Origin of the sequence: Ligilactobacillus sp. RTP31139st1_D10_RTP31139_211217 (genome assembly GCF_040226755.1) — a bacterium.
Lineage (GTDB): Bacteria > Bacillota > Bacilli > Lactobacillales > Lactobacillaceae > Ligilactobacillus > Ligilactobacillus animalis.
The window spans coordinates 57,672-147,180 of sequence record NZ_JBCOAR010000005.1 but is presented as its reverse complement, the minus strand read 5'-3'; the positions used below and the strand labels follow the sequence as shown (position 1 = coordinate 147,180).

105 protein-coding genes and 2 pseudogenes (1 of these 107 running past the window's edge) are annotated in these 89,509 nt (G+C 39.9%); 90 read left to right on the top strand and 17 right to left on the bottom strand.

The genetic code is table 11. The features are described 5' to 3' along the window. From uvrA to ABT996_RS04735, 8 genes and pseudogenes are all read left to right on the top strand, one after another. A partial coding sequence (gene uvrA / locus ABT996_RS04770) for an excinuclease ABC subunit UvrA (protein WP_349924631.1) occupies positions 1–1,860 on the top strand: 1,860 nt, incomplete at its 5' end. A 66-nt stretch (positions 1,861–1,926) separates the two neighbouring features. Beyond that, the gene (locus ABT996_RS04765; RefSeq protein ID WP_035447329.1) at positions 1,927–2,400 is read left to right on the top strand and encodes an S-ribosylhomocysteine lyase; all 474 of its coding nucleotides are present in this window, start codon (positions 1,927–1,929) and stop codon (positions 2,398–2,400) included. A 166-nt stretch (positions 2,401–2,566) separates the two neighbouring features. Beyond that, complete coding sequence (locus ABT996_RS04760; protein ID WP_035447616.1) at positions 2,567–3,226, top strand: serine dehydratase beta chain; 660 nt, start codon at positions 2,567–2,569, stop codon at positions 3,224–3,226. 13 nt (positions 3,227–3,239) lie between these two features. Then, positions 3,240–4,130 (top strand): L-serine ammonia-lyase, iron-sulfur-dependent, subunit alpha, encoded by an 891-nt coding sequence (sdaAA, locus tag ABT996_RS04755; protein ID WP_035447327.1) that lies wholly within the window; start codon positions 3,240–3,242, stop codon positions 4,128–4,130. A gap of 109 nt (positions 4,131–4,239) precedes the next feature. Next, positions 4,240–5,127 carry an RNase adapter RapZ gene (gene rapZ / locus ABT996_RS04750; RefSeq protein WP_035447325.1) on the top strand — a complete coding sequence of 296 codons (888 nt, stop codon included), beginning with the start codon at positions 4,240–4,242 and terminating at the stop codon, positions 5,125–5,127. Then, positions 5,124–6,143, top strand: a complete 1,020-nt coding sequence (mgfK, locus tag ABT996_RS04745) for a gluconeogenesis morphogenetic factor MgfK (protein WP_371319655.1) — start codon at positions 5,124–5,126, stop codon at positions 6,141–6,143. The genes rapZ and mgfK overlap by 4 nt, the downstream gene beginning before the upstream one ends. Positions 6,144–6,155: 12 nt before the next feature. Then, positions 6,156–7,109 (top strand): DNA-binding protein WhiA, encoded by a 954-nt coding sequence (gene whiA / locus ABT996_RS04740; RefSeq protein ID WP_035447323.1) that lies wholly within the window; start codon positions 6,156–6,158, stop codon positions 7,107–7,109. 157 nt (positions 7,110–7,266) lie between these two features. Further along, positions 7,267–8,319, top strand: a pseudogene (locus ABT996_RS04735) (PTS sugar transporter subunit IIC). 61 nt (positions 8,320–8,380) lie between these two features. Here the strand turns inward: ABT996_RS04735 and clpP are convergent. Beyond that, a complete protein-coding gene (gene clpP / locus ABT996_RS04730) occupies positions 8,381–8,971 on the bottom strand; it encodes an ATP-dependent Clp endopeptidase proteolytic subunit ClpP (RefSeq protein WP_004048260.1) in 591 nt (196 codons plus the stop codon). 161 nt (positions 8,972–9,132) lie between these two features. On the opposite strand from clpP, the gene ABT996_RS04725 reads away from it, so the two are divergent. Next, a complete protein-coding gene (locus tag ABT996_RS04725; RefSeq protein WP_035447320.1) occupies positions 9,133–9,561 on the top strand; it encodes a MarR family winged helix-turn-helix transcriptional regulator in 429 nt (142 codons plus the stop codon). Beyond that, a complete protein-coding gene (locus ABT996_RS04720) occupies positions 9,562–9,885 on the top strand; it encodes a DMT family transporter (RefSeq protein WP_035447317.1) in 324 nt (107 codons plus the stop codon). Between the two features lie 173 nt (positions 9,886–10,058). Here ABT996_RS04720 and ABT996_RS04715 read toward each other — a convergent pair whose 3' ends face one another. Beyond that, positions 10,059–11,147, bottom strand: a complete 1,089-nt coding sequence (locus ABT996_RS04715; RefSeq protein ID WP_035447315.1) for a site-specific integrase — start codon at positions 11,145–11,147, stop codon at positions 10,059–10,061. Between the two features lie 131 nt (positions 11,148–11,278). Between ABT996_RS04715 and ABT996_RS04710 the strand changes: the two genes are divergently transcribed. Further along, positions 11,279–11,452: a hypothetical protein gene (locus tag ABT996_RS04710; RefSeq protein ID WP_005917844.1), complete on the top strand. Its 174-nt coding sequence runs from the start codon at positions 11,279–11,281 to the stop codon at positions 11,450–11,452. Here the strand turns inward: ABT996_RS04710 and ABT996_RS04705 are convergent. From ABT996_RS04705 to ABT996_RS04675, 7 genes are all read right to left on the bottom strand, one after another. After that, a complete protein-coding gene (locus ABT996_RS04705; protein ID WP_035447313.1) occupies positions 11,424–12,386 on the bottom strand; it encodes a DUF6414 family protein in 963 nt (320 codons plus the stop codon). The genes ABT996_RS04710 and ABT996_RS04705 overlap by 29 nt on opposite strands. A 196-nt stretch (positions 12,387–12,582) precedes the next feature. Beyond that, the gene (locus tag ABT996_RS04700; protein WP_035447311.1) at positions 12,583–13,491 is read right to left on the bottom strand and encodes a type II toxin-antitoxin system PemK/MazF family toxin; all 909 of its coding nucleotides are present in this window, start codon (positions 13,489–13,491) and stop codon (positions 12,583–12,585) included. A gap of 187 nt (positions 13,492–13,678) precedes the next feature. Continuing rightward, positions 13,679–14,332 carry a type II toxin-antitoxin system PemK/MazF family toxin gene (locus ABT996_RS04695; protein ID WP_052006327.1) on the bottom strand — a complete coding sequence of 218 codons (654 nt, stop codon included), beginning with the start codon at positions 14,330–14,332 and terminating at the stop codon, positions 13,679–13,681. 112 nt (positions 14,333–14,444) lie between these two features. After that, complete coding sequence (locus tag ABT996_RS04690; protein ID WP_035447309.1) at positions 14,445–14,639, bottom strand: hypothetical protein; 195 nt, start codon at positions 14,637–14,639, stop codon at positions 14,445–14,447. Positions 14,640–14,882: 243 nt separating this feature from the next. Then, positions 14,883–15,851: a DUF3644 domain-containing protein gene (locus ABT996_RS04685; RefSeq protein WP_035447307.1), complete on the bottom strand. Its 969-nt coding sequence runs from the start codon at positions 15,849–15,851 to the stop codon at positions 14,883–14,885. Between the two features lie 46 nt (positions 15,852–15,897). Continuing rightward, on the bottom strand, positions 15,898–16,347 hold the full coding sequence (locus ABT996_RS04680) for an ImmA/IrrE family metallo-endopeptidase (RefSeq protein ID WP_052006326.1): 450 nt from the start codon (positions 16,345–16,347) through the stop codon (positions 15,898–15,900). Between the two features lie 9 nt (positions 16,348–16,356). Further along, positions 16,357–16,710, bottom strand: a complete 354-nt coding sequence (locus tag ABT996_RS04675; RefSeq protein ID WP_035447305.1) for a helix-turn-helix domain-containing protein — start codon at positions 16,708–16,710, stop codon at positions 16,357–16,359. A gap of 179 nt (positions 16,711–16,889) precedes the next feature. On the opposite strand from ABT996_RS04675, the gene ABT996_RS04670 reads away from it, so the two are divergent. Genes ABT996_RS04670 through ABT996_RS04660 form a run of 3 tightly spaced genes read left to right on the top strand, consistent with a single transcriptional unit; the run spans position 16,890 to position 18,232 of the window. Next, entirely contained in the window at positions 16,890–17,093 is a 204-nt protein-coding gene (locus tag ABT996_RS04670) for a helix-turn-helix domain-containing protein (RefSeq protein ID WP_035447303.1), read from the top strand. 25 nt (positions 17,094–17,118) lie between these two features. After that, positions 17,119–17,868 carry an ORF6N domain-containing protein gene (locus ABT996_RS04665; RefSeq protein ID WP_035447301.1) on the top strand — a complete coding sequence of 250 codons (750 nt, stop codon included), beginning with the start codon at positions 17,119–17,121 and terminating at the stop codon, positions 17,866–17,868. 13 nt (positions 17,869–17,881) lie between these two features. Beyond that, positions 17,882–18,232, top strand: a complete 351-nt coding sequence (locus tag ABT996_RS04660) for a DUF771 domain-containing protein (protein ID WP_035447299.1) — start codon at positions 17,882–17,884, stop codon at positions 18,230–18,232. Between the two features lie 193 nt (positions 18,233–18,425). Here the strand turns inward: ABT996_RS04660 and ABT996_RS04655 are convergent, their stop codons facing one another. Continuing rightward, on the bottom strand, positions 18,426–18,647 hold the full coding sequence (locus tag ABT996_RS04655) for a hypothetical protein (protein WP_035447297.1): 222 nt from the start codon (positions 18,645–18,647) through the stop codon (positions 18,426–18,428). A gap of 59 nt (positions 18,648–18,706) precedes the next feature. Here ABT996_RS04655 and ABT996_RS04650 point away from each other — a divergent pair, with 59 nt between their 5' ends. From ABT996_RS04650 to ABT996_RS04640, 3 genes are all read left to right on the top strand, one after another. After that, entirely contained in the window at positions 18,707–18,877 is a 171-nt protein-coding gene (locus ABT996_RS04650) for a hypothetical protein (protein WP_161633757.1), read from the top strand. Positions 18,878–18,953: 76 nt separating this feature from the next. Then, entirely contained in the window at positions 18,954–19,169 is a 216-nt protein-coding gene (locus tag ABT996_RS04645) for a protein-tyrosine phosphatase family protein (RefSeq protein WP_035447295.1), read from the top strand. Positions 19,170–19,205: 36 nt separating this feature from the next. Further along, positions 19,206–19,427: a hypothetical protein gene (locus ABT996_RS04640; protein WP_035447293.1), complete on the top strand. Its 222-nt coding sequence runs from the start codon at positions 19,206–19,208 to the stop codon at positions 19,425–19,427. Here the strand turns inward: ABT996_RS04640 and ABT996_RS04635 are convergent. After that, on the bottom strand, positions 19,408–19,911 hold the full coding sequence (locus ABT996_RS04635) for a hypothetical protein (RefSeq protein ID WP_035447291.1): 504 nt from the start codon (positions 19,909–19,911) through the stop codon (positions 19,408–19,410). The genes ABT996_RS04640 and ABT996_RS04635 overlap by 20 nt on opposite strands. Positions 19,912–20,009: 98 nt before the next feature. Between ABT996_RS04635 and ABT996_RS04630 the strand changes: the two genes are divergently transcribed. From ABT996_RS04630 to smpB, 56 genes are all read left to right on the top strand, one after another. Continuing rightward, the gene (locus ABT996_RS04630) at positions 20,010–20,216 is read left to right on the top strand and encodes a helix-turn-helix domain-containing protein (protein WP_035447289.1); all 207 of its coding nucleotides are present in this window, start codon (positions 20,010–20,012) and stop codon (positions 20,214–20,216) included. Next, a complete protein-coding gene (locus ABT996_RS04625) occupies positions 20,216–20,401 on the top strand; it encodes a hypothetical protein (protein WP_035447287.1) in 186 nt (61 codons plus the stop codon). Before ABT996_RS04630 ends, ABT996_RS04625 begins: the two co-directional genes overlap by 1 nt. Further along, positions 20,373–21,104, top strand: coding sequence for a putative HNHc nuclease (locus tag ABT996_RS04620; protein ID WP_035447285.1), 732 nt, complete (start codon positions 20,373–20,375; stop codon positions 21,102–21,104). Before ABT996_RS04625 ends, ABT996_RS04620 begins: the two co-directional genes overlap by 29 nt. Continuing rightward, entirely contained in the window at positions 21,076–21,267 is a 192-nt protein-coding gene (locus ABT996_RS04615; protein WP_035447283.1) for a hypothetical protein, read from the top strand. The genes ABT996_RS04620 and ABT996_RS04615 overlap by 29 nt, the downstream gene beginning before the upstream one ends. Before the next feature lie 17 nt (positions 21,268–21,284). Further along, positions 21,285–22,256: a phage replication protein O gene (locus ABT996_RS04610; RefSeq protein ID WP_052006324.1), complete on the top strand. Its 972-nt coding sequence runs from the start codon at positions 21,285–21,287 to the stop codon at positions 22,254–22,256. Next, positions 22,253–22,498, top strand: a complete 246-nt coding sequence (locus tag ABT996_RS04605; RefSeq protein ID WP_035447280.1) for a hypothetical protein — start codon at positions 22,253–22,255, stop codon at positions 22,496–22,498. The genes ABT996_RS04610 and ABT996_RS04605 overlap by 4 nt, the downstream gene beginning before the upstream one ends. Next, positions 22,492–22,911, top strand: coding sequence for a hypothetical protein (locus ABT996_RS04600; protein ID WP_035447278.1), 420 nt, complete (start codon positions 22,492–22,494; stop codon positions 22,909–22,911). Before ABT996_RS04605 ends, ABT996_RS04600 begins: the two co-directional genes overlap by 7 nt. 5 nt (positions 22,912–22,916) lie before the next feature. Then, the gene (locus ABT996_RS04595; protein WP_035447276.1) at positions 22,917–23,648 is read left to right on the top strand and encodes a hypothetical protein; all 732 of its coding nucleotides are present in this window, start codon (positions 22,917–22,919) and stop codon (positions 23,646–23,648) included. Between the two features lie 278 nt (positions 23,649–23,926). Further along, positions 23,927–24,094, top strand: coding sequence for a hypothetical protein (locus ABT996_RS04590; RefSeq protein ID WP_160279680.1), 168 nt, complete (start codon positions 23,927–23,929; stop codon positions 24,092–24,094). 203 nt (positions 24,095–24,297) lie between these two features. Further along, complete coding sequence (locus tag ABT996_RS04585) at positions 24,298–24,492, top strand: DUF6877 family protein (RefSeq protein ID WP_035447274.1); 195 nt, start codon at positions 24,298–24,300, stop codon at positions 24,490–24,492. A 323-nt stretch (positions 24,493–24,815) separates the two neighbouring features. Then, the gene (locus tag ABT996_RS04580; RefSeq protein ID WP_035447272.1) at positions 24,816–25,280 is read left to right on the top strand and encodes an ArpU family phage packaging/lysis transcriptional regulator; all 465 of its coding nucleotides are present in this window, start codon (positions 24,816–24,818) and stop codon (positions 25,278–25,280) included. A gap of 145 nt (positions 25,281–25,425) precedes the next feature. Further along, entirely contained in the window at positions 25,426–25,674 is a 249-nt protein-coding gene (locus tag ABT996_RS04575) for an AbrB/MazE/SpoVT family DNA-binding domain-containing protein (protein WP_052006323.1), read from the top strand. Positions 25,675–25,738: 64 nt separating this feature from the next. Beyond that, complete coding sequence (locus ABT996_RS04570; protein WP_052006322.1) at positions 25,739–26,086, top strand: type II toxin-antitoxin system PemK/MazF family toxin; 348 nt, start codon at positions 25,739–25,741, stop codon at positions 26,084–26,086. A gap of 469 nt (positions 26,087–26,555) precedes the next feature. Continuing rightward, entirely contained in the window at positions 26,556–27,476 is a 921-nt protein-coding gene (locus ABT996_RS04565; protein ID WP_035447270.1) for a Kiwa anti-phage protein KwaB-like domain-containing protein, read from the top strand. A gap of 5 nt (positions 27,477–27,481) precedes the next feature. After that, entirely contained in the window at positions 27,482–28,051 is a 570-nt protein-coding gene (locus tag ABT996_RS04560) for a KwaA family protein (RefSeq protein WP_035447268.1), read from the top strand. A gap of 123 nt (positions 28,052–28,174) precedes the next feature. Continuing rightward, entirely contained in the window at positions 28,175–28,321 is a 147-nt protein-coding gene (locus tag ABT996_RS04555) for a hypothetical protein (protein WP_162531385.1), read from the top strand. A 55-nt stretch (positions 28,322–28,376) separates the two neighbouring features. Further along, a complete protein-coding gene (locus ABT996_RS04550; RefSeq protein ID WP_263851996.1) occupies positions 28,377–28,511 on the top strand; it encodes a hypothetical protein in 135 nt (44 codons plus the stop codon). Next, positions 28,498–29,010, top strand: coding sequence for an HNH endonuclease (locus tag ABT996_RS04545; protein ID WP_035447265.1), 513 nt, complete (start codon positions 28,498–28,500; stop codon positions 29,008–29,010). Before ABT996_RS04550 ends, ABT996_RS04545 begins: the two co-directional genes overlap by 14 nt. 188 nt (positions 29,011–29,198) lie before the next feature. Further along, a complete protein-coding gene (locus ABT996_RS04540; protein WP_035447263.1) occupies positions 29,199–29,642 on the top strand; it encodes a phage terminase small subunit P27 family in 444 nt (147 codons plus the stop codon). Between the two features lie 9 nt (positions 29,643–29,651). After that, entirely contained in the window at positions 29,652–31,547 is a 1,896-nt protein-coding gene (locus tag ABT996_RS04535; protein WP_035447260.1) for a terminase large subunit, read from the top strand. Then, entirely contained in the window at positions 31,528–31,713 is a 186-nt protein-coding gene (locus ABT996_RS04530) for a DUF1056 family protein (protein WP_035447256.1), read from the top strand. The genes ABT996_RS04535 and ABT996_RS04530 overlap by 20 nt, the downstream gene beginning before the upstream one ends. A gap of 1 nt (position 31,714) precedes the next feature. After that, on the top strand, positions 31,715–32,899 hold the full coding sequence (locus tag ABT996_RS04525) for a phage portal protein (protein ID WP_035447253.1): 1,185 nt from the start codon (positions 31,715–31,717) through the stop codon (positions 32,897–32,899). After that, positions 32,865–33,548, top strand: coding sequence for a head maturation protease, ClpP-related (locus ABT996_RS04520; RefSeq protein ID WP_035447250.1), 684 nt, complete (start codon positions 32,865–32,867; stop codon positions 33,546–33,548). Before ABT996_RS04525 ends, ABT996_RS04520 begins: the two co-directional genes overlap by 35 nt. Then, complete coding sequence (locus ABT996_RS04515) at positions 33,548–34,744, top strand: phage major capsid protein (protein ID WP_035447247.1); 1,197 nt, start codon at positions 33,548–33,550, stop codon at positions 34,742–34,744. Before ABT996_RS04520 ends, ABT996_RS04515 begins: the two co-directional genes overlap by 1 nt. 6 nt (positions 34,745–34,750) lie before the next feature. Next, the gene (locus tag ABT996_RS04510) at positions 34,751–35,068 is read left to right on the top strand and encodes a head-tail connector protein (RefSeq protein WP_035447244.1); all 318 of its coding nucleotides are present in this window, start codon (positions 34,751–34,753) and stop codon (positions 35,066–35,068) included. Further along, positions 35,043–35,399, top strand: coding sequence for a phage head closure protein (locus tag ABT996_RS04505; RefSeq protein ID WP_035447241.1), 357 nt, complete (start codon positions 35,043–35,045; stop codon positions 35,397–35,399). The genes ABT996_RS04510 and ABT996_RS04505 overlap by 26 nt, the downstream gene beginning before the upstream one ends. Further along, entirely contained in the window at positions 35,392–35,817 is a 426-nt protein-coding gene (locus tag ABT996_RS04500; protein ID WP_035447238.1) for an HK97-gp10 family putative phage morphogenesis protein, read from the top strand. Before ABT996_RS04505 ends, ABT996_RS04500 begins: the two co-directional genes overlap by 8 nt. After that, on the top strand, positions 35,817–36,200 hold the full coding sequence (locus tag ABT996_RS04495; RefSeq protein ID WP_035447235.1) for a hypothetical protein: 384 nt from the start codon (positions 35,817–35,819) through the stop codon (positions 36,198–36,200). Before ABT996_RS04500 ends, ABT996_RS04495 begins: the two co-directional genes overlap by 1 nt. Beyond that, positions 36,200–36,850 (top strand): phage tail protein, encoded by a 651-nt coding sequence (locus ABT996_RS04490; RefSeq protein ID WP_035447232.1) that lies wholly within the window; start codon positions 36,200–36,202, stop codon positions 36,848–36,850. Before ABT996_RS04495 ends, ABT996_RS04490 begins: the two co-directional genes overlap by 1 nt. Positions 36,851–36,902: 52 nt before the next feature. Next, on the top strand, positions 36,903–37,298 hold the full coding sequence (locus ABT996_RS04485; RefSeq protein ID WP_035447229.1) for a hypothetical protein: 396 nt from the start codon (positions 36,903–36,905) through the stop codon (positions 37,296–37,298). Positions 37,299–37,303: 5 nt separating this feature from the next. Continuing rightward, entirely contained in the window at positions 37,304–37,474 is a 171-nt protein-coding gene (locus ABT996_RS04480; RefSeq protein ID WP_180978425.1) for a hypothetical protein, read from the top strand. A 17-nt stretch (positions 37,475–37,491) separates the two neighbouring features. Then, a complete protein-coding gene (locus ABT996_RS04475; RefSeq protein ID WP_035447226.1) occupies positions 37,492–38,859 on the top strand; it encodes a phage tail tape measure protein in 1,368 nt (455 codons plus the stop codon). 570 nt (positions 38,860–39,429) lie between these two features. After that, positions 39,430–43,254, top strand: a complete 3,825-nt coding sequence (locus ABT996_RS04470) for a phage tail tape measure protein (RefSeq protein WP_035447220.1) — start codon at positions 39,430–39,432, stop codon at positions 43,252–43,254. An 11-nt stretch (positions 43,255–43,265) separates the two neighbouring features. After that, the gene (locus tag ABT996_RS04465) at positions 43,266–44,132 is read left to right on the top strand and encodes a phage tail domain-containing protein (protein ID WP_052006321.1); all 867 of its coding nucleotides are present in this window, start codon (positions 43,266–43,268) and stop codon (positions 44,130–44,132) included. Between the two features lie 13 nt (positions 44,133–44,145). Next, positions 44,146–46,191: a phage tail protein gene (locus ABT996_RS04460; RefSeq protein WP_052006320.1), complete on the top strand. Its 2,046-nt coding sequence runs from the start codon at positions 44,146–44,148 to the stop codon at positions 46,189–46,191. Beyond that, complete coding sequence (locus ABT996_RS04455; protein WP_035447217.1) at positions 46,172–48,433, top strand: coiled-coil domain-containing protein; 2,262 nt, start codon at positions 46,172–46,174, stop codon at positions 48,431–48,433. Before ABT996_RS04460 ends, ABT996_RS04455 begins: the two co-directional genes overlap by 20 nt. Further along, positions 48,433–48,744: a hypothetical protein gene (locus ABT996_RS04450; protein WP_035447215.1), complete on the top strand. Its 312-nt coding sequence runs from the start codon at positions 48,433–48,435 to the stop codon at positions 48,742–48,744. Before ABT996_RS04455 ends, ABT996_RS04450 begins: the two co-directional genes overlap by 1 nt. Before the next feature lies 1 nt (position 48,745). Next, a complete protein-coding gene (locus ABT996_RS04445; protein ID WP_161633756.1) occupies positions 48,746–48,901 on the top strand; it encodes a hypothetical protein in 156 nt (51 codons plus the stop codon). 2 nt (positions 48,902–48,903) lie between these two features. Then, a complete protein-coding gene (locus ABT996_RS04440) occupies positions 48,904–49,155 on the top strand; it encodes a hypothetical protein (protein WP_035447212.1) in 252 nt (83 codons plus the stop codon). 7 nt (positions 49,156–49,162) lie between these two features. Further along, complete coding sequence (locus tag ABT996_RS04435) at positions 49,163–49,645, top strand: hypothetical protein (RefSeq protein ID WP_035447209.1); 483 nt, start codon at positions 49,163–49,165, stop codon at positions 49,643–49,645. Then, positions 49,638–50,012 carry a pyocin knob domain-containing protein gene (locus ABT996_RS04430; RefSeq protein WP_035447207.1) on the top strand — a complete coding sequence of 125 codons (375 nt, stop codon included), beginning with the start codon at positions 49,638–49,640 and terminating at the stop codon, positions 50,010–50,012. The genes ABT996_RS04435 and ABT996_RS04430 overlap by 8 nt, the downstream gene beginning before the upstream one ends. Further along, entirely contained in the window at positions 50,012–50,476 is a 465-nt protein-coding gene (locus ABT996_RS04425; RefSeq protein WP_035447204.1) for a hypothetical protein, read from the top strand. The genes ABT996_RS04430 and ABT996_RS04425 overlap by 1 nt, the downstream gene beginning before the upstream one ends. 41 nt (positions 50,477–50,517) lie before the next feature. Further along, positions 50,518–50,892: a hypothetical protein gene (locus tag ABT996_RS04420; protein WP_035447201.1), complete on the top strand. Its 375-nt coding sequence runs from the start codon at positions 50,518–50,520 to the stop codon at positions 50,890–50,892. A gap of 6 nt (positions 50,893–50,898) precedes the next feature. Next, entirely contained in the window at positions 50,899–51,090 is a 192-nt protein-coding gene (locus ABT996_RS04415; RefSeq protein WP_035447199.1) for a hypothetical protein, read from the top strand. Beyond that, positions 51,077–51,421 carry a phage holin, LLH family gene (locus tag ABT996_RS04410; RefSeq protein ID WP_005918784.1) on the top strand — a complete coding sequence of 115 codons (345 nt, stop codon included), beginning with the start codon at positions 51,077–51,079 and terminating at the stop codon, positions 51,419–51,421. The genes ABT996_RS04415 and ABT996_RS04410 overlap by 14 nt, the downstream gene beginning before the upstream one ends. A gap of 5 nt (positions 51,422–51,426) precedes the next feature. Beyond that, the gene (locus ABT996_RS04405; RefSeq protein ID WP_103050396.1) at positions 51,427–52,596 is read left to right on the top strand and encodes a GH25 family lysozyme; all 1,170 of its coding nucleotides are present in this window, start codon (positions 51,427–51,429) and stop codon (positions 52,594–52,596) included. Between the two features lie 680 nt (positions 52,597–53,276). Continuing rightward, the gene (gene rpoN, locus ABT996_RS04400) at positions 53,277–54,563 is read left to right on the top strand and encodes an RNA polymerase factor sigma-54 (RefSeq protein ID WP_035449089.1); all 1,287 of its coding nucleotides are present in this window, start codon (positions 53,277–53,279) and stop codon (positions 54,561–54,563) included. Positions 54,564–54,908: 345 nt separating this feature from the next. Further along, positions 54,909–55,937 (top strand): sugar-binding transcriptional regulator, encoded by a 1,029-nt coding sequence (locus tag ABT996_RS04395; RefSeq protein ID WP_035449091.1) that lies wholly within the window; start codon positions 54,909–54,911, stop codon positions 55,935–55,937. Positions 55,938–55,995: 58 nt separating this feature from the next. Next, on the top strand, positions 55,996–57,009 hold the full coding sequence (gap, locus tag ABT996_RS04390; protein WP_010689278.1) for a type I glyceraldehyde-3-phosphate dehydrogenase: 1,014 nt from the start codon (positions 55,996–55,998) through the stop codon (positions 57,007–57,009). A 102-nt stretch (positions 57,010–57,111) separates the two neighbouring features. Next, a complete protein-coding gene (locus ABT996_RS04385) occupies positions 57,112–58,305 on the top strand; it encodes a phosphoglycerate kinase (protein WP_010689277.1) in 1,194 nt (397 codons plus the stop codon). Between the two features lie 84 nt (positions 58,306–58,389). Next, positions 58,390–59,145: a triose-phosphate isomerase gene (tpiA, locus tag ABT996_RS04380; protein WP_035449093.1), complete on the top strand. Its 756-nt coding sequence runs from the start codon at positions 58,390–58,392 to the stop codon at positions 59,143–59,145. A 118-nt stretch (positions 59,146–59,263) separates the two neighbouring features. Beyond that, the gene (eno, locus tag ABT996_RS04375) at positions 59,264–60,589 is read left to right on the top strand and encodes a phosphopyruvate hydratase (RefSeq protein ID WP_004048249.1); all 1,326 of its coding nucleotides are present in this window, start codon (positions 59,264–59,266) and stop codon (positions 60,587–60,589) included. A 131-nt stretch (positions 60,590–60,720) separates the two neighbouring features. Beyond that, complete coding sequence (locus ABT996_RS04370) at positions 60,721–62,280, top strand: ClC family H(+)/Cl(-) exchange transporter (protein ID WP_035449095.1); 1,560 nt, start codon at positions 60,721–60,723, stop codon at positions 62,278–62,280. Positions 62,281–62,367: 87 nt separating this feature from the next. Continuing rightward, on the top strand, positions 62,368–62,604 hold the full coding sequence (gene secG, locus ABT996_RS04365) for a preprotein translocase subunit SecG (RefSeq protein WP_010689272.1): 237 nt from the start codon (positions 62,368–62,370) through the stop codon (positions 62,602–62,604). Positions 62,605–62,707: 103 nt separating this feature from the next. Next, positions 62,708–65,095, top strand: coding sequence for a ribonuclease R (gene rnr / locus ABT996_RS04360; protein ID WP_035449098.1), 2,388 nt, complete (start codon positions 62,708–62,710; stop codon positions 65,093–65,095). A 25-nt stretch (positions 65,096–65,120) separates the two neighbouring features. Further along, positions 65,121–65,588 (top strand): SsrA-binding protein SmpB, encoded by a 468-nt coding sequence (gene smpB / locus ABT996_RS04355; protein ID WP_010689270.1) that lies wholly within the window; start codon positions 65,121–65,123, stop codon positions 65,586–65,588. 60 nt (positions 65,589–65,648) lie between these two features. On the opposite strand, the gene ABT996_RS04350 is transcribed toward smpB, so the two are convergent. Continuing rightward, positions 65,649–66,242 carry a TIGR01440 family protein gene (locus ABT996_RS04350; protein WP_035449100.1) on the bottom strand — a complete coding sequence of 198 codons (594 nt, stop codon included), beginning with the start codon at positions 66,240–66,242 and terminating at the stop codon, positions 65,649–65,651. A gap of 349 nt (positions 66,243–66,591) precedes the next feature. Here ABT996_RS04350 and nrdD point away from each other — a divergent pair, with 349 nt between their 5' ends. The 7 genes and pseudogenes from nrdD (at position 66,592) to pepF (ending at position 73,975) form a co-directional block, all read left to right on the top strand. Beyond that, on the top strand, positions 66,592–68,751 hold the full coding sequence (gene nrdD, locus ABT996_RS04345) for an anaerobic ribonucleoside-triphosphate reductase (RefSeq protein ID WP_035449114.1): 2,160 nt from the start codon (positions 66,592–66,594) through the stop codon (positions 68,749–68,751). Further along, the gene (gene nrdG / locus ABT996_RS04340) at positions 68,741–69,421 is read left to right on the top strand and encodes an anaerobic ribonucleoside-triphosphate reductase activating protein (protein WP_010689268.1); all 681 of its coding nucleotides are present in this window, start codon (positions 68,741–68,743) and stop codon (positions 69,419–69,421) included. The genes nrdD and nrdG overlap by 11 nt, the downstream gene beginning before the upstream one ends. 352 nt (positions 69,422–69,773) lie before the next feature. Further along, complete coding sequence (spxA, locus tag ABT996_RS04335) at positions 69,774–70,172, top strand: transcriptional regulator SpxA (RefSeq protein ID WP_029507336.1); 399 nt, start codon at positions 69,774–69,776, stop codon at positions 70,170–70,172. A gap of 134 nt (positions 70,173–70,306) precedes the next feature. Beyond that, positions 70,307–71,056 carry an adaptor protein MecA gene (locus ABT996_RS04330; protein WP_010689265.1) on the top strand — a complete coding sequence of 250 codons (750 nt, stop codon included), beginning with the start codon at positions 70,307–70,309 and terminating at the stop codon, positions 71,054–71,056. 93 nt (positions 71,057–71,149) lie between these two features. Beyond that, positions 71,150–71,341, top strand: a complete 192-nt coding sequence (locus tag ABT996_RS09505) for a competence protein CoiA family protein (RefSeq protein WP_005922732.1) — start codon at positions 71,150–71,152, stop codon at positions 71,339–71,341. A gap of 12 nt (positions 71,342–71,353) precedes the next feature. Next, a pseudogene (locus ABT996_RS04325) lies at positions 71,354–72,007 on the top strand (competence protein CoiA family protein); the annotation flags it as partial. 159 nt (positions 72,008–72,166) lie between these two features. After that, positions 72,167–73,975 (top strand): oligoendopeptidase F, encoded by a 1,809-nt coding sequence (gene pepF / locus ABT996_RS04320; protein WP_035449102.1) that lies wholly within the window; start codon positions 72,167–72,169, stop codon positions 73,973–73,975. A 44-nt stretch (positions 73,976–74,019) separates the two neighbouring features. Here pepF and ABT996_RS04315 read toward each other — a convergent pair whose 3' ends face one another. Beyond that, positions 74,020–74,649, bottom strand: a complete 630-nt coding sequence (locus ABT996_RS04315) for a DsbA family protein (protein WP_035449104.1) — start codon at positions 74,647–74,649, stop codon at positions 74,020–74,022. Positions 74,650–74,853: 204 nt separating this feature from the next. Here ABT996_RS04315 and yjbM point away from each other — a divergent pair, with 204 nt between their 5' ends. Genes yjbM through ABT996_RS04290 form a run of 5 tightly spaced genes read left to right on the top strand, consistent with a single transcriptional unit; the run spans position 74,854 to position 79,623 of the window. Further along, positions 74,854–75,483 carry a GTP diphosphokinase gene (gene yjbM / locus ABT996_RS04310; protein WP_035449116.1) on the top strand — a complete coding sequence of 210 codons (630 nt, stop codon included), beginning with the start codon at positions 74,854–74,856 and terminating at the stop codon, positions 75,481–75,483. A 36-nt stretch (positions 75,484–75,519) separates the two neighbouring features. Then, positions 75,520–76,338, top strand: a complete 819-nt coding sequence (locus ABT996_RS04305) for an NAD kinase (RefSeq protein WP_010689259.1) — start codon at positions 75,520–75,522, stop codon at positions 76,336–76,338. Then, positions 76,316–77,212 carry an RluA family pseudouridine synthase gene (locus ABT996_RS04300; protein WP_035449105.1) on the top strand — a complete coding sequence of 299 codons (897 nt, stop codon included), beginning with the start codon at positions 76,316–76,318 and terminating at the stop codon, positions 77,210–77,212. The genes ABT996_RS04305 and ABT996_RS04300 overlap by 23 nt, the downstream gene beginning before the upstream one ends. 15 nt (positions 77,213–77,227) lie before the next feature. Then, complete coding sequence (mgtE, locus tag ABT996_RS04295; RefSeq protein ID WP_035449107.1) at positions 77,228–78,595, top strand: magnesium transporter; 1,368 nt, start codon at positions 77,228–77,230, stop codon at positions 78,593–78,595. An 11-nt stretch (positions 78,596–78,606) separates the two neighbouring features. Next, positions 78,607–79,623, top strand: a complete 1,017-nt coding sequence (locus ABT996_RS04290) for a YdcF family protein (protein ID WP_035449108.1) — start codon at positions 78,607–78,609, stop codon at positions 79,621–79,623. Between the two features lie 80 nt (positions 79,624–79,703). On the opposite strand, the gene ABT996_RS04285 is transcribed toward ABT996_RS04290, so the two are convergent. Continuing rightward, on the bottom strand, positions 79,704–80,348 hold the full coding sequence (locus ABT996_RS04285) for a copper homeostasis protein CutC (RefSeq protein ID WP_180978424.1): 645 nt from the start codon (positions 80,346–80,348) through the stop codon (positions 79,704–79,706). A gap of 5 nt (positions 80,349–80,353) precedes the next feature. Beyond that, positions 80,354–81,370 carry a lactonase family protein gene (locus ABT996_RS04280; RefSeq protein ID WP_035449110.1) on the bottom strand — a complete coding sequence of 339 codons (1,017 nt, stop codon included), beginning with the start codon at positions 81,368–81,370 and terminating at the stop codon, positions 80,354–80,356. A gap of 193 nt (positions 81,371–81,563) precedes the next feature. Between ABT996_RS04280 and ABT996_RS04275 the strand changes: the two genes are divergently transcribed. After that, a complete protein-coding gene (locus tag ABT996_RS04275) occupies positions 81,564–81,926 on the top strand; it encodes a PTS glucitol/sorbitol transporter subunit IIA (RefSeq protein WP_010689253.1) in 363 nt (120 codons plus the stop codon). Between the two features lie 55 nt (positions 81,927–81,981). On the opposite strand, the gene ABT996_RS04270 is transcribed toward ABT996_RS04275, so the two are convergent. Next, positions 81,982–82,959, bottom strand: a complete 978-nt coding sequence (locus tag ABT996_RS04270) for a GMP reductase (protein WP_035449111.1) — start codon at positions 82,957–82,959, stop codon at positions 81,982–81,984. Between the two features lie 220 nt (positions 82,960–83,179). Between ABT996_RS04270 and ABT996_RS04265 the strand changes: the two genes are divergently transcribed. From ABT996_RS04265 to trmL, 3 genes are all read left to right on the top strand, one after another. After that, complete coding sequence (locus tag ABT996_RS04265) at positions 83,180–83,689, top strand: aminoacyl-tRNA deacylase (RefSeq protein WP_010689251.1); 510 nt, start codon at positions 83,180–83,182, stop codon at positions 83,687–83,689. Between the two features lie 8 nt (positions 83,690–83,697). After that, positions 83,698–84,555: a methyltransferase domain-containing protein gene (locus ABT996_RS04260; protein ID WP_010689250.1), complete on the top strand. Its 858-nt coding sequence runs from the start codon at positions 83,698–83,700 to the stop codon at positions 84,553–84,555. A gap of 219 nt (positions 84,556–84,774) precedes the next feature. Further along, positions 84,775–85,284: a tRNA (uridine(34)/cytosine(34)/5-carboxymethylaminomethyluridine(34)-2'-O)-methyltransferase TrmL gene (trmL, locus tag ABT996_RS04255; protein WP_035449113.1), complete on the top strand. Its 510-nt coding sequence runs from the start codon at positions 84,775–84,777 to the stop codon at positions 85,282–85,284. 97 nt (positions 85,285–85,381) lie between these two features. Here trmL and ABT996_RS04250 read toward each other — a convergent pair whose 3' ends face one another. Next, positions 85,382–87,019 carry a peptide ABC transporter substrate-binding protein gene (locus ABT996_RS04250; RefSeq protein ID WP_035449320.1) on the bottom strand — a complete coding sequence of 546 codons (1,638 nt, stop codon included), beginning with the start codon at positions 87,017–87,019 and terminating at the stop codon, positions 85,382–85,384. Positions 87,020–87,393: 374 nt separating this feature from the next. On the opposite strand from ABT996_RS04250, the gene ABT996_RS04245 reads away from it, so the two are divergent. Next, on the top strand, positions 87,394–89,509 hold the 5' portion of the coding sequence (locus ABT996_RS04245) for a DNA translocase FtsK (RefSeq protein WP_081797101.1). Its footprint extends 71 nt past the window's final position; the window shows 2,116 of its 2,187 coding nt (coding positions 1–2,116); the start codon lies at positions 87,394–87,396; its stop codon lies beyond the right edge, outside the window.

The window sequence follows — 89,509 nt, the reverse complement described above, 5'->3', positions numbered from 1 at the left end:
ATCGACATGGATACACCGTTTGAAGATCTACCGCAAGAACAACAAGATATCGTTTTATATGGTGCTAAAGATAAGACTTTCCATTTCCGATATGAAAATGATTTTGGCGGGATCCGTGACATCGATACGACCTTTGAAGGGGTCATCCCCAATATTGATCGGCGTTATCATGAGACCAATAGCGATTTTACCCGCGATGTGATGCGCAAATATATGACGAGCTTGCAATGTCAAACGTGTCATGGATATCGGTTGAATCGCCAAGCTTTGGCGGTCAAGATCGCTGGCAAGCATATCGGTGAAATTTCTGATCTGCCGATCGCCGATGAATTGGCCTTTTTTAAGGGCTTAGAATTTAGTGAACAAGCGGCTCAGATCGCGCGTCCGATCTTAAAGGAGATCAAAGACCGGTTGACATTTTTAGTGAATGTTGGGTTGGATTATCTGAATTTAAGCCGTTCAGCACGGACACTTTCTGGGGGGGAAGCTCAACGGATCCGCTTAGCGACCCAGATTGGCTCTAACCTTTCCGGGGTCTTATATATTTTAGATGAACCTTCGATCGGGTTACATCAACGCGATAATGATCGTTTGATCGCTTCTTTACGTGCCATGTGTGAGTTGGGAAATACTTTGGTCGTAGTAGAACACGATGAAGACACGATGCGAGCTGCTGATTATTTGATCGATATCGGTCCAGGTGCTGGGGTAGAAGGTGGTCAAGTCATGGCTGCGGGAACACCTAAGCAAGTTGCCCGTTCGAAGCGATCATTGACTGGACAATATCTAGCTGGGAAAAAATATATTCCGATCCCAGCTACCAGACGGCAAGGGAATGGGAATTTTATTGAGATCATTGGAGCAACGGAAAATAATCTTAAGGATATCGATGTAAAATTCCCATTGGGTGAATTCATTGCAGTCACTGGTGTTTCAGGTTCTGGTAAGTCCACGTTGGTCAACATGATCTTGAAACGAGCCTTAGCCCAAAAATTATACCATAATTCTGAAAAACCAGGTAAATTCAAGGAGATCAAGGGGACTGAACACCTTGAAAAAGTCATCAATATCGATCAAAGTCCGATCGGGCGTACTCCGCGGAGTAATCCTGCGACATATACGGGGGTCTTTGACGATATACGGGGCTTATTTGCCCAAACTAACCAAGCTAAGTTGCGGGGCTATGGCAAAGGTCGTTTTAGTTTTAACGTAAAAGGTGGTCGCTGTGAAGCCTGTAAGGGTGATGGGATCATCAAGATCGAGATGAATTTCTTACCTGATGTGTATGTGCCATGTGAAGTTTGTCACGGAGCCCGTTATAATTCTGAAACACTAGAAGTTGAATATAAAGGCAAAAATATCGCTCAGATCTTAGAGATGAATGTCTTGGAAGCATTAGAATTCTTTAGTGCGATCCCTAAGATCAAGCGCAAATTGCAAACGATCGTCGATGTTGGGTTAGGGTATGTCTCGTTGGGGCAACCAGCAACGACTTTATCCGGTGGAGAAGCCCAACGGATGAAGTTAGCTTCTGAATTACACCGTAAATCGGCGGGCAAGACCTTTTATATTTTAGATGAACCAACTACCGGCTTGCATACCGATGATATCAAACGCTTATTAAATGTCTTACATCGATTAGTTGATAAGGGAAATACGGTATTGGTGATCGAGCACAATTTAGATGTCATCAAATCGGCGGATCATTTGATCGATCTAGGACCAGAAGGCGGTCAACGTGGTGGACAGATCGTTGGTATCGGGACACCCGAAGAGTTGTGTCAGATCGAGCAAAGTTACACGGGTAAGTATTTAAGACCACTTTTAGAAAAAGGACATTATGAACCACGAGAAGATTAAGACTTGCTTTTTAACGCCAAACTGTTAAAGTTAAAGTGTACAATTAATAATAGGGGTGTTGATAGAATGGCAGAAGTTGAAAGCTTTACATTAGATCATACCGCAGTCAAGGCGCCTTATGTGCGTTTGATCACGGTAGAAGAAGGACCAAAGGGTGATCAGATCTCAAACTTTGATCTTAGATTGGTCCAACCAAATGAAAATGCGATCCCAACAGCGGGTTTGCATACGATCGAGCATATGTTAGCTGGTTATTTGCGTGACCATATGGATGGCGTGATCGATTGCTCGCCATTTGGTTGTCGGACAGGTTTTCACTTGATCATGTGGGGCGAGCACGATACAGTCGAAGTTGCTAAAGCCTTAAAAGCATCCTTAAATGATATTTTGAATGCTTCTTGGGAAGATGTTCAAGGAACTGACATCAAGAGTTGCGGTAATTACCGTGACCACTCATTGTTCTCAGCTAAGGAATGGTGTCAAAAGATCTTGGATGAAGGTATCTCATCTGATCCATTTGAACGCAAAGTAGTAGAATAATCGACAACTTAGGGCTAGCTCAAGTGTTGGGCTAGCCCTTTTTGGGGACTAGGTTAGTAAGCTGTGCCAGATTGAAAAAAATTAAATTAAATTTTTCACATGTAGTGACAAAAGGCGAACTTTAGTGATACATTAATAAAAAATGACTTACGTCGAGGTGAAAATGGTGAGCGGGAATTACAAGAGTGTTTTTGATATTATCGGACCTGTGATGGTAGGTCCTTCAAGTTCGCATACTGCTGGGGCTGTAGCGATCGGTCAAGCAGCCCACAAAATATTTGGCGAGCCGATCGAACAGGTGATAGTCGACTACTATGAATCTTTTGCAAAAACCCATCAAGGGCATGGAACTGACTATGCTGTGATCGCAGGTGTATTAGGGATGCAAACAGACGATCTGCGCGTCCCTGAAGCGGTCGATATCGCACGGGCTCAAGGAATCGAGGTCATTTTTAATGAACATGAAGGAAAAAGTCCGATCGGGCATCCCAATACAGCGATCATTACGCTAAAGAATGCTGATAAAATGATCAAAGTCGGTGGTTGTTCGATCGGTGGCGGTACGATCGAGATCCGAGAACTTGAATTAGATGGCTGTCGTTTTGCACCTTTAGGGCCTTTGCCGATCATGTTGTGCTGGGCTGAGACGGATTTTACAGCCCACATCAAAGAGAGTTTAAATCAAGATAATATCAAGATCAGACATGAGATGACTAATATTTTTGGCCAAGGTAACTTGATCCATGAATTTGATCTTGACCGCTTGCCACCAAAAAATGTTTTAGAGCAGATCAAAGCACAAAGTCGCAGTTTGGTCTGCCTATGATCGAGGAACTTATATGTATAACAGTGTAGCAGAAATAGTAGAAACGGCGCTCAAACAAGATAAGCCTATCTGGGAATTGATGTTAGAACAAGAAATGGCTTATTCACGTGCCAGTCGCGCTGAAGTTTGGGCTAAGATGCAACGCCAATTGGAAGTGATGTTAGCAGCAGCTGACCGCGGGACAAAAGGTGAGGGCGTCCACTCGCCAACGGGGTTGACTGGGGGCGAAGCGGCTAAGATGAGAAAATACCGCGAATCAGGTCAAGGTTTAACGGATGAAACGGTCCTTTATGCGATCGAAAATTCATTAGCCACAAATGAGGTCAATGCGGCTATGGGATTGATCTGTGCAACTCCAACCGCAGGCTCTTCGGGAACGATCCCAGGCGTATTATTTGCCTTACAAAAAAAGCGGGGCTTGACGACAGATCAGATGGTAGCCTTTCTTTTTTGCGCCAGTGCATTTGGAATGGTGACAGCCAACAATGCGATGATCGCAGGTGCCACTGGTGGTTGCCAAGCAGAAGTCGGTAGTGCTTCTGGAATGGCAGCTGCAGCAGCCGTCGAGATCTGTGGTGGTAGTCCAACGCAAGCAGCTGAAGCTTTTGCAATGGCATTGAGCAATTTGCTGGGACTAGTCTGTGATCCAGTCGCGGGCTTAGTTGAGATCCCCTGTGTTAAACGCAATGTTGTTGGTTCGGTCAATGCCCTAGCTGTAGCTGACATGGCTTTAGCAGGTCTGGAAAATAAGATCCCTGCAGATGAAGTTATTTTAGCAATGAAACGGATCGGTAAACGGCTACCAGCTCAGTTACGTGAAACAGGGCTGGGAGGATTAGCCGCTACACCAACGGGGATCAAGATGAAATTGAAGATCTTTGGGCAAGAACTAGATCTAGATTAAAAGCAGTTCAGACGAGCTGCTTTTTTAATAGGCTAAGATCGCTGTTTAATGAATGATACACCCGGATGTGTTATAATTAGTCGATGGATTTTAATTGGGGGCGTTAATAATGGCAGAAGCAATACAATTAGTCGTAGTGACCGGGATGAGTGGTGCTGGTAAGACCGTTGCAATGCAAAGCTTTGAAGATCTCGGGTATTTTTGTGTGGACAATATGCCACCAGCTTTACTAGGAAAATTCTGGGAGTTGGTCAAGGAATCCGGTAAGATCAGTAAGGTCGCTTTGGTGATCGATCTGCGCTCGCGGGCTTTTTACGATGAGATCTTTGGGATGTTACAAGAGTTAGATGATGGTAACGATAATTTACGGCCGAAGATCTTGTTTTTAGATGCGTCGGATGAAGAACTGGTAGCTCGTTATAAGGAAACAAGAAGAGCGCATCCTTTAGCAATGGATGGACGTGTTTTAGATGGTATCCAACGTGAACGTGAATCGTTATCCGAGATCAAATCTAAAGCTCAGCTTGTGATCGATACGAGTAAGATCTCACCGCGTCAATTACGTGAAGAGCTCTTTTTGAACTTTGAAAGCGATCAAAGTACGGCCTTTCACGTTAATGTAATGTCGTTTGGTTTTAAATATGGAGTCCCGATCGATGCTGACATCGTGATGGATGTTCGTTTCTTACCAAATCCATATTACATTAAAGAATTACGTGAAAAAACCGGTAATGATCAGGCAGTCTATGATTACGTCATGAACTCCGAGATGACTGAAGAATTTTATCAACAATTTATCAAGATGTTGCGTTTTGTGATGCCGGGCTATCAAAAAGAAGGCAAGTCAAGTGTTACGATCGCGATCGGGTGTACTGGTGGACAACACCGTTCGGTGGCCCTGGCTAATCGTATTGGGGAAGCTTTACAAGAGAAATATCCGGTGAACATCACCCACCGCGATATGGTGAAACGAAAGGAGACTGTGAATCGTTCATGATGAAGTCAAGAGTAAATCGGCATCGCCCGAAGATCGTGGTGATCGGTGGGGGTACGGGCTTACCCGTTATTTTAAATGGCCTGCGCCAATATGATGTTGATATCACTGCGGTCGTGACGGTGGCTGATGATGGTGGTTCCTCGGGGGTCATTCGAGATTATATCAATGTCGTGCCCCCAGGTGACATCCGTAATGTGTTGGTAGCACTATCAGATGTGCCAGAGATCTACAAACAGATTTTTCAATATCGGTTTAAGTCCAACGATCAATTCTTTTCGGGGCATGCGATCGGTAATTTAGTGATCGCTGCTTTATCTGAGATGGATGATCGTGGGATCTTTGATGCGGTCCAAGAACTTTCGGAATTGATGAGGATCCAGGGACACGTTTACCCTGCGTCTGATATTCCGTTGACGTTGAATGCGCGCTTTAATGATGGAACGACTTTGGCAGGGGAATCACATATTTCGGCTGCTGGCAAAACGATCGAAAAAGTTTGGGTGACCTCGATCGATGATGAGAAACCCGAAGCCAAAGAAGAAGTTATTCAAGCAATCATGGAAGCTGATCAGATCGTTTTAGGGCCGGGCAGTTTATTCACCAGTATTTTGCCTAACTTGATGATCGATAATGTTGGGCGGGCTGTTTGTGAGACTAAAGCTGAAGTTGTTTATATCTGTAATATCATGACGCAAAAGGGGGAGACGGAACGTTTTACCGATGCAGAACATGTGCGGGTCTTGAATCGGCATTTAGGACAACGCTTCATCGATACGGTACTGGTCAATACCGAACCAGTACCAAAAGATTATATGGATCGACAAAAATACGATGAATATTTATATCAAGTGGCTTATGACTTTAACGGTTTGAGAGAACAAGGGTGTCGTGTGATCTCGGACAACTTTTTGAAATTGCGCGACCGTGGTGTTTTTCATGATGGCGAACAGGTCGTGAAAGAATTGATGCGGTTGCTCGGACGCCCTAAGTCATGGTATGCCAATGAATTGAATTAGAGGGGTGGCTAAATGTCATACGCCAGTGACGTAAAAAAAGAATTGACGACACTTGAGGTGCATTTTGGCAATGCCAAGGCGGAATTGATGGCTTTGATCCGGATGAATGGTTCGCTTAGCATCGTCAATCATCAATTTGTTTTGAGTGTCCAAACTGAAAATCCTGCGATCGCTCGGCGCATCTATGTTTTATTAAAACAGTTCTACGATGTTGAAAGTGAATTGCTGGTACGCCGTAAGATGAAGTTAAAGAAGAATAACTTGTATATCGTGCGTTTGAAAACTGGAAGTGATCATGTTTTAAAAGATCTAGATATTTTAGATGGTTTCCAGATCAAAGAAACAGTACCGTTAGCTTTTCTAGATGATGATGCCAAAGTAAGATCTTACTTACGCGGGGCTTTCTTAGCGACTGGATCAGTCAATAATCCAGAAACGAGTCGATACCATTTAGAGATCTATTCGTTGTATGAAGATCATAATGAAACGATCTGCAAGATGATCAATCGTTATGGTCTAAATGCTCGGACAACTGAGCGGCGAAGTGGCTATATCACCTATCTAAAAGAGGCGGAAAAGATCGCTGATTTTCTATCGTTGATCGGGGCTACGGCTTCAATGTTGAAGTTTGAAGATATCCGGATCGTTCGTGATATGCGAAATTCAGTTAACCGTATCGTCAATTGTGAGAATGCAAACATGAACAAGGTCGCTGATGCAGCCAAACGGCAGATCGAAAATATCGAATATTTGGATCAACGGATCGGGCTTGAGAGTTTACCGCAAAAGTTACAAGAAGTAGCCCAAGCGCGGATCGCTCATCCAGAGGTCAGTTTAAAAGAACTAGGTGAATTAGTTGCTGGGGGACCGATCTCAAAATCAGGGATCAATCATCGTTTGCGTAAGTTAAATGAGTATGCACAGCAGTTGCGTGCAGAAGAAAATGAGAATATTTCAAATGGATAAAGTCGATAATTTAGCTTTTGGCTGAATTGTCGGCTTTATTTGTATATTAAATTAAGTTTTTAATGAGTTAGTTATAATTTTTAAGTTGACTTTATAATTATTTTTGGGTAGATTAACAATTATTAAAGCGACCAAAAAGGTCAAGGGGGAATTTTTTATGAGTGTGAAGAAAATAACGGGACGTGAATTTACCTTGAATGTATTGAACGGTATCAGCATGGGGGTGGTAGTCTCATTGATCCCAGGGGCTTTGTTGGGATAATTAATGCAAGCTTTGGCGAAGATCTGGCCGACATTTGCGCATGCAGTCTTGGATATCACTACATTTAATATGAGTCTACTACCGGCGATGGCGGTTTTTAGCGTCGGTTATCTTTTTAAGATGAATATGGTCCAAATGAGTTCGGTCGCTGGGGCTGCGATGGTCGGTTCGGGCGTGATCGTAAAAACGCAGCAAGGATTTGGCTTAGCTGGAACGGGTGATGTGATCAACGTTGGGCTAACGATCGTTTTTGCGGTCCTCTTGGCTCAGTTGATCGGAAATAAATTAAAAAATTATACGATCTTATTGTTGCCGATCATTGTGATCATTATTGGTGGTAGTTTAGGTTTGTGGGTCTTGCCTTATGTTAAAGCCGTGACTGGTTTTATCGGAGCTGGGATCAAAACCTTTACGCTCTTACAACCTATTTTGATGGGGATCTTAATGGGTATCTCGTTTGCAGTGTTGATCTGTTCACCGATCAGTTCAGTTGGGATCGCAGCTGCGATCGGGATCACGGGGATCGCTTCAGGATCGGCTAATTTAGGTATTACTGCTGGGGCATTCACTTTAGCGATCATGGGAAGTTCAGTCAATAGCTTGGGAACTGTGATCGCTCACTTCTTTGGTACTCCCAAGATCCAAATGGGCAATATGCTGGAAAAACCTATTCTTTATCTGCCGGTAGTCATCAGTTCGGCGATCATGGGTGGTTTAGGCGCAATATTCAATATTCAAGGTACACCGATGAGTGCTGGCTTTGGCTTTAGTGGCTTGGTCGGACCGCTGACAGCATACGGTTTTATGGCGCCAGGTTGGTTGAGTATCTTAAGTTTGAGCTGTTTGTTCGTAGTACTGCCTGTTCTCTTAGGCTATCTAATGAAATACATTTTTATCGATAAGAAAAAGCTCATTTCTGCGACAGATCTATTATTGAAGACAAACTAAAAAAACAAGAGTGTGAAACATATGCGTTGCTCGCATATTTCACACTCTTGTTTTTTAATGATTATTTTTTCTTTTTATTTTTCATGATCCCATCGATCAAACCGTAGTCAACTGCTTGTTGTGCGGTCATGAAGTTATCCCGTTCAGTGTCACGATCGATCGTTTCGATATCTTGTCCAGAATGTTCGGCTAAGATCTCGTTGATCAATTTGCGTGTCTTCAAGATGTGTTCAGCTGCGATCTGGATCTCAGTTGATTGACCTTGTGCCCCGCCTAATGGTTGGTGGATCATGATCTCTGAGTTAGGTAATGCAAAGCGCTTGCCTTTAGCACCAGCTGTAGCTAAAACAGAAGCCATTGAAGCTGCCATTCCCATAACGATCGTTTGCACATCTGCATTAACAAAATTCATAGTATCATAAATTGCTAATCCAGCTGAAACGGAACCACCGGGAGAGTTGATATACATATAGATATCTTTTTCAGGATCTTGAGCATCTAAGAAAAGTAATTGGGCGATGATCGCATTTGCCATATCATCGTTAACTTCACCTGAAACCATGATGATCCGGTCTTTTAAGAGACGAGAATAGATATCATAGGCACGTTCTCCCTGAGATGATTGTTCAATAACTGTAGGAACTAAATTCATAGTGGGAACCTCCGCAATATTAATAAATTTGAAGTCAGTGACTGACTGTGTATTGCTATTGTAACCTATTGGTCAAAAATGGTCAAATCAAATAAACTTGCATTTGCTAAAAATTCCTATTATTATTTAGTACGAAATCGGACTAAAAAGGAGAGGCGAAAATGGAAAACGAGCTAAAACGTTATACTGCAGATTGGATCGCATTTAACCATGTTTATGATCAGTTGATCGCTAAAAATCGGCTCACGTCATCATTGCTTTATGTATTTATAGTGTTTGAAAATCATGACTTTAAATTACCGTTGACATGTTTGATCAAAGAAACAGGTCTGCCTAAACAGACTGTTACTTCAATAGTCAACAAGTTGAGCCGAGAAGAAAAGATCATGACCCTTCCCGATCCGACTGATAAACGCAGTAAGATCTTATATTTAAATGAAGTTGGACAAGAGCAGGCGCGGACAGTTTTGGTAGAATTACGAACTAAGGAATTAAAAGCTGCGCAAGCTTTAGGGATAGAAAAGTTGCGCTTATTGAACGATTTAAATGAAGAGATGTTGACCAATTTGAAAGGACAGGTAGAAGAATAAATGAGTTATGTATATTTAGCAACAGCGATCATCGGTGAATTTTTAGGAACGACTTTTTTGAAGATGTCAGATGGGTTTACGAAACTATCATTTTCGACTTTAGCATTAGTTGCGTATGGGCTATGTTTCTTCTTTTTAACTAAGTCGTTAGAAAATCTAGATCTGAGTTTGGCTTATGCGGTCTGGTCGGGTATCGGGATCATTTTAGCGACAGCAGTCAGTGTTTTTTATTTTAAGGAAAGCATCAATTGGTTGACCTTATTAGGGATCTCCTTGATCTTGATCGGGGTAGTCATCGTTAATTTATTTGGAACAAGTCATTAAGCACAATAACAGCTCAACGGTAAATGTTAGCTGTTATTTTTTTACAAAAAAATAGCACCTCATTACCAAAATGAGATGCTATTACCGTAGTTTTTGATGCATCACCTGGGCATGTAACCATATTGATTTTAAAGGAGTTTAGCTTGCATTGGACAACATTAGGACAACAAGTTTTAAATGTTATTGATAGCAGACTCTATAAGATCATCTGATTGTGCTTTATGCTCATCTATTAGATAAGCGTATTTTTTTGCAGTTGTTGTCATATCTGAATGACCTAATCTTTTGCTGATAGCGTATAAGTCTATACCCTGATAAAGTAGGTACGCTACATGACTATGTCTAAGACTGTGAAAGTGAAAATTATTTTTGGAGATAGAACAATCTTTCATGACAGAGCGTAGTGTTTTATTAACCGCATTAGATGTCGGAATAGAACCAAAATCAGACATAAAAACCATTTTAGGATCATTTTGCTTAAGTTGAGATAGTAGGTCTAGTAGATTATCACTAAGGCGAATAACACGATTAGATGATTCTGTTTTTGTATCTTTGAAGCCACCACCCTCGTGGTAATTCCACGATTTGTTGATGATTACAGTGTTATGCTCAAAATCAATATCATCCCAAGTCAGAGCTTGAATTTCACCAAGTCTAGCACCGGTGTAGAGAGCGAATAATATCATGTATCTAGATGGATATCTTGGATTCAATTTTTGTTTGAGATTCTTTGCTAACAGACGTATTTCACTGACTGATAGATATTCTACTGCCACATTTCTTGATTTATCAAACGTAACTTCTACGTTATAGGTAAAGTCTTTGGAGATAATATCATCAAAGATAGCAGATTTAACGCAGGATCGAATAATTCGATGTGTCTTTAGAACTGTATCTTTAGCATGGTCAGATCCGTACCAGTTAATAAATTTTTGATATTCTTGGCGAGTGATATTTTTAATGTGAACTGCACCAAAAAAAATTTGTATGGCACGATGAATGATTAGATAGCGTTGTTGGCTTATTTTAGCCAGCTTACTTTTTTTGTATAGCAAAAACCAATCATAAAAATAATCAGCGAAAGGGACGCTCTTTTTTTGTTGTATAACACCAAATTGTTGAGCTTCAATTTTAGCTGCATACATTTTAGCCTCGTTTTTTGTGGCGAAACCATTTTTAGATACTTGTTTCAATTTTCCGTTACTGTCTCGTTTGGAAATAGTAACTTTCCAGCCCGTCTTTAATTTACGATAACTTGCCATATTATCATCGCTCCTTTCTCGAATGTATGTTCTTTTGCAGTATTTTTAAAACCCCGTCATTATAACGGGGATTAGTTTGCAATTTGAAATACCCATATAGTACAATACAGGTGAAGAGGAGGGACTTTACTATGAAAATCAAATATAAAGATTTGTTAGAAAATTATACTAAATTATCAGAAGAAGTCTCTCGAGGGATGGGTAGGGACAAACAAATTTATAATGAACTACATGCAAAGTACTTAGATGCTATTCAGCCAAAAGTTAAGAAAAAAATTATTCGAAATAAATCGCCAAGGGTTTAATAAGTAATGCATTATCATTTATTAAATCAAAGCTAGTCAATATCATGTTTGACATAGCATAGCTTAATTTACCAACATCGGTTGGATTGAAAGTGCTGAAGAGTTCTTCTGGATTTTCTCTCTTAAACCTGTTTTCTGCAATTCCAATGATAGTCGCTTTACGGTTGGTGTTAGTTAGCATGCTTAGTTGCGATTTATTCATCCTAAAGTTTGAACTCTTAGCATATGCAGCAACTGTAGGTCCTTTTAATAGTAAAGTATCTTTAAAAACGGTGGAGCCAAATGACGATAAGGCGTGCAGTGAATTAATTCCTTCTTTTGAACTAGAATTGATTTTCTTTAGTTCTTTTATCTCTGCTTGAGCTTCATTTATTTGGTTTCTAATAATAGTACTATTGGCTTTCTTACTTTGCTTTTTTAAGTATCTAACTTTCTGTTCTAACTCATTAATCCTTTGAGATTCATCTGTATATGGAGAAAATTGATTTAAAAAGCCAGGGTCTATTATTGCAGATAAGTGCTCAAAATCTAATATGTCTAATTTTATGGTAGACTTAATGACCTCTCCAAGTTCTGCTGAATCAAGATCTTTTTGCAGTAGGTCAGAGTTTGCTAATTCACTTTCTAAAACTTCTACTGCATAGTCACTATAAATGGATTCTGTAGTAGTTCCAAGATTATTAGTGTTTGAGCTAGAAGTACTTTCTTTAGAAGTCTGACCAGCTGAAGATTCAGCTTTTGCAATGCCTAAACCACTAAAGCCCCCGCCGAGTTTATGATCTGCGGAAAAACTATGACCTGTGGTTGCTGTAGAACTAAAGTTATCAGTTTTTTTGATAGCAGTTTCAAGACCTTCATGAAATTGTGCTAGTAAAGAGTTGACTTCTGTTGTGTCAATATAGATATATTCACGTAAATATTTTTCCTCTGTCATAATCAATAATCTCCTAACCAATATATTTCAGCTTTTAACGTCATCAGTGTTTGGACAAAAAAAGAGGGCAGTAACACCAGCGATGATGATACTACCCTCACTCCTCATTCGGAGTAATATATAAAAGACCTAATAGGTCAGTAGGCATTCCTACTTTCAATAACATCATCTCATAAAGTAATATAGAAATCAATCATTAAATTATATTTAAGAGTTTAGATTTTATTAATGCCAAACTATCTTTTGATACGGAAATATTTCCTGAAAGATAAGAAAATTTGGAAACTCTGAGCTTACTGAGAGAGCGAATCTCACTTACATTGACATAAGAACGATTGTTATATTTAGAAATTTCATCACGTAATTTTTTAGCATTTTGAACCTCGTTTTTAAGCATAGTAGCTTTCTTGATTAATGAATCTGAAAATTCCATAAGTGTATCTGAGTAGGATACAAACTCAAATAAGTCTGGAAATTCTACCCAGGAATCTAACTTTTTGATGGTTGCTATTAAATTTTTGAAGTCAGAGTTAATGTTTTTGTCTGGTGAAATTGTGAATTTAAGATTAGGTAAATCTATAATATTATTTTTTCTTAAAAAATCAGAAGTCGCTGGCGATAATGAAAAATGCTTTTTGAGTTCGTGATTTTGTTCGAAATTTTCTAAGTTAGTTAGTACGTTTTGAATTTCTTTTTCTAAATTAGATACCTTATCGTTAAATAATTTTTCAGCACCTAGTAAGGGCTCATATCCTAAATCAACATATCCCTTGTGATATTTTGATGATAGTGGGGCTACGATAATGTTTTTATTATATTTTGTATCTTTGGAAGATAAGACAACAGCAAAATGCATACCTGCCATTTCGTTTCCAACAGTTACACCATAATCAACCATAACAATGGTTCCTTGTTTGAATTTTCTGTAATATTTAGGAAGTTTGTCATCTAATTCTTTTTGTAAAGAATTTCCATAGAATTCCATCCAATTAGGTAATCTACAAATTTTCCAATTTTTAGCATTTCCGTTATAGTAAACAGAATTAAATTTTTTAAGTTTATTTACTTTCTCTTCGTGTGTGAAAGTACGTTCATAAGTAGCCAAAATTTTATCCCCTTTACGCGTATCAGCTTTTAATGACATCAGTATTTGGACAAACAAAAAGCGCGATCAGTACATGAACTAATCGCGCTGGGGAACTTAATCCCGCGTAAAAATATAAATAGTGGAGCCGAACTCCCAGTAACCATATTATCACATGGTATTAGTTAATTGTCAACGCGATTAGCTTTTATTTGATATATAATTTCATAAGTTTATTACTTATGTCCTTCATCTGTTGCTCGGATAGAATAATTTTTCCAGATGGGTCGAATTTGTTGATCCTTTGGATTCTAAATTTACTGATTGTTGTTATGTCGGATAGACGGACAAAAGAATCTTTATTATAGCGCCTGTAAACATTAATAACTTTTTTTATTGCAGCTACATCCGCTATAAGACTTGCCGACTCTTTTTGCCTATCTTTTTCCGATAACTTGGATAATTTTTCTAATCTAGAGTTTATATTATCTAGGTGGAGATTAAGTAAAACAATTGTCTGATTGAAAATTTCTTCACCTAAAGAGTATCTACCAATTTTCTGTTTTGATGTCAGAGGAAGAACTGTTAAGGTACGTTTTTTAGAATTATCTTTTTTATCTAAAACTATCGCAAAATGTGTATTGGAGAATTCGCTTCCCATATTTACACCAAAATTAACTCTAATGATGGTTCCGCGTTTATAGTGATAGTAACCCTTGGGAAATTTGCCCTTAAACTCCTGAACAAATCTGTATGATGTATTTGATAGCCAGTTAGGTAGATGCATTAACTTTGAGTCATCATTAGGACAAATGGATTTAAAATTATCAAATGATTTTTGTAATTTATCATCTGCATCCATGTCAAGTCTCCTTTAGTACTTATTTCAGCTTTTAATGTCGTCAGTGTTTGGACTATGGTGACTGTTGCATATTTTGCAATAGTTGTAGATTCCTTTTTTAAATTATCTTCGCTTAATCTTTGTATGTGTAGTATTCCTTCAACATACGGCGGATTATTTTTCTATCGTGAGGAGTCATAGGTTTACCATCAAATGACCTTGCGTTATCCAGTGCTTTTTCTAATGCAACATAGTCAGTATGGTATTTGGCACGTTCAGAGTTTTTTACTAATGTATAGTCAATAGAGAAATCAAATTTATTATCCAAAATTCTTCACCTTCCTATATGTTTTGTTCTAACTTCTAAAGTCATCAATATTTGAACTGATTTAAGTTACTATATGTTGTATTGTAGTCTATAGTTTGTAGCTATTGTGTAGCATAAAAGTATTGACAATGTAGTAACATATTGTGATAATATGGATGAAGATAACTTGTGAAGGATGAACGCTGGGTCCCAAAATGGGGTAGGTACTTTTGTACTGAGAATTCCTATGTGCCTGGGGTTATCTTATTTTTTTGCCTTTTTGAGACTTTCAACAAAATTGTTGGGGTCTTTTTTTATCTGTGAAACTATAAACTCTACTAATTGTTGAGAGTAAGTGTAACTTGTTTGATTTCCAATACAATGTCTATAAGCATATTTTGAATCACTTTTTATATTATAAAATTCAATAAAGAGCGAAAGAACGTAAGTATTAAATCCTGACTTATATTTAAGCTGGATATTCTTCTTTTTAAGTCGTTCATTTACCGCAGTGATAATATTATTGTAAGAATATTTATGTATGTCGGATGGATCTTTTAATTCTTTTACTATAGCAACATGATTTTCGGAATTACGATCAATTTTTACACTGAAGTCAGCTTTTTTTCTATCCTTAGTAATATATAATTTCTGTGCGATATTAATTGCAAACTTTTCAGAATTATATTCTTTGTTTAAAACATCAATTTCATTAGCTTGCTGTATGAATTTTTGTGCTACTTCAGAAGGATATTTTAGTTTAATTTCTTCGTTAGACAACGGCTCATAGTTTGCATGTATTGTAAGAAAATTTTGTGGAATATGCTCAGTTATATCTTTGTTGTGAAACCTAATTAATTCATTAGTGAAGTTGATTACACATGCTTGGAATAGTGGAGCATATTTTACCTCATAATCTTCAGTTATAAAATGAGTGCTTATATTTCTAAGTTCGATGATTTTTTCCAAATTCAGCCTAATTCTTGTGTTTTTATCAGGATATATTAATTTAGTAGCTTTTTCCAAACTGATGGTCCTATCAGGTTTGTCTTTAAAATATATACTTTTACCTTGATTTAAAAGCTCAGCTTTCAACATCAATTCCCAGGCATTACAAATAAAGAAACTAAATCCTTCAACTCTGTATTTTATAGTTGGTTTATTGTATATCTCTAGTCCCATAACAAAAGCTTCGATACTTTTATCTACCAGTTGATTTGCCAAGTTTTCCATCTATGTTGCCTCCCTTTTATTATTAAGTAATAGTTACTTACCCCAACTAGTCAAAATTCATTTTTTCTTGTGTTCCTGCACAGTAGGCACAAAGTTCTTCATTAACTATATTGCTCAAGTGGCCTGGAATAGCAAATGCTTGCATAAATCTGACAGGATTATATTCGATCGTATCTTGATCAAAGTATGATAATACGATACGCACAGCTTGTCTGTTTGTTTCATACTCTAATTTTGATACTCCATTATGTACCCCTTGATAATAGTAGACCCAATTAGTATCGTCAGCGTTTAAAATGTGTGCGATCTCGTGAGCAAATTGGAAGGGTATCTCACGCTCATTGTGCCAGTTTGGATTCATGACGATTCTTTTTTTGCTTGGTTTTGCAGCAGGTGGAGTCGATGGGCTCAGCGCAGAAGGCCAAAAATATTCAATATCGAACCTATCAGCGATTGATTTTAAGTATTCTATTACTTCTGATAATTCATCATACATACTAAACACCTACTCGTAATATTCTCCAGTTTCTAAAATTCTTCGTATAAGTTCTAGATCCTGTTTAGGTATTTCTTTGCCTTCATATGAAAATATTTTTTCCTCATCTTCTTTTTGGCCGATTCCAGTAAGGTCAACTTGTTCATTATCATTTGTAGCTTTGCTATCTGCTTTGCGCCCCAAAAGATAATCGGTAGAAACGTTGAAATAATTTGCTAAAGCATTAATAGTTTCTATATTTGGCTGTCTTGAGTCACGTTCCCACGCACCTATAGTTTTTCCAGAGACATTTAAAACTTTTCCGAGTTCATCTTGAGTCATATTTTTTTGATTTCTAAGCTCTTTAAGTCGAATATTAAACATTTTATCGCCTCCTAACAGTTTTACAACTTAATAATACTACTTTAAGTAGCATTGATAAATTAAAAAACAAAAAAAGTTACAAAAAGTAGCGAAAATATATTTACAAACTACAAATAGTAGTGTATATTAATAATTGTTCAAAGCTACGAAATGTAGTTTAGAGAAAAAAGGAGATGATTATGTCAATGTTAGCATCTTTAAGAAAAGAAAAAGGACTAACACAAGCAGAAATCGCAGCAATATTGGATATTAACCCAAAAACATGGCAATCATACGAAACAGGTTTTAGAACACCAAGACCGCAAACAATGCAAAAAATAGAAAACTTTTTTGGTATTCCGAAAGAGAAGATTTTTGCTACAGCTTTTGGATACAAAATGTAACTTTTAGAGAGTGAGGAAAATAAATATGTATAAATTGGAGCAAGTCAAATATGATGATCAAGTTATTTTAACAACAGATCAACTTGCTGAATTTTATGGAACAAATGTTGATAATATCAAGCAAAACTTTAGTCGTAATCAAAATAAATTTGTAGAAGGTAAGCACTATTACTTGCTGAAAGGCGCACAGCTCAAAGGGTTCAAGAGCCAAGTGACAAATTGTTACCTGCCTATTAACAAGTTTGCAAGCCAGCTTTATCTTTGGACAAAACGTGGAGCAAGCAGACATGCCAAAATGCTCGGAACAGATCGAGCTTGGGATGTATATGACGAACTTGAAGAAAACTATTTCAATCCAAAAACACAGCAACGCCTACCGCAATCACCAACTGAAATGCTTAAGCTAGCAATTGATTCAACATTGGAAACGGCTGATAAAGTCGAAAAGTTAACGACTCGAATGGATGACTTAGAGCAAAACGCTTCGATTGATCCTGGAGAATACAACTATTTGAGCAAACGGATCAGTTCCGAAGTTCAAAATTATGTTGTGTCGCATCATATGACCTTGAACCAAAAACAGCGATCACAACTTTATAAAGATGTCAATCGTGGCGTTAAAGAAGTTACTGGTGTCAAGACAAGATCACAATTGCGTAAGAAAGACTTTGATGTTGTTGATCGGTATCTGATGAATTGGACACCATCACCTGCAACGTTGATGATTATTGAACAATTGGACGATGAAGCTAAAGGGCAAGAAAGACTTTTTTAGGAGGGATACATATATGCAAGCGGTGGATGAAATGGGTGTCCAAAACTTTTTAGAGAGTTTTATCAGAAAGATTGCGAAAGATGAAGTGTCTAAAAATTCGCAAAGCAATGTTGATCAAGATCTCGGGGAGACTTGGACATTGGACGAGTTTCGCAAGAAATGTTGCTTTGGCAAGGATCGTGAATGGGTAAAGCTATTTATCTTTTCGCAGTTCAAGAAAGAGATCTTGATTGGTAACAAAGGTGGTTGGCTGAAACCATCTAAGGGTCGCGGAAGTGCATATGGCATTTATGCGGTCGAAGCGAAACGTTGGATGCAGGAAAATCGGCATCGCATTGATTGGGATGCCCAATTACCAAAATAAATAGGGAAGTGATGAAGATTAAGTTATTAGCACTACTTGCGATATTAATTGCTGTTGATTGTTTGTGTCAGTTGGTTAAAGAAAAATGGAGATAGCAGCAGAAATAGGCAAAAGGAAAAAACGTTGCTAACCAGGAAAATCTATATCAATTCCCGAAGCAACGTTAATTAGATAAATCTATTTGTTTGTAGTATTAACGAAAACCATCAATGTTATTAACTGCATCAATTTGGTTAGAAAATTCTTTAACATGCAGATTAGCTGAGTTAAAACCTGTAACGTATTCTACCCGTAATACAAGATAGTGGGGCATCTTTGTATCAACATTTGAAATGACATCCCCCATTGATGGAATTTGTGGAAGTGAAACAGAGCCTTTATTGCGTCCATCAACGACTAAAAAGCAATCAAACAAAAAATCAACTTCTTTCTATGATAGATACCTTAATTATAACAGAAAAGGAGTGAAGATAAATGGATAACTTAGGTTTGTACGTGATTGTATTGCTAGCAGGTATTGCAATTGGAGCATGGTCTAGCGTGGTAACTTGCTGGCTCATGATTATCTCAATGATTGTCATGATTTTGAGTTGGTTCGATGACGAGCCATGGGTAAAAAATGATAATGACTTTTTCAAGCCATAAAAAGAGTCGCATTGCAGTGCGATCCAAGTAAAAACAAATTCAGCTAAAGTATAACACAAAAAGGAGCGGAGTATCCATGAATAAAGAAGAAACATTGCGAGATCACTATTGGAAAAAATTTAAAGATGACAATCAAGTAGCAACATTGTTTAGCCCCAAGTGTAAAGAAGTTGGTACAAAGTTAGTTGAGTTAATGAAAAAAGAAGACTTAACGTATGACCAAGCGTATGCATCACTTCAACATGCCTACGAATTGATCAAATACGAGTCCAACTTTATGAAACTGCAGTAGGTTTAACACAAACAAAAACAAGAGAGGATATTAAGTATGAAGTCCGTAGATAAGCTTGAAGTAGCACGTCGCAGTTACCTAAAACAATTTAAAAATGAAGAGCAGTTATCTGATTTTGTCAGTCAAGATGACTTAAAGATCAGTAAGAAATTGATTGAGTTAATGAAAAAAGAAGACTTAACGCACAACGAGGCGTACGCAAGTCTTCAATATGCCCACAATTTACTTGAATATGAGTCTAATTTTCTTCAACTTTGACAAGACTTACTGGAGTTAGATCGATATCTTGGGAAACAAGAAGGAATGGTAGTTTAACACCAGTTGTTAGAGATTCGAAGTCTTTAAAGTAAGGCTGTAAAGGCGAATCATCAAAGTTCAAGGAATTAACAAAGTTAACAGCTTCAATCAATAATTCTGCGGGAGTTGAGTAAAGTTTTACAAAATTGTTATATGGGGCATCGTATTTTTTTACCCAAGCAGATCTGACATTGGTTGGGAAGTTATCTTTGTTACTTCCAGAAACAAAGATAGGTGATAAATGCGGTTCGAAATCAGTGTCAAATTTAGTTTGTACAAGTGTTTGGTATTCTGCATCCCAAGATAAGGAGTTACCTAGGAACATATCATCGTTATTTTTCCATACAACACGATATGTTGGGAATTCTTTCTCGCTCTTTCTTGAGGCGTAACTTTTGAAAAGGTACAACACGTACTCGAGATAATTTGCCTTAGTTAAATTCATTTAGGTCAATCCTTTCTGTAATGGTATCACAGCTAAGGTATATCAAAGCAAACTAACATTGTCAATATATAGACAATATACGAAGGAGTATATCAGAAATGTTATGGCAAAAAGTAGACAAGCTGTTAAAGGAAAATAAGATGAGTATCAATCAATTGGCTACAAAAATGGGGTTATCGAAAAATAATCGGACTATGTATTATCTGCGAGATGGAAAGATCAAGAAGCCCAGTTTTGAATTGATGTGCAAAATCGCAGATGCGCTAGATGTTAGCTTGGATTACTTCAGAAAGGATAAATATTGATGGAGTCATGGAAGAAGGATGTGTTGCTTGTTTTAGGCAATTATTGCAAGTGTCGCAGTGATCGGATCCACTATATTAATTTTCTTTTAAGTCGAGTGGATGAGTTAGATAAGCGCAACTTTTTGAAGAATTATCTTCAGCTGGAGTTGAAAGCAGATGAAGAACAACAAAATAGAGTTCGTTAAGCTTGCTGGTGATCTAGCAACATTCAAAGTTAGCGATGTAGCAGCTCTTTCAAAAGAGTTACGCAAAGGCATTCGTTTATTTGAGTTAGAACCAAGCATCAGCAAGCGCCAACGCAAATATATCCATGCACTGATCGGTGACCTGGGCGATGTTACAGGTTACGAGACGAGCTATGAAAAAGCAATATTGAAAAAAGATCTAAAGCAAAGTTTTTGCGAAGATACAGAGACACCCTTATTTTCGCTCTCAGACGTTTCAAAAGAGATCGCTGGACAATTTATCGAGTATCTCATTGAAACGTGTCTAAGAGAAGGAATAGCACCCACAGATAAACTTGTGTGGCAAACAGTCGATGTAGATCGACAGGTTTGGTGGTGTCTGAAATACAGATACTGCACCGTGTGTCATAGTAAGCAAAACTTGCAGATCAATCATGAAGACACAGTTGGGATCGGAAATGACCGGCACCATATTGATCATCGTGGACACAGGTTAGAGTGTCTCTGTGCAAGGCATCACGCCGAATTTCACAACGTTGGCGCTGTCCAGTTCTACAACAAGTATCATTTTCATGGAATCTTACTAGACACTGAGCAAGTTATTGAGATCGGTCTGATGAGTCAAAAACAGTGTGATCAATTCGATGAGTTATACAAGCAGGAGGCATTGAGAAATGAAAGTAACGGCGATCAGCCAACTTAAGAAAAAGCGGTGGTATGAGAAAGATGGAGAGTATCGACTATTTTTATTCAGAGACGTCAATAGAATCTTTTTCTTTCAGACTGAAGATGACGTCAAAGCCAAGAAAATTTCAGGTTCACTTGACCACAAATGGTGGATCAACTCACACAGAGTATATCGTTAGAAAAGGAAGTTATCGAGATGAAGCAAGCATTGCACAAATTGAACCAATTTGGGTTCACTCAAGTTCCGAACGAGGTCCTTGACGATGAACGCTTGAAATGGGCAGACAAAGGGCTGTTTGCTTATCTATGGCGCCAATCTGATGAATGGCAGTTCTATGAAAATGAGATCATCAAACATGCTGCTGATGGACGTGATGCGTTTAGAACAGCTAAGAACCATTTGATCGAGTTTGGTTATCTAGTGATCGAACAGACAAGAGACAAAAACGGGCGGATGTCATTAGGCAAGTGGTACTTGAATCCTTATCCGGGTCGAAAAATTGTTAAAAGTTTGGAAAAAGCCCAAGATAAAGGCGTTTCTACCGTGGACGGCTTTTCCGTCAACGGGAAAACCGCCGACGGTTTATCCGCCGACGGAAAACCCACTACTAATAATACTAATAGTAATAATACTAATAACAATAATACTAACAGTAAGAAAAGATTATTGTCCGAACTGGCAAGCAGTTCAGACGTCCCCCCTAAAAATCAAAAGAAAAAGCGTCAATATGATCCTGATTCTAAGCCATATAGATGTGCAGTGAAGTTACAAGATGAAATCCTGAAGAACAAGCCAGACTTTAAGAAGCCTGATCTACAGAAGTGGGCTGATACCTTCCGTTTGATGAATGAACGTGATGGACGTATATGGAAGACGATCGGTAAGGTGATCATCTATGCGACACAAGATGATTTTTGGCGAAGTAACATTTTGTCCGCTGACAAGTTAAGAAAACAATTTGATCGATTGGAAATGCAGATGGGAGAAGGAAATAAAGGTAAGCGCGTCATTGTTAAAGAGACTTTGCCAGATTGGGTAACGGACGAAGTGAAGAAAGAGCCTGAGAAAATAGATCCTGAAAAACTAAAAAAACTACATGCCGAGGCCGATAAGTTGCTTGCAGAACTTGAAGAAACTGATCCAGATAAAGGAGCTAAAAGTACATGAGAAATAAGCTAGAAGAAAAGGATATCCTTCGTGATAAATACGGGCATTCCTTGCGTGAATGTGACGAATTACGACAAGGAAATACAAAATACGAGGTAGAGATCATCAGACCGGGTTTTGCTGTGTTATTAAACAAAGATGATCGAAGTGAAATGATGGTGACACCGAAAGAAACTAAAAATTTTGAACTTGTTCGAAAGTTTAATATTCGACAAAAGAAAGGCTGGAAACGCAAATGGTGAAGAAAAAACAAACGATCAATCTTGATCTGAAAAATTTAGCCGAAGGTGGAGTTTATGAGAAGATGAGTCGAGCTTTTGAAGAAGCGATCGAAAACATCTTAAATCCTAACACTGATCAAACGAAAAAACGGGAAATCGACATCAAAATCACGTTGCAACCGTCAAAAGATCTTCGGCAAATGGAAACTAACGTGCAAGTAAAAACGAAACTGCAACCAGAAATGGCTGTGCCAACGACAGTCTTGATCGGAAAAGATGCTGATGGGCGGGTACATGCAAATGAGTTGAGATCTGGCGCCGAAGGACAAACGTATTTTGACCCGCAAGACAGCACACTAAAGACAGACACTGGCGTACCAGTTGAAGAAGTTGAAAATAAAGTGATCGATCTACAAAAACGGAAGCGAGGATAAAAAAGATGAATGATTTAGGTAATGCAATTGACCAAGTAGTTGACTTGACACGAAAGGCGTACGAACAAAAAGTAGTTGAGATCGATGGTTATAAATATGCGGTGACAGAAGATGGTTTGTCGTTGCTGTGTGATCCATCTTTTCCAAGAAATGCAATTGAATTGAGCACATTGACGGGTATGATCGATTTTATTGAACGTGAAGGGACAAACGAGATGATGTTAGTCGTTGCTTCACCGACTAAAGTTTATTTAGTAGGCGAACTAGATAAACAAGGTGAGCGACCAACCTATGCAGTAGCACAGGCCGATGTACCTAATTTTAGCTATGGACGTTGGTATGGTCAGTCTGAGTTAGTGATTGCTTTACAAGCTGCATTTGTTGAAAATGACGATACCGATAAAGACATTTTGTTACAAGTGATCGGAAACCTGAAAGAGTCGCATGTAAATCAAGCAAGTGACGATGGTGTTAGCCAAAGCGTTCAAGTTCAAACAGGAGTAGCTAGTGTTGATAATGTACGAGTGCCAAACCCAGTTACATTGCAGCCATATCGTACCTTCCTAGAAGTCAAGCAACCAGAAAGCAAGTTTGTTTTCAGAATGCGAGAAGGGATGCAAGCGGCATTGTTTGAAGCCGATGGCGGTATGTGGGGTATTGAAGCTAAGCAAGCTATCAAGGCTTACTTAGAAACCAAGTTGGAAAGCTTAGATTTTGACATGCATGTGATCGCGTAGTCTATTTATACATCCCTTGACAGCTGAACAAGTTTCAAGGGACATTACCAGCTAGTTTCAGCAAGCGGGGCTAACTGGTTGAACTAACACGGTTTGACTGATCGTAGTTCACTCTTAACGCTTGCAGAGAGTCTAAAGTTGATTGATCAGATACTCACATATAGGATCGTAAAACTAGAACTCAAATAAACCCCGCATATTGTAGCGCAGGGCGGTTCGAATCCGTCTGCGGGGTATTTACCTAGGTAAGTAACTAAAAAAACGGGAGGCGCTAAAAATTGGACAATGTGAGCAAGATGACAGATGACTTTAAGGATCACTTGTTAGAGTTAGTCGATATTCGAGAAAAAGAGATCGCACGTCGTGAATATCAGCGTGGGTGGAACGATGGACTTAAGCAAGCAATCAAGCTCGCTGAGCGGAAAGGAATTGGAGGTAAGAAATGATCGTAGTAGTCAAGTATTTGTTTTTAGGGATGTTTGTTGCACTGATGTCGCTATTAGCATTTGCGCATGAAGGAGAGTGATCGTTTTTGATGGCAAAAATTTTAAATCATTAACAAGGGCAAGTAAGCGAAATATCAGCATCGAGGAGCGTGTTGAACTGCTTGAAGGGATGCAATTAAATTTTATTTAGGAGATGAGACTAAATGAGTGCAAAAGAAAAGTTGGTAGAGTTGTTAGCTACATACCGCTATCCGATCGCTGTGATCAATGATGTACGTATGCGTGTGGGAGATTTTTATTTATCTGGTAACTCAAGTGATGATAATGATCCATACTTATGGCAGCAAGTACGGTATCTGGAGAATGTCAAAAAGTTTGTTTTGGAGATGAGTGAATGACGGCATTAACAATCGTTATCGCAGGCGCTACGCTTGCGATCGGTGTATTTATTGGTTGGGCCTTGAGCTCATATCAAGACTAAAGACAGGAGAAGAGAATTGAAGAAGATTTTAGGAATTTTTACCTAGGCGATTGGAACTTTGCCTTTTTTACGTTACTTATGACGATTATTTTGTTTATGTGGGTCATCACTAAATGGTTATGCTTTATCGCAGAACTTCTTTTAAACAAGGAGTAGGACAAATAAAAAGCGCAGTGAGCAGACACCACGCTTTCCCAATAAAATTCAACAACTAATTATAACATAAGGGAGAGCGGTCTAATGGAACTTGATTTAAAAAAGGCACAAGAATTTCAACTACAATTTGACAGAATGGAAGTCGATACGATCGAGACAGCTGCAAAAGTGCGCAAGTTCTTCAAGCAAGATTATCCAAAATTGATCAGATGGGCTGGTGTAAGCGGTAGTTACATAAAATCACCAGTGATGTCAGATGAGCCACGATCGCCTTCCTTTGGAAACCGAGCAGAAGAAAAAATGGCCAAGCGTATCTATGCGCAACAGACACTAGCGAGCGTTGGTAAGGCTATTGATGTGATCAGCGAAGAAAGCAGACGGATTCTGATTGGTGTGTATGCAGAAAATAAAGACGCATGGAGTATGTGTGACGCGCTCGGGTGCGAGCGATCGCGTTATCAGCAAAAGAAACGTAAAGCAGAGAATGAGTTTGCTGATGCGTTTGAGACTTGTTGTTTGTGGTGGAAAGACCTACATGTTTATAAATGATATTGAAGCTCGATTTTTTCGGGCTTTTTTTATTGTTTTTTGGTATATACATAGTGTATACTAGATGTGTAACAGTTAGTTACTGTGTACACTTTAGGAGGTAAATGCATATGTCAGCTCTCGGTGATTTGATGGAGGTGTTAGCATGATAATAAGTTTAAGACAGTGGGGAAACTCAAAAGCTATTCGCCTACCAAAAAATTTGTTGGCAGAACTCGGAGAAAATTATGAAGCGTTCAATGTCAAAGTAGAAGATAAAAAATTAGTTTTAACGCCTGAGGTCAAGGAAGATAAGGCGTTAGATAAGTTATTCAAGAATTATAGCGGAACTAGATCTGACTATCCTTTTGAGATCGTTGATAAGGGTGGAGCTGTAGGAGAAGAGCTTTATTAAGATATTCGTGCGAGTGAATGAAGTAGCGTTATAACACGAAAATTTTAATTAGGACGGTGGATTTATGAATGATCCCTTAGAACGTGGAGACATTATTTTAGTCTCCAATGATCCAAAACCTTACGAAAGCAACGAGCAAAAAGGCAAGCGGCCTTGGCTAGTAGTCAGTGAAAGGCTGTTGAATGAGGTCAGCCCATTTGTTTGGGCCGTGCCGTTTACTTCGTCGAAGCGAGAATATCCGTTAGCAATCGATTGGGCTTCGGTATATCCGAGTTCAGTAACTAAGGGCACATTATTGTGTGATCAGTTGACGACAATGGATGTCTTGCACAGGAATTATAGGTTACTTGAAAAAGTAGAGATCCCTGAAGAAGTAGACTATCGAATCCAAGCAATTCTTGGATATAAATAAAAAAGCTATCAGCGGGCAATAGGGCTAATAGCTTAGGACGATATACAAGATTGATTGTCTCTAGTATATCGTCTTTTTTTGTTGCTGTAAACAGAAAAGGTTTGAAAAATCGGACATAGATTGTACAAAGTGTATACACAAACGGGACCTACATCATGCTACTATGATAGTGTCCTAGAAATGGGATGTGACATAGTTATTTATCAAATATTCTATTTCAAGTAACTTGACGGCTAGAACGTCGTTAAACAAATCTAAGCGTGTGGGCGCGATAAGTCTAGCTCGCAACTGACCGAAGCGAGCAAAATGGTCTATCAAGTGATAATGTGTTGGTGCAAGTCCAACCTAGATCATTGCTATTTTATATAGCAATCCACAATAAAATTATTTCCTGACTTGAGAGTTGAAAAACTCTCTTTTTTAGTTGTATTATCACATTAGGGAATAATATTTATTGGGGGATGTAACAATGAAATTAGAAAATATGCTGGATCTTCTTGATGAGAAAGAACCTAGGGTTAATTTATTTTTAGTACATAAAGTTAATAGCAAAAAGAGACGTAGCTTTAGCGTGGCTAATCCTGAAATTACAATGGAATTTGAAAAAAACTTATTAGATATTATAAAGAGTGAGTTAAGGTCATATCAGGATATGAGGGTTGTACCATATAATATAATTGGATGTAATGATAATATCGTAGAAATGGCCAAAGTGTCCGAATATAATGCCGTAGATTTACTGAAAGAGTCTTTAAAGAATCCTAGCCAGAAGTTCCGCTTTGATACTTGTGGTTTTGATTTCTTTGTTTATAAAGTTTATTTTACTGATTCTGATGAAGAATTATTCTTTTTTAGAAAATCCAAAAATTTTAAAACATTTCAGAAAGGCTTTGTAGGAAGGTTTATAGAGGGACGTTTTAAAAAACTAGCGGACACTAATAAATTATTGGCTACTGATGAAACGATAGATTTTGTTTTGGATGACAAAGATATTTATATTTTTCAACATTTATCGTTTGAAAGAGTATTTGATTTAAACAGTAAGTTTTTAGTACAAGCGAAGATGGTTTTAGATCGTGTAGGAGATTTATCAAAAATTGAAAGTTTTGATAAACTGAGAAAATCAGCTATGGGAAACGGAAATTACGTAAAGAGATTGGCAAAATTGAATGATGGTGATAATGCAAATACGGCTACGTTATTTCTAGAAGATTTGGTACAGACACAAAAAGTCATTAATGAATTTAATTTAGATATTGAAATAGATACTAAAAACAACAAAATGAAATTTAAGGATGAGTCTCAAACATCTAGCTATATTAGTCTTATGCAAGATGCTTATTATGAGACTCTAATAGGAAAAGTTAAGGGGATTGACGAAAGAAGGTAGAGGTAATGCTCGAAAAAATTTTCAAATTATCTATATACATATCAGCTTATATACCTATTTTTATGATGATTTTTTTGGCAAATTTGAAAAGTTTTTCTAGCAAAAATATTAGTATTTTGTGGAATAAAAACCCCGTATTATGGTGGATATTTATAGTTATATCGATATTATCACTCACACCTTTATTGTGGTGGCTATATATGTTGAATAGAAGTTATCAAACTAACAGTAAAGAAAAGATAGAAATAAACGGTGCTGATTTAAAAGACGCAGATGTATTAAATTTTTTTGTTACTTTTATAGTTCCTATTCTATCTTTAGATCCAACTTCCTTACCTTCAATTGTGATGAATTTTTTTTTATTACTGATAGAAGCGATATATGTAATAAATAATAACACAATATATAATAATATTTTGTTAATACTTATGGGGTATCACATATATACATTTTCTGATGATAATGTAGTGATTACGCGTATACCAAAGGATGAAGTAATTTTTGAAAATATTGGTGCGAAGCAAGTTGGGGCAACTAATATATACTATATTGGAAAACAAAACAAAGTAAATTAGTTGTAATTACTGAAAAAGTCAGCCTAGTAGCTGGCTTTTTATTTTGCAGAAAGGACGTTGTAACGATATGGAAGTAAGGGAGTTTTTGGGCATGTTATACATGAATACGATGTATGCAAGGCAATGGCTACAGGCGAAGTAATGCTAGTGATTAAGGAATCTGATGGTAAGTTAATAGTTAGAAACAATATTATTGGTTTATCGGATTATCTTGATGTATATCCAGATGGTGAATTAAAAGTATTAGGTAATGCAAGTATAAGTAGTTAGGGATGTAGTTAGTAGCTGCATCCCTTTTATTTTGCAATTAAAGGGAGTTGAGCTAATGAAGTGGACCAAGCAAGCTGGTTTAGTAAGTTGTAATGCTGAAGCTAGATTAATCAGCAAACTAAATAGAGAGTTAAAGACTAAACGTGCGAGTAAGACTGTTAAGAAGGTGAAGACATATGCCAAGAGTTAGAAGATGCAGACAGCAGGAATGTCATTCGATGGTCGAGTACCCAAATCATTACTGCAGGCGCCACTTTGAACATGAGGCTGAGTATTTAGCAAGTAGACAGAAGTGGGCTAGAAGTAGAGACCAGCATTATCAGCGTAAGTATAATACTGTAACACGCAATCGCTCAGAACATAAGTCAGAGCAATATAACTTCTATCGTTCGCGTCAGTGGGCAAGACTAAGGCGCAATGTCTTAGAACGTGATAACTATCTGTGCAAGTATTGTGCTGCTATCAACATCGTGACACCTGCTAAGACGGTCGATCATATCAGACCAGTGGAAGCTTTCCCAGAGTATAAGAGCGATATAGATAATCTAGCTGTTATCTGTTATAGCTGTCATAGAGCTAAGACAGACTGGGAACAAGCATACTATGGCACAGGCCAAGGAAACAAGCTCACAGGTGCAAAGCCAATAGATAATATCAATCAAGTGGTCCGACAGATGAAAAAGGCATAGCCCTGAAAGGCCATAAAAACGTCTCTAAGGGCTTTTAAAATTTTATGATGAATTAATCGAAAAGGAATTTATTTTATCCCCCCGCCCCAAAAATGGGCATGGAAGAGCGCACACAATGGCGTCTTCTTATGTCGGAAACCAATTTGGGAAAATTTTTTATAGGGGGGTCTTGACAAGGAGGTGGTTACGTGTCTAAGCGGAGCAAAGAACTTCCCGATCGGCCACCATCATATCTAAAAGGTACTGCAGCTGCGATGTGGCGTAGACTTGTACCGCTGATCAAGGCTGACCCAGTTGTCAATGATATGGATCGAACTGTTGTCGAAGCTTTTTGCACTAATTACCAGTTGATGCGTCAAGCATATGATGATATTCAAAAAAATGGCATTACAAAACCGATCTATAAAACAACTATCTCACCAGTGACGGGGGATGTAGTTGCTAAAGATTTTACGGGATTCAAGCGTAATCCATCCACTCAGATTCTTGATAGTGCAACTGCAAAACTTAGATCTTTAGGTAATGAACTAGGACTTACGCCACAATCACGCGCAGATCTGATGAATATCCGCTTGGATGATGATAATGATGGAGCAATGGAAAGTTTGAAAGAATTTTTTGGAAAGAGTTGATAGCTAACTATGAATAAAAAAATAGATCTAACACAGTCACATGACGTCTTAGGTGAGTATAGTAAGCTTGACTTTTCAAAAATCAAAGAAAAATATACAGATCCAGGTACTAAATACTGTTTTTCAGTCCTTGATGAAGAAATAGTTACTGGATATTTGATAAAACTTGCCTGTTTTAGGCATTTGCGAGATTTACAGCGTCAAAATACAGCAGATTTTGAGTATGTTTATGATATTCACGAAGCTGAAAAACTTCTAAAATTTGCAAGTATCTGTCCGAATGTTGATACCGGTGAGCCAACTCAATTGATGGAATGGCAAAAATTTATTTTTTGCATGCTATTTGGTTGGCGTAATAAAGAAGGTGGCAAGAGATTTAGTCGTGCGATCGTCTCTGTCTCACGCGGCCAAGGTAAAACGTATTTGATGGCGATCTTAATGTGCTATTCATATCTTATCGAGTCGATAGGGCTAGGCAATCAAGACTATCTAGTATCCAGTATCAACTTTAAGCAAACAGGTAAGTTATTTGGTTACATTCGTACGATGATCAAACAGGTCGCTTCAAGTGGGCCATTTAAAAAGCTGGCTGAAGAAACTGGCTTGTCACCACAATCAGAACAGATCATTGAGCGCAAAACTAACAATATTTTGCGTGCGATCTCGTTTGAGTCGGGACAATTTGATTCGTTTCACTTTACAACAGCGATAGTTGATGAGGTCGGTGAAGTCAAGACACGTGATAAAACGTCAAAGATCATTTCTGGGCAGGTCAAAGTTCCGAACCGACAGTTTATTCAGATCTCGACTAGTTATCCAGACCCAAGCGTTCCATTTCATGAAGACCAAAAGATGGTTCAGCAGGCAATGGAACAAGACTGGAACCGAGACGCAGATTCTTATTTGGGATTGATTTGGGCTCAAGATAGCTTAGAAGAGACATTCAAAGAAGAAACTTGGCCTAAATCTAATCCGCTTTTATATCTGCCGGGACAAAAAGAAACTTTAATGCAGGGATTAACTGATAAACGTGACAGCGACATGTTGACTGGTAATATCTCGGACTTTCAGAACAAAAATCTGAATTTGTGGCTTCAAGAATCGACAAGTAGTTACTTAAAATTAGCCGATATTGAGCATGCGATCATTAGCGATTTTAATATCAATGATCGCAAAGTATATATTGGCTATGACTATTCGATGTTTAGCGATAATACAGCGATTGCATTTGTCTATCCATATGAAAAAAATAGTAAAATTTATTGGCATGTTGAACAGCACAGTTTTATTCCGTGGCAAAAAGCGGGTTCGATCGAGGCTAAAGAAAAGCAGGATGGTATCAATTACCGTGAACTTGCTAAAAAGGGCTTTTGCACGATCACAAGTCATCCACAAGGACTTATCAATGATGATCAGGTGTATCACTGGTTGATGGAATTCGTTGAAGATCATGGCTTGAGTCCAATATTTTTTGGATACGATGCATGGGGTGCTACTAATGTCATCAAGCAGCTTGAATTAAATTCAGGGTGGCCACTCGAAGCAATCAGACAACGAACATCTGAGTTAAAGGATCCAACAAAATTCTTGCAAAAGCTATTTGTTGAACAAACTGTGACTCGATTAGATGACAAGATCATGGAAAAAGCGTTATTGAATGCTCAATTGACGGAAGACAAGATCGGTATTCAAGTTGATAAGTCGAAGGCAACGCTAAAAATTGACGTGGTCGATGCAATCATTGATGCGATGTATCAGGCTATGTATCACTTTGAAGATTTTGGGATGGCTAATGATAAGTCACGTCAAGTTGAACTCATGACGGAACAGCAAGTTCTTGATTGGTTCAATAATGAAGATTCAGGATTAGGAGGTGATGACTACTATGATCAGGAATTTCTTTAATTTATTATGGTCGGTAATCGACGTTTTGCTCTTTACATTAGGGATCATTTCGCTAGTGTATGGGGCTTTTTTATTAGGCAAGGTGATCGGCTTTTTTGCCCTTGGGATCGCATTGATTGTGTTGGGTGTACTCACTGAACTAGCAAATGTGAAGGGAGGTGAGTAGATTGCCGATATTTAATATCAAAAATTCATTAGATGTTGGTGCAACAAGCATTCCGTTTGATGATCCTGCGATCGTCAACTTTTTAGGTGATAGCGACGGGCAATATATCAGTGCAAAAGAAGCGCTGGAAAATTCTGATATTTATTCAGCTGTTTTTCAGTTATCAGGAGATCTAGCAACGGCCTACTTAACGGCTGGAAAGAGACGTTGGCAAAAGATGATCGATGCGCCGTCAGCGACCACAAACAAGCACTCATTTTGGCAAGCGGTATTTGCTCAGCTTTTGCTTGGTGGCGAAGCTTTTATTTATCGTTGGCGCAACGTTAATGGTATCGATGTGCGTTGGGAGTACCTGAGACCGTCACAAGTAAGTGCGTTTTTGCTAAATGATGGCACAGGGTTGACGTATAACGTAACTTTTGACGAACCTAGTATCGGTGTGATCAACAACATTCCCCAAAATGATATGTTGCATTTTCGATTGCTGTCCAAAACAGGTGGAATGACTGGGATATCACCGCTCAAGGCATTGACACAAGAGTTCAACATCAAGCAGTCATCTAATAAATTGACATTGACAGCACTCAAACAGGCGATCGTGAGCCCCGGCATTTTAAAAATGTCAAAAGGTGGACTTTTGAACTGGAAACAAAAAGCAGCACGTTCAAAAGAATTTATGCGTCAAGCTCAAGCTTCAAATAATGGTCCGATTGTAATCGATGATTTGGAAGATTACAGACCATTGGAAATAAAATCAGACGTTGCTAAGTTGTTAGCACAATCTGATTGGACCGGGACACAGATCGCTAAAGTGTTTGGCATTCCAAACTCGTATTTGAACGGTCAAGGTGACCAGCAATCATCAATCGATCAGATCAAAGGGATGTATGCAAACGCACTTTCGCGTTACATGGAATCAGTTACATCAGAATTAAGCAATAAGCTAAGTACTACTGTGACTGTAAATCTACGTCCAGCATTAGATCCTTTGCAAGACGGCTATGCAAGTACGCTAGCTAATTTAGTTAAAAACGGTGTTATTGCACATAATCAAGCGACATTTTTATTGCAAGAAACGGGATATTTTCCTGAAACTTTGCCAGATGCAGAAAAAAGTTGGCTTTTGTCATTGAAAGGGGGTGAACAACAAAATGAAGATCCAGATCAAGGGGCCGATCGTAGATGATTCGACCGGCATGATGTATGACTATTTTCAAATGCCTAATGTGACACCGTCAAAAATCGCGGAAGCGTTGAAATCTGATGATGGGGATGTTTCTTTAGATATTGCTTCGAATGGTGGAGATGTCTTTGCCGCATCCGAGATTTACACGATGCTACGGAGCTCAGAAAAGCAAGTCAATGTCAATATTGTAGGTTTAGCTGCATCAGCTGCAAGTGTGATCGCAATGGCTGGTGATAATATCAGTATCTCACCGACTGCACACATTATGATTCATAAAGCGTGGACCAATTCGCAAGGCAATGCGGATAACTTAGCACATGAATCTGATGTTTTGAAAGGTATTGATGAATCGATTGCGACCGCATATGCCACAAAAACTGGACTAGATCGGGATACTATTATCGATTTGATGGGTAAAGAGACCTGGTTGAATGCCAAAGATGCAGTCGATAAAGGTTTTGCCGATGAAATCATGTTTGAGGATGCAGATAGCCCAGCTGTCTTCAATTCACTGGGAGTCATTCCAAACAAAACAGCAGTCAATAAACTACTTAATTTTATCCAACAAGAAAAAGAGATGGATAAGCCCCAAAACACTCTAAAAAACAATAAATTAGCAATTTTACTTGGAAAGGATAGTGTTAATTAATGAATATCAATGAATTAAACGATGCGTGGATCGCATCAGGTCAAAAAGTATCTGATATGGATGCTAAATTAAGTGCTCTCGTTATGGATGATAGTTTCGATGAAGCAAAATTTAAGGATTTAAAGGTTAAACGTGATAATGAAGCTTTGCGCCGAGACGCAATCAAAGATCAATTAGAGATCGAGCGTAAGGCAAACAAGGTGATGCAGACACCTGATAAAAAATTGACGCCTAAAGAAGAAAACCTAAAAGATGAGTTTGTAAACAATTTTATCGGGATGATCAAAGGCGATCCAAAAGTATTGAACGTGGTCACATCTTCGACCGATGAAAGTGGCAATCAAGCTGGTTTAACGATCCCAGCGGACATCCAAACAGCGATCCATACTCTAGTTCGGCAATACGATGCACTTGAGCAATATGTAAACCACGAATCGGTAACAACACCAAGTGGTAGTCGAGTATATGAAAAATGGGCTGATATCACGCCGTTAGCTAACTTAGATACTGAAGATGCAGCAATCAGTGATAATGATGATCCTAAATTGACGGTTGTCAAATACTTGATCAAACGTTATGCCGGAATCACAACAGTAACAAATACATTGCTCAAAGACACAGCCGAAAACATTTTGGCGTGGTTATCAACTTGGATTGCACGTAAGGTGGTTGTGACACGAAACAAAGCGATCATTAGTGTTATGGACAAAGCGCCAAAGAAAACAACATTGACTAAGTTTGACGACATTGTAACGTTGATCAATACGGGTGTCGATCCAGCGATCAAAGCAACGTCATTTTTGATGACTAATACTTCAGGTTTGAACGTCTTATCTCAAGTCAAAGATGCAATGGGACGTTACTTGTTACAGCCAGATCCAAAACAACCAGATCAATACTTGCTAAAGGGTAAGCGAATTATTGAAGTGGCAGATCGTTGGTTACCGGATACAAGTGGTGCACACCCACTTTACTATGGCGATCTTAAGCAAGCTGTTACATTGTTTGACCGCGAAAACATGAGTTTACTTGCAACAAACATTGGCGCTGGAGCCTTTGAAAAAGACTTATACAAGATTCGTGTGATTGATCGCTTTGATGTTGTATCAACAGATAGCGATGCTTGGGTGGCTAAATCATTCACAACGATTGCCGACCAACCGGCTAACTTTAAAGCTGGCGCTGCCGAGGCTTAGTAGCTCATGAGTGTAGATAAGGCAAGGCTCAAACTAAGCCTACGGATCGATGGAAATTTAGATGATGAGCTTTTAGATGCTTATATCAGAGCGGCAGAAAGCTATATCAAAAATGCAGTTGGTGCAGATGAAAAATTCTATGCTGATAATGATCTATTTGATGTGGCTGTTGTTGCTTTAGCTTCAAGCTACTACACTGAACGTACTGCTTTATCAAGTACACAACTATATCCGGTCAATCTAACACTAAATTCGATCATCGGACAACTGCGGGGCAAATTTGCGGAGGTGACTCAAGATGGTGAAACGAGTCAATCCATCTAGAATGACTTTCAGGCTAGAATTCGGAAAGATGGAAGCTGGCGCTAAGGTCAATCCTAATACTGGTGCTAAGATCAAAGAATTCAAGCCAGAGTTTTCAGTTTTTGCTGGTCAATGGTCGCTTAGAATGACTGAATCATTGTCGTTGGCTGGGTTAGGGATTAGCAATGCTGTAGTATTTTTTATTCGCCATCGAGATGATATCACGGGAGATATGCTGGTCCGAAAAGATGGAATCATCTATAAGATCAACAATATCTCATTCGATGATGGTATCTCGCCTAATGGCTTTGATCTGATCACGTGTGTAAGGGAGGTCACAAAGCATGGGTGAAGTTAAAAATGCGGAAGAATTTGAACGGATCTTAGATAGTCTTGCTGAAGGCATCGGACATGATGAACGTGTGCTAGCTAATAAAGTTGGCGCCGAAGCCTTTAAAAAGATCATGCAACCTAAAGTGCCAGTCAGCACAAAAGCATTTACTGGTAAAACAGTACACTTGCGCGATAGTCTAGTGACTGAACAACACCCGAATGGCTCTGTTGCCGTGGGCTTTACAGCTAAGGGACATAAGGGGTATATCGGACGCTTTCAAAATGATGGCTGGGACGTACGTGATCGTAATGGTGTCCAGCATTCACATGTGCCCGGGAAACATTTCTGGGAAGAGTCAGTCAAAGAAGCTAAGCCAGTCTTAGCTATGGTAATGACTAATGCGATCAAGCAAGCAATGGATAAGAAGGTGAGATGATGACACCAGCGGCTTACGTTAGAAGTGTGCTCGAGTCAAGAATTGATGACATTCCAAATTTAAGCTCGGAACACGTGCACACGTTTATGATTGATCCTAGTGATAACGCAAAAGAAGATTTGATTTTAGTAATCAGCGAGCTCGTTGACGGTGGGGGATCTTATGGTAATGACCAAGAGCTGAATATCACAAGACAAGTTCAGCTGATTTTTTATTATCCACCAAACTATGAATTTGATATGTCTGAGATCGAAAAAAGTGTCAAGCAAGTGCTTTTTGATCAGCAAATCAGATGTTTTTCTGATGCTGGTCATGTGATGACACCAGACAGTCAAAATATCATCAATACACTTAAATTTAAATATACTGAGGAGGAATTATAATGGCCACAATTGGTTTATGGGGTATCTATACAGGTATTCGGGGAAACGACGGTAATGTCGTTTGTGATGCAACTACAGGGTTAGATGAGAAAGGTGTTTACTTTGTAGGCACAGATAAAAACACTGGTAATTTAGGTTCAAAAACCGCAAATATCACGGGGTTAGCAGCAACACCAACAAAGATCGACGGTAATAATCAAGTCGTTGATGTTTCCAACCCACCATCAAGCCCGTCAGTTGCATGGACTGCAAACGAGATCAATTATCTTGTTAAGCAAAAGATTTTAGGTCGTAAATCTAACGGCAAAGGTGGTTTCGTTGATACAGATGACACTGTCGAATGTCCACTTATTATCGTGTCTCAGTCTCCAATCACGCGTAAAAAAGTGTATTTCTGCTTTGGGCGTGGTGTGTTCAACGAAACGGGCCACAACGTGCAAACGAATACAAGTACAGCTGAAACACGTTCAGATGACAGCTTGACGTATACCGCTTTGAGCTATGATAAGTTCGGCGATAAGCCATACGCTGTATTCTATGAAGACGATCCGAAATTTGATAAAAAAGCAATGTTTGATATGGTTTTCCCAGGTCAAACATTGATCACGGCTTCGGAAGTTTCGGGAGTAACAGGAGAACATAGCAAGTAATAAATACAAAGACAGAGACGAGAAATGTGAGACGATCTAGGAGGCAAGAAAAGTGGAAAAGACAAAAGTTACATTTAAGCGTGAAGTATTTGGATTGAAAGAAGATCGAACTTTGATTGATTCACCAAAAAATATCAAAGTAATGGCTAAGTATTACACAAAACTACTAAATACTGTTGCTGAAGATGAAGAAAAGGACGACCCAATGAAACAATTTGTGGCAGGGACCTTAGAAATGACAGATATCGTACTTGAGTGCGCTACAGAGCTATTAGCATTATCAAAAGAAGGTCGCCAAAAATTGGAAAATCGATCTTTTGCACCAATGTTTGAAACGTTCAAGGAAATGTTACTTGTTTGCTTAGGTGTCGATATGGGGCTTAACAATGAAACTGATGAGGAAGAAAAAGACCCAAAATTCAAGCCAGAAAAACCATCTGGCAATTAGAAAACATGGTTGCTGATATCGACTATCTAGCTCAGCAAGCTATGCAAAATGGTATTTTACCAAGTGACTTTTACAACTCATCTTTTAGCGATCTACAGGCCGCATTAGGTGCTAAAGAGCCTAAAGATAGGGTACAGGATCCATTAGACCTAGTTAAAAGTCTAGGCGCATTATAGCGGAAAGGAGGAATAAAATGGAACGAATTCAGGGATATCAGTTTGCTATCGATCTTAATGATAACGGGATGACTCGGAGCTTAAGGGCTTTGCGGGATGAAGCTAAACTTTTACGTTCAGCAATGCAAGCCAATTTTGCTGAAGTCAGATCTGGTGAAGGAATTATGGCAGCTTATGCCAATAAGATTGAAGATGCAAAACGTGCGATTGAAGGCCAACGAGCGTATATTGAACGCTTAAAAAAAGAACAAGATGGTTTAGATCTTTCTACTGATAAAGGGCGTCAGGCGTATGTGAAGTATGAAAATCAGATCAATACCGCTAAGCGTGCGATCGCTAGTTTGGAAGCTCAGGAACAGCGAGCAACGAACTCACTTAATACACATCGTTCAGGCGTACTACAGTTGCGCGAAGCTGTAGAGTCAAGCAGACGTGTTAATGAAAATTATGTGACCCAGCTGGAAGCTGAAGGACGAAAATATGCTGCTCAACAAGCTAAATTAAAAGGTTTGATTGATGTACGCAAAAAAATGGGTGATCAGCTGAATGCTGAAAAAGGCTTGTTATCTCAAGTCGAACAGACTTCAGGTAAGACATCAAAAGCATATCAAGAGCAAGCTGTGCGAGTTGCGGAACTATCGACCAAGTATGTTCAAAATGAGAAAGCTATTCGTGAATCGAATCTAAAGACACTCAATATGAGTGATACGATGGTCAAATTCAGAGATAAAATCAGCTCAGCAGGCGATGTTGCTAAAAATGCCTTTTCCAAAATCAAAGAGCACGCTATTATCGCTACTGGTGCTGTTGCTGGATTTGGAAAGTTTGCGATTGATGGAGCAAACAAAGCATCTGAAGTATCTAGTCAGTATAAGGTTATTTATAATAATTTAGTTACCGGTGGCGAAAGTGCGGTTGAAGCAACCAAAAAAGTTAAAGAGATGCAGGAAGATGGGGCTAAATATTCTATCAAATATGGTGTCTCTCAAAAAGAGGTTGCGGATGGATATTTAGAACTAGTTAAGCGTGGCTATAGTTCGAGTCAAGCTTTAGGAGCTATGAATACTGAGTTGCAGGGGGCCATTGCATCTGGTGATGATTTTAATGATGTCGTTAAAGTTGCCAGTGGGACCTTAGAAGCTTTTGGTATGAATGCCAAATCAACCACAGAAATGACCAAAAATACTAAAGTGGCTGTTAATGAGCTAGCTTACACAGCAGATACTACTGCTACTGATTTTCATGGAATTGGTAAAGCTATGGAATATGTAGGCACAACATCACATCAAGCAGGTTTTAAGCTTAGTGAGACATCGGCAGCATTAGGCACTTTGTCTAAGCAAAATATTGACGCAGACAAGGCTTTGGTAAAACTGGCCGCTTGATCAGAAATGATCTTGAAAAATAAATCCGTTAATTCGGGGAAGACTAAGTTATTTATGGTATAATTACGGTGAATTTATGATGGTGGTGGTAGTTATGGCCGACTTATTATTTGATTTACTGTATAAAACTGAGAATGGTAAAAAATTGGTAGCTATTTTTGAAAATTATATTGAATTGTGCCACAAGCATAGATGGTTGGGAATCGTCAGTTATCTAGTTACTGTTATTGTACTTGCAATATTTGTGGTGTGGCTTTGGAATTTCCTAGATGGGTTAGTTAAGACTCTATTAGTGTTAGCAATTTTATGCATCGGGGGATTTATTTCATTAGTAGCTTCAATTTTTAGAAGATAATATGTTGATCCCGAGCCAAGCTATGAGGAAACTCATAGAAGGTGTAGAGACTAGAAAAAGTAAGCTAAGATTTGAGCACGTCCACACGTGCTTTTTTTATGCAGAAATTTCCACGAAGGCGGATGGCCCTAGCATTTAAGATGTGGGTCGAAAGATAGTCCGAACATTATGGAAACATAGTGAATTAGAGGATAAAGAGCCTCTAAGATAACAAATTGGGTACAGGTCTGCGTAAAGTCATCAATAGTTTGACTGATGCCGTTGAAGCTCAAAAAGCAGCACAAGAAGGTTCTGGTAAGGCTATTGAGACGTATACCAAAAAAATTCAAAAACATAAAGATAAGATTGCTGAATTGGAAGCAGCAGTCAAAAATGGAACTAAGAGTGGAAAAGCAGCTGCTAGCGCTATCAAGAGCCAACAAGATGCTATTAGGGATCTAGAAGGTGAAGTAGAAACTGCCAAAAATACCAACAATGGATCTGTGTTAGATCAAATTGGTCTTAAACGTTCAGATATCGTTGATTCCAAAGGAAACTTCAGAGATTTAACTACTATCATGAAAAAGCTGAATGAAGTAACTAAAGGAATGGGTAAAGAAAAGAAGGCAGCCGTCTTTAATTCTTTATTTGGTACGACGGGGCAACAATCTGGCGAAATTTTAGCTGAGAATAGTAAGTATTTAGGTGAACTTACCAAAAAGGTTGAAGAGGCCGGCAAAAAAGGCAATTACGTTCAAGAATTAGCCGCTAAGAATGCTAAGACGGCTGAAAATTCAAATAAGCGATTCCAAGAAGCTTGGAGCGCTTTAGAAATTGAATTTGGAGCTAAGTTGTTACCATATATGACCGATGCAGCTAACAAGCTAACTAAGTTGTTTGATCAAAAATCATTTCAAAAAGATGTTGAAAAGGCAGCTAGTGGTGTTGGTAAAGTAGCAGATGGTATTCTTAAAGTTGGCGATTTTGCTATTAAACACACAGATGCAGTAGTAGGATTTGGAAAGGCTGTCGCTGGCATCTGGGTAGTTTCAAAAGTCGTGGACTTTATCAATAAAATGAAGACATTGCGCTCTTTGTTCGGAAAGAATAAGGCTCTGTTAGAAGAGCAGGTTCAGGTTGGCGCACTAACGAAAGAATACCAGAGCTTAGCATTGGCTAAATCTCAGGCTGGTGGCGCTTATACCGGTGGTGCAGTGTCTAAAACGGCCAATACAGTCTCTGGAGTTGGTAATGTTGCTGAAACGGCAATCGAAGCTACTACAGCAAATGGCGGTAAAGCTGTTACTAAAAATGCTGGCAAACTTACTGGGATTGGCCGTAGTTTGGGTGCTAAGATTGTTGGTGGCCTGGGGCTTGCGATCACAGCTTGGGATTTCGGTTCGTCGATCTATGATGCCGTGAAATCAAACAAAGCTGAAGCTAAGTATCAGGCGGCAGGCAAGACAGCAGGTGCATTGATCGGTGGTACTATTGGAGCGTTTGTCGGCGGACCGGGCGGTGCAATGATCGGTGCAGGTATCGGTGAGCAGATCGGTGGGTCTAAGACTGTAACTAACGCTGTTAATAAATTTGTGAAGAGCTGGAACGACACTATTAAAAGTCGGAAGATCGAAGCGCCTAAAATGAGCGAAAAAGAGTCACATAAACAACTCTTGAAGGAGCAAAAAGAGTACTACAAACAGAAACAAAAACAGGATTTAGACGATCTTAAGACACTTCAAAAAAATGGGATGATCACCAAAGAAGAGTACAAAAAGAGAGTCGATGATGCTAAAAAGCATTATAAAGATCTCGAAAAAGAGGCACGGCGCTCAGGTTCTGACCAGGCTGCGATCGATAAGTACTACGCTATCCAAAAACAAAAGATCGATACGGATTACAACAAAGCGAAGAAAAAAATTCGTGATAAGTATGATACTGAAATATTGAATGCTCAACGAACTTTTGGCCAAAGTTCAGAACAATATAAAAAGGCAGTCGCTAAACGTGACAAGGCGTTGGATGAAGCAAGTTCAAAGCATAAGAAAAAAATCTATGAGCTAAATGAAAAATATGCGACTACCAATATGACAAAAGAGGCTAAGCAACATACAACATTGACAGGCAAGATACAACTCGAAACTGATAAGCAAGGTAAGATCCTAGAAAAAATCACAGCTAAAAAAGGCAAATTGAGTAACAAGCAATTGCAAGAAGCCGTCAATAATGCTCAAAAAGAATACGATAAGATCACTAAGTTAGCCAACGACGAATACAAAGACGTCACTAAAAAAGCTGATAAAAAATACAAAGAAGTAAAAGACGCAGCTGAACGTCAAAAAGAATCAGCAATCAAGGCGGCTGATGAACAGTATAAAAAGACAGTAGCGGCGGCTGAACGACAATATAGTGATAACTCTAAATGGGCTAAAGAACAGCGTAAATCAATCAAGGAACAGGCTGAGAAGCAACGAGATGAAGCTTATAACGCTGCAAATGACCAGTACAAGAAAGTTACTGATAAAGCAAAAAGCCAGCGGGATGAAGCTGTTGATAAGGCCGATAAACAGAGAAGTGAAACAACTAGCTTGGCTGGTAAGCAAAGAGACGATGTTGTATCTTCTGCGCGTGAACAGTCAAAAGGTGTCGTAAAGCACGCTGTCAATCAGGCTAACAGCTCGATGGATGCTAATGCAAAACAAGCTCAAGGCTCATCTTCGATCTTTGAAAGCTTATTTAATTTCTTCAAAAAGATAGGTAAATTTTTTGGAAAATCATATGACAGTTCAAAAGCAGACTTGTATAAATATAAACCTGTAAGCATGGGCGGTTATGCTACTGGTGGTCAAGCAAATTACCACGGTAAAGCGCTTGTTGGTGAAGCAGGTCCTGAGCTTATTTATCGACCATACAGTGGCAAAGTCGGAATTGCTGGTCAAATGGGCCCACAATTTATTGATGTGCGTCCGGGAGATCGGATCTTAAATGCCAAGGACACTGCCAAAGTCATGTCTGGATCATATGTGGGTACATTGCCAGGATACGCAACTGGTAACATTTCATTAGGCGATTTCTTTAAAAAAGCTCGTGAAGGTGCTGAAGATATCTATGATCACTTATCTGATACTGCAAGTGATATTTTAGATAAGATCACCAACCCTAAAAGAACACTGCTTGATATTGCTGCTAAGACCTTTAATTTGGATAGCGTTCCAGATGCTGGGATCATTCCGCGTGATATTACTAAGGGAATGGTCAATGATGCTGTTGATGGTTTAGCTGGGATCCTAAAGAAGATCAAAGATAGCTTCTCTGGTGGTGGTGGCAGTGGTAATTCACCTAATGGCACAATGAGCAAAAGTGAATTTGGCAAAGTTGCTCGGCATGCTGCTTCGTTGATGCATCAAAGCTTGTCAGCGCGCGATATTGAGCACTTGTATTGGCAAGCATTTGTTGAGTCTAATGTTAATCCGGCCACTGGTGGTGGATATGACGATCATGATGGTACAGGGTTACCGTACGGTTTATTCCAATACAAGCTAGGAACTTGGAATGCTTGGGCAGTTAATGGCCACAAGAATATTCATTCAGCTCTTGATCAGATCATGGCTGTTTTAAATGATTCTAACTGGCGTAATGACTTAGCACCAATTGGCGTTCGTCGTGGTTGGGGCCCACGTGGCCATCGAATGATGGCTAATGGTGGTCTAGTAACACAAAATCAGATGGTTGAGATCTCTGAAGGTAACTTGCCTGAAATGGTAGTTCCGTTGGATCTATCTAAACGTTCACGGGCATATCAACTGATGCAACAGTCGTTAGATTATTTTGCTCAAACTGATAACGCTAAGCGATCGGATGGCAATAGCGAAGTTAACAAAGATATAAAAGAGTTATCTGAAACTGTCAAGGATCTTAAGAATTTGGTAGGAATGTTGTTAAATGTCAATGGATCGCAACTTGAAGCAATCAGAGGTATCAACGGCTACGATAAGACAAAAGTTTATCGGGATATGGCAAGTGATCAAAGGCTAGCAAACTATCAACAATTCAATGTTTAGGAGGGAAAAATTTGAAGATCTATGGTAATCATTTTCGTTATCCTAAGCTTTGGATAAAGCGAGGTAATGAAGATGAGATCGAAGTTGAATCAATCACTCCCAATCTTAGATACTTGGGGGATGATGAAGATCCAATCGTGACAAATGCTTATTTGACTAATTTGGGCGGTGACGGAAGTTATCCTACTGAAAGTACGATCGACAAAAACGTGATCAACGCAAGATTTTATTTTAAGTTTGGTGATTGGTGGGACTATAAGCTAGCTAAGCATGATATTTTCCGCTATTTTTCTTCAAAAGAGACGTTTAGGATCCGGACTGATGGCGAACCTGGAGTGGTCAAGTATGTTAAAGCAGGCAATTTCACGATCGCACCGATAGAGCAATTTGCACGGACGTCAGTTTTTACGATCCCGTTTGAAAATCCGAGTGGATATAAGTATAGTTTGACGACATCTGATCAACTAATGAACTACGATCAAGAAGCTTGGATGCTTTATGGTGGAAACATTCCAAACGGTGAAAATTTAGATTATCATTTTATCAACAAACAGTCATTTAGAGTGTTTAATGCCAGCGATATCACGATTGATCCATACTTTCAACGACATGAGTTAAATATCATCATGGAACACTTTGGCGATGGCTTTAAGTTGATCAATAACACCACTAAAACAAGTTGGAGTTATAAAGGCCAAATGAACAATACAGACAAAGTGATCTTGCAAGGAATCAACACGTTCAAAAATGGAACGTTAGACAATAACAATACTGACTTTGGTTATATCACGTTAGCCCCGGGATGGAACGAGTTTTCGGTAGTGGGAGCTAATGATCTAGATATAACCTTTTCATTTCCATTCATTTATTTAGGCTAGGGGGTGAAAGCGAGTGGAGATCTTAAATGCAGTAAAAAATAATAAATTTATCTATTTTGGCTTTGATCCGCGCGCTGAAAATAAAGACGATCAATGGAACGCACTGCCTAACCTGAGTGCATCTAATGATGGAGAAAGTTGGAGCAGTGTTGCTAATTTTAGCAAGCTGAAGGGGCTGAGAGACGGCTTTATTTGTTGCGTTGGTGACGTGTACTATATCATTGGTACACTAGCACTTTATAAGACATCTGATTTCAAACTGTTTACCGAACTTGATTTAAGTTTGATCAAAAATAGTCAGTATACTGATATTTGGGCGCCTGAATTCTTTAAAGATAAGAATGATAAATATCACATTATCTACAGTGCCACTTTAAATGGTAAACGTGGTATTTATGTGGCCGATTTTGACCCGGTCACAGATAAAGTATCTAATGCCTATCAACATGTCGATGTAGACTGCCAGAGTTCTATTGACCCAAATCTTACCTACATGGATGGTAAGTATTACTTGTGGTTATCTAGCGCTAGATTATTTGTCGCAGATAATTATTTGGGGCGTTATACAGAGATCGCTACCAACATTATCAACGATCCTAAAGCGCACTGGTATGAAGCGCCAGAAATGTTGATCGCTGGTGACTACTTGTATTTGTATCAGGATAAGATTGACGGACATGTCGATGGCGTTGCTGACTCAGGCTACATGGTATATCGCAAGGCCAAGCGAGTGAATCCACTCATTTGGACAGACGAGCAGATCGTTAAAAATGATATCAATATGCGGCATGGGAGTTTCTTGTATAATGATACAAAGTTTGTGCGTTATCCAACTTATGAGATGCCCAAAAACGATTTCAAGAAAGTCGTCACGATCAAAGCGTTATCGCTGAAACAAGAACTCCCACTAAATTGTATTTTGTGGTCGACTTTTTCAGTACAGTGGGCCAAAAATAGCACCTATCAGCTACAATTTACGGCGTTTGATGACGGTGGTCTTGCATATAATGCATTGCTTAGTACAGAAGGTACGATAACCTTTGATGGGCAGCAATACATCATTAAGCAGGTCACACCATCTAATCAAGGGGCAAATTCGCAAGTTCAAGTTACAGCCACGCATATCTATAATGATATTGCACGTGTGCGACAATATGATGTACGTGAAGGAACCTTAACATACCTGCCACAAGATGTGCTTGAGTTTTATTTGGGAGCTCAGAACAAAGATAATATTGGATATACGTATTCCGTTTATGGCGACTTTGATAAACAACAGATCCAAAATCTAGGTGATACGAGTGGTAAAGACATGATCAGTAAGATCTTGAGTACTTGGCCAAATGCAATCGTGTATCCTGACAATAAAAATATAGGTGTTTATAGTTCACAAGCCTTTGAGAAAAATTTTGGTCAGCGTATCGACTATCGTAATAATGCTCAAGGAATCAATATGACGATCGACAGCACAAACATTACTAACAAAGTTAAATGTTTTGGTAAACAAAAAGAAAATAGTACAGATAACAATAAGGTTGAATATTATTTTCAGCCTTTTTTTGTTGAGGATCGTAAATCGATCGCGACCTGGGGCGTGTATCCGATGGAAAATATCTCAGACGAGCGCTTTACTGATCAAGAAAGTATGCGCAGATATGCACGCTCACAATTGCAAGTCGAACCGGTCGTGAGTCTTGAAGTCACAGCTAACGAAAATTTTAAGCCGATTCCAGGAGAAAAACGTCATCTAACGATCAAAGATATTGGCTTTGAAACTGATGTAACGCTTATCGGTTATACATGGTATCCGTATAATTTAGATCAAGCAACAGTACTGCAATATGAAAACTTGCCGGCAAGCATTTTAAATACACAGTCATTACTGAACAATCGCATCAACGATATCAGTAATTTAGCTCAAAAGGCATTGAATAAGGCTTTTACAGCCACGACCACGTACTACTCAAGAGATGATCCAACCAAATACAATATGGTCAGAGTTGGTGATATTTGGGTCAGACCATTAGAGGAGGCGGGAAATGGAAAAGCAAGCCAATAAATTTATTCAGCCTGATCCTCAAGCAATGGATAAAGTTCCAGCTCAGATGATGATCTATGATGGCGCAGGTTGGCTAGAGATAAGTAACCAACAAACGATCAATAATTTTAGTAAGATCACCACTAACTTGAGTGATGAGGCAAGTAAGACGCGAGAGTATGTCGATAGATTAGATGAAGAATTCAAACAAGCAGATAGCGAGATCTTAAAAACTATCGAAACCGAAACGGCTAGATTAGATAAGTCAATCACAGACGCTAAGTTAGACTCTGGCAGTCTCAATAAACGGATCGATGAGATCGACACCAATAACAAAAAAACAGTCGAACAGATCAAAGCAAACTTATCTGACATAGATAAAAAGCTAGACGATTCGCAGGATCAAAACAAAGAAGTAATAGCTGACTTGCAAAAACAAGCTGACGCGATCAATTCGGTAGTAGCTACTAAAGCAGATAAGTCGTATGTCGATCAAAGAGCTAACGAGATCAATTCAGTAGTAGCAAATAAAGCAGACATGTCTTATGTCAATCAGAAGGCTGATCAATGGCAAGTTGCTTTGCAAGGCGTAAACAATGATGCAAATTCAAAAATCGATGCGTTATCAGGCCGGATCACAGCAACCAAAAACGATCTGACATCTCTGTATGAGTCTGAAACGTATAAAGGTATGCAAAAAATTGTTCAAAATTCGGCTTTCTTACAGAATGCAAATGGTTTTACCACACAAGTTCAAAGTATGATGAGTGATGAACTTAAGCAAATCAACTTAGTCTATAACTCAGAATTCGAATCTGGAAATGGTCAAGAAATTGAAGGCTGGACCGCAAATCATCCTTTAAAACGTGGTACTAATATGTACGACAATTATTATGGAAGTACTAGTTTGGGGATGGATACGTTCAGCAATGCGACTGATCAATGGGTCAATGCTTGGTCCCAAATGATTGGTGTCAATGAAGGTGATCATTTATCTGCTAGCGTCATTGCGTTTTATACCGGCGAAATTTTCTCCACTCCACTAGGCGAATGCGGAATCGAGATTGAACTTTTTGAAAGAGAAGGTGTTAGTCGTCAGACTTGGGCAAGTAGCTATGAAGATATTGCAAATATTCCTAGGGGCCATGAAAAAACGATTCGCATCGACGACTACGCTATTCCAAGCGGGATAACTAAAGCTCGTATCGGGTTAGTTATCAAAGGTAAGGGGGATGTGATGTTTGCGCATCCTATGCTCGTCAAAGGAAAGCGGGTCGGTATTTATCAGCCGTCAGTCATTAACAAATTAAGCAAGCTTACGCAAACCTTGGATGGATTAAAGTCAGAAGTCCATGATAGCAGCATCAATTCTGTGATCGGACAGACTGCTAGAATGATCGCACTTCAGATCTCGGGTGATAAGAATAAAGTCATCTCACAGATCAACGCTTCAACTGAAGGCATCATGATCGATGGCAAACATATCATGATCAATGGTAATACACGCATTCAAGGGACATTGATGGTAAACGATGTTGTCATGAAGTCTCAAAATAATGCGGTCAAATTTAGCCCTGAAAGTCTTGATATGATTGGTGCTAATTCAATGTTGAAATTGCAAAGCGATTCTATCCAGCTTGGAGCAACATCTAATGATCCAAGACAGCAATGGGGAATCGGACTTAGTAAAAATGGATTAGCTGTAACTGTTCCCGTAAAGAAACCAGCAGCAGTAACTAATAACCCTGAAGATTATCAACGTGAGATTCAAGGGTATATTAATGGCGGTGGTTGGGATTATACAAAGGCAGAAGCTGTTGGTAGCGGAGCATCGGGAATAGAAATAGGACTAATGGCTCAACAAGTATGGGGCGATCCTTACGGCGGTGACTACATCGCAATTGGGCAATATATTCCAACGAATTCTCAAAAAACATCACGGGCTTTCACACCGGCAATATCATACTCTGAAACAGGAGTAGGTTGGGCTCCGCGTGATATTCATATGTATAAACCAACTACATTTCATTCAGAGGTGCATATGAAAGTTCCTAGCACAGGGTACGGTATCAGAACTGCATGGGTATCGTGGAGTGATTGGAATAATGAAAAGTATCCCTGTTTTGTGAACGATACTAGTAATTGGGGCGGGATCGCGTTTCCTTCAAACGGATATGTGGTCATGTTCAATAGTGTTGGTAAGCGATTCAATATTTATACAGAAACAAAGGACAATAAATACAACGGGTATGGTGGTAATTAATGAAATTCAATAAAACAGTTATTTTAAGTGGTGACGTTAAGGATGAAAAAGGCAATGTTTTCGCCTCAATGCGGACAGTTTTAGAAGGTGATGGTTCTACACCGGTGGTCATGACTATGGGAAATCAGAAAGTTGTCGGGTTTAGAGATGATGGCACACCGATCGTGCCGAAACTTCAAGAAGATAAGCTCAAAGCTGCACAAAAAGAATTGCAAGCTGAAGCAATCAAACAGCAAAAAGAACTGTGTGTTGAAAATGGTGTAGATCCTGAACTGGTCAACATTATTAATGCTGAAAAGGAGGCGAAGTAGCTTGGACAAGATGTCGACGTTGATCCAAAATTTAGCGGTGAAACTGGCAAATAAAGAACTTCAAATCACTAACTTAGAAGTTGAAAATAATGAATTAAAAGAACAGATCGCAGAGCTTAGCAAAAGTTCCGCCGAAACAAAGAAGGGTGAGAAATAGAAATGGCATTGGAAAAACAAAAAGAAGTTAATTTAACAGCATATTCAGTTGTAGGTGATGATAAGAAACAGGCAGTTCGTTTGTCGGCCACGTTATCAACAAGTGACAACACTAACGACTCGGCTAACCAATTTGCCATGGATAACGCGACTTACATGGCTCACAAGGCAGAAGTGCGTAAGGATATCACAGCATTTCAAAATTATGTTTATGAGCAAGAAGATCTGTTAGCTTCTGAAATGACTAAGGAGTGATTAGGAGATGAAAAATAGCATTGATCCACCGATTTTAGACATTTGGGATGAACCAATGTCATTTGCAAATCGGGATGCACGTAATCAAAAAAATCATAACTGGTATGTTTTACGCCAGTATGGTGCTGATCTAGGTTTATGGATCAAGGGTTATATGAATGGCTATGACACACGCTTTGATAACTTGATCAGGAATGTAGAACAACCAAATGAAGTAGTTGATGCTCGAGTTGATGCGTTTAGTGTTACTTATCCGACACTAAAAAAGCGCATCGATGCCTTGCAACTAGATAAAGCAAGTAAAATCGACAGCTTTGAAGTATCTGATTTGCGCACGATCCAGTTAAGAGATATTTCAGAAACGAGCGTACCGCTTAAAATTGAAAACAAACGCACATGTCAAGCTCAAAATCGCAACATCCGATCTGAAGGTATGATGATCTGTTCTGTTGCACGTTTATCGTTAAGGCAGGTGACTAAGATTGACTAAGGCTGTAAAATTGATCTTTGAAAATAAGTTCGGAGATCAAGAGCAAATGTATCCAGAAACGCACGCAGAGTCCGTTTTCGGCTTGAGTGAGTTTATCAATGAGCATCTAGCTGCTAATCTCGAAGTTAAAGCTGGTAGTGATCTAAACAAGCTGACGTCTGGGAAATACCAAGGATCTAAGACGTATATCATCAACGGTGTTTCAGTTAAAAATGCACCGATTTTCTTTAACGGCTATGGATCACTGACAGTCAACGACATCAATGGCAATGCATGCACGCAAACATTGATTGCAAGTGACGGCAAACGCTGGACGCGCGGTGCTGGTGGTCAAAATAAAGATTTTAACGATTGGAGAGGATTCTAATGAGTGATTATATTGCAGATCTAAAAGATGGTTCAGGCAATGGTATCCGACCGCAAACTGTTTGGGAAGCAATTCTAAATGCGCCTGATTTTGCTGGAGATATTCAAGCTGCTAAAGATATTGCTAACGGGAAAATCGATAAGGGACAGGCATTGCAATATTGGGGAGTTGATGTTACTGGTGATACTGACTGGGATACAGTTGTAAAAAACGGTGTTCACTTAGTTTGGACCAACGGTAACCGTGCTGGCACACATTTTCCTGGTAAGAACAATCAAGCTTCAACCGACGGCAATTGGGGCGTTTTGCTTGTAATGGGTAATTTTGGGCAAAGTGCAGATGGCGGCTTAGGAGTTCAAGTCGCTTTCATGGTGCCGGGCGATATCTATATTCGTTCTCATGACGGTGCTGGTGCTGGTTACTGGGAGCAATGGCGTCACTGCAGTTTTACTGTAACACCTTAATGTAATTTGTTGGGTGGGAGGGATGGAGAAAGGAGTTGAAAATGTTTGATAATATCGTAAAAAATCGTTTCTGGTTTTTGAAAGCTTTAGAAACGTATTCACTAGCTATTTACTTTATCATCAAGCGGTCAACAGGTATTTTTGACTGGGATCATAGCCCGTTAGCAGTGCTTGATGATCCGCCGTTCATTTTCTTGTTGGCGGTGGTTGGTACGATCGCATTGGTGTTTGCTCTGTGGGACATCAAGTATTTGTACTACAAGCAGATCATGACTGGAACGCTGACTTTCGTGTGGTTGGCGTTCTTCTTGTCTTTTCTTGCAAATGATGCACTCTTGTGCGTTTATTTTAGTTTTCCTGGGATCTATTCTTTTTTTGTTTTAGTTGGAATCGTGGCGGAAATTAAATGGGAGTGATGCTGCTTGAGTGATCAAGTGTTGATTGCGGTGATTTCCACACTTGGCTCGATCATCGTGGCATATATCACCGCAACAGCAAACGCAAAAAAAGCTGACAACAAAGAAGTCAGTGAATTAGAGAAGCTTAGAAAAGAAAACGCTAAGCTCAAAGAAAAAATTAAAAGCAGGGGGAACAAGAAAAATGGAAACAAATGAATTAGTTGTTACGGTACTCGCAACTGTCTTAACTGCAGTGATCAGCTATTGTGGTAATGTGCTTGTAAAAAATAATCGAGCATTGACGATTGTGCGAGCACTAGAGCCACTTTCTAGAGATGCGGTGATCGCAGCGCAAAAATTGGGCGTCACCGAATATCTTACTGGAGTGGCTAAGAAAAATCATGCAGTGCAGACTGTTGTTCAGGCGCTTTCTAACGCTGGGTTCACGATTGCAGATGAACAAGTGATCGTAAACGCAGTAGAAAAAGCCTATGCTGAACAGAAAAAGTTACTTGATCAATATCCGCAGAAAACAAAGGAGGACTGATCTAGTTGAATAAGAAAAAATTATTAGGAGTTGTCGCGTTGGCAACTCTTTTTTTATCGCTTGTAGCACCAACAGCACAAGCTGCTAGAACTGATATGGTCGACGTGTCAAACCATAATGGTTACATGACAGTCGGTAATTTCACAGCAATGCGAGATCAATACGGTGTTAAGTCAGTCGTTACCAAGATCAGTGAAGGCACATACTATCATGACTACACAGCTAAAAACAATATTAGCACTGCACAACAATCAGGACTTTATATCAACGGCTATCACTTTGCACGTTGGTCTAGCGTTGCTGGCGCTCGTGCTGAAGCTAATTATGCGGTGGCGATGGCTAAAGCTGACGGACTACCGATCAACGCTGTTTTAGTCGCTGATGTTGAAGCAAAGCAACAACAGCAGACGCCTAAAAACGTCAACGATCTAGCGGTCATGGAATTTAAGCGCATCGTTGAACAGGCTGGCTATCGCTATGACATCTATACATCCCAAAGCTGGAAGAATAATGTTGTTAGCGTGCCAGCTGGAACTGGTTGGATCGCACAATATCCATATAACGTGACTGCTAATCGCCATACACAACACCACGCTTGGCAGTGGGCAAGTGATGCAGTGTTTAACGGATCTTATGGTCACTTTGATGTTTCGCAGCTTTACGATAACTACTATACTGGTGGCCAAGATAAAAATGCTGTGATCAGCAACAGTGACACGCACCACGTAGACAATCAGAGCCAAGCAAAGCAAGAACAACCAGCACAAAATTCAATCAAAGATGAAGATTATGCACAGACTGGCGTGTTTACGGCTAATACTAAGCTAAACGTACGGACAGCACCAAGCACAACCGCTCAGATCGTAGCACAATACGAACCGGGTGAAAGCTTGACGTACGACCATGTATATATCAAAGGTGGCTATGTCTGGGCTCGATATATGAGCTACAGCGGTAGTTACCACTACGTAGCCATGGGCGTGATGGGTGGTCAAGAATACGGTGCACGTCGAGCATATAGCGCCACCGTGCAAACACGTAGCTATACAGTCAAATCTGGTGATAGTCTGAGTGTTATTGCTCGAAAATTAGGCACAACAGTATCTCACTTGCAAAGCATGAACGGAATCAGAAACGCCAATCTGATCTATCCGGGCCAATCATTGCGGTACTAATTGAATAGCTAAACAAAAAGCGCCACACTCGAAAAATTATCGGGTGTGGCGCTTTTTTGTTGCAAAAAAATTACCCTCCAACTATTAGTTGGAAGGTAAGACTGTTGCGAGTAACCAGCTCGCTATCAAGGTATGAAACCTTGCTATCAACATCTTCATAATAAGATAGTTATTTATTTATGTCAAGATATTTTGTATACTAATGTGGTACGTGAAATCTAACCAATTTCAATTAGTACACAAGGTGGTGAAGTACCTTGCTATCAACATTTTTAAGCTTGATCTTGGCTATCCTAGTCAATTTAGTATCAAGCATTATCTATGATTGGTTGAAAAACCATCTATAGATAACACGGCCCTGGTCGCTTCGGTGATTGGGGTATTTTTTTATAAAAATAGCACCCCGTAAAAAATACAAGGTGCTAGCTTACACGAGACAACAACTGGACAACAAAATATAAATTTATATCATTTTTTAACTAATCGTTGTCTTTGAAAACGTTGATTTAACACAATTAACTGTTTTTAACTGCATATTAAGATGCATCACCTGGGAGTCGAACCCAGATTACAAGAACCGGAATCTTGCGTGCGATCCATTACACTAGCGATGCGTACTTTATTATATTAAAATATATTTGATATAATTACAAGTATAAATTTGCAAAAAGGATAAAAAAATGAAACTTAGACAAGATACAACATTACAACAAAAACAACAAGGTAAGTTGATCATGACGCAAAAAATGCAACAATCGATCCAAATGCTCAAATTTAATGCTAGCGAACTTCAAAACTATCTCTCACAGATCGAATTGGATAACCCTTTTGTGGCTGTTTCATTTAATGGTAGCTCAATCGGACAGCCCTTGCCAGATTTTGTGACCCCGCCCAGCAAGACTAGCTCACTTTTTGATTATTTGCTTGATCAAGTTAATCTGACGATGCGAAAAACCGTTTTACGGGATTGGGTCGTTTACTTTGTTCAAAACTTAGACCAAAATGGGTACCTAAAGCTGGATACCAAAAAGCTGGTCCGTGATAAAAAAATCGACCAAACAACACTTGATGATGCTTTGACTCTTTTGTGGCGCTTAGATCCTCCTGGTGTCGGTGCGCGCGATCTGCAGGAATGCTTGTTACTTCAAATTGAAAGTGAACGAGGGCGTGATGACCTAGCTTATCGTGTGATCGCCGAGCATTTTGAACTTTTTACCCAAAGTAAATGGGAACAGATCGCTAAAAAAATGGCGATCGATCTAAAGCAGATGCAAGCATTGATCGATTATCTAAAAACTTTGTCAGCTGCCCCAGGCAAAGCTTACGATCAAAGTGAAACCGCTTATATCGCACCAGACCTGATCGTTAAAAATGTTGATGGTACTCTTCAAGCAGAATCAACTACTTTAGTCAAACCGCGGGTCATTTTCCGCAAGAGTTACTATGAAAGTTTAGTCGGTGAACTCGATCAAAGCGTGGCTGATTATTTAAAAGAAAAAAAGAAGCAATATCAAACTTTGGTAGCTGAGTTAGCTCAAAGGCAAAGTACGATCGAGCGGGTCGGGGCAGAGATCTTAGCGCGCCAACCAGAATTTTTTACGGTTCCAGAGCATCCCTTAAAACCGATGCTATTGCGTGATGTAGCACAAAAACTACAGTTACATGAATCAACAGTCAGTCGGGCAGTCAATGGTAAGTATTTGCAAACCGATTTTGGGGTCTTTGAATTACGGAGTTTCTTTTCCCAGGCAGTTAATACTGATCAAGCTGGTAATGAAACTAGTGTTGATGAAGTGTATAAAAAGATCCAGACTTATATCGGAGCCGAAGATAAACATAAGCCACTTTCAGATCAAAAATTGGCAGAGCGGTTACAGGGTGATGGACTAAAAGTGTCCCGTAGAACGGTGGCTAAGTATCGTGAAAAATTAAATATCGCTTCTTCAAGTAAGCGAAAAAGATTTTAAGTGACTAAGTAAAATATTTTCTAAAAAACCTGATCGTTCCTTGAATTACGGGCGATCACTGTGTGTTTTAGAGTTAAAGTTCGTTAATTTATAAACGATCACACTTGTGAAATGCTAAAACTTCGGATAGTCGGTAGTGTGACTAAGTGATTTTCGTTTTTTTTATTGAATTTTCGCGCGCAATACCTTGCAAAAGGGAAATATTGTTGTTATAATTTCATTGTGCTTGGGGGAGTGGGTCATCACGATAAGATAATTCACGATGACTTACTTAAGCGATCAGCTCAGCAATGAGCTGTCCAACCTCTGGACGTTTCATGTCCCACAGAAAGGGAGACGAAGATTATGCACCAAGAGATCGAGTGGATCGAGCGGATCGTTCCAGATGTGATCGATACCTTAAGTCGAAGATATGCAGTGCTAAAGCAGATTGCAACATTTGGACCAATAGGTAGACGTTCATTAGCCGAAGCCTTGGGCATGAGCGAGCGGATCTTACGGAGTGAGGCAGATTGCCTAAAACAACAAGAACTCGTCGCAGTGACTAAGTCTGGGATGGTCTTGACAGATAAGGGTAAAGAAGTTATTCAGGGGTTAGCAAGTTTTATCGATCAATTATTAGATCTTAAGCAATTGGAATTACGTTTGAGCCAAAAACTTGGGATCGAGAATTGCTTGGTCGTTGCTGGTGATAGCGATGATCAGACACAGGTAGTTAATGAGATGGGAAGACTTGTTACCAACACACTTAAGACGTTATTGCCTCGTGGGCGTAATATTATTGCGGCTATGGGCGGGACGACGATGGCGCAGATCGCTGCGTGTTTGACGCCCGATATCAGTGATCAACGTGAACTGCTCTTTGTGCCTGCTAGAGGTGGATTGGGCGAACGCATGGAGATCCAAGCTAATAACGTTTGTGCTCGGATGGCACGCCGAACTGGTGGAAAGAGCCGGTCGCTTTATGTGCCCGAGCAAGTAAGCGAGAGTACGTACCGTCCCTTGCTAAAAGAACCAGCTGTTCAAGAAGTCGTTACTTTGATACGGCAAAGTAATGCTGTGATCCACAGTATCGGAACAGCGATGCATATGGCTCATCGACGTTCGATGTCGCAAGAAATGATCGCGATGTTAAATGAACGCAAAGCAGTCGGTGAAGCCTTTGGTTACTTTTTTGATGAGGCAGGACAGGTCGTGTATCGGATCTCCCGTATCGGGATCCAGTTAGAAGACCTCGCTTCTATGGAATGTGTAATTGCCGTCGCTGGTGGCACCTCAAAAGCCAAAGCGATCGTCTCTTACATGAAACACGCTCCTAAACAAACGTGTCTGATCACAGACGAAGGAGCAGCAAAAGCGATTTTAAAAGAGTAGTGTTTTGAACATTACTTTTTAAAATAAATTTTTATTTCCTAAAGGAGGAAATTGTAGTATGACTACTAAAGTAGGTATTAATGGTTTTGGTCGTATCGGCCGTTTAGCATTCCGTCGTATTGCTGAAACATCAAAAGACTTGGAAATCGTTGCTATCAACGACTTGACATCTCCAGCAATGTTGGCTCACTTGTTGAAATATGACACAGCTCATGGTCAATTTGAAGGTGAAGTTTCCGCAACAGAAAACGCACTTATCGTTAACGGTAAGGAAATTCCTGTTTACGCAGAAGCAGACGCACGCAACATTCCTTGGGTTAAGAATGATGGTGTAGAATTGGTTCTTGAATCAACAGGTTTCTACACATCTCCAGAAAAGGCACAAGCACACGTAGAAGCAGGCGCTAAGAAAGTTCTTGTTTCAGCTCCAGCTGGCAAGATGAAGACGATCGTTTACGGTGTTAACGATGATACATTGACACCAGAAGACCAAATCGTTTCTGCTGCTTCATGTACAACAAACTGCTTGGCACCACTTGCTAAGGCTGTTAACGATGCATTCGGCATCAAAGCTGGTACAATGACAACAATCCACGCTTACACAGCTACACAAAAATTACAAGATGGTCCAGATCGCGGTGGTAACGTACGTAATGCACGTGCTGCAGCTCAAAACACAATTCCTCACTCAACAGGTGCTGCTAAAGCTATCGGCTTAGTTGTTCCAGAATTGAACGGCAAGTTAGACGGCCATGCACAACGTGTTCCTGTTATCACAGGTTCATTAACAGAATTAGTTGCAACTCTTGACAAAGAAGTTACAGCTGAAGAAGTTAACGAAGCAGTTAAGAAAGTTACAGAAAACAACCCATCATTTGGTTACAATGCTGACGGTATCGTTTCTTCAGATATCATCGGTACATCATTTGGTTCTATCTTCGACCCAACACAAACACAAGTTGTTGGTGAAGGCGATGCACAAGTTGTTAAGACTGTTGCATGGTACGACAACGAAGCTGGCTTTACAGCACAAATGATCCGTACATTAGAAAAATTTGCAAGCATGCTTTAAGATTTAGCTAAACGCTAATTTTAACTTGTTATGCAGGTTATGAGGCGGGGGGAGGCAGACTCCTCCCGCCTTTTATTTTTAACAAATCATGGAGGCTTACTTATGTCTAAACTTATTGTTTCAGATTTAAAAGATCTTAAAGGTAAAAAAGTTTTAGTTCGTGTTGACTTTAATGTTCCTATCAAAGACGGTGTTATCGGTGATGATAACCGTATGGTAGCTGCATTGCCAACGATCAAATACATCACAGATCAAGGTGGCAAGGCTATCTTATTCTCACACCTTGGCCGTATCAAGACTGAAGAAGACAAAGAAAAGTTGTCTTTACGTCCAGTTGCAGAACACTTAGCTGATCTTTTGAACAAGAAAGTTACTTTTGTACCAGCTACACGTGGTGAACAATTAGAAAAAGCTATTGCTGAAATGGAAGATGGCGATGTTTTAGTTGTTGAAAATACACGTTTTGAAGACTTAGACGGTAAGAAAGAATCTGGCAACGATCCAGAACTTGGCAAGTACTGGGCATCACTTGGCGATGTATTCGTTAACGATGCATTTGGTACAGCACACCGTTCACACGCTTCTAACGTTGGTATCGCAAGCAACATGGAACAAGCAGCTGCTGGTTTCTTATTAGAAAAAGAAATCAAGTTCTTGGGTGAAGCTGTTGACAACCCAGTACATCCATTCGTTGCTATCTTAGGTGGTGCTAAGGTTTCTGACAAGATCGGTGTTATCGAACACTTACTTGACAAAGCTGACAAGATCATCGTTGGTGGTGGGATGACATACACATTCTACGCTGCTAAAGGTATCAAGATCGGTAACTCTTTAGTTGAAGAAGACAAGATCGATTTAGCTAAAGAATTGCTTGAAAAAGCTGGCGACAAGATCGTTTTACCAGTTGATAACGTATGCGCACCTGAATTCAACAACGATGCACCTACAGAAGTCTTTGAAGGCGACATTCCTGATGGCTACATGGCGCTTGATATCGGACCAAAGTCTGTTGCATTGTTCAAGGATGTCTTGAAAGATGCTAAGACAGTTGTTTGGAACGGACCTATGGGTGTGTTTGAAATGTCTAACTTCGCTAAGGGTACACTTGGCGTTGGTGAATTCTTAGGCACATTGACAGATGCAACTACGATCGTTGGTGGTGGTGACTCAACTGCTGCTGTTAAGAAATTAGGTATCGCAGACAAGTTGACACACATCTCTACTGGTGGTGGTGCTTCCCTTGAATATCTTGAAGGTAAGACACTTCCTGGTATTGCTGCCGTTTCCGACAAGTAATAACCATTGATCAATTGCTGACAGGGGTAATATTTTTGCCCCTGCCAGTTTGTTTAAACAATTTTCTTTGAAAGGATGATTTTCGTGCGTACACCAATTATTGCAGGTAACTGGAAGATGAACATGAATCCAGAACAAACTGCTGAATTTGTAAAAGCCGTTAAAGATAAATTACCAAAAGCAACAGAAGTAGAATCTGTTATTGCTGCTCCTGCTGTTGACTTACCAGCATTATTAGAAAATGCTAAAGGTTCAGAATTAAAAGTAGCTGCTGAAAACTGCTACTTTGAAGATGAAGGTGCCTTCACAGGTGAAACTTCACCTAAAGTTTTAAAAGAAATGGGCGTTGACTATGTGATCATCGGTCACTCCGAACGTCGCGACTACTTCCATGAAACAGACGAAGACATCAACAAAAAAGCACATGCTATCTTTAACAATGGCATGACACCTATCGTTTGCTGTGGTGAATCTTTAGAAACTCGTGAAGCTGGCAAGGCTGAAGAATGGGTCGAAGCACAAGTTAAGGCTGCACTTAAAGACTTAACAGCAGAACAAGTTTCAAACCTTGTGATCGCTTATGAACCAATTTGGGCTATCGGTACAGGTAAGACAGCTACATCTGACCAAGCAGAAGAAATCTGTGCAGTTGTAAGAAAGACCGTTGCTGACTTATACGACCAAGACGTTGCTGATAAAGTTCGCATCCAATACGGTGGTTCTGTAAAACCAGATAACGTTAAAGAATTAATGGCTAAGCCAAACATCGATGGTGGCTTAGTTGGTGGGGCTTCATTAGTTCCTGAATCATATCTAGAATTGGTTAATTTTAACGACTAGATTAATTTTTGCTTGAACCTTCATGAAATGGATTGAAAGTTTAGGCCAAAACCATTAAAATAATTGATGAGGACAATATTTCTCAAAGTCAATCAAACTAAAAGGAGAGTAATATTTTATGTCTGCAATTACAGAAATTTATGCTCGCGAAGTCTTAGACTCACGTGGCAACCCAACGGTTGAAGCTGAAGTTTACACAGAAGATGGCGGTTTTGGTCGCGGTATCGTGCCTTCCGGTGCTTCTACAGGTGAACACGAAGCTGTTGAATTGCGTGACGGCGACAAGTCACGTTACATGGGCAAAGGTGTTACAAAAGCTGTTGCTAATGTAAATGACATTATCGCAAAAGAAATCGTTGGCTACGAAGTAACAGACCAAATCGCTATCGACAAGGCTATGATCGCTTTGGACGGTACACCAAACAAAGGTAAGCTTGGTGCTAACGCTATCTTGGCTGTTTCCATCGCTGTTGCTCGTGCAGCTGCTGATGAATTACAAGTGCCATTGTACAACTACATGGGTGGTACAAACGCACACGTATTGCCAACACCAATGATGAACGTTATCAACGGTGGTGCACACTCAGATAACAAGGTTGACTTCCAAGAATTCATGATCATGCCTGTTGGTGCTTCTTCAATCAAAGAAGCTGTTCGCATGGGTTCTGAAACATTCCACAACTTGCAAAAACTTCTTGCAGCTGATGGTAAAGTAACTTCTGTTGGTGACGAAGGTGGTTTCGCTCCTGACTTTGCTAACAACGAAGAACCATTACAATACTTGATCAAAGCTATCGAAGCAGCTGGCTACAAGCCTGGCAAGGATATCTCCATTGCTATCGACGTTGCTTCTTCAGAACTTTGGGATGGTGAAACTGGCAAGTACAAACTTCGCTGGTCAACAGGCGAAGAATTCACAACTGCTGAATTCATCAAATATCTTGAAGGTTTAGTTGCTAAATACCCAATCATCTCTATCGAAGATCCTATCGACGAAAACAACTGGGATGACTGGAAAGAAATCACAGCTGAACTTGGCAAGAAAGTTCAATTGGTTGGTGACGACTTCTTCGTTACAAACACACAATACTTAGCTAAGGGTATCCGTATGGGTTGTGCTAACTCAATCTTGATCAAAGTTAACCAAATCGGTACTTTGACAGAAACTTTCGAAGCTATCGAAATGGCTAAGGAAGCTGGTTACACAGCTATCGTTTCCCACCGTTCTGGTGAAACAGAAGATACAACAATTGCTGACTTGGTTGTTGCTACAAACGCTGGCCAAATCAAGACAGGTTCTATGAGCCGTACAGACCGTATCGCTAAGTACAACCAATTAATGCGTATCGAAGATCAATTGACAAGTGGCGTTGCTCAATACAAAGGTATCAACTCCTTCTACAACTTGAGCGAACAAGCTCGTCAAGCAATCGAAGAAAAATAATTAGTTGATTGACTTAACAATCTAGTAGTATAGCTACTACAAAAAGAGACCTGTTGTGGGTCTCTTTTTGTTTCTACATATAAATTTTTCTAGGGGGGGCACTGTTTGCAAGATAGGCAGTGGAAGAAAAGATGAAAAAAATCAGTTTAAAGAGTTTAAATTATGTGCGCTTTCGGTTTATAATTCGCGGAGCTCTAGTTGGGATATTAGTAGGTTTTGTAGTCAGTTTATTTCGGTTAGTGATCGAAAATTTACTTAAAGTGATGCAAGGTGTTTATCCAAAATTATTGACCGAACCAAAATTTTGGCCAATAGTTATCCTTTTTTTAATATTCGTATTAGGCGTGAATGCCCATTTTTTGGCTAAAGAACCTAATATCAGTGGTTCTGGGATCCCACAAGTTGAAGGCCAGTTGGCTGGGCTAATTGAAGTTGATTGGTGGTCAGTCTTATGGCGTAAATGGATCGGGAGTGTCCTAGCGATCGGATCAGGACTATTTTTAGGGCGCGAGGGTCCTTCGATCCAATTAGGAGCGATGGTCGGGCAAGGCGTCTCGCAAAAGTTACACTTAAGCAAAAGTGAGCAACGCTGCTTACTGGCAGGTGGAGCAGCTGCTGGACTAGCCGCTGCTTTTAATGCTCCGATCGCAGCGTCATTATTTGTGATCGAGGAGATATATCACAATTTTTCTCCTTTTGTTTGGACGACTTCATTGGCTGCGGCCGTTACGGCTAATTTTGTTTCACTTAACTTTTTTGGATTGCGTCCCGTGTTATATCTACCTCATGATCAAAGTTTTCCGCCGAGCAGCTATTGGGCCTTAGTTATTTTAGGGATCTTCTTGGGTTTGTTGGGCTTAGTATATGAATTTCTGACGCTTAATAGTAGTTATCTGTATCAAAAGTTAAAGTGGCTCTCACCCCGCTTTTATGGAGTGATACCGCTGGCTATAGTGATCTTTATCGGGATGTATTGGCCTCAATACCTAGGTGGGGGCAATAACTTGATCGTCAGTTTACCAGCGTGGCATTTGACGTTAGGTAGCTTACTGTTCTTGTCTTTATTACGCTTAGTTTTTTCGACGTTATCATACGGTTCGAGCTTGCCTGGGGGGATCTTTTTACCGATCTTGACGTTAGGAGCTTTACTGGGGGCACTTTACTGGAAGGCCTTGGCGCAAATGGGGCTTTTATCCGATGCTTTTTTAGTCAACTGCATGGTCTATGCAATGGCAGGGTATTTTGCAGGAATCGGCAAAGCACCCTTTACCGCGATCCTATTAGTAACTGAGATGGTCGGTTCCTTAGAACACTTGATGCCTCTAGCCTTGGTCTCCTTAACGGCTTATGCAGTTTGTGATATTTTACACGGTAAGCCGATCTATGAAGCGATGTTGGCCAATCTAAGCGCCCATACTGATAAGCAAAAAATGCTGCTTAAAGTTGATCAGCATGAACAATTTGAGTTCCCGATCTTTGCTGGTTCAAAATTACAAGATCGCCAAGTAAAGACGATTGCTTGGCCTAAAGAGTGCCTATTGTTGACGATCCGTCGCGGTGAAAAAGAGATCTTGCCCCATGGAGAAACTTTACTCAAAGCAGGGGATACTTTAGTTGTCTTGACTGTGCCGGCAAAGCGAGCTTTGATCAGAGCTAAATTGACCCAGTTATCGGACTTACCACCAAATTAGCGGGAAATGTTACTGGAAAAATTTGAGTAAGTATGCTAAATTATAATAGATATAGTTTACCATGGCGGGTAAGGAGGTAAATTTAGATTGTACAATATACTTTTAACACTATTGCTGATCGTTTCAGTGCTGATCATTATTGCTGTTTTAATGCAACCAGCTAAGACTGACAATGCATCCTCAGCCTTATCTGGGGGCGCAACAGAATTATTTAGTAAGCAAAAACCACGTGGATTTGAAGCATTTATGCAAAAGGTCACGGCCGTTTTAGGTGTCGTATTCTTTGCGCTATCCTTAGCTCTAGTATACATTTCAGCACACTAGCTTTATAAGACAAAGCCTCCTGCATGATGATCACAGGGGGCTTTTTTCGAGTAAAAGTCATGACAGTGAATGTTAATTATTTCAAAAGATGATGAGGATTTAAATGGAAAAAGAAAAGATAAAAGAATCACTAATAAATTATTTTGAAGCTGAACCTGAAAAGAAATTCACTGTTCAGGAGTTAGCTGATAAATTAGAAATGAATAAAGCTGGGCAATTTAATTTTGTTGTCCAAGCAGTCGCTCAACTTGAACATGATAAGGTGATCGCCTTGAATGATGAAGGTCTTTTTAGTGCTGTAAAGCATGAAAGTGCATCTAAATTTACGGGGATCTTTCACGCAAATGACCGCGGTTTTGGTTTTGTAACGGTCGATCCTGAAGAACCAGATTACTTTATCAACCCAACGCAAACACTTTCAGCCTTGAATGGGGATGAAGTTGAGGTCGAAATGATCGCAGCTGGGGATCCAGCGATCGGTAAGCGTCCTGAAGGTAAAGTTACGGGGATCGTCCAACGCAATTTGACTCAAGTCGTAGGTGAATTCAAGCCGCTTGAGGATGAAAACGTACCTAGTGGGATCATTGGAACCGTCCATTTACGGGACAAAAAGTTATCCAACTACCGCTTTTTAGTTGAAGATACTGGCTTACATCCGGTCGAAGGTGAGATCGTCTTAGCTGATATTACGACTTATCCTAGTTCAGATCTTCCAGGGATCATCAAAGGGGTCGCAACTAAGGTCATCGGTAATATCAATGATCCGGGGATCGACATTTTACAGATCGTCTATCAACACGATATTCCACATAAATTCCCTGAAGACGTCATGGAACAAGTCGCACAGATCCCAGATCATGTGACACCAGAACAAAAAGTCGGACGGCGCGATCTGACTGACGAACAGATGGTGACGATCGATAGTATCGAATCTAAAGACTTAGATGATGCCGTTAGTGTCCGTAAATTAGATAATGGCAACTATCATTTAGGGGTACATATCGCTGATGTATCGCACTATGTGACCCCGAATACGCCACTAGATAGAGAAGCATTCGAACGGGGAACTTCGGTTTATTTGACTGACCGGGTCATTCCGATGATCCCAGCTAAATTATCAAACGGGATCTGTTCATTGAACCCACAAGTCGAACGTTTGGCTTTGACTTGTGAGATGGAGATCGATCCGCAAGGCGAAGTCGTTTCCCATGAGATCTTCCCAAGTGTGATCAAGACGACGGAACGAATGACTTATAAAGCGATCAACAAGATCTTAGAGTCTGATGATCAAAAAGAAAAAGAGCGTTATCGTGAATTAGTCCCAATGTTTGAAGAAATGGGCGAATTGCATAAGATCTTATTGAAGATGCGCAAGCGCCGTGGTGCGATCGAATTTGAAGATACGGAAGCTAAGATCATCGTGGATGAAAAAGGACATGCGATCGATATTCAATTGCGTGAACGTGGAACAAGTGAACGCATGGTCGAATCCTTTATGTTAGCTGCAAATGAAACGGTAGCAGCGCACTACAAGGATCTTCACGTTCCATTTATCTACCGGATCCATGAAACACCAAAAGAAGAAAAGATCAAATCTTTCTTTGAAATGTTATCTGGTCTAGGGATCGAAGTAACTGGTAAAGTGAGCGATATTCAACCTAAGATGCTTCAAAAGATCTTAAAGAAAGTTGCCGGTAAGCCAGAAGAACCAATGGTATCAGTGATGTTATTGCGGTCGATGCAACAAGCTAAATATTCGCCAGAACCGTTGGGCCACTTTGGCTTAGCTGCTAAAGACTATACGCACTTTACTTCACCGATCAGACGTTATCCTGACTTGATGGTTCACCGCATGATCCATTACTATGCTGAAAATGGTATCGGAGAAGGTAGTCAAGCCAAATTCCAAGCTGAATTACCAGAAGTGAGCCAACACAGTTCGCAAGCTGAACGGCGCGCGATCGATGCTGAACGTGATACAGATGCGATGAAGAAGGCAGAATACATAGCTGATCATGTAGGTGAAGAATTCGATGCTGTCGTTAGTTCAGTTACTAAATTTGGGATGTTTGTTGAATTACCAAATACAGTTGAAGGCCTGATCCATATCAGTGAGATCAACGATGACTATTATATCTTTGTTGAAAAGCAAATGGCTTTAGTTGGACGTAAGACAAAACAAACTTACCGCATCGGTCAACCGATCCGTGTCAAATTAGTTAATGTCAATGCTGAACAAAAAGAGATCGACTTTAAGCTATTGAGTTTAGGCAAAGCACCAAAATCCGATCTATTAGAAGGTGTCGAATTACCTGAAATGCCACCAAAACGTAAATTTGACCGGAAAAATGGCGATAAACGTGGTCAAAAGCGTCCATTCAAACGTCAAAATAATAATAATGGTCGTCGGGATAATCGGCATAATTCACAACGTTCAAACAATCAAAATGGGCGGAAACCATTTTATAAAAAACGTCGCGACAAAAAATAGCAGTTTATAAAAAGGACTGAGGTAAATGGCAAAACAAGCACAACATGAGCGTCCTTTAGCGCAAAATCGTAAAGCAAGCCATGATTACTATATTTTAGATACTATTGAAGCTGGGGTAGCTTTAACAGGAACTGAGATCAAATCAGTACGTGCGGGCCGGATCAATCTAAAAGATGGCTTTGCACAGATCAAAAATGGCGAAGCTTGGTTGATGAATGTGCATATTTCCGAATATACTCAGGGCAATCGTTTTAACCATGATCCGTTGCGCAACCGAAAGTTATTGTTGCATAAAAAGCAGATCGTGCGTTTAGCTAATGAGACTAGTGGCAAGGGGATCACTTTAGTCCCACTGAAGGTCTATTTAAAAAATGGCTTTGCCAAAGTTTTGATCGGAGTTGCACAAGGTAAGCACAGCTACGATAAGCGGGAAACGATCAAGCGTCGTGATCAAGAACGTGAGATCAGAAGAACACTCAAAAATTATAGTTAAAAAAGCTGGTAAGCCGACTCCAGATGAGGTGGAGTTAGCGTACCAGCTTTTTATATTTCGTTAAGCTAACGGATTTAAAGGATCAACTTGTTGATTTAGATTTTCAAATTTGTAGATCGCACGTTCGCCACCGATCAATTTTGGCCGTGAACTCAAATAAGTAACATGGGCCGAACCGATCTCTTTGATCGAAGTTCTAACTGGGATCTGAACGAATTTAACGTGCATCCCGATCGCAGTGTCACCGATGTCGATCCCAGCTTTAGCAGTGACATGTTCTACTTCGACTGGATCTTTGAATGTTTCAAAAGCCGCTACCTGTGCAGCTCCACCGGCGTGTAAGCTAGGGCAGACTGAAACGATCTCTAAACCGTGATCTTCGGCGACTTGACGTTCCATAGCTAAAGCACGATTCAAATGTTCGCAACCTTGAACAGCAAGCTGGACTCCTGATGGCAAGATCTCAGTCAAAGTTTTGATGACTGTCCGTCCCACGTCTAAATTGGAATATTTACCGATCTTTTTACCTTGGATCTCGCTAGTGCTGCATCCTAAGACAAAAATATCGTTTTTCTTAAGATCAGTCTGTGCTAAAAATTCAGTCATCCCTTGTTTAAGTTGGTCAGCTATTTGATTTAGGAATTCTTCTTGCATAAAAGATACCTGCTTTCTAAAATTATCTGCACTTTAAGTATAATACTTTAGACATGTTAGAGCTAATTTCCGGTAAAAAAAGTTTCACAGCCAGCTAGTCGGAGATGAATAGGATAAGAGCGCGCTCCAAACGTTGTATATTGTTTTCAACATATAGTATGGTTTTTGTGAAACCAAACACTATATGTTGTGTTTGGCTGCGATTGGTTATATCATATAAAGTACCAACAGGGAAATAGGATTTAAATATAGATAAGTTTGTTAGTTAGGATGTTGTAGGTGGACCATGATGATTTTAAGATCGTGGTTCATTTTCACTTTTAGCTGACGTAGAAGGGACCTGATGACGATGATGGAATTTAAGGAACAAAAAAAGTATGTATTACCTAAGATGGTCATCAAAACAGATGGATACGAGGTACCATTTGCACTTTATAAGTTGGAGAGCGTTTTGCGTAAGTTAGGCTTGGCTACGGATACCGATGCAATTATTCTCGCTTTACTCGCCAAGTTAGCGGACCAAACGACACTTACCAGCACTGAGATCTACGATAAATTGACAGCTACGCTAAATGAATTAGGTTATGATGCCGAAGCCAAGGCTTATGTTGCTCATCACCAAGCCGATGAAGCCAAATGGCAAGAAGAGACTGATCCAACTGTCAGGTTAGGCCGGCTTCAATCTAAGGATCCGAGTTTAGTTCATGAGAATGCTAACAAAGACAGTAATGTTTTCAATACGCAACGTGATCTGACAGCGGGGACAGTCGGTAAGACACTAGGGCTTCGGATGATGCCAAAGCATGTGGCTAAAGCTCATCTGCGTGGTGACATCCATTATCACGATCTGGACTATACTCCTTGGAGTCCGATGACGAATTGTTGTTTGATCGATTTTAAAGAGATGCTGACAAATGGCTTTAAGATCGGTAATGCTGAAGTTGAAAGCCCTCATTCGATCCAAACTGCGACCGCCCAAATGTCACAGATCATTGCTAATGTTGCTTCTAGTCAATATGGTGGCTGTTCAGCTGATCGGATCGATGAGGTCTTAGAACCCTTCGCACTAAAAAATTATGACAAACATTTAGCTGAATCTAAAGAATATATCGAAGATCCAGCTAAGCAGATCGAATTTGCTAAAAAACGGACGAAAAAAGATATCTATGATGCTATGCAAGCACTGGAATATGAGATCAATACGCTCTTTTCTTCTCAAGGACAGACTCCCTTTACCACATTAGGGTTTGGCTTAGGAACTTCATGGGTCGCACGTGAGATCCAAAAATCGATCTTAAAGATCCGGATCGGTGGCTTGGGCCGGGAAAAACGGACGGCGATCTTTCCTAAATTGGTCTTTACGATCAAAAAAGGTTTGAACTTAAAGCCCGAAGATCCTAATTATGATATCAAGCAATTGGCGGTCGAATGTGCAACCAAACGGATGTATCCCGACGTCTTGATGTACGATAAGATCAAGGAATTAACGGGGAGCTTTAAAGCACCGATGGGATGCCGTTCATTCTTACAAGGATGGAAAGATAAGCACGGAAATGAAGTCAACTCTGGCCGGATGAATTTAGGAGTCGTGACGCTCAATTTACCACGGATCGCTTTAGAATCTCACGGTGATATGGATCTTTTTTGGCAGATCTTCAACGATAAGGTCAAACTTTGTAAGACTGCGCTTGATTTCAAAGTAGCTCGGGTCTTAGATGCGGTCCCAGAGAATGCGCCGATCTTATACCAATATGGTGCTTTTGGGCAACGGCTAAAACCAGGTGAAGATGTAAGTCAGCTCTTCAAAGATGAACGTGCCACGGTTTCGATCGGTTATATCGGGCTTTATGAAGTAGGGACACTTTTCTTTGGTCCAAATTGGGAACATGATCAAGCAGCACATGATTTTACTCTCGAGATCGTTAAGCAATTACATGATGCGTGTGTGCGTTGGTCAAAAGAAACTGGCTATCATTTTAGCGTCTATTCAACCCCAAGTGAATCTCTGACAGATCGTTTCTGTCGCTTAGATACAGCTGAATTTGGGAAAGTCAAAGATGTTACTGACAAAGATTACTACACCAATAGCTTCCATTATGATGTCAGAAAGCATCCAACACCATTTGAAAAGCTTCAATTTGAGATGGATTATCCAAAATATGCTGCGGGTGGCTTTATCCATTATTGTGAGTATCCGAACTTGCGCCAAAATCCGAAAGCTTTAGAGGCAGTTTGGGATTTTGCCTATGATAAAGTTGGCTATCTGGGAACTAATACGCCGATCGATCATTGCTATAAATGTGGTTTTGAGGGAGAATTCAAGGCTACAGCTCGTGGCTTTGAATGCCCAGATTGTGGTAACCACGACCCTAAGACCTGCGATTGTGTTAAGCGGACTTGTGGTTATCTAGGTAATCCTTTGCAACGGCCGATGGTTCATGGACGTCATGAAGAGATCGCGGCACGAGCTAAAAATATTGCACCGGGGATGATGACTGATGGAGAATAGTGGGACGATCAGGATCACTGTTGGAGGCGATACTGCTTTTATTGCCTCTGAAACACTAGCACCAAAGCAGGTAGCCACTCCGACTAAAGCTAAAAGACGAGTGCGTCGCCCCAATGATCCTAAACCTAAGGAATGGTTAGCTAGTGAGTTGAGTAAACAAAAAATAGCTGACTATAAACCGTTCAACTTTGTCGATGGTGAGGGTGTCAGATGTAGTTTATATGTCAGTGGATGTAAATTTGCTTGCCCTGGGTGTTATAATAGGGCTGCACAAAGCTTTAATTATGGCTTTGAGTACACCAAGGAATTAGAAGACCAGATCATAGCTGACCTTTCACATGATTATGTTCAGGGCTTAACGTTGCTTGGGGGAGAACCCTTCTTAAATACGCAAGTTTGTTTGCCCCTAGTCAAGCGTATCAGACAAGAATATGGTGATAAAAAGGATATCTGGTCGTGGAGTGGATATACTTGGGATGAGTTACAAAAGGAATCAGCTGATAAGTTGGAATTATTGTCATTGATCGATATTTTAGTCGATGGGCGCTTCCGGGAGGATCTTAAAGATCTAACTTTACAATTTCGAGGAAGCTCGAATCAACGTATTATTGATGTTAAAAAATCTTTACAAGCTGATGAAGTCATTATCTGGGATAAATTGGAACATTGATATAATTAAATAGATAAAAAATAATACCTAGTTACAAAAATGATTATTGGGCTCGAATTGATAAAATTCGGGCCTTTTTAGCATTGATCAACCTTTAAGATAATAATTAGTTTAATAGTAGATAATTTTTTTATTATACCTTATAGAAGAATTAATGTTTTGAGCAATGAATACGCTCCCTTTGTTTTGGCGGGTTTTTTTGAAATCATTAGAATGGTTCTAAAAACTTGATAAAAACATAGCGATTAATTTTTATAAAAAAGGTATCAATTTTTTAAAATAGGTGTATAATGATGGATGAGGATATATATTGTATGGTTGCACCAGGTTTTATTGAGAAGGGGCGATTTATATGGTTACCTTATACACATCACCAAGTTGCACATCTTGCCGTAAGGCGCGTGCATGGCTTAGAAATCACAACATTTCTTACAGTGAGAGAAATATTTTTTTGGAACCATTGAGTATTGATGAGATCAAGCAGATCTTGCAAATGACCGAAGATGGAACGGAGGAGATCATCTCTAAACGTTCGAAGGCATATCAAGAACTTGATATCAACATCGAGGAAATGCCATTGCAAGAATTACTTGATCTAGTCCAAAAACATCCCGGCCTGTTAAGACGACCAATTATTATGGACGAAAAGCGACTTCAAGTGGGATACAATGAAGATGAGATTCGTCGTTTCCTACCGCGGGAAGTACGTGCGCTTGAATTGCGTCGTGCCCGTGAACTTGCAGGTTTCTAAAGTTTGTAATAAGATATACTATAGATTAGACCATTCCAAGTTTTTTGGGTGGTCTTTTTTGATAATTTTTGGTATGATAAAGTTTGCAAATTAAGTGTTTTGCAAGCATTTAAGTAGGAAAGGGAGGATCACAGATGGAAATGGAAAAAGTCAATGAGAATACAATTAGGGTATTACTCGGAACCGAAGATCTGACTGATCGTGGTATCACCGTCCTTGATCTACTTGGCAATCAAAAAGAGATCGAAAATTTCTTTTTTAGCATTTTAGAAGAGGTCGATAAGGACCACGAATTTCGCGATAATGATGCGGTAACTTTCCAACTGATCCCTAATCAAAATGGATTAGAGCTATTTATTACCAAGGTGGATCCTAAAAAAGCAGAAACTTCGATGAATTTAGAACGTGATGATTCGAAAGAAAGTGATGCAAACGACTCGCCGTTAAATATCGCTAATGCCGGGATCGGGAATGATCTAGCTGACTATATCAGAAAACAGATCACCGGTGAAAATGAAAAAATTAGACACCAAAAGCCTGCTTTAGCCGATGACGGTGATGGAGTATCTGGCTACTTAAAAGAAGATCCAGAGGCACAGTATCGCTATGTGGTAAGTTTTGCTGACTTTGAAGACTTTATTCAGTTAGCTAAGGCTTTCAATTATGACAGTACAGTCTCGAATCTTTACCATTTAGATGGCAAATACTATCTCGAATTAGTCTTTTTTGCTGATCAGATGGAAGTGGCTGATGTCAAGGATGCGATGGCTTTGGTTTATGAATATGGTCAAAAAGAGCAGTTTGAATCTGCAGTCGTTAAAGAACGTGGTAAGTGTTTGATGGAACATGCGGCACTTGAATTAGCGCGGTATCATTTTAAATAATTTACTGATAAATAGGACAGAGGATATCTGTTCTATTTTTTTGCATTAAATTTAGTCACCTTGGCGTACTTTAGTAGTAAAGGGGGCTTTTAAATGTTATATGCGCTAACAAAAGATTCAAAAATGATCACAGCCAAAGCAGCAACAAAAGAGCAAAAATATTATTGTCCAAGTTGCCACGAACCAGTCATTTTGCGTCAAGGGCATTATTATATGGCACATTTTGCGCATTTGAAGCGGACTTGTGGGACTTTTAGTGAAGGAGAGACCAGTGAGTACTTATGAGGAAAAAAGCTATTAGCCACTTTTTTTAGGGCGTTTGGAGCACGAGTTAAGCTTGAAGCCTATCTACCTGGGTCAAAGCAACGTCCCGATCTGTTGGTCCAGTTGCCTGATCAGCAGCTTTTGGCTTTAGAATATCAATGTGCACCACTCAGTTTACGCAAATTGCAAAAACGCTCACGTGGATATCACGATGTTGGTCTAGCTGAATTGTGGATCTTAGGAAATAATTATAGACTTAAGCGCAGTTTACCACAGCAAGTTGCACAATTTATGCGGTGGTCAAAAAATCGGGGCTTTTATTTGATCTATCTCGATCCCATTAAAGCATACTTTGAAGTTGTTTATGGGATCCAAAAAGCTGATTTTTTGCCACTTAAATATCAATACTGGCGGACAAATGATGTCAAAAAACTAAAAGCTTTTTTCGCTACCCCACAAAAGATACGATTAAAGCATTTATCGCTGAGTGAAAGAAAAAAACAAAAGTATGCTTTGGCTAAACAGATATATTATTCGACTGGGGCTATGCGTAAATTGCAACAATTAACATATCAAAAGCGTCTAAAGTTGACTGCGGTGATAGATGATTGTTTAGCATTGAACTATAGTTACCCATTATATCGGACAGCAACTTTATGGTGGGTGGCGGACAGCGTTATATTGTGATCAGTTTTCGAGGCCTAAAATACCGGCTTATGAGCTGGTTTTTGTTGATTTGAAGCCATTTATTGAACAAGATATTGATAATTTTTGTAAAGGACTTGCTTTTCTTAAAAAAAATTTCTAAAATTAAGGCACTACCGATAATTAAAGGGGGATTTTGTAATGAGTGAAGTAACACGTCTACCAAAAAGATCAGAGGTAGCACTCGAGCTTACTTGGGATCTGACCAAGATCTTTGCAACTAATGCAGAATTTGAAGTAGCCTTTGCGCAAGTAGCAAAAGCAGCTGAAGATTTTGAACAATATAAGGGAACACTAGGAAATAGCGCTCAAGCCTTTTTAGCTGCTCTAACGGCCATGCTCGAGTTAGATCGCCAACTTGAAGTAGTTTATGTCTATGCAAGCATGAAAAACGATGAGGATACCGCTAATGCTAAGTACCAAGCTTTGATGGCACGGGTCCAAAAGTTATTAGCTGATGTTTCAGCGAAATTAGCTTGGTTTCGACCTGAGTTATTAGCTTTAGCGCCAGAAAAATTAGCAAGCTATTATCAAGATGAACCTAAATTAAATGCATATAAAACTTTGATCGATGACTGGACTAGACTTCGAGCCCATGTCTTGAGTGAAAAAGAAGAAGCACTGTTAGCAGGTGCAAGCGATATTTTGGGCGCTTCAGCTAATGTTTTTGAAGTTTTAAACAATGCTGATCTAAAATTCCCCGTAGTAACTGATGAAACGGGCTCAAAGGTCGAGCTTTCAAATGGGGTCTACGGTAAATTGCTCGAATCGACTGCGCGCCCAGTTAGACGTGAAGCATTTGAACAGTTATATGCTGTATATAAACAGTTCAGACACACATTTGCAGCTACACTGTCGGCACATGTGCGTAAGCATAATTTTTCAGCTAAATTACGTAATTATCAAAGTGCCAAGGAAGCTTCATTAGCCCAAAATGATATTCCAGTAGCTGTTTATGATACTTTGGTCAAAACGGTCAATGAAAATTTGGGGCTACTGCATGAGTATGTAGCTTTACGCAAGGATATCTTAGGTGTCGACGAGTTGCATATGTATGATATGTATACTCCATTGACGGGTGAACCGACATTGACGTTCACTTATAAACAGGCTAAAAAGATGACTTTAGAGGCCTTGAGCGTCTTAGGTGAAGAGTATCTTGCTTATGTAGAGAAAGCTTTTGACGAACGCTGGATCGATGTGGTCGCTAATGCAGGTAAACGTTCAGGAGCGTACTCAGGTGGGGCTTATGATACTGCACCATATATTTTATTGAATTGGCAAGATACGTTGGATAATCTCTTTACGTTAGTTCATGAGATGGGACACACGATGCACAGTTACTATACACGGACCAATCAACCTTATCAATATGGGGATTATTCGATCTTTGTTGCGGAGATCGCCTCAACGACAAACGAAAACTTGTTGACCCAGTATTTGTTAGAGACTCAAACTGATCCTAAGGTACGGGCTTACGTATTGAATCACTATCTAGATGGCTTTAAAGGAACTGTTTATCGGCAAACCCAATTTGCTGAATTTGAAGCTTGGATCCATGAACAAGATGCTTCCCAAGTACCATTGACAGCAGATCTGATGTCAGATTTCTACGGTAAACTAAATCAACGCTACTATGGTAGTGCAGTCGAAAATGACCCAGAGATCGCATATGAATGGTCACGGATCCCGCATTTTTACTACAATTTCTATGTTTATCAATACGCAACTGGTTTTGGGGCAGCTTCTACTTTAGCAGAGCGCGTCTTAGATGAAGAACCGGCGCATACGGAAGCTTATTTGGACTACTTAAAAGCAGGTAGTTCAGCTGCTCCATTAGAGGTAATGAAAAAAGCTGGTGTTGATATGACTGATAGTAAATATCTAGAGAAAGCTTTTGGTATCTTTAAGGAACGTTTGGCTGAATTAAAAGAGCTATTAGCTAAATAAGCAATAAAAAAATAAACTTGTTCGACCACAAGGGCCGAGCAAGTTTATTTTTTTAATGATAATTGGTGGTAAGTTGGATGAAGCCCATTTTTGGTGCAAACAAATTCCTTTGCTGCATTACCAAAAAGCAATTCTTCCAAACTTGATAACGAGGTGCAGTTTTCAACTGAGACTGCACATTCAAGATAGTCTAAATTGTATACCACCATAGATGGTGGGGTATTGACGTTCATTTCAGCAGCTAATCTTTGATCTTCTCGAAAACTTTCAACTGCTAGTTTCGAGCGCCGATCGTGTTCAAACGTAGCAAGATCTAGTTTACTCTCTTTAGCTGCACGAATAACGACTTCTTCACTGTATTTTTTATGCTCGACATAGAGTTGGCGCTGAACATTAAGCAAGAAATCGTGACCGCGTTTGCGCCCTTGAAAAAGAGCAGCTTTGTAATCCAAAACGGCATTATACAAGATCTGGGATACTTTATTGCGCAGTTGCAAAGTATCACCTGAAACATTCATCACAGACATAACCTTGGTCACTGATTGCAAGTTCAAAAGTGGGATAAAACGAATCTGAAACTTTTGTGGCGATTCTTCCGCAAGTTTTAAAATGTTTTGTTCTGCTTCGTAGCATTTAGCGCCAAGAGGATTGATAAACAAATACATCTCTAACATGGTGTTCTCCTCCACTTGATCAAATATTCCTTTTTTCTATATTTATACTTTAAGCAAAAAAAATGATTTTTGCAATAAATCTGACTTATTTTGTACGCAAAAGCGTTTTCATACGTTAAAATGTAGCTTTAATTTTTTTGAGAATGTAAAAGAGCGTGGGTCTGTGTTAAACTGATAAGGTATAGAAAGGTGGTGATCTATTTAATGGAAGACGATTGGAGCAATTTTTTAGAGCCTTACGATCAAGCGGTCAACGAGTTGAAACTCAAACTCAGAACTCTGCGTGGGCAATTTAAAAAGAGCGGCAACCGCAGTCCAATTGAATATGTCACCGGCAGAGTCAAACCAATACCAAGCATTTTAGAAAAGATGAAACGGCGCCAGATCAAACCCAAGCGTTTGTCGCAGGATATGGAAGATATCGCTGGGGTACGGATCATGTGTCAGTTTGTGGAAGATATCTATCGCGTAGTTGAACTTTTACGGAAGCGCAAAGATATGCAAGTGATCGAAGAACGTGATTATATCAAAACGCCCAAGGAAAGTGGCTATCGGTCCTATCATTTGGTGGTCACGTATCCAGTCCAACTGCTGGAGCGCGAGCAACAACTAAAAGTTGAGATCCAGATCAGGACGTTAGCGATGAATTTTTGGGCTACGATCGAACATTCACTCAACTACAAGTACCAAGGATGTATTCCGTCTGAAGTTGCGATGAGATTAGAGAAAAGTGCTGAGATCGCTTTTGCACTTGATCAAGAAATGTCTAGCATTAGAGAAGAAGTCAATGAGGCACAAAGATTATTTGAAGATAAGCACACGAGCTTAGGGTAGTTAAGCAAGACACATTCGACCATGGAGGTGAGAATAATGAGAATCGCAATTTTTGCTAATAAACGAGCCAAATCACAAGCTGTTAAGAAAAAACTATATCAAAAGTTTGTGGAACGCCATTTTGTGATCGATGACGAAGAGCCCGATGTTGTAGTGACGATCGGGGGCGATGGTACTTTGCTATCGGCTTTTCATCATTATAAAGATAAATTAGAGCAAATTCGTTTTGTGGGTGTTCATACGGGACATTTAGGATTTTATACGGATTGGCGTGATGATGAGATCGACGATTTGGTGATCAGTCTGCAATCGGATAATCGCCAATCCGTCAGTTACCCGTTATTGGAAGTTTCTGTTAAATACGCCGATAGCCCGCGCCGTGAGCGTTATTTAGCGTTGAATGAATCGACCTTAAAGCGTAATAGTGCCACCATGGTAACGGATGTGTATATCGGTGGTGAACTCTTTGAACGCTTTAGAGGCGATGGGCTATGCGTTTCGACGCCGACTGGTTCGACGGCATATAATAAATCGCTTGGTGGGGCAGTAGTCCACCCTAATCTTGAGGTCTTGCAGATAGCCGAGATCGGTTCGATCAATAATCGCGTTTTTCGGACCTTGAGCTCACCGATGATTGTAGCACCTAATGACTGGATCACCTTTAGACCGGGAAAAGGGAGCGATTTTGTTTTGACTGTCGATTCAGAATCGTATCATAACCGTCAGATCTGTGAGATTCAATATAAGGTCTCAAAAAGGCGGATCTATTTTGCTAAATACCGCCACACACATTTTTGGCGCCGAGTTCAAGACGCCTTTATAGGAACTGAAGATGAAGATAGAATGGATTTATAACGAAGAAAATAACTGTCATTTAAAGACATTTTTAAAACAAAAGGGCGTATCGCGTCGTTTATCTGCTAAGATCAGACATGAAGGGGGCAAATTATTGGTGAATAACACTTCAGGTCGGATCGTGGATCAAATAAAAAAAGGCGATAAGATCACGATCAGCTTACCGCCAGAACATCCGCGCAAAGAGACAGTGATCCCATCATATGTCCCGTTAGATATCGTCTATGAAGATGATCATTATTTGATCGTCAACAAACCAGCCCGTCTGACTACGATCCCGTCCCCCTTGACCGATCAGCGAACTGATTCATTGGTCAATCGGATCGTGGGCTATTACAAATTACGTGGTTACGAGCAGACGGTCGTTCATATCGCAACGAGGCTAGACCGTGATACGACGGGGCTAGTTTTAGTTGCGAAACATCGATATGCTCATGCTTTGATCGATCAACAGCAACATGCACACACGATCAAAAAAGAATATCTGGCTTTACTTACGGGTAAACTGACGAACCCACATTTTACAGTAAACTTACCGATCGGACGCCAAGAGGGTAGTTTGATCAAGCGCCGAGTCTTAGCAGGAGGGCAGTTTGCTAAAACTCAATATTGGTACGAAAAAAGTGTAGGCCAAGCGACGCTGTATCGGATCCGGTTGCACACGGGACGGACACATCAGATCCGCGTTCACAGTGCTTACTTGAAGCATCCGTTATTAGGGGATCGCTTGTATGATGGTGCCAAAGTTTTGCCTTTGCAACGGCAAGCTTTGCATTGTGCCTATCTGCGCTTTTATCATCCTTTTTTAGAAAAAGACGTTGAGTTTACTTGTGAGTTACCGCGAGATATGCAACAGTATCTAGCAAACAATTAGAAAAGAGGGATGAGTATGGCTGAAAATCTGGTAAAAACTCAAAGTAACAAGAAGATCATCCAGTTGCTGAACAGCCAAAAAGCACGGCAATTTAGAGAAAATTATTTGGATCTGCACGTTTATGAACAAGCACAGATCTTTACTGAATTAAATTCACAACAAAGAGCGAGGCTGTATCGCTATTTAACGGCCAAAGAAGTCGGGGACATGTTTGATGCGATCGAAGATGAACCCGAAGAAGTCGTAAAATACTTTGAAGAAATGACGCCACAATATGCGGCCAATGTTATTGATGAGATGTATACCGATAACGCGGTCGATATTTTAGCGTATGTACCTAAAAAAGATCTAGCGGGCTATCTGCGCCTTTTGCCGACTGAAAAAGCTGCTGAGATCCGTGAAATGTTGCACTATGAAGATAAGACTGCTGGTGCGATCATGTCGACGGAATATGTGGCGATCGCCGGCAATCAGACGGTCCGCTCAGCGATGCATGTTGTCAAGCGTGAAGCAAGCGATGCTGAAACGATCTATTATGTTTATGTTGTTGGCTCTGATAACAAGTTGATCGGTGTTTTGACTTTACGTGATCTTTTGATAAATGATGATGATCAAATGATCACGGATATCATGACAACGCCGGTGATGTCAGTTAAAGTTTCTGATGATCAAGCTGAAGTTGCACAGACGATCCGGGATTACAACTTCTTAGCGATCCCAGTGACCGATTATGAGAATAAATTGATCGGGATCATCAACGTCGATGATATCATTGACGTTATCGATGAAGAATCTGCTGAAGATTACTCTGGTTTGGCTGCCGTTGATACCGAAGAAGTAGCCGATAACCCGATCAAGGCTGCGAGCAATCGTTTGCCTTGGTTGATCGTCTTGTTATTATTGGGGATGTCGACAACGACTTTGATCTCACATTATGAAGGTATGATCAGTCAAGCTAGTATTTTAGCGATCTTTGTTTCTTCGATCACCGGTACTGCCGGAAATGCTGGGACGCAGAGTTTGGCGGTCGCAGTTCGGCGATTAGCTAGTCGTGATGAAGATCAACCGTCTGTTTATCGCCAATTTTTTATCGAACTTTTGACGGGTCTGGTTACGGGATTAGTTACAGGTTTGACGATCTTTTTGATCGTTGGCTTTTGGAAGCAAAACTTTATTTTAGGTTTTGTTATCGGGATGGCAATGATGTGTGCGATCACGGTGGCAAACTTAGCTGGGAGCTTTATCCCTAATTTGATGGATAAGATCGGAGTCGATCCCGCTGTGGCTTCAGGTCCGTTTATCTCAACGTTAAGTGACTTGACTTCGGTGTTGATCTACTTTAATATTGCAAAATTATTTATGAAATTTTTTATGGGGACATAAGGGTAATTTAAATGTTGGTATTTGTATCGATATTCTTAGTTGGAATAGGTTGGTTTGCTTATACAATGAGGCACGAGCCCCGTTCTTTATGGGCCGGCGTTTCATTTGTGACCTTTTTACTGACAACAGTGATCTTTATCGCTGCGATCCTAATGAGATATAGTGAGTTCTTGTATGCTCATCAGTGGCTGTTTTTCATTATTATCTTTTTAGCGAGCATAGTGACGATATGTATGGTATTGTGGCCGTTTGTGTTAGTGTCTGTCTTTCTCTATAATGGGGTCAAGGTGATCTTAAATGAAGGCTTTAAATTCCACAACCTATTATCGCTCGGTTTTGGGATCTTTTGTATTGCTTACTTAGTGATCTGGCCGATGTTTGGACATTTTACCGATAAAAATATTTGGATGTACGCCTATGGTTATTTAGGTTCGGTGACGGTCTATTTCTTACTCGTTATGGTGATGTATACTGTAACGTTGACTTTGAATTTGGTTCACCTTAAGTTGCCAAAACTTGACTATATCGTAGTTTTAGGTGCAGGGCTAAATGGAACTGAAGTAACACCGTTATTGGCAGCGCGGATCGAGCGGGCGATCGCGGTCTACCGTAAAACACCAGGTTTAAAATTGATCATGTCGGGGGGACAGGGACCAGATGAAGTGATCGCAGAAGGTGAAGCGATGCGAAACTACGCTTTAAAGCAAGGGATACCTGCAGATGATATCATTGTTGAAAATAAGTCAACGACTACGTATGAAAATATTTTATTTTCACATCGCTTGATGGCGCCAAATGCTAAATTTGGGATCGCTACTAATTCATATCACGTTTATCGTGCATTAGTGATCGCTAAACGTCAAGGGCTTAAATGTGTTGGCTTTGGTGCCAAAACACGTTGGTATTTTACGCTCAATGCATTTATGCGTGAATATATCGCTTATCTGAGGATCACTTATAAGCTGCAATTGAGCGTCATTTTAGCTTTAGGTGTCGTATATATGGCATTTGCATATTTGAAAATATAACTATTTCGAGTCAGTCAGGGGACTGGCTTTTTTTGTGGAATAAAAAACAAGCCTGACCGAGATCAGACTTGTTGTGAAGCTCAAGCTAATATTTTAGTTCCATGGACTGCAGTGACTTGTAAGGCGTCAGCTACCGCTTGGGCATTTTTGGCCGTGATCTTACCCCCAGGAAGGATCGTGATCCGCCCATTAGCATAAGCGATGAGCTCTTTTAAATGCTCTAAATTAGCTTCGATCGGAGTATCTTTAGGACCACCATGGGTCAAGATCCGGCTAAAGCCTTGCTCGACTGCCCAATCGATCGTCCGTTTTTGTTCGTCAAAGCTCAGTTCATCAAAGGCCATATTAAAGACGAGTTCCATTCCGCCAGCTGCAGCAATGAGCGTTTCCATTGCTTCGTAGTCGACTTGACCATCAGCCGTCAAAGCACCGATACAAACCGCATCAGCTCCTAAGACTTGAGCTTCTAAGATATCAGCTTCCATGATCTTTAATTCGATATCATTGTAAACAAAATTTCCACCACGAGCCCGGACTAAGATCACTAAGGGAATATTTTTTTCATGGGTATACTTGATAGCTTCACCCATAACACCTTTACTGATCGTAGTCCCGCCGACAGCGAGGTTGTCGCAGATCTCGATCCGATCAGCACCCTGTAAAACGGCTTGGGGGAGGTCAGTATAATTTTCTAAGCAAACTTCGCGATAAAGCAAATTCTTCATTCCTTTTATTTAAAATAAACACATACACCCTCGGGAAGAGGAATATCTTTTTGGCAACAAGCAAGTAAGCCGGTTTCTTGGTCACGGGTATACAAGGTTGCATTATCAGTATTTTGGTTAGCGACCAAAATAAATTTTTCAGTTGGGTCAAGCGCAAAATCACGTGGAAAATCACCGTGAGTCGTAAGATGTTGGATCAATTTCAATTCTCCATCTAAGACTTCAAAGACAGCAAGTGAATTGTGACCGCGATTAGAAACGTAGACAAAGCGACCATCATTAGAAACTCTGATCGCAGCAGCTCCGTTATGTTCAGTCCAATCAGCTGGGATCGTGCTTACAGTTTGGCGTAAGTAAAAAGTACCAGTTGTCGAATCATAATCAAGTATAGAAACCGTGTTGGAAAGTTCTCCAACTAGGTAAGCTGTCTTTTTGTCGGGAGCAAACGCTAAATGACGTGGTCCGAGCCCAGCTTTAGTCTTTAAGATCGAAACAGGTGCTAACTTACCTTCAGCTGAAACATCGTAAGTCGAGACCGTATCGTTCCCCAGATCAACGACTGCCAACCGGCCATCAGGAGTCAGATCGGTATAGTGAACGTGTGAGCCATCTTGTTCTTTACGAGGGCCATAACCAGTCTGAACGACAGAATCATAAAGTGTTAATGTTTTATCAGGATTTAAGCGATAGACATCGATCTGTCCCTTGTGATAATTAGCAGTGTAGACTAACGATCGCTTTTTATCGAAAGCTACATAACATGGATTAGCACCAGCCACAAGGGCGTCATCTGTAAGGGCATAGCTGTCATTTGCCAGTTCATAAGCAGCTATCCCACCTAGCGGACCTTCCTTGGCTACAGTCAGCAAGGTTTGATCAGTTGTTGTTAAGTAAGTAGGATTTTCCACGGCGATCGCTACTTGAGGCGTGGAAATTTGAGCGGTATCAGTGTCTAAAACAGCATGATAGATACCTTGGCTAGTTTTCTTGGTATAAGTACCAAAGTAAATCTGTTCTTTCAAAAAAATCCCTCCATTCATTTTGCTCAATTATTATTCTAACATTTTTAAAGGGAAATTTGTGCAACCTAGGCCGGGAAGTCCGCAAATGGTAGAAAAACTACTTTTCTACGTAAAAGTGCGGTATAATGTAGCTGTGTTGTGTAGATGAAGCGACGCAAAATCAGGTGATGTGCTAGAGAGGGTTTGTAAAGTTATGATCAAAAGTGAAGTTATTGAAATCGGAGCTAAGGCAGTCTCTAAAGATGAGCCAATGGTGATCTTATTTGATGAAACGGCTTCTCCTCGCTTACGAGAAGTTTCTGTGATCCAACGCTTTGAAAATGATGCGGTCGAGAACTATGATCTAGAGATCGGTTCTAAGATCCAGATCGATGATCAAGTTTATCATGTAAAATATTTAGGTGAATTAGTTAAAAGTAACCTAACAACGATCGGGCATACTGTACTCAACTTTAAACCGGTACCAGAAAAAGAGCATCTCCAAGAAAATGTACTCTATTTAGAGCCACATACTATGCCAGTGATCAAACAAGGAACACAGATCATTTATGGATAAATAAAATGATCCCCTCTAAGACTATTTAGGTCCTAGAGGGGATCTATTTTATTCTTTAGTATTGGTCACCATTGAAGATCGAGTTTTTAACGATCACGTAATCGACTTTACGAAGTGCAGCCAAGTCACGTCCACCAGCATAAGAGATGGAGGATTGTAAGTCTTCTTGCATTTCGCGAAGGGTATCGGAAATGTGACCACGGTAAGGAACTAAGAGCTTCTTACCTTCGACGTTTTTGTATTCACCTTTTTGGTATTGGGAAGCCGAACCAAAATAAGTCTTATATTTTTTGCCATCTTGTTCGATGATCTCGCCAGGAGTTTCGGCATGTCCAGCAAACATTGAGCCGATCATACACATTGAAGCTCCAAAACGAACGGATTTAGCGATATCACCGTTAGTTCTGATCCCGCCATCAGCTACGATCGGTTTACGAGCAGCTTTAGCGCAGAGGCGAAGGGCAGCTAATTGCCAACCACCAGTTCCAAAGCCAGTCTTGACTTTAGTGATGCAAGCTTTACCTGGTCCGATCCCGACTTTAGTAGCATCAGCCCCAGCGTTTTCTAATTCACGGACGCCTTCAGGAGTTCCAACGTTACCGGCGATCACAAAGGTCCCAGGGAGTTTTGCCTTGATGTATTTGATCATATCGATCACGGTATCTGAATGGCCATGAGCGATATCTATCGTGATATACTCAGGGATCAAATTTTCCTGTGCAAGTTGATCGATCAATTGATATTCTTGTGGTTTGACCCCGACTGAGATCGAGGCAAAGAGCCCAAGTTGGTGCATCTTTTTAACAAATGGGACACGTTTGTTTTCTTCAAACCGATGCATAATATAGAAATAACCGTTTTGTGCTAACCAAATAGCTAAATCTTCATCGATCACGGTTTGCATATTGGCTGGAACGACCGGGATGTTGAAGGTCATTGGACCAAATTTAACACGGGTATCGATCTCAGACCGACTTTTAACGATACATTTATTAGGAACAAGTTGAATATCTTCATAATCAAATACTGGCATGATTATAAACCCCTTTATCTATTATTCGTAAAAAAATCATTAGCTCTAAAGAGCAAAATTAAATATAACGTATTAGTCAGATTAAGTCAAATAAAAAAATATTCGTATTAAAAAAAGTTCGGTTTTTGCATTAATTAAATTTAACTTAATAAATTAAGCAATTCGACAAGTGTGTAGATCCACGTTAAAATAAAGCAGGAGTGAAAGCGAGGGAGAATTTATGGCAAAAAAAGCTAAAAAAAATAAAGAAAAAAAGACAAATGACGAACGGATCCTAGATCAACATCATATTGAATATGAAGAAGCTTCGTTTGAATGGTTGACTAGGGGCCAGTCTGCATTAGAAGAAGCTAATGCCCAAGGTGTCGATCCTAAATCTATTTTAAAAACGATCGTGCTACAAGCGAATAAAGATCCTAAAGATTATGTGGTCGTGTGTTTGCCACTTGAATATGAGATCGATCTCAAGTTAGTAGCCCAAGAGCTAGGGAAAAAGCAAGTCCACTTGGCGGATAATAAAAATTTGATCAACATCACGGGTTATATCCATGGTGCAAATACACCGATCGGGATCAATGTGCGTAAAGGATTTCCGATCTACTTTGATGAACGGATCAAAGACCAACCGCTGATCTCAGTTTCAGCTGGTAAAGTAGGGCGCTCGGTCCGTTTGAAACAAACTGATTTGATGGATCTAGTTAAAGGTAAATATATCAAGGTCGAAAAGTAGGGATGAGTATGAAAAAAATCGAACGGGGAGCGCAATTTGTTGCGCAAAACAAAGGGCTATTTCGGTGTCCGACTTGTCGAGCTCCTTTTAGTAAGGTAGAAAAGACAACGGTTTACTGTACTAACGATCATCAATTTGACCTTTCTAAAAAAGGAACCTTGTATTTGATCAAACATGGCGTCAAAAGTGACTATGATGATGATGCAATGTGGCAAGCACGTCGGTCTTTACTACAAGCTGGTTTTTTTGATCCGATCATTGAAGAAATAGCGAACCAGATCGGTGAACGAGCGGGGATCAAAGTGCTTGATATTGGCTGCGGGGAAGGTAGTGTCTTACAACGATTAGAACATAAACGAGCTGATAGTTCTGATCGTTATGTTGGCTTTGACATTTCGAAACGTGCGATCAATCTGGCGACGCAACAAGAGACGGCTGGCTTTTTTTGCATTGCAGATCTAGCTGACCTACCGTTTAGTGAACAAAGTTTTGATTATTTGATCGATATTTTTTCGCCATCTGCTTATGGTGAATTTGCGCGAGTCCAGAAAAAAACGGGCAAACTTTTGAAAGTCATTCCCAATGCTAACTATCTAGGGGAATTACGGCGTTTATTATACGCTGAAAATGATGAAAAACACGAATATAGTAATCAAAAAGTATTAGATCTCTTCTATAAGCACTACCCTAATGCAACTAGTACACGGATAAAGTACGTATTTTCGCTAGATGATGCTTTGTTTGCGGCGCTTATGAAAATGACACCTTTACAGTGGGGAGCTTCAGCTGAAAGTCTGAAAAAAGCTGCGAGTCAGCCGTTAAAGCAGATCACCGTGGATGTGACCTTACTCAGTAGTGAAAAATAATTTTGAAAAAAGATTGAAAACTACTTTAATGAATGCTATAGTATTCATTAAGAAATCGGTTATGAGTAATTAACGGAACTGTCGTTAGTTACTATGTGATTGTACTTCATTAACGTAACTGTTCGCCGTGCCCACACCGAACAGTTACGCTTTTTTTGTGTAAAAATACTATCTGCTGCTAGTTTGGACTAGTAGCTCAAGAATGAAAGAAGAGTTGAAATGGCTAACCATATTGTTTTATTTGAACCACTGATGCCAGCCAATACAGGTAACATCGCGCGGACCTGTGCTGGGACCAATACTGAATTGCATTTGATCGAGCCGTTGGGATTTTCGACAGAAGATAAGTATCTAAAACGCGCGGGATTAGACTACTGGGATAAGGTCAAGATAACTTATCATCCTAATTTACCAGCTTTCTTGGAAACTTTAGGTGAAAATGATCAGTTGCATGTAGTTTCTAAGTTTGCTCCCCGTGCTTATACGGAAGTTGATTATGCAACAGCAAATGACCATTATTTCTTGTTTGGTAAGGAAACAACGGGTCTGCCCGAAAACTTCATGCGTCAAAATGAAGAAAAATGCATTCGGATCCCCCAAAATGATGAACATATTCGCGCGTTGAATCTATCAAATACGGCAGCGATCGTAGTTTACGAGGCTTTGCGTCAACAAGATTTTGTTGGTTTGGAAAAAACACATACTTATGAAAATGATAAGTTAAAATAAAAATGGGCAGTTTTATGTAGCCGTCAAAAAGTAATACCAAGGGTCCCGCTATGATGCAAAAGCATCATAGCGGGACCCTTAGTATTTATATAGTATATTACTCTGTGATGTATACAGAGCGAAAGTTTTCAGTTAGACCCGCAGTGTTTTGGATCATACCGTGGACTGATGGGCGCAACATTTCAGGAGTACCATCTTGAATCAGTGGGACGACCGGTTGATCTTCGTTTAGCAGTTTAGCCGCTGCGATCAGATCAGAAAAGCGTTTATCTTTATCCATGGCATCGCTCGTTTCAGCAACAGTCATCAGTTCGTTGAATTTTGGACTAGCATATTTCCCCATGTTGTTAGGATTATTTTTTGTCATGATATCTAAGAAGTTGCTTGGGTCGGCTACGTCGGCTAACCAGCCAGTCAAGGTTACGTCAAAATCGCCTTTGGCGGCTTTGGCGATTTGCATCTTGATCGGGATATTACTTGTTTGGACTTTGACTTCAGGTAAAGTTTGTTCGATCTGGCTTTGGATGAATTCAGTTTCTTTTTTCGAAATTTCGGTATCGCGGCCCAAGAGGGTGAATTCAAAGTGATCTTCACCGAGTTCTTTTAAACCTTCTTTGAGTAATTTATGAGCCAATTTTGGATCGTAACTGACACCGACTTTGGTTTTAGCCCAAGTCGCAAAATCTTTGCCTTTAAAGGTCGAGACACCTTGTGGAACTAAATTGGTCAATGGTACAGAACCGCCTCCAGCAACAGAAGAGGCCATTTGTTTGCGGTCGATCGCATAACCGATAGCTTGACGGATCTTTTTATTTTGAAATTCCTTTTTTGTTTCGTTGAATTTCATATACGTGATTTGAGCCCGGCGCAAGACCCGATACCCTGGCTGGTCGGCTAATTGTTTGGCTTGTTCGGCACTTAGGTGAGTGAAATCAACTTTATTGGCTTGGTAGAGATTGTAGGCAGTAGTAAAGCTCTTATCGACTTTAAAGTTGATCGTTTCCATTTTGATGTGCTTTTTATTCCAGTAATTGTTATTTTTGACTAATTTCCAGCTCAAATTAGAACCAGTCCAGTTTTTAAGTACGAAAGGTCCGTTGAAGACGGTGGTATCGGAGCTAGTTCCATATTTTTTGCCGAATTTTGCGACTGCTCGCTGATTTTGTGGAAAGAAACGGGCATCTGCTAGCAACAGTTTCAAATACGGGAGTTGTTTATCGAGTGTGACGACAAGTTTAGTGTCACTCAAAGCTTTGACACCTAATGTTTCTGCTGCTTTTTTACCGGCCAAAATATCATCAGCGTTTTTGATCCCACTATACATATATGCAGCCAAAGAATTTGTCTTTGGATCGACCGAACGCCGCCAAGCAAAGACAAAATCATGAGCTGTGACAGGATCGCCATTTGACCACTTTGCCCCTTTGCGAAGAGAAAAAGTATAGGTGAGACCGTCGGCAGAAGCTTTAGTATCGATCGCTAATCCAGCTGTGGCTTTATTGTTTTTAAGCACGAACAAGCCTTCCATGGAATTATTGATCATATTGGCGCTACCGCTTTCGGCGACAGTAATAGAGTCAAGCGTCGCGAGTTCGTTTGGAACTGACCAGTTTAAAACTTGCTTGGTGGCTGGTTTGTTTGAACTTTGTTGTGCTTTGTGTGAACCACATGCACTCAAGATTAGAGTTGCTACGGCTAATGTACTCCACGTAGCTAAAAGTTTTTTAAACTTCATAGGTGTATTCCCCCTAGATAATTATTTTCTAAGCTACCCCTCAATTAAAAAAGTTATTTTTTAATTTCTGTTATTTTATTTTATAAAAATTATAATTTCAAGATAATTATTTTTATTTTTTAGAATTTATATATCATGATAAAGTTTAATATAAAAAGATTTATGTTTTATCTGAACTAATTGTTTATATTTGAAAAAGATTATATTTAACTGAGGATATTGATTTGGGGCAAATGTGTTATAATTTATGGTTGAGAAGGGTCTTTTGGGACCTAAAGGGAATTGAGGGGTAAATCTTGGCACAGCAAAAAAAAACTAGAAAGAAAAAAACAAGTCCTCAAAAGAGAGGTAAACGATCGAAGCCAAGTTTTAAAATGACCTGGCGTTTATACGGAGCTGGGACCATTGCTTCTGCAGGCCTGGCGTTATTTGAATTGGGCTTTTTAGGAACATTATTTTCCAATATGATTCGCTTGGTAGTCGGCAATACTTATCAGCTAGGGGCAATTTTGTTACTCATTTTGGGGAGCTATGGGTTGTTATTTGATAAACGCCCTAAACTCAAAGCCAACTATATTTTAGGTGGTATCCTGCTATATCTAGGGATCGTGCTCTTTGTTAGTGCGTACTCATTTCAAGAACTTGCGATCCACACTGATTTTTTGAATGCTTTTTTAGAGCGAGCAGGGCATGACCTCGTAGCTGGAACTTTGAATGAAGATCTGGCTGGTGGAATCGTGGGCGTTTTATTGTATAGTCTTACTTATTTTTTAGTGGGACAATTGGGTTCATATCTTTTAGCGGTGCTCTTGCTCGGTGCGGGTGTCTTATTTATTTGCCAGATCTCATTTGGAACTGTTCTGGAAAATTTAGGTCGAGCTTTAAAAGCATTGGTAATAGGCAGCCAAAATTTGATCAAACAAGCCCATAGTGAATTGGGGAAATTAAAAGAAGATGCTTCTAAAGCACTGATCAATGAAGATGAGATCGAGTCAGCTCCTAAAGAAGAGAAGATATCTGACGAAAAGGTGGTATATGACCAATTTGAACCAGCTGCATCAGTGCCAGAGATCACGATGCCAGCTGAAAAGCCTAAAACAAAGCCCGAACGACCTGCTAAAAGAAAAACACGACCAGCATTTAACAGTGAAGCTTACGAGTTGCCCCAGCTCGATTTATTGAGTGAGACACCAGTTCCTGATCGTTCAGTTGAAAAAAAGAAGATCAAGCAAAATCAAGCAGTATTGACTGAGACGCTTAAAAGTTTCGGGGTGGAAGCTGAACTAAAAAATATCATTTTAGGTCCGGCGGTGACTAAATATGAATTGCATCCAGCAGTAGGGGTCAAGGTCTCGAAGTTTGTCAGTTTGGCTGATGACCTTGCTTTAGCTTTAGCGGCTAAAGATATTCGGATCGAAGCGCCTATTCCAGGGAAAGCTTTAGTTGGGATCGAGGTGCCCAATCAAAATGTGGCGATGGTCTCATTTAAAGAACTGATGGCGGAATTTCAAGCAACTGATTTTGCTCCGCTCGAAGTACCATTGGGACGTGACATTTCAAATGGATTGATCACAGCTGATCTAGCCAAAATGCCACATTTATTGATCGCAGGTTCGACCGGGAGCGGTAAATCAGTCGCGATCAACGTGATCTTGACGAGTCTGTTGATGAACTGTCCTCCTGAACAGGTCAAGTTGGTCTTGATCGACCCTAAGAAAGTTGAGCTGGGGATGTATCATGATCTACCGCATTTATTGACGCCGGTAGTTACAGAACCACGCAAGGCAGCAGTTACTTTGGAAAAAGTTGTGGCTAAAATGCAACAGCGCTATGAAGAATTTGCTCGAACTGGGCAACGAAATTTAGACGGCTACAATAAATTTGCGGCTAAAGATCCAGCTAACTATGAGCAAATGCCGTATATCGTAGTAGTCGTTGATGAATTGGCCGATCTGATGATGACGACTGGTAATGAGGTCGAAGCGGCTATCACACGGATCGCACAGATGGGACGTGCCGCTGGGATCCATTTGATCTTAGCCACACAACGGCCATCGGTGGATGTTATTACCGGGATCATCAAAGCTAATGTGCCTTCGCGGATGGCGTTTGCGGTCTCAAGTGGGACTGATTCACGGACGATCATCGATCAAGTTGGCGCCGAAAAATTATTGGGTCGAGGTGATATGCTCTATTTACCAATGGGCCAAAATAAACCATCGCGAGTCCAAGGGGCATATATCTACGATGAAGATGTTCAAAATGTTGTTGATTTCATCAAAGCCCAAGCTGAAGTGACCTATGATCAAGCGCTAGAAGTTTCTGAAAGTGAGCTCAAAGCCCCAGATGGCAATGGGACTGATGAGCTTTTCGATGAAGTCGTGGCCTTTATCACGCAGGAACAAAAATGCAGTACATCGCTGATCCAGCGTCACTTTAGGATCGGTTACAATCGGGCTGCTAATCTCGTAGAAGAACTTGAAAATCGTG

Excerpts from the sequence above, each read along its gene's own strand:
- ABT996_RS04765 (WP_035447329.1), top strand. The coding sequence starts at position 1,927 with ATGGCAGAAGTTGAAAGCTTTACATTAGATCATACCGCAGTCAAGGCG.
- sdaAA (WP_035447327.1), top strand. The coding sequence starts at position 3,240 with ATGTATAACAGTGTAGCAGAAATAGTAGAAACGGCGCTCAAACAAGAT.
- rapZ (WP_035447325.1), top strand. The coding sequence starts at position 4,240 with ATGGCAGAAGCAATACAATTAGTCGTAGTGACCGGGATGAGTGGTGCT.
- mgfK (WP_371319655.1), top strand. The coding sequence starts at position 5,124 with ATGATGAAGTCAAGAGTAAATCGGCATCGCCCGAAGATCGTGGTGATC.
- whiA (WP_035447323.1), top strand. The coding sequence starts at position 6,156 with ATGTCATACGCCAGTGACGTAAAAAAAGAATTGACGACACTTGAGGTG.
- clpP (WP_004048260.1), bottom strand. The coding sequence starts at position 8,971 with ATGAATTTAGTTCCTACAGTTATTGAACAATCATCTCAGGGAGAACGT.
- ABT996_RS04725 (WP_035447320.1), top strand. The coding sequence starts at position 9,133 with ATGGAAAACGAGCTAAAACGTTATACTGCAGATTGGATCGCATTTAAC.
- ABT996_RS04720 (WP_035447317.1), top strand. The coding sequence starts at position 9,562 with ATGAGTTATGTATATTTAGCAACAGCGATCATCGGTGAATTTTTAGGA.
- ABT996_RS04715 (WP_035447315.1), bottom strand. The coding sequence starts at position 11,147 with ATGGCAAGTTATCGTAAATTAAAGACGGGCTGGAAAGTTACTATTTCC.
- ABT996_RS04710 (WP_005917844.1), top strand. The coding sequence starts at position 11,279 with ATGAAAATCAAATATAAAGATTTGTTAGAAAATTATACTAAATTATCA.
- ABT996_RS04705 (WP_035447313.1), bottom strand. The coding sequence starts at position 12,386 with ATGACAGAGGAAAAATATTTACGTGAATATATCTATATTGACACAACA.
- ABT996_RS04695 (WP_052006327.1), bottom strand. The coding sequence starts at position 14,332 with ATGGATGCAGATGATAAATTACAAAAATCATTTGATAATTTTAAATCC.
- ABT996_RS04685 (WP_035447307.1), bottom strand. The coding sequence starts at position 15,851 with ATGGAAAACTTGGCAAATCAACTGGTAGATAAAAGTATCGAAGCTTTT.
- ABT996_RS04680 (WP_052006326.1), bottom strand. The coding sequence starts at position 16,347 with ATGTATGATGAATTATCAGAAGTAATAGAATACTTAAAATCAATCGCT.
- ABT996_RS04675 (WP_035447305.1), bottom strand. The coding sequence starts at position 16,710 with ATGTTTAATATTCGACTTAAAGAGCTTAGAAATCAAAAAAATATGACT.
- ABT996_RS04670 (WP_035447303.1), top strand. The coding sequence starts at position 16,890 with ATGTCAATGTTAGCATCTTTAAGAAAAGAAAAAGGACTAACACAAGCA.
- ABT996_RS04665 (WP_035447301.1), top strand. The coding sequence starts at position 17,119 with ATGTATAAATTGGAGCAAGTCAAATATGATGATCAAGTTATTTTAACA.
- ABT996_RS04660 (WP_035447299.1), top strand. The coding sequence starts at position 17,882 with ATGCAAGCGGTGGATGAAATGGGTGTCCAAAACTTTTTAGAGAGTTTT.
- ABT996_RS04650 (WP_161633757.1), top strand. The coding sequence starts at position 18,707 with ATGGATAACTTAGGTTTGTACGTGATTGTATTGCTAGCAGGTATTGCA.
- ABT996_RS04645 (WP_035447295.1), top strand. The coding sequence starts at position 18,954 with ATGAATAAAGAAGAAACATTGCGAGATCACTATTGGAAAAAATTTAAA.
- ABT996_RS04640 (WP_035447293.1), top strand. The coding sequence starts at position 19,206 with ATGAAGTCCGTAGATAAGCTTGAAGTAGCACGTCGCAGTTACCTAAAA.
- ABT996_RS04635 (WP_035447291.1), bottom strand. The coding sequence starts at position 19,911 with ATGAATTTAACTAAGGCAAATTATCTCGAGTACGTGTTGTACCTTTTC.
- ABT996_RS04630 (WP_035447289.1), top strand. The coding sequence starts at position 20,010 with ATGTTATGGCAAAAAGTAGACAAGCTGTTAAAGGAAAATAAGATGAGT.
- ABT996_RS04625 (WP_035447287.1), top strand. The coding sequence starts at position 20,216 with ATGGAGTCATGGAAGAAGGATGTGTTGCTTGTTTTAGGCAATTATTGC.
- ABT996_RS04620 (WP_035447285.1), top strand. The coding sequence starts at position 20,373 with ATGAAGAACAACAAAATAGAGTTCGTTAAGCTTGCTGGTGATCTAGCA.
- ABT996_RS04615 (WP_035447283.1), top strand. The coding sequence starts at position 21,076 with ATGAAAGTAACGGCGATCAGCCAACTTAAGAAAAAGCGGTGGTATGAG.
- ABT996_RS04610 (WP_052006324.1), top strand. The coding sequence starts at position 21,285 with ATGAAGCAAGCATTGCACAAATTGAACCAATTTGGGTTCACTCAAGTT.
- ABT996_RS04605 (WP_035447280.1), top strand. The coding sequence starts at position 22,253 with ATGAGAAATAAGCTAGAAGAAAAGGATATCCTTCGTGATAAATACGGG.
- ABT996_RS04600 (WP_035447278.1), top strand. The coding sequence starts at position 22,492 with ATGGTGAAGAAAAAACAAACGATCAATCTTGATCTGAAAAATTTAGCC.
- ABT996_RS04595 (WP_035447276.1), top strand. The coding sequence starts at position 22,917 with ATGAATGATTTAGGTAATGCAATTGACCAAGTAGTTGACTTGACACGA.
- ABT996_RS04585 (WP_035447274.1), top strand. The coding sequence starts at position 24,298 with ATGAGTGCAAAAGAAAAGTTGGTAGAGTTGTTAGCTACATACCGCTAT.
- ABT996_RS04580 (WP_035447272.1), top strand. The coding sequence starts at position 24,816 with ATGGAACTTGATTTAAAAAAGGCACAAGAATTTCAACTACAATTTGAC.
- ABT996_RS04575 (WP_052006323.1), top strand. The coding sequence starts at position 25,426 with ATGATAATAAGTTTAAGACAGTGGGGAAACTCAAAAGCTATTCGCCTA.
- ABT996_RS04570 (WP_052006322.1), top strand. The coding sequence starts at position 25,739 with ATGAATGATCCCTTAGAACGTGGAGACATTATTTTAGTCTCCAATGAT.
- ABT996_RS04565 (WP_035447270.1), top strand. The coding sequence starts at position 26,556 with ATGAAATTAGAAAATATGCTGGATCTTCTTGATGAGAAAGAACCTAGG.
- ABT996_RS04560 (WP_035447268.1), top strand. The coding sequence starts at position 27,482 with ATGCTCGAAAAAATTTTCAAATTATCTATATACATATCAGCTTATATA.
- ABT996_RS04555 (WP_162531385.1), top strand. The coding sequence starts at position 28,175 with ATGGCTACAGGCGAAGTAATGCTAGTGATTAAGGAATCTGATGGTAAG.
- ABT996_RS04550 (WP_263851996.1), top strand. The coding sequence starts at position 28,377 with ATGAAGTGGACCAAGCAAGCTGGTTTAGTAAGTTGTAATGCTGAAGCT.
- ABT996_RS04545 (WP_035447265.1), top strand. The coding sequence starts at position 28,498 with ATGCCAAGAGTTAGAAGATGCAGACAGCAGGAATGTCATTCGATGGTC.
- ABT996_RS04535 (WP_035447260.1), top strand. The coding sequence starts at position 29,652 with ATGAATAAAAAAATAGATCTAACACAGTCACATGACGTCTTAGGTGAG.
- ABT996_RS04530 (WP_035447256.1), top strand. The coding sequence starts at position 31,528 with ATGATCAGGAATTTCTTTAATTTATTATGGTCGGTAATCGACGTTTTG.
- ABT996_RS04520 (WP_035447250.1), top strand. The coding sequence starts at position 32,865 with ATGAAGATCCAGATCAAGGGGCCGATCGTAGATGATTCGACCGGCATG.
- ABT996_RS04515 (WP_035447247.1), top strand. The coding sequence starts at position 33,548 with ATGAATATCAATGAATTAAACGATGCGTGGATCGCATCAGGTCAAAAA.
- ABT996_RS04510 (WP_035447244.1), top strand. The coding sequence starts at position 34,751 with ATGAGTGTAGATAAGGCAAGGCTCAAACTAAGCCTACGGATCGATGGA.
- ABT996_RS04505 (WP_035447241.1), top strand. The coding sequence starts at position 35,043 with ATGGTGAAACGAGTCAATCCATCTAGAATGACTTTCAGGCTAGAATTC.
- ABT996_RS04500 (WP_035447238.1), top strand. The coding sequence starts at position 35,392 with ATGGGTGAAGTTAAAAATGCGGAAGAATTTGAACGGATCTTAGATAGT.
- ABT996_RS04495 (WP_035447235.1), top strand. The coding sequence starts at position 35,817 with ATGACACCAGCGGCTTACGTTAGAAGTGTGCTCGAGTCAAGAATTGAT.
- ABT996_RS04490 (WP_035447232.1), top strand. The coding sequence starts at position 36,200 with ATGGCCACAATTGGTTTATGGGGTATCTATACAGGTATTCGGGGAAAC.
- ABT996_RS04480 (WP_180978425.1), top strand. The coding sequence starts at position 37,304 with ATGGTTGCTGATATCGACTATCTAGCTCAGCAAGCTATGCAAAATGGT.
- ABT996_RS04475 (WP_035447226.1), top strand. The coding sequence starts at position 37,492 with ATGGAACGAATTCAGGGATATCAGTTTGCTATCGATCTTAATGATAAC.
- ABT996_RS04455 (WP_035447217.1), top strand. The coding sequence starts at position 46,172 with ATGGAAAAGCAAGCCAATAAATTTATTCAGCCTGATCCTCAAGCAATG.
- ABT996_RS04450 (WP_035447215.1), top strand. The coding sequence starts at position 48,433 with ATGAAATTCAATAAAACAGTTATTTTAAGTGGTGACGTTAAGGATGAA.
- ABT996_RS04440 (WP_035447212.1), top strand. The coding sequence starts at position 48,904 with ATGGCATTGGAAAAACAAAAAGAAGTTAATTTAACAGCATATTCAGTT.
- ABT996_RS04435 (WP_035447209.1), top strand. The coding sequence starts at position 49,163 with ATGAAAAATAGCATTGATCCACCGATTTTAGACATTTGGGATGAACCA.
- ABT996_RS04425 (WP_035447204.1), top strand. The coding sequence starts at position 50,012 with ATGAGTGATTATATTGCAGATCTAAAAGATGGTTCAGGCAATGGTATC.
- ABT996_RS04420 (WP_035447201.1), top strand. The coding sequence starts at position 50,518 with ATGTTTGATAATATCGTAAAAAATCGTTTCTGGTTTTTGAAAGCTTTA.
- ABT996_RS04410 (WP_005918784.1), top strand. The coding sequence starts at position 51,077 with ATGGAAACAAATGAATTAGTTGTTACGGTACTCGCAACTGTCTTAACT.
- rpoN (WP_035449089.1), top strand. The coding sequence starts at position 53,277 with ATGAAACTTAGACAAGATACAACATTACAACAAAAACAACAAGGTAAG.
- ABT996_RS04395 (WP_035449091.1), top strand. The coding sequence starts at position 54,909 with ATGCACCAAGAGATCGAGTGGATCGAGCGGATCGTTCCAGATGTGATC.
- gap (WP_010689278.1), top strand. The coding sequence starts at position 55,996 with ATGACTACTAAAGTAGGTATTAATGGTTTTGGTCGTATCGGCCGTTTA.
- ABT996_RS04385 (WP_010689277.1), top strand. The coding sequence starts at position 57,112 with ATGTCTAAACTTATTGTTTCAGATTTAAAAGATCTTAAAGGTAAAAAA.
- eno (WP_004048249.1), top strand. The coding sequence starts at position 59,264 with ATGTCTGCAATTACAGAAATTTATGCTCGCGAAGTCTTAGACTCACGT.
- ABT996_RS04370 (WP_035449095.1), top strand. The coding sequence starts at position 60,721 with ATGAAAAAAATCAGTTTAAAGAGTTTAAATTATGTGCGCTTTCGGTTT.
- rnr (WP_035449098.1), top strand. The coding sequence starts at position 62,708 with ATGGAAAAAGAAAAGATAAAAGAATCACTAATAAATTATTTTGAAGCT.
- smpB (WP_010689270.1), top strand. The coding sequence starts at position 65,121 with ATGGCAAAACAAGCACAACATGAGCGTCCTTTAGCGCAAAATCGTAAA.
- ABT996_RS04350 (WP_035449100.1), bottom strand. The coding sequence starts at position 66,242 with ATGCAAGAAGAATTCCTAAATCAAATAGCTGACCAACTTAAACAAGGG.
- nrdD (WP_035449114.1), top strand. The coding sequence starts at position 66,592 with ATGATGGAATTTAAGGAACAAAAAAAGTATGTATTACCTAAGATGGTC.
- nrdG (WP_010689268.1), top strand. The coding sequence starts at position 68,741 with ATGGAGAATAGTGGGACGATCAGGATCACTGTTGGAGGCGATACTGCT.
- spxA (WP_029507336.1), top strand. The coding sequence starts at position 69,774 with ATGGTTACCTTATACACATCACCAAGTTGCACATCTTGCCGTAAGGCG.
- ABT996_RS04330 (WP_010689265.1), top strand. The coding sequence starts at position 70,307 with ATGGAAATGGAAAAAGTCAATGAGAATACAATTAGGGTATTACTCGGA.
- ABT996_RS09505 (WP_005922732.1), top strand. The coding sequence starts at position 71,150 with ATGTTATATGCGCTAACAAAAGATTCAAAAATGATCACAGCCAAAGCA.
- pepF (WP_035449102.1), top strand. The coding sequence starts at position 72,167 with ATGAGTGAAGTAACACGTCTACCAAAAAGATCAGAGGTAGCACTCGAG.
- ABT996_RS04315 (WP_035449104.1), bottom strand. The coding sequence starts at position 74,649 with ATGTTAGAGATGTATTTGTTTATCAATCCTCTTGGCGCTAAATGCTAC.
- yjbM (WP_035449116.1), top strand. The coding sequence starts at position 74,854 with ATGGAAGACGATTGGAGCAATTTTTTAGAGCCTTACGATCAAGCGGTC.
- ABT996_RS04305 (WP_010689259.1), top strand. The coding sequence starts at position 75,520 with ATGAGAATCGCAATTTTTGCTAATAAACGAGCCAAATCACAAGCTGTT.
- ABT996_RS04300 (WP_035449105.1), top strand. The coding sequence starts at position 76,316 with ATGAAGATAGAATGGATTTATAACGAAGAAAATAACTGTCATTTAAAG.
- mgtE (WP_035449107.1), top strand. The coding sequence starts at position 77,228 with ATGGCTGAAAATCTGGTAAAAACTCAAAGTAACAAGAAGATCATCCAG.
- ABT996_RS04290 (WP_035449108.1), top strand. The coding sequence starts at position 78,607 with ATGTTGGTATTTGTATCGATATTCTTAGTTGGAATAGGTTGGTTTGCT.
- ABT996_RS04285 (WP_180978424.1), bottom strand. The coding sequence starts at position 80,348 with ATGAAGAATTTGCTTTATCGCGAAGTTTGCTTAGAAAATTATACTGAC.
- ABT996_RS04275 (WP_010689253.1), top strand. The coding sequence starts at position 81,564 with ATGATCAAAAGTGAAGTTATTGAAATCGGAGCTAAGGCAGTCTCTAAA.
- ABT996_RS04270 (WP_035449111.1), bottom strand. The coding sequence starts at position 82,959 with ATGCCAGTATTTGATTATGAAGATATTCAACTTGTTCCTAATAAATGT.
- ABT996_RS04265 (WP_010689251.1), top strand. The coding sequence starts at position 83,180 with ATGGCAAAAAAAGCTAAAAAAAATAAAGAAAAAAAGACAAATGACGAA.
- ABT996_RS04260 (WP_010689250.1), top strand. The coding sequence starts at position 83,698 with ATGAAAAAAATCGAACGGGGAGCGCAATTTGTTGCGCAAAACAAAGGG.
- trmL (WP_035449113.1), top strand. The coding sequence starts at position 84,775 with ATGGCTAACCATATTGTTTTATTTGAACCACTGATGCCAGCCAATACA.
- ABT996_RS04250 (WP_035449320.1), bottom strand. The coding sequence starts at position 87,019 with ATGAAGTTTAAAAAACTTTTAGCTACGTGGAGTACATTAGCCGTAGCA.